The 114,088-nt window shown below is 63.1% G+C and carries 100 protein-coding genes and 1 tRNA gene (2 of these 101 only partly in view); 46 read left to right on the top strand and 55 right to left on the bottom strand.

Going from position 1 to position 114,088, the window contains the following annotated elements; genetic code table 11:
* The 4 genes from ntrB to cobA all read right to left on the bottom strand — a co-directional run.
* Window positions 1-509, bottom strand: the 5' portion of a protein-coding gene (ntrB, locus tag AC07YZ_RS06950) for a nitrate ABC transporter permease (protein WP_494794225.1). Its footprint begins 439 nt before the window's first position; only the first 509 of its 948 coding nucleotides appear in the window; it begins with the start codon at window positions 507-509; its stop codon lies off the left edge, out of view.
* Window positions 510-662: 153 nt separating this feature from the next.
* Window positions 663-1,949: a CmpA/NrtA family ABC transporter substrate-binding protein gene (locus AC07YZ_RS06955; protein ID WP_494794226.1), complete on the bottom strand. Its 1,287-nt coding sequence runs from the start codon at window positions 1,947-1,949 to the stop codon at window positions 663-665.
* Between the two features lie 374 nt (window positions 1,950-2,323).
* A complete protein-coding gene (locus AC07YZ_RS06960) occupies window positions 2,324-3,595 on the bottom strand; it encodes a nitrate- and nitrite sensing domain-containing protein (protein ID WP_494794561.1) in 1,272 nt (423 codons plus the stop codon).
* Between the two features lie 96 nt (window positions 3,596-3,691).
* Window positions 3,692-4,540 (bottom strand): uroporphyrinogen-III C-methyltransferase, encoded by an 849-nt coding sequence (cobA, locus tag AC07YZ_RS06965; RefSeq protein WP_494794227.1) that lies wholly within the window; start codon window positions 4,538-4,540, stop codon window positions 3,692-3,694.
* Window positions 4,541-4,752: 212 nt separating this feature from the next.
* Between cobA and AC07YZ_RS06970 the strand changes: the two genes are divergently transcribed.
* From AC07YZ_RS06970 to AC07YZ_RS07150, 37 genes are all read left to right on the top strand, one after another.
* Window positions 4,753-6,474, top strand: coding sequence for a cytochrome D1 domain-containing protein (locus tag AC07YZ_RS06970; protein WP_494794228.1), 1,722 nt, complete (start codon window positions 4,753-4,755; stop codon window positions 6,472-6,474).
* 159 nt (window positions 6,475-6,633) lie between these two features.
* Window positions 6,634-6,948, top strand: a complete 315-nt coding sequence (locus AC07YZ_RS06975) for a c-type cytochrome (RefSeq protein ID WP_494794229.1) — start codon at window positions 6,634-6,636, stop codon at window positions 6,946-6,948.
* A gap of 10 nt (window positions 6,949-6,958) precedes the next feature.
* Window positions 6,959-7,303 carry a c-type cytochrome gene (locus tag AC07YZ_RS06980; RefSeq protein WP_494794230.1) on the top strand — a complete coding sequence of 115 codons (345 nt, stop codon included), beginning with the start codon at window positions 6,959-6,961 and terminating at the stop codon, window positions 7,301-7,303.
* A complete protein-coding gene (locus AC07YZ_RS06985; RefSeq protein ID WP_494794231.1) occupies window positions 7,300-8,574 on the top strand; it encodes a cytochrome D1 domain-containing protein in 1,275 nt (424 codons plus the stop codon). Before AC07YZ_RS06980 ends, AC07YZ_RS06985 begins: the two co-directional genes overlap by 4 nt.
* A 69-nt stretch (window positions 8,575-8,643) precedes the next feature.
* Window positions 8,644-9,654 carry a siroheme decarboxylase subunit beta gene (gene ahbB, locus AC07YZ_RS06990; RefSeq protein WP_494794232.1) on the top strand — a complete coding sequence of 337 codons (1,011 nt, stop codon included), beginning with the start codon at window positions 8,644-8,646 and terminating at the stop codon, window positions 9,652-9,654.
* On the top strand, window positions 9,638-10,138 hold the full coding sequence (locus tag AC07YZ_RS06995; protein ID WP_494794233.1) for an Lrp/AsnC family transcriptional regulator: 501 nt from the start codon (window positions 9,638-9,640) through the stop codon (window positions 10,136-10,138). Before ahbB (AC07YZ_RS06990) ends, AC07YZ_RS06995 begins: the two co-directional genes overlap by 17 nt.
* Window positions 10,125-10,607, top strand: coding sequence for a siroheme decarboxylase subunit beta (gene ahbB, locus AC07YZ_RS07000; RefSeq protein WP_494794234.1), 483 nt, complete (start codon window positions 10,125-10,127; stop codon window positions 10,605-10,607). Before AC07YZ_RS06995 ends, ahbB (AC07YZ_RS07000) begins: the two co-directional genes overlap by 14 nt.
* 15 nt (window positions 10,608-10,622) lie before the next feature.
* Window positions 10,623-11,900 (top strand): heme d1 biosynthesis radical SAM protein NirJ, encoded by a 1,278-nt coding sequence (gene nirJ / locus AC07YZ_RS07005; RefSeq protein ID WP_494794235.1) that lies wholly within the window; start codon window positions 10,623-10,625, stop codon window positions 11,898-11,900.
* Window positions 11,893-13,506, top strand: coding sequence for a cytochrome D1 domain-containing protein (locus AC07YZ_RS07010; protein ID WP_494794236.1), 1,614 nt, complete (start codon window positions 11,893-11,895; stop codon window positions 13,504-13,506). Before nirJ ends, AC07YZ_RS07010 begins: the two co-directional genes overlap by 8 nt.
* Before the next feature lie 176 nt (window positions 13,507-13,682).
* Entirely contained in the window at window positions 13,683-14,249 is a 567-nt protein-coding gene (locus AC07YZ_RS07015; protein WP_494794237.1) for a cytochrome c oxidase subunit 3, read from the top strand.
* An 11-nt stretch (window positions 14,250-14,260) separates the two neighbouring features.
* Window positions 14,261-14,536 (top strand): cytochrome C oxidase subunit IV family protein, encoded by a 276-nt coding sequence (locus tag AC07YZ_RS07020; RefSeq protein WP_494794238.1) that lies wholly within the window; start codon window positions 14,261-14,263, stop codon window positions 14,534-14,536.
* A gap of 37 nt (window positions 14,537-14,573) precedes the next feature.
* A complete protein-coding gene (gene tsaD, locus AC07YZ_RS07025; protein WP_494794239.1) occupies window positions 14,574-15,668 on the top strand; it encodes a tRNA (adenosine(37)-N6)-threonylcarbamoyltransferase complex transferase subunit TsaD in 1,095 nt (364 codons plus the stop codon).
* A 131-nt stretch (window positions 15,669-15,799) separates the two neighbouring features.
* The gene (locus tag AC07YZ_RS07030) at window positions 15,800-17,092 is read left to right on the top strand and encodes a branched-chain amino acid ABC transporter substrate-binding protein (protein ID WP_494794240.1); all 1,293 of its coding nucleotides are present in this window, start codon (window positions 15,800-15,802) and stop codon (window positions 17,090-17,092) included.
* Window positions 17,093-17,247: 155 nt separating this feature from the next.
* On the top strand, window positions 17,248-18,507 hold the full coding sequence (locus tag AC07YZ_RS07035; RefSeq protein ID WP_494794241.1) for a pyridoxal phosphate-dependent aminotransferase: 1,260 nt from the start codon (window positions 17,248-17,250) through the stop codon (window positions 18,505-18,507).
* Window positions 18,508-18,716: 209 nt separating this feature from the next.
* Entirely contained in the window at window positions 18,717-18,983 is a 267-nt protein-coding gene (gene rpsO / locus AC07YZ_RS07040; RefSeq protein WP_068175401.1) for a 30S ribosomal protein S15, read from the top strand.
* A gap of 265 nt (window positions 18,984-19,248) precedes the next feature.
* Complete coding sequence (gene pnp / locus AC07YZ_RS07045; RefSeq protein ID WP_494794242.1) at window positions 19,249-21,384, top strand: polyribonucleotide nucleotidyltransferase; 2,136 nt, start codon at window positions 19,249-19,251, stop codon at window positions 21,382-21,384.
* Window positions 21,385-21,403: 19 nt separating this feature from the next.
* Entirely contained in the window at window positions 21,404-22,393 is a 990-nt protein-coding gene (locus AC07YZ_RS07050) for an NAD(P)H-quinone oxidoreductase (RefSeq protein ID WP_494794243.1), read from the top strand.
* Between the two features lie 32 nt (window positions 22,394-22,425).
* Complete coding sequence (gene tpiA / locus AC07YZ_RS07055; RefSeq protein ID WP_226493869.1) at window positions 22,426-23,172, top strand: triose-phosphate isomerase; 747 nt, start codon at window positions 22,426-22,428, stop codon at window positions 23,170-23,172.
* Window positions 23,173-23,208: 36 nt separating this feature from the next.
* The gene (gene secG, locus AC07YZ_RS07060; protein WP_226493868.1) at window positions 23,209-23,616 is read left to right on the top strand and encodes a preprotein translocase subunit SecG; all 408 of its coding nucleotides are present in this window, start codon (window positions 23,209-23,211) and stop codon (window positions 23,614-23,616) included.
* A 171-nt stretch (window positions 23,617-23,787) separates the two neighbouring features.
* Window positions 23,788-23,872 (top strand) — tRNA-Leu (locus AC07YZ_RS07065).
* A 49-nt stretch (window positions 23,873-23,921) separates the two neighbouring features.
* The gene (locus tag AC07YZ_RS07070) at window positions 23,922-24,281 is read left to right on the top strand and encodes an NADH-quinone oxidoreductase subunit A (protein WP_068175391.1); all 360 of its coding nucleotides are present in this window, start codon (window positions 23,922-23,924) and stop codon (window positions 24,279-24,281) included.
* A 36-nt stretch (window positions 24,282-24,317) separates the two neighbouring features.
* Complete coding sequence (locus AC07YZ_RS07075) at window positions 24,318-24,797, top strand: NuoB/complex I 20 kDa subunit family protein (RefSeq protein ID WP_068175390.1); 480 nt, start codon at window positions 24,318-24,320, stop codon at window positions 24,795-24,797.
* Between the two features lie 40 nt (window positions 24,798-24,837).
* Window positions 24,838-25,458 carry an NADH-quinone oxidoreductase subunit C gene (locus tag AC07YZ_RS07080; protein WP_226493867.1) on the top strand — a complete coding sequence of 207 codons (621 nt, stop codon included), beginning with the start codon at window positions 24,838-24,840 and terminating at the stop codon, window positions 25,456-25,458.
* 92 nt (window positions 25,459-25,550) lie between these two features.
* On the top strand, window positions 25,551-26,804 hold the full coding sequence (locus tag AC07YZ_RS07085) for an NADH-quinone oxidoreductase subunit D (protein ID WP_226493866.1): 1,254 nt from the start codon (window positions 25,551-25,553) through the stop codon (window positions 26,802-26,804).
* The gene (gene nuoE / locus AC07YZ_RS07090) at window positions 26,801-27,325 is read left to right on the top strand and encodes an NADH-quinone oxidoreductase subunit NuoE (RefSeq protein ID WP_226493865.1); all 525 of its coding nucleotides are present in this window, start codon (window positions 26,801-26,803) and stop codon (window positions 27,323-27,325) included. The genes AC07YZ_RS07085 and nuoE overlap by 4 nt, the downstream gene beginning before the upstream one ends.
* A complete protein-coding gene (gene nuoF, locus AC07YZ_RS07095) occupies window positions 27,322-28,683 on the top strand; it encodes an NADH-quinone oxidoreductase subunit NuoF (RefSeq protein WP_226493864.1) in 1,362 nt (453 codons plus the stop codon). The genes nuoE and nuoF overlap by 4 nt, the downstream gene beginning before the upstream one ends.
* 14 nt (window positions 28,684-28,697) lie before the next feature.
* Window positions 28,698-30,848: an NADH-quinone oxidoreductase subunit NuoG gene (gene nuoG / locus AC07YZ_RS07100; protein ID WP_494794244.1), complete on the top strand. Its 2,151-nt coding sequence runs from the start codon at window positions 28,698-28,700 to the stop codon at window positions 30,846-30,848.
* A complete protein-coding gene (nuoH, locus tag AC07YZ_RS07105; RefSeq protein WP_494794245.1) occupies window positions 30,845-31,927 on the top strand; it encodes an NADH-quinone oxidoreductase subunit NuoH in 1,083 nt (360 codons plus the stop codon). The genes nuoG and nuoH overlap by 4 nt, the downstream gene beginning before the upstream one ends.
* A gap of 15 nt (window positions 31,928-31,942) precedes the next feature.
* Window positions 31,943-32,467: an NADH-quinone oxidoreductase subunit NuoI gene (gene nuoI / locus AC07YZ_RS07110; protein ID WP_226493861.1), complete on the top strand. Its 525-nt coding sequence runs from the start codon at window positions 31,943-31,945 to the stop codon at window positions 32,465-32,467.
* 33 nt (window positions 32,468-32,500) lie between these two features.
* Window positions 32,501-33,142 (top strand): NADH-quinone oxidoreductase subunit J, encoded by a 642-nt coding sequence (locus AC07YZ_RS07115; protein WP_226493860.1) that lies wholly within the window; start codon window positions 32,501-32,503, stop codon window positions 33,140-33,142.
* Window positions 33,139-33,447 (top strand): NADH-quinone oxidoreductase subunit NuoK, encoded by a 309-nt coding sequence (gene nuoK / locus AC07YZ_RS07120; protein ID WP_226493859.1) that lies wholly within the window; start codon window positions 33,139-33,141, stop codon window positions 33,445-33,447. Before AC07YZ_RS07115 ends, nuoK begins: the two co-directional genes overlap by 4 nt.
* A 105-nt stretch (window positions 33,448-33,552) precedes the next feature.
* Entirely contained in the window at window positions 33,553-35,586 is a 2,034-nt protein-coding gene (gene nuoL, locus AC07YZ_RS07125) for an NADH-quinone oxidoreductase subunit L (protein WP_494794246.1), read from the top strand.
* A gap of 13 nt (window positions 35,587-35,599) precedes the next feature.
* Complete coding sequence (locus tag AC07YZ_RS07130; protein ID WP_226493857.1) at window positions 35,600-37,075, top strand: NADH-quinone oxidoreductase subunit M; 1,476 nt, start codon at window positions 35,600-35,602, stop codon at window positions 37,073-37,075.
* A 36-nt stretch (window positions 37,076-37,111) separates the two neighbouring features.
* The gene (nuoN, locus tag AC07YZ_RS07135; protein WP_494794247.1) at window positions 37,112-38,608 is read left to right on the top strand and encodes an NADH-quinone oxidoreductase subunit NuoN; all 1,497 of its coding nucleotides are present in this window, start codon (window positions 37,112-37,114) and stop codon (window positions 38,606-38,608) included.
* A gap of 60 nt (window positions 38,609-38,668) precedes the next feature.
* The gene (locus AC07YZ_RS07140) at window positions 38,669-38,971 is read left to right on the top strand and encodes a DUF2818 family protein (RefSeq protein WP_494794248.1); all 303 of its coding nucleotides are present in this window, start codon (window positions 38,669-38,671) and stop codon (window positions 38,969-38,971) included.
* A gap of 26 nt (window positions 38,972-38,997) precedes the next feature.
* A complete protein-coding gene (locus AC07YZ_RS07145) occupies window positions 38,998-39,606 on the top strand; it encodes an NUDIX domain-containing protein (protein ID WP_494794249.1) in 609 nt (202 codons plus the stop codon).
* An 8-nt stretch (window positions 39,607-39,614) separates the two neighbouring features.
* A complete protein-coding gene (locus tag AC07YZ_RS07150; RefSeq protein ID WP_494794250.1) occupies window positions 39,615-40,097 on the top strand; it encodes a DUF1178 family protein in 483 nt (160 codons plus the stop codon).
* 108 nt (window positions 40,098-40,205) lie between these two features.
* Here the strand turns inward: AC07YZ_RS07150 and AC07YZ_RS07155 are convergent, their stop codons facing one another.
* The 18 genes from AC07YZ_RS07155 to AC07YZ_RS07240 all read right to left on the bottom strand — a co-directional run bounded on the left by AC07YZ_RS07155 (window position 40,206) and on the right by AC07YZ_RS07240 (window position 64,313).
* Entirely contained in the window at window positions 40,206-42,173 is a 1,968-nt protein-coding gene (locus AC07YZ_RS07155; protein WP_494794251.1) for an acyltransferase family protein, read from the bottom strand.
* 102 nt (window positions 42,174-42,275) lie between these two features.
* On the bottom strand, window positions 42,276-43,418 hold the full coding sequence (locus tag AC07YZ_RS07160; RefSeq protein WP_226493851.1) for an SAF domain-containing protein: 1,143 nt from the start codon (window positions 43,416-43,418) through the stop codon (window positions 42,276-42,278).
* A gap of 91 nt (window positions 43,419-43,509) precedes the next feature.
* A complete protein-coding gene (locus AC07YZ_RS07165; RefSeq protein WP_494794252.1) occupies window positions 43,510-45,450 on the bottom strand; it encodes a polysaccharide biosynthesis protein in 1,941 nt (646 codons plus the stop codon).
* Window positions 45,451-45,477: 27 nt separating this feature from the next.
* Window positions 45,478-46,038 (bottom strand): sugar transferase, encoded by a 561-nt coding sequence (locus AC07YZ_RS07170; RefSeq protein WP_226493849.1) that lies wholly within the window; start codon window positions 46,036-46,038, stop codon window positions 45,478-45,480.
* Complete coding sequence (locus AC07YZ_RS07175) at window positions 46,035-46,967, bottom strand: UDP-glucose 4-epimerase family protein (RefSeq protein ID WP_226493848.1); 933 nt, start codon at window positions 46,965-46,967, stop codon at window positions 46,035-46,037. Before AC07YZ_RS07175 ends, AC07YZ_RS07170 begins: the two co-directional genes overlap by 4 nt.
* Window positions 46,964-48,052: an acyltransferase family protein gene (locus tag AC07YZ_RS07180; protein ID WP_494794253.1), complete on the bottom strand. Its 1,089-nt coding sequence runs from the start codon at window positions 48,050-48,052 to the stop codon at window positions 46,964-46,966. The genes AC07YZ_RS07175 and AC07YZ_RS07180 overlap by 4 nt, the downstream gene beginning before the upstream one ends.
* 36 nt (window positions 48,053-48,088) lie before the next feature.
* Window positions 48,089-49,039 (bottom strand): glycosyltransferase family 2 protein, encoded by a 951-nt coding sequence (locus AC07YZ_RS07185; protein ID WP_226493846.1) that lies wholly within the window; start codon window positions 49,037-49,039, stop codon window positions 48,089-48,091.
* Window positions 49,040-49,106: 67 nt separating this feature from the next.
* Window positions 49,107-50,789 (bottom strand): ArnT family glycosyltransferase, encoded by a 1,683-nt coding sequence (locus tag AC07YZ_RS07190; RefSeq protein WP_494794254.1) that lies wholly within the window; start codon window positions 50,787-50,789, stop codon window positions 49,107-49,109.
* Window positions 50,790-50,829: 40 nt separating this feature from the next.
* Entirely contained in the window at window positions 50,830-53,019 is a 2,190-nt protein-coding gene (locus AC07YZ_RS07195) for a glycosyltransferase family 2 protein (RefSeq protein WP_494794255.1), read from the bottom strand.
* Between the two features lie 15 nt (window positions 53,020-53,034).
* The gene (locus AC07YZ_RS07200) at window positions 53,035-54,981 is read right to left on the bottom strand and encodes a glycosyltransferase family 4 protein (RefSeq protein ID WP_494794256.1); all 1,947 of its coding nucleotides are present in this window, start codon (window positions 54,979-54,981) and stop codon (window positions 53,035-53,037) included.
* 296 nt (window positions 54,982-55,277) lie between these two features.
* On the bottom strand, window positions 55,278-56,132 hold the full coding sequence (locus AC07YZ_RS07205) for an NAD-dependent epimerase/dehydratase family protein (protein ID WP_494794257.1): 855 nt from the start codon (window positions 56,130-56,132) through the stop codon (window positions 55,278-55,280).
* Between the two features lie 271 nt (window positions 56,133-56,403).
* On the bottom strand, window positions 56,404-57,444 hold the full coding sequence (locus tag AC07YZ_RS07210) for an FkbM family methyltransferase (RefSeq protein WP_494794258.1): 1,041 nt from the start codon (window positions 57,442-57,444) through the stop codon (window positions 56,404-56,406).
* Window positions 57,445-57,538: 94 nt separating this feature from the next.
* Complete coding sequence (gmd, locus tag AC07YZ_RS07215) at window positions 57,539-58,573, bottom strand: GDP-mannose 4,6-dehydratase (protein WP_494794259.1); 1,035 nt, start codon at window positions 58,571-58,573, stop codon at window positions 57,539-57,541.
* The gene (locus tag AC07YZ_RS07220; RefSeq protein WP_494794260.1) at window positions 58,570-61,101 is read right to left on the bottom strand and encodes a glycosyltransferase family 4 protein; all 2,532 of its coding nucleotides are present in this window, start codon (window positions 61,099-61,101) and stop codon (window positions 58,570-58,572) included. The genes gmd and AC07YZ_RS07220 overlap by 4 nt, the downstream gene beginning before the upstream one ends.
* Window positions 61,101-62,363, bottom strand: a complete 1,263-nt coding sequence (locus AC07YZ_RS07225) for an FkbM family methyltransferase (protein ID WP_494794261.1) — start codon at window positions 62,361-62,363, stop codon at window positions 61,101-61,103. The genes AC07YZ_RS07220 and AC07YZ_RS07225 overlap by 1 nt, the downstream gene beginning before the upstream one ends.
* The gene (locus AC07YZ_RS07230; protein WP_494794262.1) at window positions 62,360-62,578 is read right to left on the bottom strand and encodes a hypothetical protein; all 219 of its coding nucleotides are present in this window, start codon (window positions 62,576-62,578) and stop codon (window positions 62,360-62,362) included. Before AC07YZ_RS07230 ends, AC07YZ_RS07225 begins: the two co-directional genes overlap by 4 nt.
* Window positions 62,578-64,053: a mannose-1-phosphate guanylyltransferase/mannose-6-phosphate isomerase gene (locus AC07YZ_RS07235; protein ID WP_494794263.1), complete on the bottom strand. Its 1,476-nt coding sequence runs from the start codon at window positions 64,051-64,053 to the stop codon at window positions 62,578-62,580. Before AC07YZ_RS07235 ends, AC07YZ_RS07230 begins: the two co-directional genes overlap by 1 nt.
* A 5-nt stretch (window positions 64,054-64,058) precedes the next feature.
* Complete coding sequence (locus AC07YZ_RS07240) at window positions 64,059-64,313, bottom strand: dTDP-4-dehydrorhamnose 3,5-epimerase family protein (RefSeq protein WP_494794264.1); 255 nt, start codon at window positions 64,311-64,313, stop codon at window positions 64,059-64,061.
* Between the two features lie 664 nt (window positions 64,314-64,977).
* On the opposite strand from AC07YZ_RS07240, the gene AC07YZ_RS07245 reads away from it, so the two are divergent.
* From AC07YZ_RS07245 to AC07YZ_RS07260, 4 genes are all read left to right on the top strand, one after another.
* Window positions 64,978-65,706: a class I SAM-dependent methyltransferase gene (locus AC07YZ_RS07245; RefSeq protein WP_494794265.1), complete on the top strand. Its 729-nt coding sequence runs from the start codon at window positions 64,978-64,980 to the stop codon at window positions 65,704-65,706.
* Window positions 65,707-65,744: 38 nt separating this feature from the next.
* Complete coding sequence (locus AC07YZ_RS07250; RefSeq protein ID WP_494794266.1) at window positions 65,745-66,728, top strand: glycosyltransferase; 984 nt, start codon at window positions 65,745-65,747, stop codon at window positions 66,726-66,728.
* Complete coding sequence (locus tag AC07YZ_RS07255) at window positions 66,725-67,672, top strand: NAD-dependent epimerase/dehydratase family protein (protein WP_494794267.1); 948 nt, start codon at window positions 66,725-66,727, stop codon at window positions 67,670-67,672. Before AC07YZ_RS07250 ends, AC07YZ_RS07255 begins: the two co-directional genes overlap by 4 nt.
* Before the next feature lie 106 nt (window positions 67,673-67,778).
* Complete coding sequence (locus tag AC07YZ_RS07260; RefSeq protein WP_494794268.1) at window positions 67,779-68,180, top strand: GtrA family protein; 402 nt, start codon at window positions 67,779-67,781, stop codon at window positions 68,178-68,180.
* A 27-nt stretch (window positions 68,181-68,207) separates the two neighbouring features.
* Here AC07YZ_RS07260 and AC07YZ_RS07265 read toward each other — a convergent pair whose 3' ends face one another.
* The 17 genes from AC07YZ_RS07265 to AC07YZ_RS07345 form a co-directional block, all read right to left on the bottom strand.
* The gene (locus AC07YZ_RS07265; protein ID WP_494794269.1) at window positions 68,208-70,571 is read right to left on the bottom strand and encodes a YfhO family protein; all 2,364 of its coding nucleotides are present in this window, start codon (window positions 70,569-70,571) and stop codon (window positions 68,208-68,210) included.
* 677 nt (window positions 70,572-71,248) lie between these two features.
* A complete protein-coding gene (locus AC07YZ_RS07270) occupies window positions 71,249-72,259 on the bottom strand; it encodes a glycosyltransferase family 2 protein (protein ID WP_494794270.1) in 1,011 nt (336 codons plus the stop codon).
* A 13-nt stretch (window positions 72,260-72,272) separates the two neighbouring features.
* Entirely contained in the window at window positions 72,273-77,741 is a 5,469-nt protein-coding gene (locus AC07YZ_RS07275) for a glycoside hydrolase family 99-like domain-containing protein (RefSeq protein ID WP_494794271.1), read from the bottom strand.
* A gap of 4 nt (window positions 77,742-77,745) precedes the next feature.
* Window positions 77,746-79,083, bottom strand: coding sequence for an ABC transporter ATP-binding protein (locus AC07YZ_RS07280; protein WP_494794272.1), 1,338 nt, complete (start codon window positions 79,081-79,083; stop codon window positions 77,746-77,748).
* Window positions 79,073-79,903 (bottom strand): ABC transporter permease, encoded by an 831-nt coding sequence (locus AC07YZ_RS07285; protein WP_494794273.1) that lies wholly within the window; start codon window positions 79,901-79,903, stop codon window positions 79,073-79,075. The genes AC07YZ_RS07280 and AC07YZ_RS07285 overlap by 11 nt, the downstream gene beginning before the upstream one ends.
* Window positions 79,900-80,442: a dTDP-4-dehydrorhamnose 3,5-epimerase gene (gene rfbC, locus AC07YZ_RS07290; protein ID WP_494794274.1), complete on the bottom strand. Its 543-nt coding sequence runs from the start codon at window positions 80,440-80,442 to the stop codon at window positions 79,900-79,902. Before rfbC ends, AC07YZ_RS07285 begins: the two co-directional genes overlap by 4 nt.
* Window positions 80,443-80,445: 3 nt before the next feature.
* Window positions 80,446-81,327 (bottom strand): glucose-1-phosphate thymidylyltransferase RfbA, encoded by an 882-nt coding sequence (gene rfbA, locus AC07YZ_RS07295; RefSeq protein WP_494794562.1) that lies wholly within the window; start codon window positions 81,325-81,327, stop codon window positions 80,446-80,448.
* Window positions 81,328-81,332: 5 nt separating this feature from the next.
* Entirely contained in the window at window positions 81,333-82,220 is an 888-nt protein-coding gene (rfbD, locus tag AC07YZ_RS07300; protein ID WP_494794275.1) for a dTDP-4-dehydrorhamnose reductase, read from the bottom strand.
* A complete protein-coding gene (gene rfbB / locus AC07YZ_RS07305) occupies window positions 82,217-83,281 on the bottom strand; it encodes a dTDP-glucose 4,6-dehydratase (RefSeq protein ID WP_494794276.1) in 1,065 nt (354 codons plus the stop codon). The genes rfbD and rfbB overlap by 4 nt, the downstream gene beginning before the upstream one ends.
* Window positions 83,282-83,376: 95 nt before the next feature.
* Window positions 83,377-84,210 (bottom strand): glycosyltransferase family 2 protein, encoded by an 834-nt coding sequence (locus AC07YZ_RS07310; RefSeq protein ID WP_494794277.1) that lies wholly within the window; start codon window positions 84,208-84,210, stop codon window positions 83,377-83,379.
* On the bottom strand, window positions 84,207-85,163 hold the full coding sequence (locus AC07YZ_RS07315; RefSeq protein ID WP_494794278.1) for a glycosyltransferase family 2 protein: 957 nt from the start codon (window positions 85,161-85,163) through the stop codon (window positions 84,207-84,209). Before AC07YZ_RS07315 ends, AC07YZ_RS07310 begins: the two co-directional genes overlap by 4 nt.
* Window positions 85,164-85,168: 5 nt before the next feature.
* Window positions 85,169-86,116: a glycosyltransferase gene (locus tag AC07YZ_RS07320; RefSeq protein WP_494794279.1), complete on the bottom strand. Its 948-nt coding sequence runs from the start codon at window positions 86,114-86,116 to the stop codon at window positions 85,169-85,171.
* 16 nt (window positions 86,117-86,132) lie between these two features.
* Complete coding sequence (locus AC07YZ_RS07325) at window positions 86,133-87,062, bottom strand: lysylphosphatidylglycerol synthase domain-containing protein (RefSeq protein WP_494794280.1); 930 nt, start codon at window positions 87,060-87,062, stop codon at window positions 86,133-86,135.
* Between the two features lie 78 nt (window positions 87,063-87,140).
* Complete coding sequence (locus AC07YZ_RS07330; protein ID WP_494794281.1) at window positions 87,141-88,208, bottom strand: glycosyltransferase; 1,068 nt, start codon at window positions 88,206-88,208, stop codon at window positions 87,141-87,143.
* Between the two features lie 11 nt (window positions 88,209-88,219).
* The gene (locus tag AC07YZ_RS07335; protein ID WP_226493821.1) at window positions 88,220-90,019 is read right to left on the bottom strand and encodes a GDSL-type esterase/lipase family protein; all 1,800 of its coding nucleotides are present in this window, start codon (window positions 90,017-90,019) and stop codon (window positions 88,220-88,222) included.
* Window positions 90,020-90,079: 60 nt separating this feature from the next.
* The gene (locus AC07YZ_RS07340) at window positions 90,080-91,246 is read right to left on the bottom strand and encodes a nucleotide sugar dehydrogenase (RefSeq protein WP_494794282.1); all 1,167 of its coding nucleotides are present in this window, start codon (window positions 91,244-91,246) and stop codon (window positions 90,080-90,082) included.
* A gap of 284 nt (window positions 91,247-91,530) precedes the next feature.
* Window positions 91,531-92,436, bottom strand: coding sequence for an AEC family transporter (locus tag AC07YZ_RS07345; RefSeq protein WP_226493819.1), 906 nt, complete (start codon window positions 92,434-92,436; stop codon window positions 91,531-91,533).
* Between the two features lie 224 nt (window positions 92,437-92,660).
* On the opposite strand from AC07YZ_RS07345, the gene AC07YZ_RS07350 reads away from it, so the two are divergent.
* Both AC07YZ_RS07350 and xerD read left to right on the top strand, forming a co-directional pair.
* Complete coding sequence (locus tag AC07YZ_RS07350; RefSeq protein WP_226493818.1) at window positions 92,661-93,638, top strand: tripartite tricarboxylate transporter substrate binding protein BugE; 978 nt, start codon at window positions 92,661-92,663, stop codon at window positions 93,636-93,638.
* Window positions 93,638-94,555, top strand: coding sequence for a site-specific tyrosine recombinase XerD (xerD, locus tag AC07YZ_RS07355; RefSeq protein WP_226493817.1), 918 nt, complete (start codon window positions 93,638-93,640; stop codon window positions 94,553-94,555). Before AC07YZ_RS07350 ends, xerD begins: the two co-directional genes overlap by 1 nt.
* Before the next feature lie 13 nt (window positions 94,556-94,568).
* On the opposite strand, the gene AC07YZ_RS07360 is transcribed toward xerD, so the two are convergent.
* The 5 genes from AC07YZ_RS07360 to AC07YZ_RS07380 all read right to left on the bottom strand — a co-directional run bounded on the left by AC07YZ_RS07360 (window position 94,569) and on the right by AC07YZ_RS07380 (window position 100,913).
* Window positions 94,569-96,017, bottom strand: a complete 1,449-nt coding sequence (locus AC07YZ_RS07360) for a phospholipase D-like domain-containing protein (protein ID WP_226493816.1) — start codon at window positions 96,015-96,017, stop codon at window positions 94,569-94,571.
* Window positions 96,018-96,126: 109 nt separating this feature from the next.
* A complete protein-coding gene (locus AC07YZ_RS07365) occupies window positions 96,127-96,705 on the bottom strand; it encodes a DUF1439 domain-containing protein (protein WP_494794283.1) in 579 nt (192 codons plus the stop codon).
* A 53-nt stretch (window positions 96,706-96,758) separates the two neighbouring features.
* Window positions 96,759-97,364 carry a glutathione S-transferase gene (locus tag AC07YZ_RS07370; RefSeq protein WP_226493814.1) on the bottom strand — a complete coding sequence of 202 codons (606 nt, stop codon included), beginning with the start codon at window positions 97,362-97,364 and terminating at the stop codon, window positions 96,759-96,761.
* Between the two features lie 44 nt (window positions 97,365-97,408).
* Complete coding sequence (locus tag AC07YZ_RS07375) at window positions 97,409-97,663, bottom strand: DUF3297 family protein (protein WP_494794284.1); 255 nt, start codon at window positions 97,661-97,663, stop codon at window positions 97,409-97,411.
* Between the two features lie 187 nt (window positions 97,664-97,850).
* The gene (locus AC07YZ_RS07380) at window positions 97,851-100,913 is read right to left on the bottom strand and encodes a transglycosylase domain-containing protein (RefSeq protein WP_494794285.1); all 3,063 of its coding nucleotides are present in this window, start codon (window positions 100,911-100,913) and stop codon (window positions 97,851-97,853) included.
* A 253-nt stretch (window positions 100,914-101,166) separates the two neighbouring features.
* Between AC07YZ_RS07380 and AC07YZ_RS07385 the strand changes: the two genes are divergently transcribed.
* Window positions 101,167-101,538, top strand: coding sequence for a hypothetical protein (locus tag AC07YZ_RS07385; RefSeq protein ID WP_494794286.1), 372 nt, complete (start codon window positions 101,167-101,169; stop codon window positions 101,536-101,538).
* A 24-nt stretch (window positions 101,539-101,562) separates the two neighbouring features.
* Here the strand turns inward: AC07YZ_RS07385 and dbpA are convergent, their stop codons facing one another.
* The 4 genes from dbpA to AC07YZ_RS07405 form a co-directional block, all read right to left on the bottom strand.
* Window positions 101,563-102,981 carry an ATP-dependent RNA helicase DbpA gene (gene dbpA, locus AC07YZ_RS07390; RefSeq protein WP_494794287.1) on the bottom strand — a complete coding sequence of 473 codons (1,419 nt, stop codon included), beginning with the start codon at window positions 102,979-102,981 and terminating at the stop codon, window positions 101,563-101,565.
* A 58-nt stretch (window positions 102,982-103,039) separates the two neighbouring features.
* Window positions 103,040-104,527, bottom strand: a complete 1,488-nt coding sequence (locus AC07YZ_RS07395; protein WP_226493809.1) for a sensor histidine kinase — start codon at window positions 104,525-104,527, stop codon at window positions 103,040-103,042.
* Window positions 104,524-105,552, bottom strand: a complete 1,029-nt coding sequence (locus tag AC07YZ_RS07400; RefSeq protein WP_226493808.1) for a sensor histidine kinase — start codon at window positions 105,550-105,552, stop codon at window positions 104,524-104,526. Before AC07YZ_RS07400 ends, AC07YZ_RS07395 begins: the two co-directional genes overlap by 4 nt.
* A 70-nt stretch (window positions 105,553-105,622) precedes the next feature.
* Window positions 105,623-106,492, bottom strand: a complete 870-nt coding sequence (locus AC07YZ_RS07405) for a ferritin-like domain-containing protein (protein ID WP_494794288.1) — start codon at window positions 106,490-106,492, stop codon at window positions 105,623-105,625.
* 71 nt (window positions 106,493-106,563) lie between these two features.
* Between AC07YZ_RS07405 and AC07YZ_RS07410 the strand changes: the two genes are divergently transcribed.
* Together AC07YZ_RS07410 and hslO are read left to right on the top strand one after the other, a co-directional pair.
* Window positions 106,564-107,088, top strand: a complete 525-nt coding sequence (locus AC07YZ_RS07410; RefSeq protein ID WP_226493806.1) for a gamma carbonic anhydrase family protein — start codon at window positions 106,564-106,566, stop codon at window positions 107,086-107,088.
* Between the two features lie 38 nt (window positions 107,089-107,126).
* A complete protein-coding gene (gene hslO, locus AC07YZ_RS07415) occupies window positions 107,127-108,107 on the top strand; it encodes an Hsp33 family molecular chaperone HslO (RefSeq protein WP_226493805.1) in 981 nt (326 codons plus the stop codon).
* A 13-nt stretch (window positions 108,108-108,120) separates the two neighbouring features.
* On the opposite strand, the gene AC07YZ_RS07420 is transcribed toward hslO, so the two are convergent.
* The 7 genes from AC07YZ_RS07420 to pyrG form a co-directional block, all read right to left on the bottom strand.
* Window positions 108,121-109,353 (bottom strand): AGE family epimerase/isomerase, encoded by a 1,233-nt coding sequence (locus tag AC07YZ_RS07420; RefSeq protein ID WP_494794289.1) that lies wholly within the window; start codon window positions 109,351-109,353, stop codon window positions 108,121-108,123.
* Window positions 109,350-110,027: an AAA family ATPase gene (locus AC07YZ_RS07425; protein WP_494794290.1), complete on the bottom strand. Its 678-nt coding sequence runs from the start codon at window positions 110,025-110,027 to the stop codon at window positions 109,350-109,352. The genes AC07YZ_RS07420 and AC07YZ_RS07425 overlap by 4 nt, the downstream gene beginning before the upstream one ends.
* A gap of 63 nt (window positions 110,028-110,090) precedes the next feature.
* Window positions 110,091-110,375, bottom strand: a complete 285-nt coding sequence (locus AC07YZ_RS07430; protein ID WP_226493802.1) for an FtsB family cell division protein — start codon at window positions 110,373-110,375, stop codon at window positions 110,091-110,093.
* Window positions 110,376-110,419: 44 nt separating this feature from the next.
* The gene (eno, locus tag AC07YZ_RS07435; protein ID WP_226493801.1) at window positions 110,420-111,703 is read right to left on the bottom strand and encodes a phosphopyruvate hydratase; all 1,284 of its coding nucleotides are present in this window, start codon (window positions 111,701-111,703) and stop codon (window positions 110,420-110,422) included.
* A gap of 22 nt (window positions 111,704-111,725) precedes the next feature.
* The gene (locus tag AC07YZ_RS07440) at window positions 111,726-112,034 is read right to left on the bottom strand and encodes a DUF1330 domain-containing protein (RefSeq protein WP_226493800.1); all 309 of its coding nucleotides are present in this window, start codon (window positions 112,032-112,034) and stop codon (window positions 111,726-111,728) included.
* 44 nt (window positions 112,035-112,078) lie between these two features.
* The gene (gene kdsA, locus AC07YZ_RS07445; protein ID WP_494794291.1) at window positions 112,079-112,933 is read right to left on the bottom strand and encodes a 3-deoxy-8-phosphooctulonate synthase; all 855 of its coding nucleotides are present in this window, start codon (window positions 112,931-112,933) and stop codon (window positions 112,079-112,081) included.
* A gap of 11 nt (window positions 112,934-112,944) precedes the next feature.
* Window positions 112,945-114,088, bottom strand: partial view of a CTP synthase gene (gene pyrG / locus AC07YZ_RS07450; protein ID WP_494794292.1) — the 3' portion only. Its footprint extends 554 nt past the window's final position; 1,144 of the gene's 1,698 nt are visible here — the last part of the coding sequence; its start codon lies beyond the right edge, outside the window; the stop codon is at window positions 112,945-112,947.

A 114,088-nucleotide genomic window follows, 5' to 3' on the forward strand; every position in this document is an offset into this window, starting at 1 on the left:
GCCAGCGGCGACACCGGGCGCAGCAGGCTGATGAGCGGGTTGAACATGCGGCTCAGAAACTCGAAGCGGCCGATGGCGAAACCGGCGGGAATGCCCACCAGCGCCGCCATGCCGAAGCCAATGGCCACGCGCTGCAGCGAGGCCAGCACGTTCCAGCCAATGCCCTGGTCGTTCGGACCTTCGCGGTAGAACGGGTCGGAGAACACCTGCACCGCCTGCGCCCAGGTTTCGGCGGGTTTGGGGATGCCGCTGTTGCTGGTGCTGGCGATCAGTTGCCAGATCAGCACCAGGCAGGCCAGGCCCATGATGGGCGGCAACACCGCCATCCAGAAACCGCGGAAATCACGGCTCGCGGCCGAAGGGCGGGCGCTGACCGCGGCGGGCGCCACGGTGTCGGCGACGGGGGCATTGGCGTGGGGTGCGCTCATGGCTCTTCCAATGGGGCTGGCATGGGAGTTGGCGGGCGGCGCGATGGCCTCCAGCGGTGAATGAAATACGGCGCTGACCATGGTGGATGTCCTTTCAGTGCAACGAGCGAAATGCCTTCAAACGAGCGAGGTGCCTTCAATCCAAGAACGCCGCGGAACCGGCTTCGCCGGGCCGCCAGCGTTGCCCCCCTCCGGGGGGTGACGGCCAACGGCCGGCGCGGGGGGCATCAAAGCTCAAGCTTTGATCTTGAATGAGTCGGCGTACTTCGCTGGGTCCTTGCCGTCCCACACCACGCCGTCGATGAACTTGGCGCTGCGCATTTCGGACTTGGGCAGCGATGTCTTGCTGGCGCTGGCGGCCTCTTTGAAGATGTCGATGCGGTTGACGGCCTTGGCCACGGCCAGGTAGTCGGGGTGGCTCTTGAGCAGGCCCCAGCGCTTGTGTTGGGTGAGGAACCACATGCCGTCGGACAGGTAGGGGAAGTTCGCCGCACCGTCGTTGTAGAACTTCATGTGGTTGGGGTCGTCCCAGGTCTTGCCCAGGCCGTTCTGGTAGCGGCCCAGGATGCGCTGGTTGATCGCGTCCACGCCGGTGTTCACGTACGAGCGCTGGGCGATGGTTTCGGCCATCTTGTTCTTGTTCTGCAGGCCGGCGTCGATCCACTTGCCGGCTTCCAGGATGGCGGCCGTCACGGCGCGCGCGGTGTTGGGGTTCTTGGCGACGAAATCGGCCGTGGTGCCCAGCACCTTTTCGGGGTGGTCTTTCCAGATGTCCTGCGTGGTGTTGGCGGTGATGCCGATGCCGTCCATGATGGCGCGGTGGTTCCAGGGCTCGCCGACGCAGAAGCCGTCCATGTTGCCCACGCGCATGTTGGCCACCATCTGGGGCGGGGGCACCACGATGGCGCGCGCGTCCTTCATCGGATCGATGCCGGCGCTGGCCAGCCAGTAGTAGAGCCACATGGCGTGGGTGCCGGTGGGGAAGGTCTGGGCGAAGGTGTATTCGCGCTTCTCGGTGGCCATCAGCTTGGCCAGCGAGGGGCCGTCCACGGCGCCTTTTTCCGCCAGCTTTTTCGACAGTGTGATGGCCTGGCCGTTCTGCTGCAGGTTCATCAGGATGGCCATGTCCTTCTTGGGCCCGGCGGTGCCGAGCTGCAGGCCGTAGATCAGGCCGTAGAGCACGTGGGCGAAGTCCAGCTCACCGTTGACGAGTTTGTCGCGCACACCGGCCCAGCTGGCTTCCTTGGTGGGGATGATCTTCACGCCGTATTTCTTGTCCAGGCCGAGTTCGGCCGCCATCACCACGCTGGCGCAGTCGGTCAGGGGGATGAAGCCGATCTTGACCTCGGTCTTTTCCGGCGCGTCGGAGCCGGCGGCCCAGACGCCGCTGTGGCCCAGGGTGGAAAAGAAGGTGGCGGTGGCCGCACCCTTCTTGATGAAGTCGCGGCGCGAGGCCTGGGCCGGGGTGCCGGCGTCGGCCGGGCTGGCGGCAGCGATCGGGGTGGTGGTGTCTGCGGTCATGTCCAACTCCTTGCTGATGAAAAAAATCGGTGGCCAAAAACAAAACGGCGCCCATTTCCTGGCCTGCGCTGCGCTGGCTGGAAATGGACGCCGTTGTCCTGTGTCTGGGAAGACTTCGGGGTTTGCGCCGCCGTTGGCGCAGGTCCCGTTGCTGAGTACTAAGCAGAGACCGTGCCAGGTCTCGGGTTCTGCAGCGGTTCGACGGAAAGATCTTTGTTATTGAAGGAAAAAAGAGATTCTCGGCGTCACCGGATGTCGGCGAAACGGGGCTGGAAGGGGCGGGGACCCGGTGCGGGGGCTTCAGCTTGGTGCATCGGCCCTGAGGGGGCACGGGTTTTGTGCGCCGCAGCACGGCAGCGCCGTGCGCACCGGTTTCAGCGCCGCCGTTCGGGCAACACCTCGGCCATGGACAGCACCGCTTCGGCCACGTCGATGAGGCGGCGGTTCTGGTTCATGGCCATCTGGCGCAGGGTCTTGTGGGCTTCGGTTTCGCTCAGGTTGCGGTGCGCCATCAGCAGGCCCTTGGCGCGCTCCACCAGCTTGCGCTCGTTGAGGCTGGCGCGCACGGTGTCGAGCTCGTCGCTGATGGCCTGCAGGCGGCGCGCCTGGTCCTGCACCAGGTCGAGGATGGAGCGGTCGAGCTGCGCGCCGTAGCCCTGCGCCGGGCCGGGCCCGCTCACGTGCTCGGGCACCGGGTCGTGAAAGAACGAGAGTGCGTCGGCCGGCTCGGTGGCGGCGGGGTGCAGGCTCTGGAAGGCCAGCAGCTCGGCCAGGGCGGCCTGGGTCTTGTGCTCGCACAGGCGCTGCAGGCTGTCGGCAAGCCGGTCTTCCACCGTTTTCATGCGGTCCATGCGCAGGCTGCAGCAGTCGAACCAGGGCTGGCTCTGGTTGGCGTCGAGCGCGCTGCCGTGGGGGGCGGTGCACAGCACGCGGCGCATGCGCTCGAGTTCGGCGCGGGCGGACACGGTGTCGCGGTCGGCGCTGGCCCAGAGCGTGGCCAGCTCGTCGCTGGCGAATTCCTTGAACACCTGCAGGCAGCGCTCCTGCGAGTCGATCAGGTGCAGCAGGCGCTGCTGCTCGGCACCGCTGGCCAGGCCGCTGGCGAACAGGGCCGAGCCCGTGGCGCGCTCCTGGCCGGCGAATTCCTTGCCCTGCATGAAGTTGAACAGGGCCACCAGCTGGCGCGAGATGGCGGGGTCGCTGGCGCTGTCGGCGGCTTCGAACACCACCGCCAGCAGGGCGGCGATCAGGCGCACCAGGGCTTCGGTGGATTCGCGTGCCGTCCAGGCCTGGGTGTCGATGCGCTCGCGCAGGGCGGGCAGGGCGTCCAGCCCCTGCAGCGCGTAGGCGATGCGGCTGAACAGGCGCGCGCCGTGGCCCAGGTGCGCGGCCTGGGTGTCCAGGCTGTCGAAGCAGCGGCGCAGCTCGGCTTCGGTGGCCTGGCAGTCGGCGATCTGCTGCTGGCGCGGCTCGGCGAAGCGGGTGCCCTGCGAGCCCAGAAACAGGTTGGACAGCCCACGCTCGCGCTGCAGGCCGTGGATCAGCCGGCCGGTCACGTTCACCAGCGCGCTGGTGAGCGAGAGCTGGCGCAGGGCGTCGATCTCGCAGCGCTTGGCGGCGATGAGGAAATTGAGGCCCGATTTCAGGGGCAGGGCGGTGGGGGTCATGCAAAGCGGGGTGCAGCAATATTCGTGCCCCACCACGGTGCGGACCGGTCGCGCCCGGTGCGGGCGCCAGGTTTGTCAGCCCAAGGCCGTGGCCAGGGGCGCCTGCTGGCGGGCGGGTGGGGGCGCGAGCTGGGCGCGCAGGCCCACCACACCACCCACCACGATGAGGGCCGGCGGCTTCACGCCATGGGCCAGCGCGAGCTGGGGCAGGTCGGCCAGGGTGCCGGTGATGCAGCGCTCCTCGGGCAGGGTGGCTTTTTCCACCAGCGCGGCCGGGGTGTGCGCCGGCAGGCCGTGGGCGATCAGCTGGCGGCAGATCTCGGGCAGGTTGTGGACGCCCATATAAAGCACCACGGTCTGGCGGGGACGGGCGAGCATGGGCCAGTCCATGTCGAGGCCGCGCGCGTCGCGCGTGTGGCCGGTGGCCAGCACGAGCGCGCAGGCGTGGTCGCGGTGGGTGAGCGGTATGCCCACCGAGGCGGCGGCGCCCTGCGCGGCGGTGAGGCCGGGGACCACGGTGAAGGGGATGCCGGCCGCGGCCAGCGCCTGGGCCTCTTCGCCGCCGCGGCCGAAGATGTAGCCGTCGCCGCCCTTGAGGCGCAGCACCGCGCGCCCGCTGCGCGCGAGCCGCAGCATGAGTTCGATGATCGAGGCCTGGGGCAGGGTGTGGTGTGACGACTCCTTGCCCACGTACACGCGGTCGGCGTCGGGCGGCAGGAAGTCCAGCACGGCCGGGCTCACCAGGTGGTCGTACAGCACCAGCTTCGCGGCCTGCAGGGCCTTCACCGCTTTCAGGGTGAGCAGCTCGGGGTCGCCGGGGCCGGCGCCCACCAGCGTCACCAGGCCGGGGGGGCGGTCGTTGTCGGCGGCGCCGGCCCCGGGCCAGCCCGGGGCCAGCCAGTGGCCGTGTTCCATCACGCTCATGGGGTTCTCTCCTTGTTATGTGTGTGCCACCCATTGTTCTTGGGGGTAAACCCTGAGTCCTTGAACCAGTTCAAGGACAAGGCGCGCACACCGTCCGACGATGCATGCAGCTCGTTGACCGGCGATGGACAGCAGCCAGGCGAGCGGGTCTGACACCCCTGGAGGGCAGAGGGCCACATCCACAGCTGATCCGAGACGGAGAGAAAAAACCCATGAAACCCACCAAGATCATCCTGAGCTCGCTCGCGATGGCGGCCATGCTGGTTGCCGGCGCCCTGCACGCGCAGGACAAAAAGGGCGTCAGCCAGCCCGAGGCCAACTACCAGGCGGGCAGCTCGCCCATGGGCGCCGAGCCCATGGTGCAGAGCGTGAACCCCAAGGCGCCGCCCATGACGCAGGCCGAGTTCGATGTGGCGCGCAAGGTGTATTTCGAGCGCTGCGCGGGCTGCCACGGCGTGCTGCGCAAGGGCGCCACCGGCAAGCCGCTCACGCCCGACATCACGGTGGGCAAGGGCACCGACTACCTCAAGGTCTTCATCGCCTACGGCTCGCCGGCCGGCATGCCGAACTGGCAGACCAGCGGCGAGATGAGCGAAAAAGAGGTGGACATGATGGCGCGCTACATCCAGCACGAGCCGCCAACCCCGCCCGAGTTCGGCATGGAGCAGATGAAGGCGACCTGGAAGGTGATCGTGCCGCCGGAGAAGCGGCCGACCAAGAAGATGAACAACTTCAACATCACCAACATCTTCAGCACCACGCTGCGGGACACGGGCGAAGTGGCGCTGATCGACGGCGACACCAAGAAGATCATCAACATCGTCAAGACCGGCTACGCGGTGCACATCTCGCGCCTGTCGGCCTCGGGCCGCTATTTGTTCGTGATCGGGCGCGACGCCAAGATCAACATGATCGACCTGTGGATGGAGCTGCCCGACAACGTGGCCGAGATCCGCACCGGCCTGGAAGCGCGCTCGGTGGAAACCAGCAAGTACAAGGGCTTTGAAGACAAGTACGCCATCGCCGGTTCGTACTGGCCGCCCCAGTTCGTGATCATGAACGGCGACACGCTGGAGCCGCTGAAGATCGTGGCCACCCGTGGCATGACGGTCGACAAGCAGGAATACCACCCCGAACCGCGCGTGGCCTCCATCGTCGGCAGCCACTACAAGCCCGAGTTCGTCGTGAACGTGAAGGAAACCGGGCAGACCCTGCTGGTGGATTACTCGAACATCGACGCGCTCAAGGTCACCACCATCGGCACCGCGCGCTTCCTGCACGACGGCGGCCTGGACTCCACCAAGCGCTACTTCATGGTGGCGGCCAACAACAGCAACAAGATTGCGGCGGTGGACCTGAAGGAAGGCAAGCTCACCCAGCTGATCGACGTGGGCAAGATCCCGCACCCCGGCCGCGGTGCGAACTTCGTGCACCCGAAGTTCGGCCCCGTGTGGTCCACCGGCCACCTGGGCGACGAGACCATCTCGCTCATCGGCACCGACCCGGTCAAGCACCCGAAGAACGCCTGGAAGGTGGTGCAGACGCTCGCCGGCCAGGGCGGCGGTGCGCTGTTCATCAAGAGCCACCCGAAGAGCCAGCACCTGTACTCGGACACGCCGCTGAACCCCGACCCGAAGCTCTCGCAATCGGTCGCGGTGTACGACATCAACAACCTCGAAAAGGGGTTTGTCGTGCTGCCGATCGCCGAGTGGGCGGGCATCAAGGACGACGGCGCCAAGCGCGTCGTGCAGCCCGAGTTCAACAAGGCGGGCGACGAGGTGTGGTTCTCGGTGTGGAGCGCCAAGAACAAGGAGAGCGCGCTGGTCATCGTCGACGACAAGACGCTCAAGCTCAAGGCCGTGATCAAGGACCCGCGCCTGATCACGCCGACGGGGCACTTCAACGTGCATAACACCCAACACGATGTGTACTAACTCCCCCCTGCGCCGCTGACGCGGCTTCCCCCCTCCGTGGCGCGCCTGCGGCGCTTCGAGGGGGGACGGCCCCTGTGGCCCGGCGAAGCCGGTTCCACGGGGCCCCTGGATGAAGTCACTTCGTTGTTGGGTTGTTTCCTCTTTCATCTGGAGAATTCCATGAAATCTCTTCTTTCTGCTGCTGTGATGGCGGCGTTCGCGCTGACGTCCGGCGCTGCTTTTGCTGACGGCGAGGCGGCCCTGACCAAGTCCGGTTGCATGGCCTGCCATGCCAAGGACAAGAAGCTGGTCGGTCCTGCGTTCAAGGACATTGCGGCCAAGTACAAGGGGCAGGACGTGGCGGCCAAGCTGTTCGAGAAGGTCCGCAAGGGCGGCTCGGGGGTGTTTGGTCCGATCCCCATGTCGCCCAACGGGGCGGACAAGATCGGCGATGGCGACCTGAAGGACGCCATCGCGGTGATCCTGAAGTCCTGATGCGGAAGGCATGACCGTGCGCTTCGCCGTTGTCCTGTCCGCACTGCTGCTGGGGCCTGTGCTGGCCCTGGCACAGACCACACCCGATGCATCGCGTTCGCGCGAGCTGGTGCGCATGGTGCGGCAGGACTGCGGCTCGTGCCACGGCATGCGCCTGACCGGTGGTCTGGGACCGGCGCTGACGCGCGAGGCCTTGGCCGATGTTCCTCTGGACAGCCTGGCCGCTGTGATCTTTCACGGCCGGCCGGGTACCCCCATGCCGCCCTGGCGGGCGATGCTTAGCGAGCCCGAGGCGCGCTGGATCGCACAACGCCTGCTCCAGGGCTTTCCTGAAGAAATGGTGAAAGCACCATGAAGCGCCGTGAATGGCTGGCCGCTGCGGCCACCCTGTCTTCTTTCGCCGCGCTCGGCGGTCTGGCGGGTTGCGCCACGCCCGTCTTGCGTGGCACCGGCGACCTCGGCGTGGTCATCGGCCGCGCCAACGGCACGCTCTACCTGGTGGACACCACGGCGCAGGCGTTGATCGGCGAGGTGCCCGGCCTGGGCGACCTGTCGCACGCCTCGGTGGTGTTCTCGCGCGACGGCCTGTTCGCCTACGTGTTCGGGCGTGACGGCGGCCTCACGCAGGTCAACCTGCTGGAGCGGCGCATCACGCGCCGCGTCATGCAAGCCGGCAACTCGATCGGTGGCGCCATCAGCGCCGACGGCACGCTGGTGGCGGCGCAGAACTACACGCCCGGCGGCGTGAAGGTGTTCGACGCGCGCACGCTGGAGCTGCTGGCCGATATTCCGGCCGAGTACGCCCCTGGAAAACGGTCGCGCGTGGTCGGCCTGGTCGATCTGCCCGGCCGCCGTTTCGCCTACAGCCTGTTCGACGCCAACGCGATCTGGGTCAGCGACTGTTCGGACCCGAAGCATCCCCAGACACAGAAATTCGAGGCCATCGGCCGCCAGCCCTACGACGCGCTGGTCACGCCCAACGGCCGCCACTACATCGCCGGCCTGTTCGGCGAAGACGGGCTGGCCCAGTTGGACCTGTGGGCAGAAGATTGCCCCCAGGTCAGGGCTGCGCCCAGCCCGCCCCCCGAGGGGGGCAAGGAAACTTGGGGCGGCCCGGCGTTTCCTTGTCAGCCCAAGGTCCGGCGCATCCTCGGCGGCTACGGCAAGGGCCAGGAGCCGCTGCCGGTCTACAAGATGCCGCACCTGCGCGGCTGGGCCGTGGCCGGGCGCCGCGCCTACCTGCCCGCCATCGGCCGCCACGAGGTGCTGGTGGTGGACACCGAGACCTGGGCCGAGGTGGGCCGCATCCCCGTGGCCGGTCAACCGGTGTTCGTGATGGCGCGGCCCGACGGGCGCCAGGTGTGGGTGAACTTCGCCGTGCCCGACTACCACCGCGTTCAGGTCATCGACACCCAGAGCCAGCAGATCGTGCGAACGCTGGAGCCCGGCAAGGCGGTGCTGCACATGGAGTTCACGCCGCGCGGCGAAGCGGTGTGGATCAGCAGCCGCGACGACAACCGCGTGAGCGTCATCGACACACAGAGCTTCGCCACCCGCGCCCGGCTCGACGTGCCCGCGCCCAGCGGCATCTTCTTCACCGCGCGCGCCGCGCGGGTGGGGTTCTAGAGCCATGAGCGCCGCCCGGCCGTTCCGAAGGCGCTCAGCCCCGCAGTGCGCAGCACGGAGGGTAGTCCAGTGAACGCGGGTGACCTCGCTCTGCTCAACCCCTGGCAACACGGCTTCCCGCTGGTGCGCGATCCGTTTGCGCACATGGCCCAGGCGCTGGACCTGCGCGAGGCGGACGTGCTCGCGGCCTGCGAACGGCTGCAGCGCGCGGGCGCCATCAGCCGCATTGGCGGCGTGTTCGCGCCCGGGGCCGGCGGCGCTGCCCTGCTGGCGGCGATGGCGGTGCCCCACGACCGATTGCACGAGGTCGCGGCCACCGTGTCGGCCCACCCGGGCGTGAACCACAACTACGAACGCGAGCACGGATTCAACCTCTGGTTCGTCATGACCGGGCGCGACGCTGCCGCCGTGGAAGCGGCCGTGTTGTCGCTGGAGCGCGCCACCGGCCTGCCCGCGCTGCGTCTGCGCATGCAGCGCGCCTACCGCATCGACCTTGGCTTCGATCTGCGCCACACCACCGCCTTGATGCCCATGCGGGTGCAGCACGTGGCCCACGCCGAGCCCATCGCGGCGGCCGACCAAGCGCTGGCCGCGCGGGTGGAAGCGGGCCTGCCCATCACCTCCCGCCCGTTCGACGCCTGGGCCGAAGCCACCGGCCGTTCCGTGGTGGACGTGCTCTACACGCTGCAGCACTGGCTGGACGCCGGCACCCTCAAGCGCTTCGGCGTCGTGGTGCGGCACCACGAGCTGGGTTTTGCCGCCAACGCCATGACCGTGTTCGACGTGCCCGACGCGCTGGTGGACGCCTGCGGCGAGGCGCTGGCGCGCCAGCCCGGCGTGACCCTGGCCTACCGGCGCGAGCGCGCGCCGCAGTGGCCCTACAACCTGTACGGCATGGTGCACGGCACCGACCGCGCCGTGGTGCAGCGCGTGATCGACCGCGTGGTGCCCGCCGCGGGGTTGGCCGGGCACCGGCACGCTGTGCTGTTTTCCACCCGCCGCTTCAAGCAGACCGGCGCACACCGCTTTCGCGCGCTGCCGTTGGCCCCACAGGAGGTGCCCCATGCTGTCGCCGGATGACGCCCGCCTGGTCGGCTTCCTGCACGGCGGTTTCCCGCTCAGCGACCGGCCCTTTGCCGACGTGGCCGCCGAGCTCGGCAGCAGCGAAGACGAAGTGATTCAGCGCCTGCAGCGCCTGCTGTCGCAGGGCGACCTGACCCGCTTCGGCCCGCTGTTCCAGATCGAACGCGCCGGTGGCCGCTTCGTGCTGGCCGCGATGGCCGTGCCCGAAGAGCGCTTCGACGCCGTCGCCAAGCAGTTGGACGGCATGGCCGAGGTGGCGCACAACTACCGCCGCGAATCGGCCCACCCAGGCCAGCCCGGCGCCACGCCGCTCAACATGTGGTTCGTGCTGGCGGTCGAGTCGGCCGGGCAGATCGATCCCATGGTCGCCCGCATCGAAGCGGTAACCGGTTTGCCGGTGTACGCCTTCCCCAAAGAGCGCGAGTTCTTCGTGGAACTGAAACTGCCCCTGTTCGAGGGAGGCGCCCATGGCCCTCGATGAACTCGACCGCCGCCTGATCCGCGCCACCCAGTCCGGCCTGCCGCTGGTGCCGCGGCCCTATGAAACCGTGGGCGCCACGCTGGGCATCAGCGGCGAGCAGGTGCGCGAGCGCCTGCAAGCCATGCTGGAAGCCGGCCTGATCCGCCGCATCGGCGCCGTGCCCAACCACTACCGCCTGGGTTTCACCGCCAACGGCATGAGCGTGTGGGACGTGGCCGACGACGTGGTCGATGCCCTCGGCGAACGCATCGGTCTGCTGCCCGGCGTGAGCCACTGCTACCGCCGCCCGCGCCGTCTTCCGGTCTGGCCCTACAACCTGTTCGCCATGCTGCACGGCCGCTCGCGCGACGAGGTGGAACAGCAGGCGCAAGAGATCGCCGCCCTGCTGGGCGATGCCTGCCGTGCGCGCGACATCCTTTATTCGACCGCGATCCTGAAAAAGACAGGCCTGCGGTTGACCGACTCCTGAAACGAAAGCCTCACCATGTTTCGCATCAGCCAGTACATGCGCGAGATCGCCGAAGCCGAACACACCGGCCGCTACCCGACACCCGCGCCGCGCGTGCGCCAGCAGCCCGGCAAGGACGCCGGTGTGGCGGCGGGTCAACGGCCTGGTCCCGTGGTCATTTGGAACCTCATCCGCCGTTGCAACCTCACCTGCAAACACTGCTACGCGCTCTCCGCCGACCACGAATACGCCGGTGAGCTGAGCTGGAACGAAGTCGTGACCGTGATGGACGACCTCAAGGCCTTTCGCGTGCCGGTGCTCATCCTCTCCGGTGGCGAGCCGCTGATGCGGCCCGACATCTTCGACATCGCCCACCGCTCGCGCGCCATGGGCTTCTACACCGGCCTGTCCACCAACGGCACGCTGATCGACGCCCCCATGGCCGACCGCATCGCCGCGACGGGCTTCGACTACGTGGGCATCAGCCTGGACGGCCTGCGCGAGACGCACGACCGGTTCCGCCGACAGGGTGGCGCCTTTGACCGCAGCCTGGCCGCCGTGCGCCTGCTGCGCGAGCGCGGCGTGAAGGTGGGGCTGCGCTACACCATGACCGCGCTCAACGCGCACGACTTCGCGCCCCTGCTGGACCTGATGCGCAGCGAGCGGGTGGACAAGTTCTATTTCTCACACCTCAACTACGCCGGCCGCGGCAACATCCACCGCGGCCAGGATGCGCAGCACCTCGCCACCCGCGACGCGCTGGATCGGCTCTTCGAGCGCGCCTGGGACGCCGCCTGCCGGTGTCTGGACGAGGAGTACGTGACCGGCAACAACGACGCCGACGGCCCCTACCTGCTGCAGTGGGTGCAGGCCCGCTACCCGCGTTGGGCCGACGCGCTGCGCGAACGCCTGGTGGCCTGGGGCGGCAACAGCAGCGGCGTCAACGTGGCCAACATCGACAACCTCGGCCAGGTGCACCCCGACACCATGTGGTGGCACCACACCATCGGCGACGTGCGCCAGCGCCCGTTCTCGCAGATCTGGAGCGACACCAGCGAACCGCTGATGGCGGGTCTGAAGGCGTTTCCCCGCCCGGTGCAAGGCCGCTGCGCGACCTGCCAGCACTTCGCCCTCTGCGGCGGCAACACCCGCACGCGTGCCCAGCAGCTCACCGGCAACCCCTGGGCCGAAGACCCGGGCTGTTACCTCACCGACGAAGAGATCGGCGCCGTGGCCGGCAGCGACGCGGACCGGCTCGCGCTCACGCCGTTCCGCAAGGTGCACATCCTGCAGCAGGAGAACCGCCATGTCTGATGCGATCAAGCGGCGCGCCGTGGAAACACTGGCCAACCTCGCCCGCGCCACGCTGGTGCTGGGCCTGTTCTGGATGGGTCTGGACATGGCGAGTGCGCAGACGGCGCCCAACGCCACCGCGCTCTACGGCCAGCACTGCGCCATCTGCCACGGCGAGCAGCGCACGGGGCTCATGGGGCCGGCGCTGCTGCCCGAGAGCCTGGAGCGCCTGCGCCCGGCCGAAGCGCTGAAGGTCATCACGCAGGGTCGCACCGCCACGCAGATGCCGGGCTTTGCCGACCAACTCAGTGCCGCCGACATCGCCGCGCTGGCCGCGCACATCCGCACCCCGGTGTCGCCCGCGCCCGTGTGGACCGAGGCCGACATCCGCGCCTCACGCAGCTTCAACCCCGCGCCCGCGGGCGAACCGGCGAAGCCGCTGTGGAGCGCCGACCCCATGAACCTGTTCGTGGTGGTGGAGGGCGGCGACCACCACATCAGCCTGCTCGACGGCGACAGGTTCGAGGTCATCACCCGCTTCCCCAGCCGCTTCGCGTTGCACGGCGGCCCCAAATTCACGCCCGATGGGCGTTACGTGTTCTTCGGTTCGCGCGACGGCTGGATCACCAAATACGACCTCTGGCGCCTGCGCGTGGTGGCCGAGGTGCGCGCGGGGCTCAACATGCGCAACGTCGCGGTGAGCGGCGACGGGAAGTGGGTCATGGCCGCCAACTACCTGCCGCACAGCGTGGCGCTGTTCGACGCCGACCTGAACCTGCAGAAGACCTACGCGGCGGCCACGCTGGACGGCAAGCAGACCTCGCGCGTCTCGGCCGTGTACGACGCCACGCCGCGCAACAGCTTCGTGGTCGCGTTGAAGGACATCCCAGAACTCTGGGAAATTTCCTACGACCCCAAGGCCGCGCCGATCTACGACGGCTACGTGCACGACTACAAGATGGGGGAGGGCATTGCCAAGCCCGGCTTCCTGGGCGTGCGCCGCACGCCGCTGGACGAACCGCTGGACGACTTTTTCTTCGACCAGAGCTACCGCCACGCGCTGGGAGCGACCAGACCCAAGACTGGCGAAGGCGCCGCCACCGCCCAGGTCGTCAACCTCGACGCGCGCCGCAGAATCGCCGACCTGCCCATCGCCGGCATGCCCCACCTGGGCTCGGGCATCACCTTCGCCTGGAACGGCAGCACGGTGCTGGCGAGTCCCAACCTCAAGGGTGGGGCCATCGACGTGATCGACATGAAGACCTGGAAACCGGTCGCCACCATTCCCACACCCGGCCCCGGTTTCTTCATGCGCAGCCATGAAAGCAGTCGCTTCGCCTGGACCGATTCGATGATGAGCCCGACCGCCAAGGACACCCTGACCATCATCGACAAGACCACGCTGCAACCCGTGGCCAGCGTGCGCGAACCCGGCAAGACGCTGGCCCACATCGAGTTCACCAAGGATGGCCGGTACGCGCTGGCCAGCGTGTGGGAGATGGACGGCGCGCTGATCGTCTTTGACGCCGCCACCTTCAAGGAAATCAAGCGCCTGCCCATGAGCAAGCCGGTGGGCAAGTACAACGTATGGAACAAGATCACGCGCTCGGAAGGCACGTCGCATTGAACCCCCTGCGCCGCTGCGCGGCTTCCCCCTCTCCTGCGGGAGGGGGACGCAGCCTGTGGCCCGGCGAAGCCGGTTCCACGGCTGCCCTGGGCGGGGCACGCGCTCCGGAAGCGTGTCCGCTGACTGGGTCGGCTGCGCCATCCCTGGGAAGCGTGGACGAGGCACACGTTTCGGAGGTGGGACCGCTCCCCCTGCGCCTGGCCGGTGACGGCATGGTCTGGCTGCTGGTGTTGGCCGAGTTGCTGGCCTTTGGCCTGCTGTTCGTCTCGTTCGCCATGGCGCGCTGGCGTGAGCCGGTGGTGTTCGCGCAGGGGCAGGCGGGCTTGGACCTGTCCACCGGGGCGCTCAACACGGTCTTGCTGGTGGCGGCGAGCTGGGCCGCGGTGCGGGCCGTGGGTGCGTTCCAGCGAGACCACCGCGTGGCCGGTGCGCGCTGGCTGCTGGTGGCCCTGGGCGGCGCGCTGGGGTTTCTGGTCGTCAAGGGCCACGAGTTCGCCGGCAAGCTGGGCGCCGGGTTCGACTGGGCCACGGACAGCTTCACCGTGCTGTACACCCTGCTGACCGGCTTTCATTTCCTGCACGTGGTGGTGGGCGCCGTGATCTTCGCGCTGCTGTGGTGGAACGCGCGCTCGGGCGTGTACGGCCCGGCCAACCACATGGCGCCGGCTTCGGGCGCTGTGTTCTGGCACATGGTGGACCTGCTGTGGATGGTGCTGTTTCCGCTGGTGTACGTGATCCGTTGATGGCCGCAAAGATGAAACCCACCCGCGTCGACCTCATCGCCCTCGTGCTCGTGCTGGCCACCGGCCTGAGCTGGTGGCTGGGGGAGGGCGCCGCCCTGACGCAGGGCCATCTCGGGCAGGCCGCCACGCTGGCGGTGCTGGCGCTGGCCGTGCTCAAGGGTGCGCTGATCGCGCTCGACTACATGGAGCTGCGCCACGCGCCCGCCCTGTGGCGGCGCGCGGTGCTGGGCTGGCTGGCGGTGGTGATCGCGCTGGTGCTGCTGGCCAGCCTGTTGCCGCGCCCCTGAACGGCCCGCTTCGGAGCCCGCCCCGTACACTTCCGCCATGCTGATTTTGGGAATCGAATCGTCCTGCGACGAAACCGGCGTGGCCCTGGTCGACGCCAGCGGCCACGACACACCGCGCCTGCTCGGCCACGCGCTGCACAGCCAGATCGAGATGCACCAGGCCTATGGCGGCGTGGTGCCCGAACTCGCCAGCCGCGACCACATCCGCCGCGTGCTGCCGCTCACCGACGAGGTGCTGGCGCAGGCCGGCCTGCCGCTGTCGGCGGTGGACGCGGTGGCCTACACGCGCGGGCCGGGCCTGGCCGGCGCCCTGCTGGTGGGCTCCGGCGTGGCGTGTGCCATGGGCATGGCGCTGGGCAAACCGGTGATGGGCGTGCACCACCTCGAAGGCCATCTGCTGTCGCCGTTTCTCAGCGCCGATCCACCGCGGTTCCCGTTCGTGGCCCTGCTGGTGTCTGGCGGCCACACCCAGCTGATGCGGGTGGACGGCGTGGGCCGCTACGAGCTGCTGGGCGAAACCATTGACGATGCCGCGGGCGAGGCCTTTGACAAATCGGCCAAGCTGTTGGGGCTGGGTTACCCGGGCGGGCCGGCGCTGGCCCGGCTGGCCCTGGAGGGCAACCCGCTGGCCTACAAGTTCCCGCGCCCCCTGCTGCACAGCGGGGATCTGGACTTTTCGTTCGCGGGCCTGAAAACGGCGGTGCTGACCCAGGTGAAGCGGCTGGCCCACGCGCGGCCCGAGGGGCCGGCCACGCCGCAGCTGGCGCAGGCGCTCGACGTGGCGCAAAAGGCCGACGTGGCCGCCAGCGTGCAGGCCGCCATCGTGGACGTGCTGGTGAAGAAATCGCTCTCGGCGATCGGATCCACCGGCCTGCGCCGTCTGGTGGTGGCCGGTGGGGTGGGCGCCAACGCGCTGCTGCGCGAGCAGCTCAACGCCGCCTGCCAGCGCCAGAACGTGCGCGTGCACTACCCGGAGCTGCACCTGTGCACCGACAACGGCGCCATGATCGCGCTGGCCGCCGGCCTGCGTGTGCAGGCCGGGCTGCTGGCGCCGGGTGGCGGCGCTGCGGCCTACCGCTTCGACGTCCGGCCCCGCTGGCCGCTGTCGGAACTCGCCATCACCGCCCTCTGAAAAATGCCCGAAATACCCGGGTGGGGTAGTCTCTGTAATTATGAATTAGACTGCGCAGGCCTGTCGCCTTGGTGACAGGCCTGACGCCGCCGGTGCCCTGCCGGCGGGTTTTGAACCACGGAGTGCATTCCATGAACCGACCGAATTTTCCGCGCCGCCGCGCCCTGGCGGCCCTGCTGTTGGGCGCCGCCAGCGTCACGAGCGCCTGGGCCCAGAGCCCGGCCGCACCCGCCGCCAGCGCCGCTCCCGTGCGCATCGGCATGATCGAAGGCCTCTCGGGCCCGTTCGCCAACACCGGTGAAGCGGTGTACCGCAACCTGGTGTGGGCCACCGAGCGCGTCAACGCCCGCGGCGGCGTGAAGCTGCCCGGCGGCAACCGCCCGCTCGTCATCGAGCGTTTCGACAGCAAGGGCCAGACCGAAGAGGCGCTGTCGGCCCTGCGCTCGGCGATCGACCGCGACATCACCATCGTGACCCAGGGCAACTCTTCGGCCGCGGCCGCCGGCCTGATCGACGCCATCAACAAGCACAACGAACGCGACACCACAAAGCAGGTGCTGTTCCTGAACTACTCGGCGGTGGACCCGGTGCTGACCAACCAGAAGTGCAGCTACTGGCACTTCCGCTTCGACGCCCACGCCGACATGCGCATGAGCGCGCTCATGAGCGTGCTGCGCGATGACAAGGACCTGAAGAACATCTACCTGATCGGCCAGGACTACAGCTTTGGCCAGGCGGTGCTGCGCGAAGCCCGCAGCCAACTGGCCGCCAAACGCCCGGACGTGAAGATCGTGGGCGACGAGCTGCACCCGATGGCGCGCGTGAAGGACTTCGCGCCCTACGCGGCCAAGATCAAGACCAGTGGCGCGCAGGCCGTGCTGACCGGCAACTGGGGCAACGACCTGACGCTGCTGGTCAAGGCGGCCCGCGAGGCCGGTTTTGACGGCTCGTTCTACACCTTCTACGGCAACGCCATGGGCGCACCCGCGGCCATCGGCGATGCCGGCATCGGCAAGGTGGTGGCGGTGGCCGACTGGTTCCCCAACGTACCGACGAAAGAATCCGAAGCGTTCTACCAGTCGTTCCGCCAGCGCTTTCCCAGCCCGGCCGACGACTATGTGCACATGCGCATGCAGCTCATGATCGAGTCGCTGGCGCAGGCCATCGAACGCGCGGGCTCGGTCAACGCGGCCGCCGTGGCGGCGCAGCTGGAAAAGGCCGAGGTCAAGCTCGCCGGTCAGAGCGCCCACATGCGCGCCGCCGATCACCAGTTCCAGCAGCCGCTGGCGGTGGCGGTGATGGACCGCCAGGGCGCCCCGGGCGTGAAATTCGACGTCGAAGGTTCGGGCTACGGCTTCCGTGTGGTGCGCAACCTGACGCCCCAGCAAGCCGAGCAGCCCCACAGCTGTAACATGGTTCGGTAGAGGGCCCCCCCGCCGCGCTTCGCGCGACCCCCCCAGGGGGCGGCACTGGCCGTCCGGCAAAGCCGGCCCGGCGGTGCCCTGGGCTGGGCCGTTTCATGCGGCGCGGGTCACGCTCCGGCGCGGTGGATCAACCGATATGAAAAAGGAAATACCCGATGCGAGCCGTGGTGGAGAGTCTTGAAGAGTCGCGCATTCGCGAGGTGGCCAACGAGGGCCTGGGGCGCGAGGGTGTGCTCAAGTTCTGGTTTGGCGAGAGCGACGAGGTCACGCCGGCCTTCATCCGGGAGGCCGCCATCGCCTCGCTGCAGGCGGGCGAAACCTTCTACGCTCACAACCTCGGCCTGCCCGAGCTGCGCCACGCCATTGCCGGCTACACCCATGGCCTGCATCCCCAGCAAAGCACCGACCAATGGTTCGACCGCGTCGCCGTCACCTCGGGCGGCGTCAACGGGCTGATGCTGGCTTCGCAGGCGCTGGTGGAGGCGGGCGACGAGGTGGTGGTGGTCACGCCGGCCTGGCCCAACCTCGTGGCGCAGCCGCAGATCATGGGCGCCACGGTGAAGACCGTGCCGCTCAAGGTGATCGCGCAGGGCGAACGCGCCGGTGCCTGGACGCTGGACATGGACGCCCTGCTCGCCGCCATCACCCCGGCCACGCGGCTGCTGATCGTCAACGCCCCCAACAACCCCACCGGCTGGACGCTCACCCGCGACGAGCAGTCCGCCATCCTCGCGCACTGCCGCCGCACCGGCACCTGGATCCTGGCCGACGAGGTGTACGAGCGCCTGTATTTCGCTGGCGACTCGGGCAACGTTCTGGCGCCGGGCCGCCCCAGGCCGGAGGTGTCCTCTGGGGGAAGCGGCGCAGCCGCGCAGGGGGGAACCGTTTCGGCGCCGAGCTTTCTCGATGTGTCCGAACCCAAAGACCGGCTCATCGTCGCCCACAGTTTTTCCAAGAGCTTCCTCATGACCGGCTGGCGTCTGGGCTGGCTGGTGCTGCCCAAGTCGCTGACCCACGCCGTGGGCAAGCTGATCGAGTTCAACACCTCGTGCGCCCCGGTCTTCACCCAGCGCGCGGCCGTGGTGGCCATCGAACGCCACCAGGACGTGACACCCGCGCTGGTGGCACACCTGAAGCACTGCCGCGACACCCTGGTGCCGCTGCTGCAGGCCGTGCCCGGCGTCACCCTGGCCGAGCCTCGGGGCGGCATGTACGCCTTTTTCCACCTGGCGGGGCACGACGACTGCCTGGACACCGCCAAGCGCCTGGTGCGCGAAGCCGGCCTGGGGCTGGCACCCGGCAGCGCCTTCGGCCCCGAGGCGGCCGGCTGGTTGCGCTGGTGCTTCGCCAGCCGCGACCCGCGGCGCCTGGAAGAGGGCGTGCAGCGCTTGGCGAAGTGGCTCGCCCGCGCCTGAGGGCGGCCATTCGACGACGGTTCCCGGGCGGTGCTCCCGCAGACACGGGCCCATGGCCATGGCCCTGCCGGGGAAGGTGCGGTAGGCTATAATTCGCGGTTGCCATCTTCTGGATGGCGATTCACGCCCGTTGCGGCGGTCGGGTCTGGACCTTTCGTTCAGAGGCCGGCAGGCTGCGGCGGGACGCATGTAACCCCCAGGAATCCGACATGATCGAAAAATCCATCAAGGCAGCTGTTGTTGCCGACAATGCCCGCGCTGCCAACGACACCGGCAGCCCCGAAGTGCAGGTCGCCATTCTGACCGCCCGCATCAACGAGCTGACCCCCCACTTCAAGACCCATGCCAAGGACCACCACGGTCGCCGTGGCCTGCTGCGCATGGTGAGCCGCCGCCGCAAGCTGCTCGACTACCTGAAGTCCAAGGACGCCGACCGTTACGTCGCCCTGATCGCGAAACTGGGTCTGCGCAAGTAATTTTGGACCCGGCATGACACGCAAAACGCCTGAGTTGGTTCGCTGGCTCGGGCGATTTTTGTTTGTGCATGCCGTTTTTTGATTCCGGAAAAGCCGCAACAGAGCGAAGCTGTGTCATTCCAAAGGGATTGGTCGCCGTGAGGCGGGCGACCAGACTCTCTGGAATGGCATCGTGTTCTGGGTTGTTTTTCCGGGTTGTGTGCAGTACATCTGCACGGTTTGCCATCCCGACTTTCAACGGGTGGCCACGCAAAGGAGAAACTCCATGAGCCTTTTCAACAAAGTCACCAAGACCTTCCAGTGGGGCCCGCACACGGTCACCATGGAAACCGGCGAAATCGCCCGCCAGGCCACCGGCGCCGTGCTGGTCAACATCGATGACACCGTGGTGCTCGCCACCGTGGTCGCCAAGACCGAAGCCAAGGCCGGTCAGGACTTCTTCCCCCTGACGGTGGACTACACCGAAAAATCGTACGCGGCCGGCAAGATCCCCGGCAGCTTCTTCAAGCGCGAAGGCCGCCCCAGCGAACTCGAAACGCTGACCTGCCGCCTGATCGACCGCCCGATCCGTCCGCTGTTCCCCGAAGGCTTCTACAACGAAGTCCAGGTCATCGTGCACGTGGTCAGCCTGAACCCCGAAGTGCAGGCCGACATCGCCGCCATGATCGCCACCAGCGCCGCGCTGGCCGTCAGTGGCATTCCGTTCAATGGCCCCATCGGTGCCGCTCGCGTGGGCTACGTCAACGGCGAGTACGTGCTCAACCCGGGCCAGACCCAGTTGAAAGACAGCCAGCTCGACCTCGTGGTCGCCGGCACGCAGGCCGCCGTGCTGATGGTGGAATCCGAAGCCCAGCAGCTGAGCGAAGAAATCATGCTCGGCGCCGTGGTGTTCGGCCACGAGCAGGGCAACATCGCCATCGCCGCCATCAACGAACTGGTGCGCGACGCCGGCAAGCCGGCCTGGGACTGGCAGCCGCCGGCCAAGGACGAGGCGCTGATCGCCAAGATCGATGCCCTGGCCAAAGCCAAGCTCGAAACCGCTTACCAGATCCGCAACAAGCAGGCCCGCACCCACGCCTGCCGCGCCGCCTACGCCGACGTGGTGGCGGCCCTGAAAGAAGAGGGCGTGGCCTTCGACAGCGTGGCCATCGAAGCCCTGCTGTTCGAGATCGAAGCCAAGATCGTGCGTGGCCAGATCCTGGCCGGCGAGCCCCGCATCGACGGCCGCGACACGCGCACCGTGCGCGCCATCGAAATCCGCAACGGCGTGCTGCCCCGCACCCACGGCTCGGCCCTGTTCACCCGCGGTGAAACCCAGGCGCTGGTGGTGGCCACGCTCGGCACCGACCGCGACGCCCAGCGCATCGACGCACTGGCCGGCGAGTTCGAAGACCGCTTCATGCTGCACTACAACATGCCTCCCTTCGCCACCGGCGAAGCTGGGCGTTTCGGCACCCCCAAGCGCCGCGAAATTGGCCACGGCCGCCTGGCCAAGCGCGCGCTGATCGCCGCGCTGCCGAGCAAGGAAGACTTCCCCTACACCATGCGTGTGGTCTCGGAAATCACCGAGTCCAACGGCTCCTCGTCGATGGCTTCGGTCTGCGGCGGCTGCCTGGCGCTGATGGACGCCGGTGTGCCCATGAAAGCCCACGTGGCCGGCATCGCCATGGGCCTGATCAAGGAAGGCAACCGCTTTGCGGTGCTGACCGACATCCTGGGTGACGAAGATCATCTGGGCGACATGGACTTCAAGGTCGCTGGCACCACCAACGGCATCTCGGCGCTGCAGATGGACATCAAGATCCAGGGCATCACCAAGGAAATCATGCAGGTCGCACTGGCCCAGGCCAAGGAAGCCCGCATGCACATCCTGGGCAAGATGCAGGAAGCCATGGGCGAAGCCAAGACCGAAGTGTCGAACTTCGCGCCCAAGCTCTTCACCATGAAGATCAACCCCGAGAAGATCCGTGACGTGATCGGCAAGGGCGGCGCCGTGATCCGCGCGCTGACCGAAGAGACCGGCACCCAGATCAACATCGACGAAGACGGCACCATCACCATCGCGTCGACCGACAGCGCCAAGGCCGACGAAGCCAAGCGCCGCATCGAGCAGATCACCGCCGAAGTCGAAATCGGCAAGGTCTACGAAGGCCCGGTCACCAAGATCCTGGACTTCGGTGCCCTGATCAACCTGCTGCCCGGCAAGGACGGCCTGCTGCACATCAGCCAGATCGCCCACGAGCGCGTGGAAAAAGTGACCGACTACCTGAGCGAAGGCCAGATCGTCAAGGTCAAGGTGCTCGAGACCGACGAAAAGGGGCGCGTCAAGCTGTCCATGAAGGCGCTGATCGACCGCAACAGCGGCGAGCAGGCCCAGCAGCAACAGCAACAGCAACAGTGAGTCGCGCGCACGTCTGGTCATGAAAGCCGTTGAAATCAGCGCCTTTGGCGCGCCCGAGGTGCTGCGCCTGTGCGATCGTCCCATGCCCGAAGCGGGCGAGGGCGAGCTGCTCATCCGCGTCGCTGCATCGGGGGTCAACCGGCCCGACGTGCTGCAACGCACCGGCAACTACCCCGTGCCACCCGGTGCGTCCGACATTCCCGGCCTCGAAGTGGCGGGCGTGATCGAGTCGGGCGACGCCGCGGCCATGGCGGCGGCCGGATTCCGGGTCGGCGACCGCGTCTGTGCGCTGGTGGCGGGCGGCGGTTATGCCCAGTACTGCGTGGCACCGGTGGCGCAGTGCCTGCCGGTCCCTGAAGGTCTGGACGATGTGGCTGCGGCCTCCTTGCCCGAGACCTTCTTCACCGTCTGGAGCAATGTGTTTGATCGCGCCCGTTTGCAGGCCGGTGAAACCCTGTTGATCCAAGGCGGCACCAGCGGCATCGGCGTGACCGCCATCCAGATGGCCAAGGCCCTGGGCGCACGCGTGATCGCCACCGCGGGCAGCGACGACAAGTGCGCGGCCTGTCTGGCGCTGGGGGCCGACCACGCCATCAACTACAAGACGCAGGACTTCGTGCGCGCCGTGGCCGACTTCACCGAAGGACGCGGCGTCAACGTGGTGCTCGACATGGTGGCCGGCAGCTACGTGGCGCGTGAGCTGGACTGCCTGGCCGAGGATGGCCGGCTGGTCTTCATCGCGGTGCAGGGTGGCGTCAAAGCCGAGATCAACGCTGGCACGGTGCTGCGGCGCCGGCTGACCATCACCGGCTCGACCCTGCGTCCGCGCCCGGTGGCGTTCAAAGCGGCGATCGCGAGTGCCTTGCGCGAACACGTCTGGCCGTTGCTGGCCAGTGGTCGCATCAAGCCCGTGATCTACCGGGTGTTTGACGCCGGTGACGCTGCGGCTGCCCACGAACTGATGGAATCCAACCGCCACATCGGCAAGCTCGTCCTGACCTGGGCGTGACCGGTGTGCGTCGTCAAGCTGGAGTGAATCCCATGAAAAAACTGATCGCTGGCAACTGGAAGATGAACGGCTCGCTGGCCGCCAACGAAGCCTTGGTCAAGGCCATGCTCGACGGCCTGCAGGGTTCTGAGCCTGCGGCCGACATGGCCTTGTGCGCCCCCGCACCCTATCTGGCGCAGCTGCAGTCGTTGCTGCAAGGCAGCCCCGTGGCCTGGGGGGCGCAAGACGTTTCGGCCCATGAGCAAGGCGCGTACACCGGCGAGGTGAGCGTGGCCATGCTCAAGGACTTCGGTTGCCGCTATGCCATCGTCGGCCACTCCGAGCGCCGCCAGTACCACGGCGAGACCGATGCCCTGGTGGCGGCGAAGGCGCAGCGCGCGCTGGCGGCCGGCGTCACGCCCATCGTGTGTGTGGGGGAAACCCTGGACGAGCGTGAAGCGGGCCAGACCGAGCTCGTGGTCAAGCGCCAGCTGGCGGCGGTGATCCACACGGTGGCCCACTGCATCAGCGAAATCGTGGTGGCCTACGAACCCGTGTGGGCCATCGGCACCGGCAAGACCGCCACGCCCGAGATGGCCCAGCAAGTGCACGCCGTGCTGCGGGCCCAGCTTTCGGCGGCCACGCAACACCCCGAGCGCGTGCACATCCTCTACGGCGGCAGCATGAATGCGGCCAATGCGGCGAGCCTGCTGGCGCAGCCCGACATCGATGGCGGTCTGATCGGCGGTGCGTCGCTCAAGGCCGCGGACTTTTTGCAGATCGTGGCCGCGGCGCGTTGAGCCCTGGACACGTTTCCCACCATTCCGGAGAAATAAATGAATGTTTTGTTGACCATCCTCCTCGCGGTGCAGGTTCTTTCCGCGCTCGGCATGATCGGCCTGATCCTGATGCAGCACGGCAAAGGTGCCGATGCGGGCGCGGCCTTTGGTGGTGGCGCCGGTTCGGCCAGCCTGTTCGGCGCCTCCGGAGGGGCGAATTTCCTGTCCCGCAGCACGGCCGTGCTGGCTGGCATCTTCCTCTCCTGCACACTGGGGTTGGCCTACTTCGGCAACCTGCGTGAGGCGCCGAGTTCGGGCAGCGTGCTGGAGGGGGCGGCCGTGCCCGCGCAGCAGCCGGCCGCGGCCCAGATTCCCGACTCCAAGCCGGGTCAGCCGGCGGCCCCGGCTCCTGCTGCGGATGCGCAACCCGCGGGCACTGGCGCCGCGCAGATTCCAGGCAAGTAATTCTTGCGAAATCGATCGGTGGTATAGGGCGGCTTTCCCGCCGCGCCACTCTACCGATACGGTTTGAAAAACCATGGTGTACCCCCGAAAATCAAGGTGGATTCAGGGTAAACTCTATGGGTTGTCAGCAAGGCTCACACCGACCCTCGTGAGCCAGACAATGCAGACCCAGCCGACGTGGTGAAATTGGTAGACACGCTATCTTGAGGGGGTAGTGGCGAAAGCTGTGCGAGTTCGAGTCTCGCCGTCGGCACCAATCTTTGGACAACATGGCCCGTGAGCCATGTCAGCGGAACTTACCCAAGATGAGTCTCGAACAATACCTTCCCGTGCTCTTGTTCATTTTGGTGGGTATCGCTATCGGGATCATCCCCCAGGTCCTGGGCTACATCCTAGGCCCCAACCGCCCGGACGCGGAAAAGAACTCTCCTTACGAATGCGGCTTCGAGGCTTTCGAAGATGCCCGCATGAAGTTCGATGTGCGCTACTACCTGGTGGCCATTCTCTTCATTCTGTTCGATCTCGAAATCGCGTTTCTCATCCCCTGGGCCGTGGCCTTTTCCGACATCGGCGTCACCGGTTTTCTGGCGGGGGTGGTCTTCCTGGCCATTCTGACCGTAGGCTTTGCTTATGAGTGGAAAAAAGGTGCGCTGGATTGGGAATGATGAATAGCAACACGTGCGGGATCACCGGAGCAGCTCATGATTGAAGGCGTTTTCAAGGAAGGTTTTGTCACCACGAGTTATGACTCGGTGGTGAACTGGGCCAAGACCGGATCGCTGTGGCCCATGACTTTCGGTCTGGCCTGTTGCGCGGTGGAGATGATGCATGCGGCCACCGCGCGTTACGACCTGGGGCGTTTCGGCGCCGAGGTGTTTCGTGCCAGTCCGCGCCAGTCCGACTTGATGATCGTGGCCGGCACCCTGTGCAACAAGATGGCGCCGGCGCTGCGCAAGGTCTACGACCAGATGGCCGAGCCGCGCTGGGTGCTCTCCATGGGGTCGTGCGCCAATGGCGGTGGCTATTACCACTACAGCTACTCGGTGGTGCGCGGTTGCGACCGGATCGTGCCGGTTGACGTCTATGTGCCGGGCTGTCCGCCCACGGCCGAAGCGCTGTTGTACGGAATCATCCAGCTGCAGCAGAAGATCCGCCGCACCAACACCATCGCGCGTGCCTGAGCGGCTGCGGTCCACGGGTTCAAGTCCAGAAAGACGGTTCATGAGCGAGACAGCCACGACCTACACAACCAGCCCCGAGGCCATCCAGGCTTCACTGACCGCTTTGCTGGGCGAGCGGGCGCAGTCGATCGACGTTGAACGCGGTGAGGTCACGCTGGTGGTGGCCGCTGCCGACTACCAGGCGGTGATGCAGACGCTGCGTGACGCGCCGCAAACCCGGTTCGAGCAACTGATCGATCTGTGTGGCATGGACTACTCCACCTATGGCGACGGCCGCTGGGAGGGGCCGCGTTTCGCTGTCGTGGTGCATCTGCTGTCCGTCAGCCTCAACCATCGGGTGCGGGTTCGCGTGTTCTGTCCCGAAGACGATTTCCCCGTCGTGGCATCGGTGTCGGAACTTTGGGCTTCGGCCAACTGGTACGAGCGCGAGGCTTTCGATCTTTATGGCATCGTGTTTGAAGGTCACAACGACCTGCGGCGCATCCTGACCGACTACGGATTCATCGGCCACCCCTTCCGCAAGGACTTCCCGCTGTCGGGCCACGTCGAGATGCGCTACGACGCCGAGCGCGCGCGGGTGGTCTACGAGCCGGTCACGATCGAGCCGCGTGAGGTCACACCGCGTGTGATTCGCGAAGACAACTACGGCGGACTTCACTGACATGAACCGCCCCCACGCTCATCACTTCATGTATTCGCTGCCCCCCATGGGGGCGCAGGGCGCCCTTGGGGCGGCCCGGCGGGAGCCCTGTCATGGCTGAAATCAAGAACTACACCCTGAACTTCGGTCCGCAGCACCCGGCCGCGCACGGCGTGTTGCGCCTGGTGTTGGAGCTCGATGGTGAGGTCGTGCAGCGCGCCGACCCGCACATCGGCCTGTTGCACCGCGCCACCGAAAAGCTGGCCGAACACAAGACCTTCATCCAGTCGCTGCCCTACATGGACCGGCTGGACTACGTCTCGATGATGTGCAACGAGCACGCTTACTGCCTGGCGATCGAGAAGCTGCTGGGCATCGAAGTGCCGATCCGCGCGCAGTACATCCGCGTGATGTTCAGCGAGATCACCCGTCTGCTCAACCACCTGATGTGGCTGGGCTCGCACGGCAATGACTGCGGCAGCTCGACCATCCTGATCTATGCGTTCCGCGAGCGCGAAGACCTGTTCGACATGTACGAAGCGGTGTCGGGCGCGCGCATGCACGCGGCCTACTTCCGTCCGGGCGGTGTGTACCGCGACTTGCCGGACACGATGCCGCAGTACAAGCACAGCAAGATCCGCAATGCCAAGGCCATGGCCGAGCTCAACACGAACCGCCAGGGTTCGCTGCTCGACTTCATCGACGACTTCACGCAGCGTTTCCCGACCTACCTGGCCGAATACCACACGCTGCTGACCGACAACCGCATCTGGAAACAGCGCACCGTCGGCATCGGTGTGGTGACGCCAGAGCGTGCGCTCAACCTCGGTATGACCGGCCCCATGCTGCGCGGCTCCGGCATCGCCTGGGACCTGCGCAAGAAGCAGCCGTACGACGTGTACGACCGCATGGACTTCGACATCCCGGTCGGCAAGACCGGTGATACCTACGACCGCTACCTCGTCCGCATGGAAGAGATGAAGCAGTCCAACCGCATCATCAAGCAGTGTGTGGACTGGCTGCGCGTGAACCCGGGTCCGGTCATCACCGACAACCACAAGGTGGCGCCGCCTTCTCGCGAAGCGATGAAGTCGAGCATGGAAGAGCTGATCCACCACTTCAAGCTGTTTACCGAAGGTTTTCACGTGCCTGAAGGCGAGGCTTATGCGGCCGTCGAACATCCCAAGGGCGAGTTCGGTATCTACCTCGTGAGCGACGGCGCCAACAAGCCGTACCGCCTGAAGATCCGCGCCCCCGGTTTTGCCCACCTGTCCACCATGGACGAGATGGCCAAAGGTCACATGCTGGCCGACGCGGTCGCCATCATCGGCACCATGGACATCGTTTTTGGAGAGATTGACCGATGATCTCTGAGACCCAAGCCGTGAGCGCCGCGACGCTCGCCGACGCCACGCTGCAGCGCTTTGCGCGCGAAGTGGCCAAGTACCCCGCGGACCAGAAGCAGTCGGCCGTCATGGCCTGTCTGGCCATCGTGCAGCAGGAGCAGGGCCACGTGAGCCTGGCCGCTGAAAAGGCGATCGCCGCCTACCTCGACATGGCGCCTATGGCGGTGCACGAGGTCACGACCTTCTACAACATGTACAACCAGCGGCCGGTGGGCAAGTACAAGCTCAACGTCTGCACCAACCTGCCGTGCCAACTGCGCGACGGCAACAAGGCGCTGGCCCATCTGGAGCACAAGCTGGGCATCGCCATGGGCGAAACCACGGTCGACGGCCTGTTCACCCTGCAGCAGAGCGAATGCCTGGGCGCGTGCGCCGACTCGCCGGTGATGCTGGTCAACGACCGCCACATGTGCAGCTTCATGAGCAACGAGAAACTCGACCAGCTGATCGACGGTCTGAAGGCCGCGGAGGCCAAGGCATGAATGCAGAACAGGTGATTTCGCAGTTCCGCGCCACCGGCGTGCAGACCTGTTTCCACGACCGCCACATCAATCCGCAGATCTATGCCGGGCTCAACGGCAACAACTGGTCGCTGCAGGACTACGTGGCGCGTGGCGGCTACCAGGCCCTGCGCAAGGTGCTGGGCCAGGACGGCGCCGAAGGCCTCACGCAGGATCAGGTGATCGCCACCGTGAAAGAGTCCGCGCTGCGTGGACGCGGTGGTGCGGGTTTCCCGACCGGTCTGAAGTGGAGCTTCATGCCGCGTCAGTTCCCAGGTCAGAAGTACCTTGTGTGCAATTCGGACGAAGGCGAGCCGGGGACCTGCAAGGACCGCGACATCCTGATGTTCAACCCGCACATCGTCATCGAGGGCATGGCCATCGCGGCGTATGCCATGGGCATCAGCGTGGGCTACAACTACATCCACGGCGAGATCTTCGAGGTCTACGACCGCTTCGAGGCCGCTCTGGAAGAAGCGCGCGCTGCGGGCTTCCTGGGTGACAAGATTCTGGGCAGCAACTTCAGTTTCCAGTTGCACGCGTTCCACGGGTTCGGCGCCTACATCTGCGGTGAAGAGACCGCGCTGCTCGAATCGTTGGAAGGCAAGAAGGGCCAGCCGCGCTTCAAACCGCCGTTCCCGGCCAGCTTCGGTCTGTACGGCAAGCCCACCACCATCAACAACACCGAGACCTTCGCGGCCGTGCCCTGGATCATCCGCAACGGCGGCCAGGCCTACCTCGAATGCGGCAAACCCAACAACGGCGGTACCAAGATCTATTCGGTCAGTGGTGACGTGGAGCGCCCGGGCAACTATGAAGTTCCCATGGGCACGCCGTTTGCCACGCTGCTGGAGCTCGCTGGCGGTGTGCGCACCGGTCGCCAGCTCAAGGCCGTGATCCCCGGTGGCTCGTCGTCGCCCGTGCTGCCCGCATCCATCATCATGGAATGCACGATGGACTACGACTCCATTGCCAAGGCCGGCTCCATGCTCGGCTCGGGCGCCGTGATCGTGATGGACGACTCGCGTTGCATGGTCGAATCGCTCAAGCGCTTGTCCTACTTCTACATGCACGAGAGCTGCGGTCAGTGCACACCCTGCCGCGAAGGCACGGGCTGGCTCTGGCGCCTGGTGGACCGCATCCACCGCGGCGAAGGCCGGCCGGCCGACATGGCGTTGCTGGACAACGTGGCCGAGAACATCATGGGCCGCACCATCTGCGCCCTGGGCGACGCGGCCGCCATGCCGGTGCGCGCCATGATCAAACATTTCCGGCCCGAGTTCGAGGCCATGATCAAAGCCGATGCCGCTGCTTCGCAGTCGGCCCCGGCCACGGTCTGATAGCGGGACACACCATGGTTGAAATCGAACTCGACGGCCAGAAGGTCGCAGTGCCACCGGGCAGCATGGTCATGCATGCCGCCGAAAAGGCGGGCACTTACATTCCGCATTTCTGCTACCACAAGAAGCTCTCCATCGCGGCCAACTGCCGCATGTGTCTGGTGGACGTGGAGAAGGCGCCCAAGCCCATGCCCGCGTGCGCCACGCCGGTCACGCAGGGCATGATCGTCCGCACCAAGAGCGACAAGGCCATCAAGGCCCAGCAGTCGGTGATGGAATTCCTGCTCATCAACCACCCGCTGGACTGCCCGATCTGCGATCAGGGCGGTGAGTGTCAGTTGCAGGATCTGGCGGTGGGCTATGGCGGTTCGGGTTCGCGCTACGAAGAAGAAAAACGCGTGGTGTTCCACAAGGAGGTGGGGCCGCTGATTTCCATGGAGGAGATGAGCCGCTGCATCCACTGCACCCGCTGTGTGCGCTTCGGCCAGGAGATTGCAGGTGTGATGGAGCTGGGCATGTCGCACCGCGGTGAGCATGCCGAAATCGAGACCTTCGTCGGCAGCACGGTGGATTCCGAGCTGTCGGGCAACATGATCGACATCTGCCCCGTGGGTGCGATCACCAGCAAGCCTTTCCGCTACAGCGCCCGCACTTGGGAACTCTCGCGCCGCAAGAGCGTGAGTCCGCACGATGGCACCGGGGCCAACCTGATCGTCCAGGTGAAGAACCACAAGGTGATGCGTGTCGTGCCGTTCGAGAACGATGCCGTCAACGAGTGCTGGATCGCCGACCGTGACCGTTTCTCCTACGAAGCCGTCAACAGCGAAGACCGTCTGACCGCGCCCATGATCAAACAGGGCGGCGAGTGGAAGACGGTGGACTGGCAGACCGCGCTCGAATACGTGGCCAACGGCCTCAAGCAGCTCAAGGCCGAACACGGCGCTGGCGCCATCGGCCTGCTCGCGAGCCCCCACAGCACGCTGGAAGAACTGGCGCTGGCCGGTGCCCTGGTGCGTGGCCTGGGCAGTGAAAACATCGACAGCCGCTTGCGCCAGACGGACTTCGGCAATACCGCCGCCGCCGGGTCGGCTCGCTGGTTGGGCATGCCCATCGCCGCGCTGTCCTCGCTCCAGCGCGTGCTGGTCGTCGGCTCCAACCTGCGCAAAGACCATCCGCTGTTCGCGCAGCGCATTCGCCAGGCCGCCCGCAAAGGCGCCCAGGTGAACGTGGTCAACGACCAGGCGCAGGACTGGGCGATGCCGATCGCGAACGCCGTGACGGTTGATAGCGATCATTGGGTGATGGCGCTCGCGGGCATCGCCGCCGCCGTGGCCGCCGAAACCGGTGTGCAGACGCCCATCGCGGGCGAAGTCAATGACACGACCCGCGCCGTGGCCCGGTCCTTGTTGGGTGGTGAACAGAAAGCCATCCTGCTGGGCAACGCCGCGGCCCACCACGAGAAGGCTTCCAGCCTGCTCTCCCTGGCCAACTGGATCGCTCAGCAAACCGGTGCGACGGTCGGCTACCTCACCGAGGCCGCGAATACCGTGGGTGCCCAGCTGGCGCGTGCGGTGCCGGGGCAGGGTGGTCTGCATGCGGGCCAGATGCTGGGTGGTGCGCTCAAGGCCACGCTGTTGCTCAACACCGAGCCGGCGTTCGACAGCGCGGTCGGCGCCCAGGGGCTGCGTTCGTGTGGCGGCATGGTTGTCACGCTCAGTCCGTTCAAGGCCAACCTGGACCTGAGCGATGTGCTGCTGCCCATCGCGCCGTTCACCGAGACCTCGGGTTCCTTCGTCAACGCCGAAGGCCGGCTGCAGAGTTTCCATGCCGTCGTGCGTCCGCTGGGCGATACGCGCCCGGCCTGGAAAGTGTTGCGCGTGCTGGGCAATCTGCTGGGCCTGTCGGGTTTCGATGCCGACTCCTCGCAGGCGGTGCTGGCTTCGGTGCTGCCCGGTGTGGCTTCCGGGGCGTTGGTGGCCACTGCCCGTTTGTCGAATGCCGACGCGGGCGTTGGCCCGGCCGCTGCCGACCTCGGACCCGCCCAGTCCCGGCCCTGCGTGGCCTCGATCTACCAGCTCGATTCGCTGGTGCGTCGTGCCACCTCGCTGCAACTCACGAACGATGCACGGACGGGCAACACCCAGGTCGAAGGAGCAAGTGCATGATCGACGCGATGTACAACGGTGGCATGGGCCTGATCGCCGCGCCGTGGTGGAGCACGGCGGCCTGGCCGGTGCTCTGGATCCTGATCAAGATCGTGGTGGTGCTGGCGCCCTTGATGGGCGCGGTCGCCTACCTCACGCTGTGGGAGCGCAAGCTGCTGGGTTTCATGCAGGTGCGCCTGGGCCCCAACCGGGTCGGCCCGTTCGGTCTGCTGCAACCGATCGCCGATGCGATCAAGTTGCTGACCAAGGAAATCATCAGCCCCAGCGCCGCCGCCAGCGGGCTGTTCCGCCTGGGTCCGATCATGGCCATCATGCCGGCGCTGGCCGCGTGGGTGGCGGTGCCCTTCGGACCGGATACGGTGTTGGCCAACGTGAACGCCGGCCTGCTGGTGATTCTGGCCATCACCTCGATCGAGGTCTATGGCGTGATCATTGCCGGCTGGGCGTCGAACTCCAAGTACGCCTTTCTGGGCGCGCTGCGCGCCTCGGCCCAGATGGTGAGCTACGAAATCGCCATCGGTTTCTGTTTCCTGGTGGTCATCATGACCGCCGGCAGCTTGCACCTGGGCGAGATCGTGGCTTCGCAAAGCCGCGGCATGGCCGCCGGCATGGGGCTGAACTTCCTGTCCTGGAACTGGTTGCCTTTGCTGCCGATCTTCTTCGTCTACCTGATCTCGGGCGTGGCCGAAACCAACCGCCACCCCTTCGACGTGGTCGAAGGCGAAGCCGAGATCGTGGCCGGCCACATGGTCGAGTACTCGGGCATGGGTTTCGCCATCTTCTTCCTGGCCGAATACGCCAGCATGTGGCTGGTGTCTATCCTGGGCGTGCTGATGTTCCTGGGGGGCTGGCTGCCCCCGATCGACAGCGCGCTCTTCAACTGGATTCCCGGCTGGATCTGGCTGGGCCTCAAGACCTTCCTGGTCGTGTCCATGTTCATCTGGATCCGGGCCACCTTCCCGCGCTTCCGCTACGACCAGATCATGCGTCTGGGCTGGAAGATTTTCATTCCCGTGACGCTGATCTGGCTGCTCCTCGTGGGCGGTCTGATGCAGACGCCGTGGAACATCTGGAAATAAGCAGGGCGAACCACCATGTCTACCACCTCTGCCACCACGGCCGTTGTCGCGCCGTTTTCCCTGCGCGATTTCTTCAAGAGTTTCCTGCTGGTCGAGCTGTTCAAGGGCCTGGCCCTGACCGGACGCTACGCGCTGCGCCGCAAGGTGACGGTGCAGTTTCCGGAAGAAAAGACCCCGCTGTCGCCGCGTTTTCGCGGCCTGCATGCGCAGCGCCGGTATGAGAACGGCGAAGAGCGCTGCATCGCCTGCAAGCTGTGCGAGGCGGTGTGTCCGGCCCTGGCCATCACCATCGAGGCCGGTGAACGCGAAGACGGCACCCGCCGCACAACCCGCTACGACATCGACCTGACCAAGTGCATCTTCTGCGGTTTCTGCGAAGAGGCTTGCCCGGTGGACGCGATCGTCGAGACCCACATCCTCGAATACCACGGTGAAAAGCGCGGCGATCTCTATTTCACCAAAGAGATGCTGCTGGCCGTGGGCGATCGCTACGAAACCGAGATCGCCGCGGCCAAGGCGGCCGATGCGCCCTACCGCTGAACCTGGGTTGCCCCTCGACCGAAGAACCATTCCATGGACTACCAGACCGGCTTTTTCTACCTGTTCGCGGCGGTGCTGCTGTTTGCGGCCTTCCGCGTGATCACCGCGCGCAACCCCGTGCATGCGGTGCTTTATCTGATGCTGTCGTTTTCCCAGGCAGCGGCCCTGTGGCTGCTGCTCAAGGCCGAGTTCCTGGGCCTGACGCTGGTGCTGGTGTACCTCGGTGCCGTCATGGTGCTGTTTCTGTTCGTGGTGATGATGCTCGACATCAAGCTCGAAGGCGGTCGCTGGAGTTTCTGGCAACACTTCCCGCTCGCCGCCGCGCTGGGCGCCCTGGTGGCGGCCGAGATCATCGCCGTGTTGTGGGCCGGTTTCCCGTCCATCGTCATGGCGTCTTCTGCACCGATGCCTGCGAGTTATTCGAACACCGGGGAGCTCGGTCGCCTGCTGTACAGCGACTACCTGTACCCGATCCAGGTGGCGGCGGTGATCCTGCTGGTGGCGATGGTCGCCGCGATCGCGCTGACGCTGCGCCAGCGCAAGGACAGCAAGGCCATCAACCCCGGATTGCAGGTGCACGTGCGCGCCAGCGACCGTCTGGTGGTGCTGCCCATGGCCGCCACCCAATCCGCGCCCCTGGTTGACGCGGCCGCCATCGAGGAGGGCAAGGCATGAGCATCACACTGGGTCACTTTCTGTCCGTGGGCGCGGTCCTGTTCGCCCTCTCGGTGATCGGCATCTTCCTGAACCGCAAGAACCTCATCGTGCTGCTCATGGCCATCGAGCTGATGCTGCTGGCCGTGAACATGAATTTCGTGGCGTTCTCCCATTTCCTGGGTGACATGCACGGCCAGGTCTTCGTGTTCTTCATCCTGACCGTGGCCGCTGCCGAGTCGGCGATTGGTCTGGCCATCCTGGTTCTGTTGTTCCGCAACAAGGCATCCATCAGCGTCGAAGAACTCAATACCCTCAAGGGTTGATGACCATGTGCCCGCACGCTCGTCATTTCATGCATTCGCAGCCCTCCGAGGGGGCACAAACCGCCCCTGGGGCGGCCCGGCGGTCGGTTTAAGGCCTTTCACACCATGAGCACAACCCTTTCTGCAAGCACACTCCTGGCTGTTCCGCTGGCCCCGCTGGCGGGCGCCGTGCTGGCCGGCATCCTTGGAACCACGTTTGGCGGCAACGTCATTGGTCGGCGCACTTCGCACTCCCTCACGATCCTGGGCGTGCTGATCGCCTTCATCCTCTCGGCCATGACGCTCAAGAGCGTGGCGGTCGATGGGGCGCGCTTCAATCAGACCGTCTACGAGTGGATGGTGGTCGGTGGCCTGAAGATGGAGATCGGTTTCCTGGTCGATGGCCTCACCGCCATGATGATGTGCGTGGTGACTTTCGTCTCGCTGATGGTGCACGTCTACACCATCGGCTACATGGAAGAGGACGACGGTTACAACCGCTTCTTCGCCTACATCTCGCTCTTCACCTTCTCGATGCTGATGCTGGTGATGAGCAACAACCTGCTGCAGCTGTTCTTCGGCTGGGAGGCGGTGGGTCTGGTGTCCTACCTGCTGATCGGGTTCTGGTTCAACAAGCCGACGGCCATCTTCGCCAACATGAAGGCCTTCCTGGTCAACCGCGTGGGCGACTTCGGCTTCATCCTGGGCATTGGCCTGATCGTGGCCTATGCCGGCACGCTGAGCTACACCGAGTTGTTCGCCAAGGCGCCCGAGTTGGGCCAACTGGGCTTCCCAGGCACCGACTGGCTGTTGATCACCGTGATCTGCATCTGCCTGTTCATCGGCGCCATGGGCAAGTCGGCCCAGTTCCCGCTGCACGTCTGGCTGCCCGACTCGATGGAAGGCCCGACCCCGATCTCCGCCCTGATCCACGCCGCCACCATGGTGACGGCCGGCATCTTCATGGTCGCGCGCATGTCGCCGCTGTTCGAGCTGTCGGACACCGCGCTCAACTTCATCATGGTGATCGGCGCCATCACGGCCCTGTTCATGGGCTTCCTGGGCATCATCCAGAACGACATCAAGCGCGTGGTGGCTTATTCCACTCTCTCGCAGCTGGGCTACATGACGGTGGCGCTCGGTGCCTCGGCCTACAGCGTGGCGGTGTTCCACCTGATGACGCACGCCTTCTTCAAGGCCTTGCTGTTCCTCGCGGCCGGCTCGGTGATCATCGGCATGCACCACAACCAGGACATCCGCTGGATGGGCGGCGTGCGCAAGTACATGCCCATCACCTGGATCACCTCGCTGCTGGGCACGCTGGCCCTGATCGGCACGCCGCTGTTCGCGGGCTTCTACTCCAAGGACAGCATCATCGAAGCGGTGCACTTCAGCCACCTGCCGGCCTCCGGCTTCGCCTACTTCGCGGTGCTGGCCGGTGTGTTCGTGACCTCGTTCTACTCGTTCCGCCTCTACTTCCTGGTGTTCCACGGCAAGGAACGCTACGACCAGAACCCGGATGCGCACCATGGGCATGACGACCACCACGACGATCACGGCCATGGGCATGGCGATCACAAGCCGCACGAAACCCCCTGGGTGGTCACCGTGCCGCTGCTGCTGCTGGCGATTCCGTCGGTGGTGATTGGCTTCATGACGATCCAGCCGATGCTGTTCGGCGAGTTCCTCAAGGACGCGATCCACATCAACCTCGAACTGCACCCGGCCATGGAGAAGTTTGCCGAAGAGTTCCATGGCCCGCTGGCGATGGCGCTGCACGCCTTCTCCACCGCGCCGTTCTACCTGGCGCTGGGTGGCGCTGTGGTGGCCTGGTACATGTACATGGTCAACCCGGCCTTGCCGGCAGGCATTGCGCGCATCTTCAAACCCATTGTGACCATCCTGGAAAACAAGTACTACATGGACTGGTTCAACGAAAACGTGCTCGCCCGTGGCGCGCGTGGTCTGGGCATCGGTCTGTGGAAGGGCGGCGATCGCGGCGTGATCGAGGCGGGTGTGGTCAACGCCAGCTGGAAGCTGGTGGGTGTGGTGTCCGCGGTGGTGCGTCAGGCACAGACCGGGTACCTGTACCACTACGCGCTGATGATGATCGTGGGCGTGTTGATGTTCATGACGTATTTCGTGTGGCTCGCCCACTAAGAGGAAGAACAAGATGGGTTTGCTGAGCCTTGCGATCTGGACGCCAATTGCCTTTGGCGTCGTGCTGCTGGCCCTGGGCCGCGACGATCAGGCGCACGTGGTGCGCTGGATCGCTCTGGTGGGTGCGGTGTTGAGTCTGGCGGTGACGGTGCCGTTGTACAGCGGTTTTGAACTGGGCACGGCCGCGATGCAATTCGTGGAAATCAGGCCCTGGATCGAGCGCTTCCATGTCAACTACCACCTGGGCGTGGATGGCATTTCGCTCTGGCTGGTGCTGCTGACCGCGTTCATCAACGTGGTGGTGGTGGTGGCCAGTTGGGAGTCGATCACCAGCCGCGTCAACCAGTACATGGGCGCCTTCATGATCCTGTCGGGTCTGATGATCGGCGTGTTCGCCGCGCAGGACGCGATGCTGTTCTACGTGTTCTTCGAAGCCACGCTGATTCCGATGTACCTCATCATCGGTATCTGGGGTGGTCCGAACAAGATCTACGCCGCCTTCAAGTTCTTCCTCTACACGCTGCTGGGCTCGCTGCTCATGCTGGTGGCACTGATCTACCTGTACACACAGGCCGGCGGCAGCTTTTCGTTGTCCGACTGGTACAAGCTGCCGCTGGGTGGCACCGCCCAGACCCTGCTGTTCTTCGCGTTCTTCTTCGCGTTCGCGGTGAAGGTGCCGATGTGGCCGGTGCACACCTGGCTGCCCGACGTGCACGTCGAGGCGCCTACCGGTGGTTCGGCTGTGCTGGCGGCCATCATGCTCAAGCTCGGCGCCTACGGCTTCCTGCGCTTCTCCCTGCCCATCCTGCCCGATGCCTCCCACGAGTGGGCCTGGCTCATGATCGCGCTGTCCCTGGTGGCGGTGGTCTATGTGGGTCTGGTCGCCATGGTCCAGCAGGACATGAAAAAACTGGTGGCTTATTCGTCGGTGGCGCACATGGGTTTTGTCACCCTGGGCTTCTTCGTGTTCAGCGACCTTGGCGTGTCGGGGGCAATCGTGCAGATGATCGCGCACGGCTTCGTGTCGGCCGCGATGTTCCTGGCCATCGGTGTGTTGTACGACCGCGTGCATTCGCGGGAAATCGCCTCTTACGGCGGTGTCGTCAACACCATGCCCAATTTCACCGCGTTCGCGCTGCTCTTCGTCATGGCCAACTGCGGCCTGCCGGGCACCGCCGGTTTCGTCGGTGAGTGGATGGTGATCCTGGCCGCCGTCAAGGCCAACTTCTGGATCGGCGCCGCCGCTGCCACGGCCTTGATCTTCGGCGCAGCCTATTCGCTGTGGATGTTCAAGCGGGTGTACCTGGGCGCACCGGGCAATGGCCATGTCAAGGCGCTGATCGACATCAACCCCCGCGAATTCCTCGTGATGGCGTCGCTGGGCATCGCGGTGCTGTTCATGGGCGTGTACCCCAAGCCCTTCACCGACGTGATGGACGCCTCCGTGGCCGAATTGCTGCGCCACGTTGCCATCTCCAAACTGAACTGATCCCGTGACCGGCCAAAAACACAAGAGAGCGTTTACATGATTGACAACCTCAGCTGGGTCGCGGCTTACCCTGAAATCCTGTTGCTGGTGATGGCCTGCGTGATCGCGCTGGTGGACCTCGGCGTCAAGACCCCGTTGCGTGGGGCCACCTACCTGCTCACCCTGCTCACGCTGGCCGTGGTGGCTCTGCTGCAGGGCATGTACGCGAGCACCGGTCAGGCCAGCCTGGCCTGGGGCGGCATGGTCGTGAGCGACCCCATGGGCAACTGGCTCAAGTGTTTCGCCGCGCTGGCCATGATGGTCACCCTGGTCTATGGCCGCGTGTACGCGGGAGATCGCGGCATGCTGCGGGGCGGCGAGCTGTTCACGCTGGCGCTGTTCGCGCTGCTGGGCATGTTCGTCATGATCTCGGGCCACAACTTCCTGATGATCTACCTCGGCCTGGAGCTGCTCACCTTGTCCAGCTACGCGTTGGTTGCCTTGCGCCGCGACGACGTGCAGGCCACCGAAGCCGCCATGAAGTATTTCGTGCTGGGGGCGCTGGCCAGCGGTTTCCTGCTCTATGGTCTGTCCATGGTGTACGGCGCCACCGGCTCGCTGGACTTGGCCGAGGTGGTCAAGGCCATCGCGGGCGGAGAGGCCACGCTCAAGGGCTCACCGCAGGTGCTCACGCTGGGGCTGGTGTTCGTGGTGGCCGGTCTGGCGTTCAAGCTGGGCGTGGTGCCGTTCCACATGTGGGTGCCCGACGTGTACCACGGTGCACCCACGGCCGTCACGCTCATGATCGGTGGCGCGCCCAAGCTGGCGGCGTTCGCCATCGTGATCCGCCTGCTCGTGGAAGGTCTGCAGCCACTGGCGGTGGACTGGCAACAGATGCTGGCCGTGCTGGCCGTGGCCTCGCTGCTGGTGGGCAACCTGGCCGCCATCGCGCAGACCAATCTCAAGCGCATGCTGGCGTTTTCCACCATTTCGCAGATGGGTTTCATGCTGCTGGGCCTGCTGGCGGGTGTGGTGGCGGGCGACAGCAGCAACGCTGCGAATGCGTACGGTTCGTCCATGTTCTACGTCATCACCTATGTGCTGACCACGCTGGGCACCTTCGGTGTCATTCTGCTGCTCTCGCGCAGCGGCTTCGAGTCGGAAAACATCAGCGACCTCGCTGGTCTGAACCAGCGCAGTCCGTTGTACGCGGGCGTGATGGCGATCTGCATGTTCTCACTGGCGGGCGTGCCCCCGCTGGTGGGTTTCTACGCCAAGCTGTCCGTGCTGCAGGCGCTGTTGGCGTCCAGCGGTGCTTTCTACATCGGGCTGGCGGTGTTCGCGGTGATGATGTCGCTCATCGGCGCGTTCTATTACCTGCGCCTGGTCAAAGTCATGTACTTTGATGCGCCCACACAAACCGCCGACATCGCCGCTGGCGCCGATGCGCGCTCGGTGCTCTCCCTCAACGGTGCGCTGGTGCTGGTGCTGGGCATCGTGCCCGGTGGCCTGATGACACTGTGCGCGCAGGCCGTGGCGGCCTTGCTCGCCTGAAGCCCGGGTATTCAACCGGTCGGTTGCAACTGGCCGGTCACCAGGGCCCATCCTCCCCCCATGACCCATACTGTTTCTGTCTGGCTGGTGCTGGTGACCGCACTGATCGCCGCCAACCTGCCCTTTGTCAACGATCGCTGGCTGGGCGTGATTCCCCGCAAGGAACCCAAGACCTTGTGGATGCGTGTGGGTGAACTGGTGGTGTGTTACCTGCTGGTGGGCGCGTTGGGCCTGGGCCTGGAGCAGGCGGCCGGCCAGATCGCACCCCAGGGCTGGGAGTTCTATGCCGCCACCGGGGCGCTGTTCCTCACGCTCGCGTTTCCCGGCTTCGTGTACCGCTACCTTTTCCTGCGCCGCAGGTAGCAGCCCATCCCCCGAGGGAGCTGGATATGGACGACGACCGCCATTTGCGTGAAACTACGGTGTCCCGCACCGAGTTGCTGCGTGGTCAGCTGTTGCATGTGGTGCGCGATACCGTGCGTTTGCCGTCGAGCGCGCAAGCCACGCGTGAATATGTCTTGCACCCTGGCGCCGTGATGGTGATCGCGCTGCTCGACGACGCACGGGTGGTGCTGGAGCGCCAGTACCGCCATCCCCTGCAGCAGGTGATGATCGAGTTCCCGGCCGGCAAGCTCGACGCGGGCGAGGCCAGTCTGGCCTGCGCGCGGCGTGAACTGCACGAAGAGACCGGCTACAGCGCGCGCGAATGGGCTTTTGCGGGTCGGCTCGCTCCGACGATTTCCTACTCCACCGAGATCATCGACATCTGGTTTGCGCGCGGTCTCACGCTGGGTGAGCGCGAGCTGGACGAGGGCGAACACCTGGACGTGTTCACCGCGACGCTGCCCGAGCTGCAGGCCTGGTGCCGCGGGGGTGAGGTGATCGACGGCAAGACGCTGGTGGGCACGATGTGGCTGCAAAACGTGCAGGACGGTACCTGGTCGCTTGACTGGTCGGGGGAGCCGGGCGCCAGCACGGATGGGGTCGCTGCGGGATAATTGGCGGCATGAAGGTCCTCAACCTGCAATGCGCCCACCAGCACGGGTTTGAAGGCTGGTTTGCTTCGGAAGAAGATTTCACCGGCCAGCTTGAGCGCGGGCTGGTGAGTTGCCCGCTCTGTGGCGACACGCAGATCCAGAAGATGCTGTCCGCGCCGCGTCTGAACCTGCGCACGGGCCGGAACGACACCGCCACAACCGACCTGGGGGTGTCTACCGCATCTCTCGAATCCGGTCCGGGGTCGGGTGTCACGGCGACAGGCTTGCCACCGCAAGCCCAGTGGCTGCGGGCTTTGCGCGAGCTGATGGCCAACACCGAAGACGTGGGCGAGCGTTTTGCCGACGAGGCCAGGGCCATGCACAGCGGCGAGGCGGATCAGCGCAATATCCGGGGCAGCACCAGCCCCGAGGTGGCCCAGGAGCTGATCGAGGAGGGCATCGATGTGATGGCGCTGCCGTACCTGCCCATGCTCAAGGAAACGCTGCAGTGACCACCGGGCCCGATGGGGCCCTTATCCCTTTTCCAGGTGAGACCGCATCCGGCGGCGGAGGGACCCAGGGACCTCCTTGCCTCCATGGACGCGCAGGCCCGCGACGGTTCAGCGTGGCTTGAAAATCAGCGGTGCCAGTTGCTCGACGTAGTAGACGGCCGCGCCGGTGGACAGATGGCCGTAGTCGTAGGACAGAGGTTGCGTGGCGTTCTCGTTCAGCCGTGTCAGGCAGCCGTCCGGGTTGCAGAAGTAGTCCATGCCTGAAATGAACTCGATGTCCATGGCCTTGGCGCGGGCACGCATCTTCTCCGTGACGTCGCGCAATTGCGGGTCCAGACCCTCTTTCAAGCGCAGGGGCGGGCGCTTGAGCGGTGGGCCCTTCTTCCACTCGTCCATCAGCAACTGAGGCAGCGGCTTCTGCCAGTACGGCACGGCCCCCAGCATGATGATGCGGGCGACGCTCGCCTTCTTGAGTTCAGCGACCGTGGCTTCCAGGTTCGTCAGGTCGTAGCGGCGGTGGTGCCACCAGGCGTAGAGGATGACCACGTCCGGTTTGGCCGCGCGGATGGCGCGGATGGTGTCGTCGTTCAGGCTCTTGCACAGCGGGCGGGGCTCGATGCCCAGAATGGGCGGGCAAATGGCGCCACCGCGCTCACCCAGGCCGAACGGGTACTTGCCGCTGTCCTGCAGCGCCTTGAATCCCGGGTAGAGCGAGCTCGCGTGAGAGTCCCCCCAGAGGAACACCAGCGGACGCTTCTTCTCGATGCAGAAGTCCTTGTAGCTGGAAGCCGGGTACTTGTAGTCCAGCATGCAGTCCTTGTCGCGCCAGCCTTCGATGACGGCGTCCTTGCCGCCCTTGTTCATCATGTTGCGCACGATTTCCGGGAAGCGCGCATCGAATCCGTCGCGCTGGTAGGTGGTGAAGCCCAGACCCGCCGCCAGCGCGATGCCGCTGCACAGGGCCACCGTGATGCCGCCCCGGTTCAAGCGACCAAAACGGATCGGCTTTTCCACCGCCTGGTAGGTCAGCCAGGCGAGCAACACGCTCAGTGCGACCCAGCCGAGCTGGGTGGCCACGGGCGGCAGTTCGCCAGCATGGATGTGCGCGAAAGAGAGCAGCGGCCAGTGCCAGAGGTAGAGCGGGTAGCTGATCAGGCCGATCCAGACGAAGGGCTTGCTGGCCAGCACGTGGCGGTTGACCCAGGCATGGGGCCCCGCGGCGATCATCAGCACGCTGCCCAGCGTGGTCGCCAGTGCCCACCAGCCGGGAAAACTGCGCTCCGGGTCGATCCGCACCAGGACCAACAGCACCAGCGCCAAGCCGACCCAGCCGTAGACATTGCCGTGCCGGCCGCTGTGGTGTGGCGTGGTGTTGGGCGGGCTGTGCCAGCGGTCGCGCAGGAACACCGCTGTCCAGCCCACGCGGTGAACGTGCATGGCCGCCAGCATGGCGCCCACCATGAGTTCCCAGAAACGTGCCGCCGGGTTGTAGAACGCGGCGGTGGGCTGGCCTTTGACCAGCGACAGGTTCAGCGCGAAGGACAGCAGCAAGAGGATGAGGATCCAGCGCAGTGCATTGACGCGCCAGCGGTGCAGCGCGTACAGGGTGAGCGGCCACAGCATGTAGAACTGCTCTTCGATCGCCAGCGACCACAGGTGCAGCAGGGGTTTGTTGGCCGAGGCGGCGTCGAAGTAGCCCGCTTCACGCCAGAAGGCAAAGTTGGAGATGAAGGCACTGCCGGCGAAAACGTGTTTGCCCAGCTGCTTGTAGTCCACCGGCGTCAGGTTGAACCAGCCCAGGGTGATGACGGTGGCCAACACCAGGAAGAGGGCGGGGAAAATGCGCTTGACCCGTTTGGCGTAGAAATCGGCGAAACCAAACCGGCCTTTTTGCAGCCCCGACAGGATGATCGAGCTGATGAGGTAGCCCGAGATGACGAAAAAGATGTCCACACCCACAAAACCGCCCTGGATGTGCTCCGGGAAGGCGTGGTGCAAAACCACCGCGACCACGGCGATGGCTCGCAAACCGTCGATGTCAGGTCGGTAGTGGGCGGTGTGGGGGCTCGATGTCATGCAGGGGAACACTGGGCCCACATGCGCGGGCGTGCCAAGGGCGGGTCAACCGGGTGCCGGGCGGCGGCTTTGCGCCGGCCGCCACGGGCGGGGCACCGGGTTTCAGGCGTAGAGCTTGCGGGAGATGTCCAGCGCCAGCGAATCGGGCAGCTCCACGTCGTCGAAGCTCAGGATCTGGCCCGCTTCCACCGGACGTGTGATGACCGCGTTCTGGATCAGCCCCATGGGCACGTGGCCCGGCACATCCTGGATGCGGGCGGCTTCGCCGCGCACCTGGAAGCCGCCGATGGCGCGGTCGATGCGGGTCCCCACCGGCAATGCGGTCTTGGCGATGCCGACGATGGACAGCGTGGGGTGGGTGGAGTTGTTGAGCAGCACACCACCCCCGTTGATGACGCGGCGCACGGTCTTGACGATCTCGTACTGGCAGAGGTGAAAGTTCTTGACCAGGACGTAGTAGGGCCCGTCGCCCAGCTTGAGGTAGTTGAGCGCCTTCCACTCATCGGCGTCGTGCGTGCCCACCACGAACACGCCCGCCTTGCCCGGGGCTAGCATGTAGTCCGCGATCGGCTGGCCCAGCTCGGCCGCGAAGCGCGCCAGCTCGATGGCGGTCTTGTTGACGTCCACCGCGCTCGGGCCTTCCATGCCCTGGCGGGTGATGGTCGCGCCAAACCCGTTGGCCACGAAGGCCTGCTCGATCTGGATCTTGGTGCCATCGGTGAACGACGTGGTCTGTTCGATGCTGATGCCCTGCTTGCCGGCCCAGTAGGCCATTTCCTCGGGCTTGGGCAGGTGGTTGAGAAAGCCCTTCATGTTGCCGTAGACGATGGGTTTGAAGCCCATCATCACCGCCTCTTCGTGCAGCGCGGCGATGCAGCCTGGCTGGTCGCCCTCGGCCTCGGTGAGCAGGCCCTTGTCGGCGAACCAGGAGCCGGTGGTGATGTGGAACTCGGAGTTCATCGTGACCACGGGCTTGCCGGCGCGCAGCGCCTGGTCGATGACATCGGTGGAGTGCAGCACGTCGCCACTGCACTCGACGATGATGTCGCAGGTGTCGATCAGTTGCTGCACCGAGTGGGTCAGTCGCTCGGGAAAGGGAAAGCTCCCGGCCTGCTCCAGCGGGCGGCGTGTCAGCACCGAGGTCAGGCTCAGGTCGGGCGCGTGGTTGTGGATCAGGCGTGCGAAGCCACTGGCGATGAAGCCGGTGCCGGACAGGCCGATGCGGTGTTTCTTGACGGTGTTCATGTGGTGTCGAGCTCTTGTGTGACGGTTCTCGAAAAGGGCCTGCGGTCCTGCGACCGGGCCTGGTGGGTCAGAGCGCCCGTGGGCCGGGCGGTCAGCTGCAGTAGCGCGCGGCTCCCAGATTGTCCATGTTGACCAGATCGACCGACTCGTGGTGGGCCTGATAACCCGACACCAGCTCGGTCAGCAGGACCTTCATGCCTTCGGCGTCGTTGTCGTCGAGGATTTTCTCCAGTACCACCAGTTTCTCTCGCAGCACCGCCCAGGGCAGGAAGTCCTCGGTGGCCTTCATGATGCGCGCATGGGAAGTGGGCTGGGGGTTGTTGCCGATCAGCAGTTCTTCGTACAGTTTTTCGCCCGGGCGCAGGCCGGTGATCTCGATCGCGATGTCGCCGGTCGGGTTGTCCTCGTCGCGCACCGACAGGCCCGAGAGTTCGATCATGCGCGTGGCCAGATCCAGGATTTTGACCGGATCGCCCATGTCCAGCACGAACACGTCGCCCCCCTTGGCCATGGCGCCGGCCTGGATCACCAGTTGCGCCGCTTCGGGGATGGTCATGAAATACCGCGTCATCTCCGGGTGGGTCACCGTGAGTGGACCGCCGTCCCGGATCTGGCGCCGGAACTTGGGCACCACCGAACCCGAGGAGCCCAGCACATTGCCAAAGCGCACCATGGAAAACCGGGTGTGCGGGCGGGTGACCGCCAGGGCCTGCAGTGCCATTTCGGCCAGCCGTTTGCTCGCGCCCATGATGTTGGTGGGGCGCACCGCCTTGTCGGTGCTGATGAGCACGAAGTCCGACACACCTTCTTCGGCGGCGACCTGGGCCGCAGTGAGGGTGCCCAGGGTGTTGTTCTTGATGCCTTCGACCGGGTTGTGTTCCACCAGCGGCACATGCTTGTAGGCCGCCGCGTGGTACACGGTGTCCGGCTTCCAGGTCGACATGATCTCGCGCAGCCGCTGCGGGTCGCGCACCGAGGCGAGCAGCGGGACCAGAATGGTCTCGGACCCGTCAAGCTTGTCCTGCAGCTCCTGGTGGATCTCGTACAGCGCAAATTCGCTCTGCTCGATCAGCAGCAGGGTGTCCGGGCCCACGGCCAGGATCTGGCGGCACAGCTCGCGCCCGATGGAGCCGCCAGCGCCGGTCACCATCACCACCTTGTCCTTGATGTTCTTGCCCAGCAGGATGTGGTTGGGGCTGACCGCATCGCGGCCCAGCAGGTCGTCGATGTCGAGTTCGCGCAGGTCCGAGGTGCTGACGGTGCCTTGCGCCAGCTCGCTCACGCTGGGCAGCGTGCGCACCTGGACGTGGGCGCTCAGCATCTGCTCGATCATCTCGTTGCGGCGATGCCGGCTGGCCGACGGGATCGCCAGCAGCACGGTGCAGATCTGCAGGGAGTTCACCAGACCCGGCAGATCCGCCGGGCTGTAGATCGACAAGCCGTTGAGCACGTGCCCATGCAGGCGGTCGTCGTCGTCAAGAAAACCCACCACCCGCATCTCGTGGCTGTTCGACATGGCCGCGGCCAGCTGCCGGCCCGCGTTGCCCGCGCCATAGATCAGAACCCGGGGCAGGGAGCCCATTTTGAGCTGGTTCTGGTACAGGCCGCCGAGCCAGAAGCGCGCCAGCATGCGCGAGGCGCCCACGGTCAGCAGCAACAGCATGGGCTGAATCAGGCCCACGGTGCGGGGGACCCCGTCGACGCCGATGGCGGTGAACACGGTCGCGAACAGCAGGCCGTAGACGGCGATGGCCTTCATCACCGTCATCAGGGCCGAGAGGCCAGAGTAACGGAAGATGGCGCGGTAGAAACCGTTGACCACGAAGATGGGCAAGGCGATGACCAGCGAGACCAGCACCGCCCACATGGGTTGCCAGTAGGCGTCGCCCGACAGCTTGACCCAGTCGCCCAGACGCAGGTAGTAGGCCAGCCAGACCGTGAGCACGCACAGCGAGGCATCGACCGCCAGCACCACCACGCGCTTGGCGGGGCGGGGCATGGCCAGGATGGGCAGGGCAAAACGATTCAACATTTGAACGCTTCTCCGTTGTTTCAGGGCTCAGTGCGAAACACCGTCCCGACGCAGCACTCGCCACGCGGTCATGAGCACGATCTGCAGGTCGAACCAGAACGAACGCCGACGCAGGTACTCCCGGTCGAGTTCGACTTTTTCAGGGATGGGCAACTCGTCACGGCCATTGACCTGGGCCCAGCCCGTCAGGCCGGGCACCACGCGGTGCACGCCGTGTTGTGTGCGCAGTTCGATCAGGTCGTCCTGGTTGAACAGCGCGGGTCGTGGCCCGACGAAACTCATGTCGCCCTTGAGGATGCACCACAGCTGCGGCAGTTCGTCGAGACTGGTCTTGCGCAGAAAGGCTCCCATGGGGGTCAGATACGCTTGGGGATCCTGCAGCAGGTGCGTGGCCACCGCCGGGGTGTCCAGTCGCATGCTGCGGAATTTTGGCATTCTGAAAACATGGTTGTCACGCCCCACTCGATCACTCCAGTACAGCGCGGGCCCCTTCGACGTCAATCGCACGAGCAGCGCCAACAAGCCGATGGGCAGCAGAAGAACCAGGCTGGCAACGACGGCGAGGCAGATATCGAACAAGCGCTTCATTTCACGACATCCTGCACCGCCATCCTCAGGCCTTGCTCCACCGTCAGCCTCGGGGTCCAGTCCAAAACCTTCGTAGTATGCCCTATGTCCACCTGAAGCGAGCCGGTCAGGCGCTCGATCTGCCCCTGGCGCCCCGTCAGTCGGCCGGCGGTGTGCAGCCACGCCACAGGCACCGGCAGCAGCCGCGTCGGCCGGCCCATGGCCAAAGCGAGCAAGCGGATCAGCTCGGCGGTGGAGAGATCGTGGTTGTCGGAGGCGAGAAACGTCTGGCCGGCGGCCTCGGGTTGATCCAGGCAGCGCGTGAGCAGGTCGGTCAGGTTGTCCAGCGCCAGCAGCGAGCGGCGGTTGTCCACCCGGCCCAGCGGCAGCGGAACGCCCCGCGCCACCAGCTGCATCAGGCTCAGGAAGTTGGCTTTCACCCCCCGTCCGTACACCAGTGGGGGGCGCACCACGACGACTTCCAGGCCGGTGTCGCGGGCCACCTCCCACAGGGCCTGCTCCGCCTCCCATTTGGAAAGGCCGTAGGCATCGAGCGGGTGGGGCGCGTCCTGCACGCTGAACCGGGTGCCGGGTGGGGTGTGTTCCCCATGCACCTTGAGCGAACTCAGATACACCAGCCGGCGCACGCCCAGGGCAGCTGCCTGCTGCGCCAGCCGGCGTGTTCCCGCCACGTTGACATGCCGAAACGCCGCCATCGGGTCCCCGGAACTGTCCCGCATCACGTGCACGCGCGCCGCGCAGTGGACCACGGCCGACACCCCCGACAGCGCGGCGGACCAGTCGGTTTGCGGGCCGATGTCGGCCACGGCGATGGCTCGGGCGGCCGGCGTTGCCGTGCGCATCAGCGGCCGCACCGCCCGGCCCTGGGCCAGCAGGCTGCTGCACAGGGCCTGCCCGACAAAGCCGTTGGCGCCGGTGACCGCAATCATGGAAGCCCTCGAACGGGCATCAGCGCACGCGTGCGAGCGGGCTTCCCCAGGCTCTGGGGCAGGAAGCGCTCCATCACGTACACGGTGGGCACCAGCAGGACCGCGGTCACGGCCAGCACCAGCAGGCCGAGCGCCACGTCGTGGTCGATGGCCTGCAGGCTCAGAGACAGCGCCGCCACCAGCAAGACCTTGACCGATTTGATGACCAGCATGTGGATCAGCATGATCGACAGGCTGTATTGGCCGATCCAGGCCAGCCAGCGCGCGTTCTTCCCCAGCAGCTGAACCAGGAGGATGAGCATGAAGGTGCCGCTGAAAGCGAACACCAGAAACAGCGCGGGATGGCCCAGGCGGGCTTCCGCCACGGTGACGAAGCCGTTGACCTGGCTGAGCAGGCTCACGGCCAGCAGCAGGGCGAACAAGGCCACCTGCCGCAGAGGAGACATGGTCGTTTGCGGCCGGTGGCGCGACAACCAGTAACCCGCCTGGAAAAACACCAGCCCGATCAACGCGGAAGACAGGCTGAACGGTAGCTTGACGAAGCGTGCCGCTTCATAACCCGCCGCGGCCAGCAACAGCACGACCCCTATGCGCGCCGCGTCCGATGCCACCAGCCGGTTGACCCCGTACCCGACCATGACGGTGCAAAACAGGGCGATCACGAACCAGACCGGTGTGTTGACCAGATGGCCGTCGCCCAGCGAGCCATAGAAAACGCCGATCAGCGGCGGCAGCAGGCCGTAGTTGAACTGTTCGATCTGCAGGTGCATCTGCCTGGCCGCCAGAAAACCGGCCAGATAGAACAGGAACCCCAACATGGCGTAACAGAAGTACGGCACCAGCAAGGTCCGCACTTTCTTCTGGAAAAACCCCTGGAGAGGTTCGGCACCCGGTTTGAAGGTCCAGCCCGAGAGGAAGAAGAACAGCGGAACGTGAAAGGCATAGAGGAAGACATACAACGCCGAGGGCTTGGCCACCGAATAGAGGTGCCCGATCACGATCAGGATGATGCCCAGCCCCTTGGCCGCGTCGATCCATTGGATCCGGGTCGCGGATGCCTGGTCGGACACAGAGGTGCAGGTCATGCTTGCGATGGGGTTGCCGGGGCCGATGGTCAAGGCTTATTTGCCCAGGTCCCGGTTTTCCAGGGTCATGGTGCGAATCTCTTCCAGCAGTTTCCGGTTGGCCGACAGCAGATCGGTCACGAAGGCGATCAGGATGGTGTGGAACCCGATGATGAGCAGGGAACTGGCCAGAATCAGTGACTGGATGTGACCGTCGTATCCGGCTTCCGTGGTGAACCATTTGTAGAGAAACCGCAGGCCGATGGCGAACCCGATGGCGAACAGGGTGAGGCCAATCGAGCCGAAAAAGCGGAACGGCCGGTAGATGACGAAAACCCGGACGATGGTGACGATGCTGCGGCGGATGTACGAGGAAATGCTCTTGACCAGGCGAGAGGGCCGCAGATCGCCGTTGACGCGGATGGGCACCGAGGTGATGGCCATGTTCTTCTGGCCCGCCTGGATGATGGTTTCCAGTGTGTAGGTGTAGTCGCTGAACACCGTCAGGCGCCGTGCGGCCGAGCGGCTCATGGCCCTGAAGCCGCTGGGCGCGTCGGGGATGTCGGTCTTGCTGGCCACCCGGACCACCCAGCTGCCCAGCTTCTGCAGCAGCTTCTTGACCGGGCTGAAGTGCTCGATCGCCTCGATCGGGCGCGCGCCCACCACGATGTCGGCCTTGCCGTCTAGGATGGGGCGGGTCAGCTGCGGGATGTCGTCGGCGTTGTACTGGTTGTCGGCGTCGGTGTTGACGATGACGTCGGCGCCCTGTTCCAGGCAGGCCCGAAGCCCGTTCATGAAGCCACGGGCCAGGCCCTGGTTGCGGGTGTGCCGGACCACGTGGTCCACCCCATGGGCCAGAGCCACTTCAACGGTCTTGTCCGAACTGCCGTCGTCGATGATGAGCCATTCGACCTTGTCAAAACCGGGAACCTCGCGCGGCAGGGCCGCAAGGGCAATGCCCAAGGTGTCTGCTTCGTTGAAGCAGGGGATCTGGATGATGAGTTTCAATCTGGCGCTCCGGACAAAAAAAAGACAAGACGGGAAATGGGTGACTGGACGGGGGCTGTGGTGGGCTTCAGTGATTGCACTGAGCGGACTTCAGGTATCCCAGGGTTTCGTCGTGAAACTCCACCAGCAAACGGATGTCGCAAGGCTGGAGGTCCTTCGGCAGGTTCCTGATGGCGAAGGCAAAGCCCGAGCTGGCCGCCGCGCCGATGCCCAGCGCCTTGGCCACGTCGGGTCGTTGGGCGCCGGGTTTGACCGACGTGATGTAGTCCTCGCGCGCCAGCACCCAGAGCCGCTGGACGCGGGCACGGTGCACGGTGTCAAACACCCAGCCGCGGGCCTTCAGCAGGCCGTCTTCGAGCGTGAGCCCGTCGATGCTGCCGACCACCTCGTTGCGCCGGGCGATGCGCAGCGGTCCAAAGTTCTCATAGGTGCGCTCGGTGTATTCGAAGGTCGGCCCCAGTTCCTGCAGCGCCTCGTATTGTTTCTGCTGCGTGAAGGGCACCGAGGACCAGAACACCACCACGGTCAACAGCGCGAACACCCCGGTCATGAGCTGCTTGAACCAGCCCGGCCGGCACAAGGAGAAGAAGGGAAACCACACCAGCGGAATCAGGAAGAGGTAGTACCGGGGCTGGAAGCCGGAGAGCACCCCCGTCTGGGTGTAAGCCCTGTATCCCAGATAGATGTGGATCGCCAGCATCAGCACGATCGAAATCGCCAGCGCGTCGAAGAGCTTGACGAAGGGCTTTTTCGCGGCAGCGATGTCGGGTGAGAACCGGACCACGATCCAGCCGGCCAAAGGCAGGCCCAGCATGGCGAAGAAGACGGCAGTCAGTTCCTCGGGGATGGGGGCCACGCTCAGGTGCGAGAAGATGATCGGCAGTCTGCGGGCCATGGAATGGTAGAAATCCATGGCATAGGCCGACAGACTGATCGGGTTTTCAACAGTGGTCACCTGATACAGGTTTCCCGCTTTGGGGAAGAACGCCCCATGGGTCAGGTAGGTGAACGCGTAGTAGGCGCCCGTGACCCCGAGAAACACGGCGAATGCGATCCAGGCCGGGCGGGTGGCGAGCGCGCTGCGCAGGTGCTGCCCGTTGAGGGCTGCGTAGACCAGCCCGAAAAACACCAGCATGGCCATGCCGGTCGCCTTGGTCAGGAAGACGATCAGCAGGCCCAGCACCACCCATGCGAGCGAGCGGGGCAGCTTCTGATGGGGGTCGTTCGCGATCCGGGCCATGCCGTAGAAGGTGATGGCAAAGCCCAGGTAGAGCAGGGTGTCGTTGTTCACGCTGCCCGCCAGGTACCCCATCATCGGGATGGCCGAGCAGGCCAACAGGCTGATGCAGGTGGCGCTGCGTTCAACGCCCAGCCGGTCCGCCGTCAGGACCGAGAACAAAAGCGCCAGGCCATAAAGCGCCACGGTGAACAGCCGGAAGGTAACGTAGTCCAGCTTGGGGTCGAGCGAAAACAGCTTGCCCGCGGCCCCCAGGAGCGAGTAGTACAGCGGTGGGTGGCTCAGGTAGTTGGGACTGCCAAAGCCGAGGATGGTGCCACTGCCGTAGTTGGGCAGCAGGAACGCCGAATGCATGCTGTCCCACACGTACGACAGGTGCGACATTTCGTCGGGCGGGTAGCTCAGCGGCGTGTTGCGGGCGAACACCACCGCCTGCAGCATCAAAAAGACGATCAGCAGCAAGGCGGGCAGCAGGTCCTTTTTGCGGTCCATGCCGTTCAGAAATGGGGCCATACCGCCTCGATGAAAATCCGTTGCACTGTCACGAACTGTTTCATGCGTTGGTGTTGGCGTTGGCGTACACATGGGCCACACGGGGCGGCCAGGCGAGGCCGAAGTCCTCGTGGTCGAGCGTGAGGTTGGGGCTGTAGGCCGGGTCGTTGGCCATGAGCGCGGGCCAGCGTGAACGCATGTAGCTCACTTCCTTCTGGAAGCGTGCCATCTTCTCCGGCGTGTCCTCGTAGCCGCGCGTGGCCGACTCGTGGTGGAACAGGGAAGCGAACGGCGTGTAGATGTTGCGCAGGCCGATCTCGGTGAACTTCAGGCACAGGTCCACGTCGTTGCAGGCCACGCGCAGGTTCACCTCGTCAAAGCCGCCCACTTTCATGAAATGCTGTTTCTGCACCGCCAGACAGGCCCCGGTGACGGCGCTGAACGAGCTGATCAGCGAGGCGCGGCCGACATAGCCGTGGGCCAGCGACGAGAAGCCTTTGTGCGAGTGGCCAGCCCAGCCGCCGATGCCGAGCACGATGCCGGCGTGCTGCAGCATGCCGTTGGGGTAGAGCAGCCGCGCGCCCACAGCGCCAACGCCGGGACGGCAGGCCTGGCTGACCAGTTCGTCCAGCCATTCGTGCGTGATGATCTCGATGTCGTTGTTGAGGAACACCAGCACCTCGCCCCGGGCTTCGCGGGCACCCAGGTTGTTGATGGCGGAATAGCAGAACGGCGAGTCGTCGCGGATGACACGGAAGTTGTCGGCCTGGGCCTGTTCGGCGAAGTAGGCCAGCGCCGCCGGATCGTTCGACCCGTTGTCCATCAGGATGATTTCGTAGTTCTTGTAGCGCGTCTTGGCCTTGATGCTCTCGATGCACACCTTCACCAGGTGCACCATGTTGCGCGTGGGGATGATGATGCTGACCAGGGGCGGCACGTCGGGCAGTTTGTAGCGCGCCCGGTAGCCGTGCCCCACGAACTGCGCGCGGGCGCGGGCGCCGATGCGCTTGAAGTGGTCGTTCAGGGCGCGCTCGCCCGCCAGCATGGCGTAGGGCTTGATGTTCAGGTCGGCCGTGGCGGTGCTGCCCGCGTGGGCGCGCCAGTGGTACAGGATGAACGGCACGTGCACGATCTGGGCCGGCTCGATGTGCTCGATGGCGCGCAGCACCAGATCGTAGTCCTGGGCGCCCGCGTAGGCGTCGCGCAGGCCCCCGGTGCGGGCGATCAGGTCGCGGCGGTAGAAGGCCAGGTGCGTGACCAGGTTGTGCGAATAGAACAGGTCCAGGTTCCAGTCGCTCTTGAAGTAGGGGTCGTAGCGCCGGCCCTGCTCGTCGAGCTTGTCCTCGTCGGAGTAGAGCATCCGGGCATCGGGGTTCGCCGCGATCGCGCGCACCATGTAGAAGAGGGCGTGTGGGGGCAGCAGGTCGTCGTGGTCGAGGAAGGTGATCCAGTCACCCGTGGCGGCTTCCAGCGCGCTGTTGGTCGCGGCCGAAATGTGGCCGTTCGTTGCCCTGAAGACCAGCTTGATGCGGGCATCTTCGGCCGCGAGCTTTTCCAGGAACGGCCGCACGGCGGGGTCGGTGGAGGCGTCGTCGGCGATGCACAGTTCCCAGTGGGGATAGAGCTGGTCCTTCACCGACTGGATGGCCTCACCCAGCCAGACCAGGTTGGCGTTGTAGGTGGGCATGACCACCGACACCTTGGGCGACGCTGTCAGCGCCGCCACCTGCTGACGCATCACCTCCAGGGCGGCCGCGTCGGGTGTGTCGTAGCGGCGCACCCACTCCTGGTAGTCGCGCAGGTCCAGCACCTTGGGCGCGTGGTCGGCGGCCTGCGCGTCCACGCCTTCACCGGGCGCGTACGCGTGCAGCGCCTGCCGGGTGGCCAGGCCCGCGCCACGGCCCGAACGCAGACCGTCCTTGAACACGCGCAGGGCGTGCTTGAGGTTCTGGATGGCGACGCTGACCGCGCGCAGCGGCGCCGTCACACGCCAGCTGGTCGACCGGTACATGCGGTCGATCTGGGCCTGGGTCTCCTTCACGGACGCCTGCTGCGACAGGATTTCCTGGTTCTGGCAGGAGATGACCTGGTAGGCCGAGATCAACTGGAAGTTGCGCTCGGTGTAGTCCTGCAGCAGTTCGACCAGCTGTTGGTCGCGGTCCTTGACGGCCTCGGTCAGCTCGTTGAGTTGCTGGGCGCTGGTGTCCGCGGGCGCGGCAACGGCATGGGCCGGGTCTGTGGTGATGGGCATGTTCAAAGTTCGATCTCAAATCCGGTTGTCTTGGCGCAGTTGCTGCAGGCGGGTCTTGTAGGCCCGGGCCACGGCCTCAGTCGAGTAATTTTCGGTGATGTTCTTCCGGGCATTGGCTACCAGCCGCGCCCGTTCGGTCTTGTCTTCCCGCAGCCGGACCATCTGCCGGCTCGCCAGCGAAATGTCGGGGTCGCACCAGAACTGGCCATCGGCGAACAGGTACTCATCCTTTTTCAGCGGAATCCTTTCACCGCTCACCAGGTAGCTGGTGTCCGCCGTGCAGAAGTCGACGTTGCCCGAAAAATCCGTCACCACGGTGGGAATCCCCAGCAGCATGGCCTCGGCGATGATTCGGCCGAAGGCTTCGGCGCGGTGCAGTGAGACATAGGCATCGCACGACGCCATCAACCGGGTCACGTCGGGGCGGGAGAGGGTCTGGTCGATCACCACCACCCGGTCATCGCCCGCGATTTCGGCAAGCATGGCTTGCCAACCCGCGGAGCTGCTCCCGCCCATGGCCTTGATCACCAGACCGACCCCGCGGTCAGTGGGGAAGGCGGCCTTGAAGGCACGCACCGCGCTCACTGGGTTCTTGCGCGACAGCCAGGAATTGCCGTCGAACATCACCAGAAACAGAAACTGGTCGGCCGGCAGGCCCAACGCGCGCCGGTCGGGGCCCGTGATGGCGGGCAGCTCCACCGCCAGCGGCATGCGCCGCACCGGCTTGTTGCCCAGGCTGGCGAAGGCGGTGCTCACGTATTCGCTGAACACCCAGATTTCATCGACCATCTGGTGCACACCCGCCAGGTACCCGGGCCAGGTGGGCAGTTCCCAGTGCCAGGCCCCGATGTTGTAGGTGCCAGCCGTCAGCAGTGAGCGCCCGCCTTCCATCCCCAGGCGGATCATTTCCGTGGGGGGCAGGCAATACAGGGAGACCGGGTGCACCGGCGCGGCCACCAGCTGGGCGTCCAGCGTGTGGTCCAGCCGGGCCGGGCCTGGCATGGGGGCGTCGATCACGCAGTACGGCAGGCCGGCGATCTGGGCCGAGCGTGCGGCCATGCGCACGTCTTCCGCAATGCCGATGACAGACTGGGCGTACCCGACGATGTTCAGCCCCGGCAGTTGTTCTGCCGGGTCCTCAAACAGGCCGGCCACGGCCGCGTATTCGGTTGGCCCGTTGGCCTTCCACCAGGCCTCCAGCCCGTTGCAGCCCGCAGCGCTGCCCAGGTCGAACGCCGCTTTCAGATCGGCGCGCGCGCTCCAGATCAGGCAGGGCAGATAAGGCAGTGGCCGGGCGCAGGAGGTGGGCGCCATGTGGCGCGTGGCATCGAACACAGCGCTTTTTTGTACCAGTTGGCTGCGCAGTTCCATGTGGTTGCGCAGCGACCAGGACGGCACAGCGAATTCGTGAAAACCGTTCTGTTCCCACCAGATGAGGGCGGCCAGACAGCCCGTTTCGCTGTCCAGCGGGTACAGGTTTCGCAGATCGTCGCGCCCCTGAACGATGAGCGAGAGGAACAGTGGAAGGGGGAATGCACCCTGCGGGCCATGGGCGCGCAGCTGGCGCAGCGAGGCGTCCACACGCCAGGCCACGCGCACGTATTCCTTGTGGCCAAAGCCGAACCACCACATCAACAAACCGATGCGGCCGGACACGTGGGCAATGTCGTAGCTGGCCTGCAGATCGGGTCGGTCGGCCCAAATCAGGCGCAAGGGCTGAGGCAGGGCCTGGGTGATCGAGGCTTCGTCCACCACCACCTCGCGCGTCCGGGCCGTGAAGCCGGGCACCAGGTCCAACACGCTGGGCCAGTTGCCGCGCAGCATGCGGGTGAAGCCGCGGCCGCCTTGGGCGAACAGTTCACCAGCATCCAGACCCCGGAGCGTGTCCAGGTCCGCAGGGGTGAGCGTCCACTCCACGTCGGAATAGTCGTTACGGCTGTCAGATTCCCACCATGTGTACACGGCAATTCGATCAAGCAACTGGTCAGTCTGAAGGTGAGCGATGTCGGCGCGGATACTCAAGAGCAGGCGAACACCCGCCGGTATAGCGAAAGCCATATCGGTCGAATTCTCAGGGGCTTGTTTTAACCAGTCGGTATGGCGAATCACGGGCGTCCTGCGGTGATGTCTGCTAGTAGGGCCCGTTGCCAGTGTTCTGGGCGTGTACCACCCAGCGGTCCGGATGGGTGATCAGTATGCTCTGCCACGCCGCATTATAAGATTTGCTATCCCCGTGCCGAGTCGAGTCGAGTCGGGCCTCAGCCCCGCGCGGCCGCCAGCATGCTGCTCAATGTGTCCTTCAGGGTGTAGGCCGGCAGCGGCCCGGTACAGGCCCTGAGCTTGTCCGGGTTGCCGCAGAGGCGGTGCACCTCGTTGGCGCGCACGAAGGCTGGGTTCACATTCACCTGCATGTGATGGCCCGTCAGCTCTTCCAGGGCCGTTATCACCGTCTGCAAGGTGTAGGGCTGGCCGGAACACACGTTGTACACCTCGCCCGGCACGCCTTTATCCAACAGCGCCAGGTAGGCGTCACAGACCATGCGCACATCATTGAACTCGCGTTCCACGTGCAGGTTGCCCAGTTCGATTTGGGGAAGCCGGCGGGCAAAGTGGTCCACCAGCTTGGGGATCAGGAAGCCCGGCGCCTGGCCTGCGCCGGTGTAATTGAACGGCCGGGTCAGAAGCAGGGGCAGTCTGTCCGAATAGGTGCGAGCCATGTGTTCCATGGCCAGCTTGCTCATGGCGTAGTGGTTGACGGGAGCAGGGGCCTGATCTTCGGAAATGGGCGACGCGTGGCAGTTGCCATATACGTTGGCGCTGCTGGCCAACAGCACACGGCTCGGCTTGCGCGGAAGGGCGACCAGCGCCGACAGCAAGTTCATGCTTCCAACCACATTGACCGCATATAACGCAGAGTTATCGGCATGGTCAACGAAGCTGATGGCGGCCAGATGCACCATTGCGTCTGGCTTGGAGCGTGCGACTTCGTCGGCTACAGCGCTTTTGTCGGTCAGGTCGGCCGTGAGTGCCCGCACTTCGTGGCCGGCTGCGATGGCGCTGGTCCGAAAGTGGTGGCCTGTGAAGCCGGCCGAACCGGTCAAGAGAATGCGCATCGTGATATTGGCTCCGTGGCCTGTTGTGTGCTTGAAATGGTGTTGACTGCCATTGGCCAGAGCACTGCGGTGTGCATGTGCATGTGCATGTGCATGTGCATGTGCATGTGCATGTGCATGTGCATTGTGCCTTTGATGGGCTGCCCCGAAATGGCGCCATCGGCCGGAGCTCGTTGCCAGCCAGTGGTATTTGTTTTTCAGCGACTACGAATGGTTTTGAGACTGCAATCTCGCCCGCACCTGACTTGCGCCACAAAGTCTGCAACAGGCATCACGTGCCATTTATTCTGAAAAGATTTCGAATGGCCCGGAGTGGCGCTGTGAGGCGCCAGCTGGTCGAATTCTTCATGGCGGCCAGGGCGGCGGAAAGCTGCGAGATCGATTCGGAGGCTGTTCGTTGCTCGCATTCGTGCTGCGCCTGTTGCGCATCGAACTGAGCTCTTAGGTCGGCAACCTCAGCAGTCAGTTGTTGCCGCTCGCGCCCGGGTCGCTGAAGCACCGGGCCCCTGCGGATGTAATGGTCCAGGAATTTGGAAAGCTGCTCTTCGTCGAAAGCCCCAACGATTGAGGGATAGTCGAAATGCACGATGTGCTCGTGCATCACATGGTAGCTTTGGGGCGGGCTGTGCAGATCCTTTGCGTCGTTTTTTCCAACCGCATAGAGGATCGGGAACACGGCCCGCAACGCGTCCAGAAAGTCGGGCACACTCATTCGTCGGAAAGCGTTCAGGCACCAGTGGTTCAGCTCAAGCGTAACAACCGGCTTGTGGGTAGCGATCGTTTGTGCGAGCCCTTCGATCACGTCGAGTTCGAAACCCTCCACGTCGATCTTGATGAAACCGATCGGCTGCTCGAGCTTGGCGCCCTGGACGTAGCTGTCTCCCTGCAATATTTTGATTGCTTCAACGGTGTGGCCCTCCAGCACTTCAGTGGTGACGAAACCACCGGACCGATTGCTGGGATGGAAAACCAATTGGAGAAGCTCTTCGCGGCGTCCCAGACCGGCATTGACCAAATCGACATTTGCAGCACCTGCGACCCCAATGTTCTTCTGCAGCAGGGCGAAAGTCGTCGGAGACGGCTCAAAGCAAATCACTCTCTTTGCCAGTGTTGACAGCAAAATTCCGGTGCAACCGATGTTTGCGCCGATGTCCAGTGCAATATCGTTGGGACTTACAAGCGTTCGAAACAATTCGACGCTGTCAGGCTCAAAGACGCCATTGAGGTTGTCCAGATAGAGGTCATCGGACGTGACTTGAAAAGTGCGATCTCCGATCAATACCGGCAAAGTTTTTTGAACGCGTACATTCATATGTGCACTTCTTTTCAGCCTGGTTTGGAATGCGTGGCTGGTTGACCACCGCGACGCTTGAATCTAAATCAATGTGGCAGGCTCTCCGAAAGCGTCAAAACGAGAAGCCAGCCCGATTGCGGTGCAGATCAGCCTCCACCATCATCTGGCACAACTGCTCTAGTGTGGTCGCAGGTTCCCAGCCCAGTTTGGCTTTGGCCTTCTTCGGGTTGCCGATCAACAATTCCACCTCTGCGGGGCGGTAAAACTTCGGGTTGATGCGCATCACGGTCTTGCCGGTGGCGCTGTCCACTGCGGTTTCGTTTTCGACCTGCCCACGGAAGTCCACAGCGATACCAGCGCCCTTGAACGCCATGCGAACAAAGTCGCGCACAGTTTCCGTGCGGTTGGTGGCCAGCACAAAGGTGTCGGGTTCGTCGGCCTGCAGCATGCGCCACATGCCTTCCACGTACTCCTTGGCGTAGCCCCAGTCGCGTTTGGCGTCCAGGTTGCCCAGCTCCAGGCAATCCAGCTGACCCAGCTGGATCTTGGCCACGCTGTCGGTGATTTTCCGGGTGACGAACTCGCGCCCACGCAGCGGGCTTTCGTGGTTGAACAAGATCCCGCTGCTGCCGAAGATGCCGTAGCTCTCGCGGTAGTTCACCGTCATCCAATGCGCATACAGCTTGGCCACGCCATAAGGGCTGCGGGGATAGAAGGGCGTGTCTTCCACCTGCGGGATGGCCTGTACCTTGCCAAACATCTCGGACGTGCTGGCTTGGTAGAAGCGGATCTTGGGGTTGACCAGGCGAATGGCCTCCAGCAGGTTCAGGGCTCCGATGCCGGTGATCTGCGCCGTGGTGCTGGGTTGCTCGAAGCTCACGCCCACAAAGCTCTGCGCCGCCAGGTTGTAGATCTCGTCCGGCTGGACCTTCTGCACCATGGCGATGCTGGCGCCCAGGTCGGTCAAGTCGTATTCCACCAGGTGCAGGTTGGGGTGGTTCTGGACGCCCAGTTCCTCAATGCGCCAGAAGTTGACCGAGCTGGTGCGGCGGTAGGTGCCGTAGACGGCGTAGCCTTTGTTCAGCAGCAGTTCGGTGAGGTAGGCACCGTCTTGACCGGTGATGCCGGTGATGATTGCGGTTTTCATGAGGCTGATGCGGGAGTTGTCGCGGAGCTGAGGATTCCCAAGGCATGCAGCAGTTGTTGGGTGCTTTGTTTCCAGGTCAGCCTGGGTATGGCACTCGAGCCCGGTTGCCGGCCAGATTCTTTCAGGTGCAGCCAGCGCGTGATGGCCAGCGCCAGGTCCTCCGGCTGCAGACCCTCAAAGTAGAAGGCATGTTCACCCGCGACTTCCCGCAGGACCGGCAGGTCGCGAGCCAGAATAGGCAACCCGTGCTGGGCTGCCTCGATCAGCGGAAGGCCGAACCCCTCTCCGAGGCTGGCCAACACCAGACAGTCGCTGGCAGCATAGATCTTTTCGAGGAACTCGTCGCTGACCCCTTCCAGCCAATGCAGTCGACGACCGTTTTCGGCGTGGTGCGACATCCGTTGCACCAACTCGTCGACTTTCCAACCCCGCTTGCCGACGATGACGAGATTGACATCGTGCCCTTGGGCCCACAGCTGCTCAAAGGCCGACAAAGCCTGTGCATGACCTTTTCGAGGCTCGATGGTGCTGACCATGAGGAAGTTGACTGCACTTTGCAGCTGATCCAGAAGGGCCTGAGCGTTGTCCGGCACCCCCGAACTGGGAAGGCTGTTGTGGACGTCCGCTCCCAGATGGAAGCTCGCAACGCGGGGTCCTTGCAGCACCCGCTCTGGTGGGTGCTGCGCGAGCCACATGGTCAGTTCGTCTGCAACCGCATTCGAAATACAGACCATGCGATCGGCATGCCGACCCAGTTCCGTGATCCATCGAAGAAAGTGAGGATGAACATGCGGTGGCCACCATTGGGGGGCTTGTAGCGGAAGCAGGTCGTACACGATGTAGTTCAAAGACACGCCGCGAACCGAAAGGTCCTGATGAGCGTCCCAGAAGCTTGAGCCCAAGTGCATCAAGAGGTCAAGGCACAGGTAGACGTCGTCCTGAAAAAAATCGGCAGGCGCATCTTCTGTCGGCGTGTGGCCTTCGTGCATGGCTGTCGCCAATTGGTTGGCATACCAGTAGCGAGTGCCGTCAAACCGGATAGGGCGTACCTCGAACCCCGCAGGAGGCGCATTCAAACACTCCAAAAGGATGCTGCGCACGACACGTTGTATGCCCGAGCGGGCATCACCTTTTGCGAGTTCGGAGACATCCAAGAGCAATTGGGGGGTCTTTGCCCCATGGTTGAAGACGATGCAACGCGACGCATGCAATACGGTTTCTTCCTTCGGCGCAGGGCTATCAATGGAGGCCAGCGCCTTGGCGAGGATATGCAGTGGATTTGCCGAGGAACCTTGCTCCGGATCCTTTGCCCTTGCCGGCATTCCATAAAGCCGATCCAGTGCTTCCCAGGCGCGCTTAGCTGATGATTCCCATGCGAAGTTCTTTGTCTGTATTCCGGCATGTTCGGACAAGCGCTTGGCAAAGGCAGGGTTTGAAAGAGCCTGCGCCATCTTGTTCCGGATGGCATTGACATCCAATGGGTCGAAAAGGGCTTCGTCCAGCCCGATAACTTCCGGGATGCTGGTGCAATTGGATCCGATGGCTGGCGCCCCACAGGACATGGCTTCAAGCAGCGGCAGGCCAAAACCCTCGTGCACCGACGGAAAAACAAACAGTTCACTGTTGGAATACAAGGTGATGAGAACATCGTCCTCAACGTATCCGGGCAGAACCAACTCATGAGGAGCCAAACCGTACTGTCTCGCGAATCCGTTCAGAGACGCGCGACATCCCTCAGGCAGTTTGCTGGCAATCACCAATTGCCTGGTCGATCGAAGCGCATCCGGAAGCTGACTGTAGGCCTCAATCAGGCGGGCAAAATTTTTCCTCGAATCGAATCCTCCGGGCGCGTATAGAACGTATTTCCCAAAAATTCCAAGGGTCTCCAGTTCTGCGGCCGCTTCCGGCCTCGAAAGGGGGAATTTGCGAAAGCGTCCATCCACCGCAGCGGAAATGTTTACCACCGAATTTTCCGCTCTGCCCAGGTGTTCCACACCTTCTTGGCATGAGGATTCAGAGATGCCCAAGAGCAGGTCTGCTTTTCGAAGCCATTCCACCTTTTCCAAGTACGAGCGTCGGACACCATGATCCACCAGGTAGTCATCAGGGTGGATCAGAGGGATCAGGTCGTAGAGAATCGCTGCGGTTTTCAGGTGGGGAGCGTACCTTCCGATCGAGGACACCGCCTTGAGCCAATAGCCCTCGACCACACTCGTCAACAGGACGATATCCGGATTCAAGCGGGCAATGAAATCCTCGCGAAGAATCTCGGCGGCATGGTTGGCCCAGCAGTCCGCCTGTCCCGTGGCCGGCGTGTCGAAAACACGAATCTGCTCTTGCGGCAATATCCCATCAAACGTTTTTCGGATGTGGGCAATGCTTTCAGGCAACTGCGCATGGACCACCAGGATCACCTCCCTGGACGCTCTGCTGGATACCAGCGCCTTGGTCAGTGCGATCGAATAGCGGCCGATACCACGAAATCGCGATTCGGTTTGGGCGCCCAGCATGTCAATGACGATGCGCATCAGTCCCTCTTCGTGCTTGTTTGCATCGCTGCCCTGATCAGGTCGTGGACCGCTTTCTCTCGTGCCGATAGTCGCCAGTCTGCATTGGCCATGGGGTTTGAGTCTGGTGAAGCTTGGGCCTGCAGGGAACCTCCCAGTTCTTGCTTGGATGCATTCCACCGTGCATGGGCACCGAGGGCGAATAGACGCTTGAGCTGTATCGCCATCCAACGCAGTGGCGCCGTGGCCCGCCAGAATGTGCTGCTTTGAAGGGCTTTCAATGCGTGGTGCAACTGCTGATTGACGTCCTGCACACCCAACAACTCTCCATGCAATCTCACATATGCCCGTTCCAGCTCACGATATCGATCGACGCTTGCTTGTTCCAACTCACGATATCGATCGGTACTTGCTTGTTCTCGCTCGCGGTATCGATCGGCGCTTGCTTGTTCCTGCTTACGGTATTGATCGGCACTTTGAGCGAGCTGTTCCTCGAGTTGCCTGGTTGTACCCGCATACTGCTGCACAATGGCGGCATGGCGCAATGTGTTGTTCTGTGCTTCGTGGGTTTCAGCCTGAGCCAGGGCACACAGGTAATGATTTTCTGTTAGCAAGAAGTGGTCAAACACATTTGGAGGGGCGGTGAACTTCTCGAGAAGATCCAAATGCGTGCTGGAGACATAAAATCTGTTGAGTCCATCAAAGTAGGCGAACGAATAGCCTTTTGCCAACAGCAAATGCTCCCACTCATGATGAGTCAGTTCTGTCGAGAGTGGGCGGGTCGCTTCAATGACGACCACCCAGGGCCGAACCAAGCTGCTCGTCCAGCCATCAAAGACTTCCCGCTCTGCACCTTCGACATCGATCTTTAACCATTGCACATCCTTTTCATGCATGGCCGTCATTACCGCGTCCAGCGTCATGACGGACGCCGAGATTTTTTCGACTCTCCGGCCCTGCGCTCGGAGCTGTTCAGCAATCAATGAGTTGGAGGTGGACAGACCGGTGTCTGGAACGCCAAAGAACTCCAGAACACCTGCTTGGCGCCCCAGTGCAACCTGCAATACCGTCTCATCTGGTCGGGCCAGTCTCAATTTGTTTGCATATTGAGGGGAAGGCTCGATATGCACTCCGCGCCACCCCCTTTCGTAGAAGGCCAGGCTCACGGAGTCGGTTACTGGATCTTGTGCTCCGACGTCGATGTAGTGGCCATTCTGGACATGACCGAGGACGCGCCAGAGGATGACGTCCTCGAAATTCTGTGCGTGGGAGATAAATGTCATTGAAGCTCGACTGCGATGGATGGGTCGATCCATGCAATACCCTCAAAATGTGGCTTTTTGATTTTCACGATGGTCAATATTCGGGCCAGATATTTCCGGTTGATGGCGTTCCACGTCGCGCCCAGCAGGGCGTTGCGGTATTTGGTCCGGAACTCGCGTTTGATGTTGTCGAGGATGGTGCGCCGGTGTGCCCACAGAGCCCGAATCATTGCCATCAGGAGCGCCCGTATCGGTCTTGGAGCCTGACAATGTCGTCTTCGCCAAGATAGTCGCCACACTGGACCTCGATCAGCACCAGTTCGTCGGGGCCGGTGTTGGTCAATCGGTGTTTTTCCTTCGACGGGATGTAGTGGTATTCACCGGGCACGGTGGGGTACTCCACATCGCCAATCTGCACGATGCCGCGGCCGTGCACCAGCATCCAGTGTTCGGCCCGCTGGTGGTGGTATTGCAGGCTCAGGCTCTGGCCGGGTTTGACGGTGATGCGCTTGACCTTGTAGCCACCATCCTCTTTCAATGTGGCATAGGTGCCCCAGGGGCAATGCACCGCGGGCGGCAGCAGGGTGCTTTGGTGGTGCGGGCTGTTGATGTGGCGTTCCTTGAGCGCGTCCACCACGCGTTTGACGTTTTGTGCCTCGCGCTTGGTGGTGACCAGCAGGGCATCGGGTGTGTCCACCACCACCAGGTCCTGCACGCCCACCGTGGCCACGACCTTGTGGCAGTGGCTATCGATGTGCACATGGGTTCCGGTGGTGTTGACGGCGACCCAGTCGGCGCCGTCGGCGGCACCCAGGGTGTTGCCGCTGGCATCGGGCGTGTGGGCCTGTGCCACGGCGGGCCAGGCCCCCACATCGCTCCAGCCGAAGCGGGCCGGCACGAGGGTCACGTTGTTGGCGCGCTCCATCACGGCGTAGTCGATGCTGATGTCGGGCAGGAGGCCGAAGCTATGCGCCTGAAAGCGGGTGACCTGGGGCGGGCAGGGGTCGTCGGGCAACGACATGGCCTGGGTGGTGGACTGGGCCAGGGCCTGGTCGGCGGCGCGCAGCACGTTGGGCGCATGTTCGGCCAGCGCCGCCAGCATGGCGCCAGCGGTGAAGCAGAACATGCCACTGTTCCAGTAGAAGCGCCCGGTGGCCAGGTACTCCTGCGCCGTGGCCCGATCGGGTTTTTCAACGAACTTGAGCACGGGCTGAACGTCCCTCCCGAGCTTGGCCACCTCGATGTAGCCAAAGCCGGTTTCCGGGCTGGTGGGCTGGATGCCGAACACCACCAACTGGCCTCTCTGGGCCTGACGGACGGCTTCGAGGGCATTGGCCACGAAAGCTTCGGTGTCGGGAATCAGGTGGTCGGCGGGCAGCACCAGCATGACAGCGTCGTCGCCGTGGGTGGCCTGGCAGTCCAGCGCCGCCAGTGCAATGGCGGGGGCGGTGTTGCGACCCTTGGGTTCGAGCAGGTAGCGCGCCCGCGGCGGGTTGGCCATGTCCGACAGCAAACCCTGGGTAAGGAACAGATGGTCCTGATTGGTGACGATGAGCAGATCGTCGATGCCGCAGGCCTGGCCGCGGGTGATGGCCTGCTCAAGCAAGGCACTGCCGCCGAGCTTCATGAAGGGCTTGGGGTAGGCTTGGCGTGAGGCGGGCCACAGGCGGGTGCCGGCACCGCCTGAAAGGACAACGGAGATCAGTGTCATGGAGGTCAGGCGGAGGCCGTGGCTTGTTGCAAAGAAGCATCCGTCTGGCTCTTGGCAGAGATCCGCGGCACCAACGAGGTGCGCCAGTCGATGACCGGATCGGGGTCGCTCCAGACGATGCAGCGTTCGTGGGCCAACGCGTAGTAATCGTGGGTCTTCTTGAGGCACTCGACGGGCTCGTTGAGCACCACGAAGCCATGGGCAAAGCCCTTGGGCTCAAACAGGATGGCTTCGGGGATGGCGAGAGGGGGGGCTTTCATGGAGGCCGTGCAGCTCTTCTCTTCTTTGATGAGTTATTGCAGATACTGGCCATAGCCATACTTCGCCAGCGACTTGTTCAGAGCCAGTCCCTGTTCGACGCTGATCTAGCCCAAATGACTGGTCTGTGGATAGGTGCTGAAAGTTGTGTTCAGTGTAGTTCCACAATGGTTCGATAAGTTGAAGATCTCTATCCTTCGGAAGCGATGGAGGCGGTTGAACAAGCTGTCACGGTAGTGGAGTTCCCAGCCCTCGCACTCAAGGGGGCGTGGGGCGTGGGGCGTGGCTCAGTTCTGACTGATGGCGGTGTAGTAGGGCCTGGAAAAAATAGCTCACCCAGCGCCTCGTCGTGGGAAGTGATCCTCGTTCTTGCTCACCGCGGTCACCGCCTGCAGCCGGCATGGAGGTTGTGCCGACAAGAGCATGAAGGCTCAAGGCTGGTGCTAGCTAGTTGGGTGACCTGAGTGGCTTGCTGTGAGGTAACAGGCCTGACATGCCAACTAGGGCAAGGTATAAACAAGGGCTTGACTAGCTGCGCCTTCGACAGGACGGGGCCCAAGCAGGACATGAAAGCAGGCCCAGTTGAGTGGAGGGCTGCTTCAGCTTGACTCCATCAAATCCGACCCTCATCCCCACCGCAGCGAACTGACTAGGAAACAGAACCAGATGAATGCTTCGATGTACCAACAATTTTTTCTGGTGCAACAGTCCCATTGGTGGTTTACCACTCGCAAAAAAATCGTCCTCGATACCATCGCCCAATTTCGCCAAAAACATGTTGATGGCAACATCCTTGATATTGGTTGCGGTTGCGGCGTTATGCTGAATTCACTGCAAAGCCTCGGCCCTACATCTGGTCTTGATATATCGGATGAGGCGATTCATTTTTGTCAAGAAATATTCAGCGGTGAAGTCAAAAAGGGTTACTTGCCGGACCAGGTTCCTTTTCCTCATGGAAGCTTCAGTCTAATTACCGCGCTCGACGTTATAGAGCACATTGAGCAGGATCAGCAATCGCTCAAAACACTCTACGATCTATTGCGACCCGGTGGCCAAGCTGTTGTCACAGTGCCTGCATATCAGTTTCTCTGGTCGAAGTTTGATGAGATCAATGAACATAAACGGCGTTATACCCTGAAGGAGTTACGTGAAAAACTGCAGCAGGCAGGTTTTAAGATTGAAAAAATCTCGTACTTCAATAGTCTTTTGTTTCCATTGGTTCTTTTCGTGAGAATGCTGAATAAGTTGCTTGGCCGTGATGGGGCGTCTGATATTGAACTGCCTGGCGAAAAAATGAATACACTGCTCGGGAAAATTTTTGGATTGGAGGTCGCGGCCTTGCGCAATCTGAATTTGCCCTTTGGAGTATCGATCATTGCCGCAGTCCGGAAATAATCTGATTTGCCTTTAATTTATCAAATTAAATATATAGTATGCAGCCGAATCCGACCACCATACGTCTGTCCATCGTTTTGCCGATTTACAAGGCCGAAAAGACGCTGGTGGCCCTGCTGGAAGAACTGGTGCCGTATACCCATGAGCAGTGCACCAGTCAAGGTCGGCGTTTTGTCGTAGCCGAGATCCTTTTGGTGCATGACTGTGGACCGGATCGCTCTGATCTGGTGATAGAACAACTTGTACAGCAGTACCCCTTTGTCAAATCTATCTGGCTGTCGAGAAACTTCGGACAACATGCCGCCACCATGGCCGGCATGGCCAGTTCAACGGGTGATTGGGTGATAACAATGGATGAAGATGGGCAGCAAGACCCCAGCTATTTTTCACAGCTTATCGACACAGCGGTAAATTCTAGTTATCAGGTTGTCTACGCGCAACCAATAAATATTCCACCTCATGGCTGGCTGCGCAACATTCTCAGTGCGACAGCAAAAGGCATTGCTAATTGGTTATTGCGCAATAGTCAAGCGGTTAAGTTCAATAGCTACCGTTTGGTGGATGGAGAAATCGCTCGGACTTTAGCTGCATATTGTAGCAATGGTGTGTATCTTGATGTCGGTCTTTTTTGGATAGCCTGTCGGATTGGTAGTTGTCCTGTTAAACTTAGAAATGAAATGGATCGACCATCAGGATACTCTTATCTGAGGCTTTTTGGACATTTCTGGGGTTTGGTTCTGTCTACTGGAACGCAACCGCTTCGGATAATTACCGCGGTTGGATTTGGTTCCATGCTGATGGCAATAGTGGTCACGCTTTATGCTCTCTATGGAAAGTTTTTCCTCGGAAATATTGTGCCCGGTTGGACTTCACTACTGATTGTCGTGTCCTTTTTCTCAGGAACAACCCTGACCGCGATTGGCGTTATTGCAGAATACTTGGCCATGACAATGGGTATCGTGATGGGAAAGCCTTTGTACGTCATTGCCAGCAAGCCGACCCGAAGCGGCTTGCCAAAATGAGTAGGAGCTGGGTGCTGGGTGGCTCGGGCTTGCTCGGCTCGGCCATTCAGCGTCAGTTGCGGCTTTGTTTGCAACCTGTCTTTACACCCCAACAGCGCATTCGTTGGTCCGATCCGTGCTGGATTGAGGAAGACCTGGATCGGGCAGTGCAGCAGTTTGCCCAGCAGTTGAACGCAGGCTCGCCTTGGTCCATCTATTGGGCGGCCGGAGTGGGTGCCATGGGGAGCTCTTACGAAGAGTTGTCGATTGAGACCCGGGCAATGGCCATTCTGTTGGGCCTGATTCAAAACCAACATCGCCTGCGGCATACACCAGGGCGTATTTTCTTCGCGAGTTCGGCCGGAGCTATTTATGCAAACTCGCCTGACCACATCATTAACGAAACCTCGGCCATTGCACCCAGTACCCCGTATGCCCAGGTAAAACTGCAGCAGGAGGCAATGCTGATGCAGTTTCAACAACAGCATCCGGCTATGAACTTATTGCTGGCTCGTCTCTCCACAATCTATGGGCCGGGGCAAGCCAGCGGAAAACAACAGGGCTTGATCGCAATGGTTGCCCGGCAGATGCTGCGCAATCAGATCATCCACATTTATGTGCCCTTCGACACGCTGCGCGACTACATCGCCGTAGACGATGCTGCAGCCACGATGATCCGCTCCCTGGATGCCTTGCCCGGCGAGTGCGGTCAGCATCTACGTATCATCGCTTCAGGGCAACCGACCAGCATTGCGCAAATTGTGCAGACCTTTCGGCGGATTGCCCGCCATCCTCCCAGGATTGCCATCAGTAGCCATGCCTTGTCTCATCTCTACGCCAAGCAGCTTAATTTTCAGTCCAACTATGCCGAATTCAACAAGAGCTCAATACAGACCAGTTTGCCGGTCGGTATTGCCAGAGTCTTTGAATATGAGCGCCGACGTTACAGCGTGATATCGAGTTGAATCAGTTTCTTTATGCATGAACTCACGCGGGCTGAATCTTTGACGTCCATTGCTCCTCTCGACCCTCTAACTGTCCTGTACGATCCCCCTTGAGGTCATATCCCGAATGAGAAAGATTGAAATTCATTATCTGCTGAAGTATGCATCTAGCGGACTGCTGAACACACTGCTTGGATTCGTTGTAATTTTTTTGGCAATGGCGCTTGGCGTATCTCCATTGCTGTCCAATATTGCAGGTTATGCAACTGGTCTTGTGCTCGGATTTTTCGTATCCAAGAAATTTGTCTTCCGCAGCCACGGCCATTTTGTGAAAGAAGGCCTGCGTTACCTGCAGGCATTTGTTCTGGCATTTTTGTGCAATCTCGAAGTGTTGCAACTTTGGTTGCATCGGTACCCATCGCAAGCCGCACTTGGTCAGCTCGTTGCCGCTGTCATCTATACCAGTTTAATGTACATGTTAGTGCGATTTTATGTTTTCAGAACGGCATCTAACAGCGTCTCCACTTGATAATAGGTTAAGGCGTCAGACCGTCTTTCATGCGCGATGAACACCGATATTATTGCTGGCCTTTCGTTGTCGCAATGAGCGTTCGTACAATAGTAACATAATCAAAATTATAAGGCTAGAAAACGAAATCATCAAGCCCCGCTGTAATCCAATTGGGGTATACGTGAATTCAATCTGATTTAGGCCGGAATGCAATACTAGGCCGGTAAAACCAAAATTGACCTTTTGCAGTGGCTGGACTTGACCGTTGACGGTTGCGGTCCAACCCAGGTCGTAGGGAATGGATAGGAATAACAGCTTTTCTTGGTTCAAATTCAGCGTCCCAGAAAATCGATCCTCAGTGAACTCTCTAATGGTCAACACATCGGTACGTCGGGCCGATCTGGCATATGAATCCAAGTCCGTGCCATTCAGCGTAGACATACGTCTGGCATGTCCCGACCAAGGTGTTTTGACGATTGGGGCATGAAGCATAGAGCGGACTTTATCCTCAGGCGACAAACGACCCCAATCGCTGTCGAGCATGTAGTTGTCATAGGTAAAGCCAAACGGTAGAAAACCTTTTCGGCGATAAACGTGGACATCCCCTATAGAACTGAGAGGCAGTAGTTCAGAGCTCTCCTGCATTCGTTTTTTTGAGAGCAAATATTTCACACTGAGCATGTCTGACAGACTGTCCTGTTCTCGCCCTTTCCACTGCAAGACATTGTGATGGCGGGTAGTCTTGAAAAGCTTAAAGAACTCAACAAAGCTTGGATGATTCAGAGAGTTGTAGGAATCCAAGGCGTTGTAGCCTTGCACCATCGAGTCGTTCAGACTCAACACCCAGTGCTCCTTTTCAATGCGATAGAACGAGTTCGGTGGCTCTGTTAGAGACCGAATAGCTGCAAGGCTGTCGTCGAAATAAGGAATCTCCTTGTTAGCCTCAAGGCCTTTGGAGATCACACTGCGCTGGGTAAAAGAAGGGTGATGTTCTTGAATGAACTCATAGGCAAGAAGACATAGCAGAATGAAGAGCCAGAGGGGTTTTTCGCCAGAGCGAATCAACAGGGTTAAAAGCAGTGCATATGCCAATAGATACAACTGAATACGCCAATACGCCCCCGAAGGCCAAAATGTCGGTGAAGCTGTTGGGTTGCTATTGTGTAGATTCAATACATATAGTGTCAGAGTCGTCAGCGCTAATGTCGCCAGCAGCAAAGGAATATGGATTTTCTTCTGCCGCAGCATGGCGTCAAGCACAAGCAAGCCCAGCAGGATCTCTAGCAAGATCACCCCGTATCCCCAGCGGTAAGATGGGTACTGAAAACCATTCATGAGCGAGGCAAAGCCATGCGTGCTCAGCAGGGTCGTACCTAGCAGTAGCGCCAGTATCGTCAAAATTTTCCCACGACGTGAAAATACAGCTAGAAACTGAGGAATAACCAGTAGCCACAACAGGCCACCATAGAGCTGAAGTGATTCGTAGTAATTGAGGTAACCGCGGTACTCTGAACCAATGCCTTCAAGATTGTTCGAAAATAATCTCGAAACCAATGACCAATAGTAAGCAGGGGGGTTTGGTTCGAAAAAATGGAAAATAGTGGCAAATAACCGCTCCAAGGTGTCGCCGGATATTCTAGGGCTGGCGCTGAGCAAGTAGTACTCAGGCAGCCAAAGTGCGGCTGCCAAGCCTAAGCCTAATAGAACAGAAAATACCAAACGCTGCACAATTTCCCAGCGAGCGATTTCCTTGGGGATTTGCCAAGTGCTCGACAAACGAAACAATAAATACATCGCGCCAAATATTGCCATTTGCCAACAAATCGCTATGTTCAATGCAAGAAATGCTGTGCAGATTACTGTTGGCAGACGACGCTGCGCAATAATCGAGGCTTCTATGGAATACAGTAGAAGAGGGAGGAAAATAATCCAGCTGGCGTAAAAGTAGTGCTGACCAAAGCCCAGCAAGAAACCGCTAAATGAAAAACAGATCGCTCCAATTAAGCTAAGCCATTGGCGAATCGAAAGTGCTCTAAAATAGATGTGGGAAAAAAAGGCGGCGAAGCAAATCTTAAGCAAATATACCCAAATCAATGCCGCGGCAAGTCGTTGAGTTCCTCCAAAATATAAAATTCCGGAAAAAGGGTCGAGCAGGTATTGATAGAAAATTAGAATGCTGGCGCCAGAGCCAACGCGAAAGGACCAGTATGGAAGATGGCCGCTTTCAAAATATTCAGTTAGTAGGTGGTAAATCGGATAATAGTTGTATAAAGTATCGCTGCCAATATCGGCGAAAAGATAAAGATTGTCGCCGAAGAGAAAGTCTGAAAAAATGCCCAAAAAAATTACCGACATGATGCTGCCAAATAGCAGCAGCAATTGACTTTTTTTAAGGTTGATGGAAGGCATGCTTTGAAACGGATATGTGGCGCTAATGGCGATAGCGTCAAATGTAACTCATCGGGGGTGATTGTGCTATTGAGGCGGTTGGCGTCAATTTATCGGCAGTTTTTTTGTAACGCTTTCGAAAGACTGCTGATCTACTCCATAGCATCTATTTCGATGGCTGTGTTATCAAAAATAGAAGTTCGAGCTGATCTTGCTCCAGGCGGACTCTTGTTATTGCTTAATGGTTGCGGTCGCTGGGAGCAAAGGTCATGTACACCGGCCGAATACCGCTACGCGTCCACTCGCTTCGTTGTTGGTGGTTCTGACAATCCGACGACAAGAGGGCGAACGCCAAAGTGTAGGCTGCGCAACATAGCCTCTCGGCGGTAGACACTTCATCTACTTCAGGCATTGTGCTTCCTTCGTCCCTCTCTACACGATTGCTAAATACCAGCCAAATCAGTAGACTGACTTCCGAAGTTATGCGTTCTTATATAAAAGGAGTTGGTCTGATATGTATTGTAGAAATACTAATCAGACCTCTTTAACTCAGTTGAAGGTATAGCCGAAATTGACGTGCGCGGCAGAACTTTCATATCCAAGTTGCAGCTATTTGGAAGCCGTCTTATGATTCTTTAATTTAGAATATCCGTGTGCGATTGGAAACCCAATTTTGACTATTTTCAATAGAACAAATCTTAGGAATTTGGAGCGTGTCTCTTGTCTAAATTACACCAGAATTTTGTAATGGCGCGAAGAGGGCGCGTTATCTTCCAAGACAAAGAAGAGGTAATCAGTTGCAAATCGGCGGCAGCATAATGATGAGCACTCTCAAGATCTTGAATTGTTGTCTCGTGTTCGCGACGATCCGTATTGAGTTGATCGATGTGTGAGCGCAGATTGTCGATGTGGGTATTCAGGTTGTCAATCAGGTCGATGTACTCGGAATGATATCTCTTAAACTCAGCAAGGGAAACGTTTTTTGGATAGAGACTTTTGAGCTGGGCATTGACAAATTCTTTGTGGGACAGAATTTTCACTTCTCGTGACTGCGCAATATCGGAGTCTATTGGGGTTCGAAAAATGGAAGTGAATCGATCAACATGCAGAAAAGGGCCGGCGCAAGCATATTTGAGCCAAAGTAGCCAGTCCTCCAAGCCATCTTGGTCTGCGTACATTCCCCCATAGTCCAGAAACAAAGAGCGCTCAAACAAAACTGCTTGAATGGGCATCAAGTTATGATGTAACAAACGCAGCATGTTGTATCCATTGGAGAAAAACTTGTAAAAATCGGACTCGCGTTGGATAAATGTATCGGTTTCCGTGCGTACGACCTCAGACTTGAGCTCGATGGCATTCGAAAATGCAGCCCGATAGCCGGGACTGTTTTTTAATGCGTCCAAAAGGATGGCCACATGATGCGCAAAGAAAAAATCGTCATCATCAAGAAAATTGATGTATTTGGCCGTACTGGAAAGCAAGCCCGTATTACCTGCCGCGGACCGACCAATCTTTTCGCACGGTAGGTACAAGATGCGGGAATCATTGATCTCATCCAATAGACCCGAGTAGCTGTGGCCGCCGTCCTCTACCAAGATAATCTCAAGATTGGCATGCGTTTGGCTGAGAATTGACTGCAGGCAGGTGCGAAGAATCGACATCCTGCCGGGCTGGGTTCGAACAATAATCGATACGTCAGGTAAGGACATATTCAACCTCGATCTAGGTGGAGGCAGGAATAGAGGAGGGCTGTTGATTCACACCTTTCTTGGTGGCTAAAACATGCCTTCTGACCCAGTCTATGCGCAGAGCACACAAACGGTAATGTGGATCTGCCAGAACGGAGTTCTTTTGTGCGCCGGTTGTGAGTGCTAGGGTATTCGGCGAGCCAGATGTTCGGAAGTTGTAGTCACCGGCAAATACCGGATGTTTTAGTGATTCCCAGTCTGAACCTTCTTCCTCGAAGATTTGAAGGGCTATAAAGTAATCTTCCATGAAGCGCATAAAGTCAAAATAGACAATGGATGAAAGGTCTATTTTTTTAAGATCAAGCACATAGCTGTGAAGTGGGATAAAGTTATCGTCGAAAAATTCGTCAAAAGTAAACCGATCGGTAAATAGGGCGGTTCGTTGGTTGACAATGTGATTTAAACCATCGTAGTTGGAGCAATAAAGACGGCCAAAAGTGATGGCCTTGCCGGTCTGGCGTAAGCGACTGATCAGTGTTGAATAGGCAGCAGGGAAGATGGTGTCGTCGTAATCAAGAAAGGCTGCATATTGAGTCTTAACATTTTTGAGGCCCTCCATGAGCAACTTTGATCGTAAATCCGGAACTTCTTTGGTGGAAGCAAAGTTCAGTATCTGTGGCTTGATTCCCGGCTTCCAAGGAATGACGGAAAGTGCAGCTCTGATCCGTGCCATTTGAGCATCTGAAATGTCTTGGCCCAAAAGCATGGGGTGCACGACAACCTCTTGTTGCGCGGCAAGGCAATACATTGCATCAATAAGAGATCCCTCATCCCCGGTGGTGTGAAATCGAACAATGGTACTGATGTGAGGAGCCGACTCATCTGTCCCAATGCCAACCAGATAGCAGCGAGTATCAGAGCAAAGCCTATGAATTCTAGATTCACCAAATTTGATGGAGCTGCATATGACGGCTGATTCTCCGCGGAATATATGCTCGCCGTCAACAATTGTTCCTGAAAAGTCAGAATCATTAACCGTATAAGCATGGCAATTGGCGTGCGAATAAATGAGTCCATTCTCTACCAAACGGGATAAGAATGCTTCTCCAAAGATCACTGGCTTTTTGAAGTGCAAATAGAGTTGGGCCGCTTCGTGAATGACCTCGGAGCGAGAGATGGGTAGGCCTAATGAGGTCAATAATTCGGAAATATCAGGGTCTGCAACAAATTTTATCTGATCTAGAAATTTGGACTCTCTAAAGCATTGCCTCAGCTGCAATGCAAACGACGTCGATGTGCTAATGGCATTTCGAAAGGCTTCGGATAGATCAATCCTAATAATTGGATTTAAACCTGTTGTGAAGGGGGGTGGGATGTCGTTGAGGTCGAGATTCGACATCGCTCGACCAATCGCGTTTAAGTATCCGTAGCCGTACTTTAAATCGGGTTCAAGATGGGCGCCCTCAGCCCATTCGTTCCATGCATTGATAACAACAATCCGCCGATCTTCTGGTAGGCGCTCCTCGGCGTCTCGGATCAATGTGGTCAACCAAGTTTGAAAGGACCGCAAGCTGAAATTGTGTAGCAACAAGCCCCGTTCTTGGTAACGAGCCGTGTTGTCCCAGACTGGAACCAATGAGCGAAAGTATTCGAATTCCTTGTTACCGTCTTGAGCTTGGTAATAGTCAGCGACTTCAGAATAGTCCAGGACACTCCCGACAAAGCCTTGGTAGGCATTGAGTTCGGAGCGGCGTTCTTGGACATTACCATCGGTCCAATCATGAAGTGGTCGCTCTACCGCTGCATCGAACTTGTAATCGCGCGGATCTGTAGCCCCTCTGGTAAGGGTCGATACGAGATACGGTGTCGCTATTCCTGCGTCTAGGCACTCTCGCTGCCAAGCATCTATGTACTGCTGGATTGAAGGAATGGACGCTGGTCTATAGATGAATAGGACAGGACGTTCGTCTATCGTGATGTACCGCTTGTCGCGGAAGAATGGAATAAGGTAGCGAATGAAGCGAACGGCATCGTCGAGTGAATAGTCTTGCGATAGCAAGACCTCTTTCTCATTGCCGTCCCATGTGCGTGTCCAGTTTTCGTTCGCCCAGCAGAAACAGAAGTTGATGGCGATTTTTGGATTGGCCAGTAATGCTTTTGCAGGGCCTTCAAGGATGAGCTTTCCAGTGAACCAATAATGGTAAAAAATGAGCCCATGCATTCCTGCTCGGGCGAGCATATTGGCTTGCTTTTCCAAGACGGTAACGTCCGAGAGGTCATAGAACCCAATGTCAGCCGAAGGCGTGTGCTGTTGATAGTGAGAGGCAAACTGCTTGTTTGCAGTTCGAGTCTTGTTCCATTCGGTGAACCCCTTTCCATGCCACTCGTCATTTTCGGGGGTTGGGTGAAACTGCGGAAGATAGTAGGCCAGCATCTTGATGCTGGGATGCTTGATGGTGTCGTGAAAATCGAACGATTGTTGATAGTCTGGCGATATCGTTAGTTCGTCAGGTGTTGACAAGTGATAGGCACGCCCTTGATCTTTGCTACAGAGCGTAATGAAGAACAGCTGAAGAGTGGCGAATTCCAGATGAAGGCGCTTGAGATTCAGAAACTCGGGAGATGAGAGCAGCTTATGGCTAAATTCTTGAAAACGAGCGAACAGGTTTGACGATATCCAATAGCCGGAATGTAGCAAGGGCGCTTCTGCTTTGTCCCATATGGGAGCCACCCCGAGAACATTCTGAATCAGGGTGTTCAGAGTATCCTTGCAGTTGCCAGTGACAGACAAGTGTTGGGGAAGTTTTTCCAAGTCCCCAATTGATACAAAATCGATGCCTTCCGCGGCCAGTCTTAAGATGTCAGGACATTGCGCTTGGATGGTGGCTCGACCAATATCAAAAGATACCGAACAATCACTGGTTGCAAGTTTGTCAGCAACTAAAATCCAGCCAGCTGTATTTTGAAGTGTGATACCGCTAGCGGAGGTTTGAATACTTTGGAGCTGTTCGCTCAATGAGGCGGATTGCTGACTGGGTTCGAGGATGCCGCTAGTTTCGACCAGTTGCCGCGCTGCATCTGTGTAACCGACATTTCGAGTACTGATGAACGACTGCTTCAACGAGGTCGTGAAATTCTCATTCTGGCTAAACACCAGAAACCCAATGTGAACCTCGGTCTTGATTTCAGAGAGATAGGGGTTGGCGAAGGCAGATGTCAGTTGCATACTGACGCCAGGGGCCTGCGCGATAGGTTGCTTCCTGCTGTTCGATGGAGATATAACTCGACTCTCGTCTTTTCCATGTTGAATATAGTGCAGCAAGGGGTTGATGCGCAGCAGGCGAACATCTGCGTTGTTCTGCAGGTAGAAGGTCGTGGAAAATGAGGGTGATGGATCACGCCCCTCCATCCAACCATTTACCAGATAATGAAGGGCAGGATCCGGCTTGGCATTGGCAACGTCTGGGTATTCTTGTAAATAGAAAACCGGATCGAACAGTCCGCTCGAATTTAGCAGTTTGGTGCCCAGTGCTTTTTTAACAAAAGAAGGTGTGATCTTTGCCTTGATTCGGGAAAGCAACAGCTTTGCTACAAACCTGGATGTGAGAAACTGGTCGTAGCGACTCGGCTCGGGTTCGGGCACGGCGTTGGCACCATTGCCCATTTGCGATGGAATATCGGAGGTAGGGCGGCCAGAATGGATTGCACTGACCGGGGTGGTATCTCTTGATGTTTGAAGAATTTCAACATCTCGGCGGCTATCATTCAGCCTCTTCATCAAATCGTGGTTTTGTTGTATCAGATGACTCAGGCGCTGAAGCCGGTCATTTGGATGTTCACAATTGAGTGGGGAATCGGGCCACCAGTTTAGAAATTCAGTATCAGGCCTTGCCTGCACCATGGACTGCAACTTGGCCTCTTGCAAAGCATATTCATCCAGAATATTGTCCTGAAGCTTGGGGTCAATATTCTTCAGTACCTGCAGAATGAAGGATTTGCGTGTATATTCTGTCGCATTTGCCGGTTTGGCATGAATGCTGGACGATTGAAGGAAAATTAATAGACTTCGAAATGCAAGCCACCCAAGAGGTATATTGCGCGGCCACGTCCATTCCTGGTCAAAAATGTGCCCGGCTCCATTGGCGTCGATGATAAAATTGCCAGGCACGGCATCAACAAGCGTTCCAGGGATTGGTGTTGTCAATGAAATTTGATCGCGAGCGATGCCTGTTACCAAGCTCAAAAACTCAATGAAAACTGAAGCAAATTCACTAATCTGCCAGGAATCTATTGATGTTATTTTCCGCATTCTTGACGAAATCAGCTCCCCTTCAATGTAGGGCGATTTGGCAGGCGGGTGGAAAGAAATTGGGTCGTCGGCTGTTTGATCCCTATCTTCTGAAAGAGATGTAACAAGCACGTCAATAGCTGCTCCATCACGATCCTGAACGAAGCGCGTTACTTTGGCGTACGATTTCTTGCGCTCCGTAGAATAATGTTCGGCCAATAGTTTATTTTCCAAGGCCCCCGTCGGGCCGGTCTTGGCTGCGACGATCAAATGAGAGTTTGCTAAATCAATCAGCAGTCCATTGTCCGAAATGGACTTCCATGCCAACTCTTGCGCGAAGTGAGGAGGGGTGGATGTTTGTCTATCTTTCAGGCTTGCTTGTGCAGCCAACTCACCCATGAGTTGGGGGGCAACTTTGGCTCCATGCGAGGAAATGATGGTCGCCGGGAACTTATAGTCTGGAAACGCAGCGTGGATATCTACCACTTGAAAACCCGCTGCCTTTAGCTTGGTTTCGATTTCTTTTCGACCGTATGTCGTTGGCTCCCGCGGTTGGTAGCGGCCCTCGATGCCATACATTTCTTTCCAATGGTGGTCTTCAGGTGCACCGGCAAAATATTTGAGCCCCAGCTTGTTCTCAATGGCGATGATCAATACACCATCGTCCTTCAGCAAACTATTGGCCTTATTGAGAAATGCTGTAGAGCCGTCCAGTCCGGCATCGGTATACACGTTCGCATACTCGAAAACACCAATGGATGTGACTATGTCGAACTGTTCAGCAGACTCGAAAGCAAAGAGATTTTCCGCAATCACAGTTACGGAATCGATGTCGCGGGTCCGGGCACGTGCAATACTTGCCCGTTGAAGGGATCCTTCAATGGATGTGACCCGTTGTGCCGTTTCACCGAGGTATCGGGTAATTGCACCGCAACCTGCGCCGATTTCAAGAACATGTGCACTTTTCAGCGTGTTTTCAAACGGGCGAAGTATATTGGCCCTTGTTGGGGAGAAATGATAGGTGCGAACCCAGTCATCACACGACTTTAGAAGATCCGGAGAAAAAAGGCTGACGTCATTGGCGGATTGAATGATGTGAAGAAGCTCCTGCTCTGCGGCCTCTCCATCCGTGTAGTCTGTTCCGCTGTAGTCGTTGCGTTTCCATACACCGCTACTCGGATGCAGGGAATATTTTTCATGGGGCATGTGCTTCATGTTGTTACCCACCAATCAAATCAATGGACCCATTCAAGTTGGCAAGTCCATGGAAACGTTTGTCGGGTAGCACTTGTATGTGAATAGAGTCGTAGCGGCGGTCGTGTGGCACGATTTCTCCATCTTGAACAGATGCGAGACCGAGTGAGATGAAGTAGTCGCCGCTAGCGATGGCGCTGGTGAATGCGATTTCAACAACGTGGCTCGTGCCCTTTTTCCCAATCTCGGTAATCGCGGCAGCTTCTTGGCTTTCAGAGTTGATCCCGTATACTGTTATGCCTTCTTTTGTTTTTAATGTAAATCCAAATATGGGGCGCATGATATCTGCATGGAAGTGGATTAACGTCTCTATCCTGATGTCCGTATTTGTCGGGTAGGCAAGAGCGTTGGAGTTTCCGGAGTTGTCCAGGATGGTAAAATCGAAAATCTGCGCAGCTCCATCTCCCCAGCGATACTCATGCGGATTGTAGTTCGGACGGGTGTGAAAGACATCCTCGTCCCTCAAGCCAATGTCTTCAGCCGTTAGGGCAGTGCAGATAGGCTCTGCATTTTTTTTCTCTTGTTGATCGACGTGTCTCTTGACTCCGAATAGGCGGTCCAGATAGAGGTGGGTGATTTTTTTTGGATCACCCTGTTCAATCAACTGTCCTGAATCCAGCAGGATCGCACGAGTGCAGTGGGTGACGATCTGTTCAGTGGAGTGGGTCACCAGCAAAATGCTGGTTCCATTGCTCTTCAGTTGTTTTATGCGCTCAAAACATTTGGCTTGAAACTTGGCATCCCCAACAGCGAGAGCTTCATCGACAATCAGGATTTCTGGATCAATTTGAGCTTGTACAGCGAATGCCAAGCGAACAGCCATACCGCTGGAGTAGGTCTTGGTTGGCTGATCAAGGAAGTCCCCAATGTCAGCGAATGCAGCGATGCGATCAAAACGATCATCAATTTCCTTTCTGCTTAGACCCAAAATGGATCCATTCAGATAGATATTCTCACGGCCTGTAAATTCAGGATTGAATCCTGAGCCAAGCTCTAATAGTGCAGCAATCCTTCCGCGGACAGTCGCTGTTCCGGCGGTCGGAGTCAAGGTACCTGAGAGAATCTGCAAGAGAGTTGATTTTCCGCTACCATTTCTGCCAACAATGCCAACGGTCTCTCCTTTGAAAACCTCAAAGGATATGTTGCGCAGGGCCCAAAACTCACGATGAAAGGTTTTTGCTTGTCGTCCGCTGAGCGCTGCTAGCTTCCCGGAAATCAGTTCTTTAAGGCGGTGTTCTGGTTTTTCGTATATGCGATACAGTTTGGACAGGTCGTTGGCGATAATGACATGATCAGAGGACATCTGAAAATCCTCTTCTGGTCTTTTGGAAGAATGCATATGCGAGGCAAAGCATCAGAATAGAAGCGGCATAAGATATGGCCACACCTTGCCAGTATACGGGAGTGTTCCAATACAGAACGGCTCTGGTCTGTTCAATAATGAAAGTGAGTGGATTCAGATGTAGCCAACCACGAAATTCGATTGGAATGGCATCCACCGGATAAAAGACCGGGGATACAAATAGAAGAACGTTGAGTACAATGCTCAATGTTTGAGCCAAATCTCTAATGAATACTCCCAGTGCCGCTGTTAAATATGAAATCGCTAGTGAGAAAAGTATGAGCGGTGCGGCTACGATGGGTAGAAAAACTGCGTGAAATGGCACATGACGCGTTGTTATGGCGGTTGCTAGAGTGATCAATGCAATATTAATTAAGTATTGCACAAGGCTTGAAATGACGATGGATGTTGGTAGCAGTTCCAGCGGGAAAATGACGCGCTTGACGTAATTGGTATTTGATCTGATGGCTTCACAGCTTCGACTCACCGATTCAGAGAATAAGTTGTGTGTGGTAAGGCCTATGAAGAGTAGAATTGCAAAGGCTGATTTTTCTGGAAGTTGATTGACTCCCCACCTTGCCTGAAATACCGTGGAAAACACATAGGTGTACACCAGCAGCATAAATAATGGTGTAGTGACCGCCCAGAATATTCCAAAGACCGTACCCTTGTACTTGGATGCAACATCCCGGGTAACCAGCTGGGTAAGCAGGTCTTTATATTTCAGGTGATTGACCACCAAGGATTTGGGGCTGGTCGGTGGCGCTTCATTGGAATTCATGTGAACAGATCGGCCTCAATCAGTGTCTTGCCGATTTTATCTTTATCCGAGAGAATGGGGTTTTCCAGTTGCCAATCAATATTTAATTGGCTGTCATTCCAGACGATGCTGCGCTCGTGGGCCGGCGCGTAGTAGTCGCTGGTCTTGTAGAGGAATTCGGCGGTTTCACTGAGCACCACGAAGCCGTGGGCAAAGCCTTTGGGCACCCAGAGCTGGTGCTTGTTTTCTGCGCTGAGGATGGCGCCCACCCATTGGCCGAAGGTGGGCGAACTGCGGCGGATGTCCACCGCCACGTCGAACACCTCACCCTGCGCCACGCGCACCAGCTTGCCCTGGGCCTGCTGAATCTGGTAATGCAGGCCACGCAGCACACCCTGGCGGGACTTGGAGTGGTTGTCCTGCACGAAATCGACTTGGTAGCCCACGGCTTCTTCGAAGCGGGCCTGGTTGAAGCTCTCGTAGAAGAAACCACGGTCGTCGCCAAAGACCTTGGGCTCGAACAGGATGACTTCGGGAATGGCGAGGGGGGTGGCTTTCATGGATCAGCGCAGCGCTTCTTTGAGGATCTGTTGCAGGTACTGGCCGTAGCCGTTCTTGGCCAGTGGCTGGATCAGGGCTTGCACCTGTTCAACGTTGATCCAGCCGCTGCGGAAGGCAATCTCTTCCGGGCAGGCCACCTTCAGGCCCTGGCGTTTTTCCAGTGTGGCGATGAACTGGCCGGCTTCGAGCAGGCTGTCGTGCGTGCCGGTGTCGAGCCAGGCGTAGCCCCGGCCCATGACTTCGACGTGCAGCTGGTTGGCTTCGAGGTAGAGGCGGTTCAGGTCGGTGATCTCGAGCTCGCCACGCGGCGAAGGCTTGAGGTCTTTGGCCAGCGCGGCCACCTGCTGGTCGTAGAAGTAGAGGCCGGTCACGGCGTAGTTGCTCTTGGGCTGGGCCGGTTTTTCTTCCAGGCTCAACACCCGCCCCGTCGGATCGAACTCGGCCACGCCGTAGCGGTGCGGGTCGTTGACGTGGTAGGCGAAGACGGTGGCGCCGTCGGCGCGCTCGGTGGCGTTGTGCAGCAGGGCCGCGAAGTCGTGGCCGTAGAAGATGTTGTCGCCCAGCACCAGGGCCGAGGGGTCGTTGCCGATGAAGTCTTCACCAATGATGAAGGCCTGCGCCAGGCCGTCCGGGCTGGGCTGCACGGCGTACTGCAGGTCCAGTCCCCACTGGCTGCCGTCGCCCAGCAGTTCGCTGAAGCGCGGCGTGTCGTGCGGTGTGGAGATGATCAGGATGTCGCGGATGCCGGCGAGCATCAGGGTGCTCAGCGGGTAGTAGATCATCGGCTTGTCGTACACCGGCATGAGCTGTTTGCTCACCGCCTGGGTCACGGGGTAGAGCCGGGTGCCGGAACCGCCGGCCAGGATGATGCCTTTTCTTTGCATGGTGCTCACAGGATCTGTTGCAGGATGTGGTCCAGGCCTTGCCGCCAGGAGGGCAGGCGCAGACCGAACGTGGCCTGGAATTGTGAAGTATCGAGACGGGAGTTCAGGGGACGCCGGGCGGCCGTCGGGTAAGCATCTGTTGCAATGGCCTGGATGTTGTCGGGCGTGAGTTTCAGCGCCAGGCCGGCCGCCTGGGCCTCGGCGACGACGTGGCAGGCGTAGTCGTGCCAGTTGGTTTCGCCACTGGCGGCCAGGTGGTAGACACCGAAGGGGAACTCTTGCGGTCCATCGGTTTGCAGCCGGCGCACCACGTGGGCGGTCAGGTCGGCCAGCAGGGCGGCGGAGGTGGGTGCGCCCAGCTGATCGTTCACCACGTTCAGGTGTGTCCGTTCGGTGGCGAGCCGCAGCATGGTTTTGGCGAAGTTGTGGCCGTGCGCGCCCACCACCCAGCTGGTGCGGAAAATCAGGTGGCGGCGTGTTGCGCGCACCAGCGCCCGCTCGCCTTCGAGCTTGCTTTGCCCGTAGACGCCCAGCGGCCCGGTGGGGTCCTGTTCGTTGTAGGGGGCGGGCTTGCGCCCGTCAAACACGTAGTCGGTGGAGAAGTGAACGACACTCGCGCCCAGGCGTTCGGCCTCTTCACCCATGATGCCCGGCGCCCGGGCATTGACCGCCATGGCAGTCGCGGTCTCGCTCTCGGCGCGGTCCACGGCCGTGTAGGCCGCGGGGTTGACGATCAGCCCAGGGCGAACATCGCGGATGAGCGCGCGCAATGCATCGGCATCGGCCAGATCGCAGTCACCCGAGTCCACGGCATGCACGCTGCCCAGAGGGGCCAGGGAGCGCTGCAATTCAAACCCGACCTGCCCGTTCTTGCCGGTCAGGAGGATGTTCATGCAAGCGCCCCGTACTGCTGGCCGATCCAGTGGCGGTAGTCGCCGCTCTGCACGTGCGCCACCCAGTCCGAGTGCTCCAGGTACCACATCACCGTCTTGCGGATGCCGCTGTCGAAGGTTTCGGCGGGCTTCCAGCCCAGTTCGCGGTGGATCTTGCTGGCGTCGATGGCGTAGCGGCGGTCGTGGCCTGGCCGGTCTTTCACGTAGCTGACCTGGCTGCTGTAGGGCTGGCCGTCGGCGCGCGGTTGCAGTTCGTCGAGCAGGGTGCAGACCGTGCGCACGATCTCGATGTTGGGTTTTTCGTTCCAGCCGCCCACGTTGTAGGTTTCGCCGGGGGCGCCGGCTTCGAGCACGCGGCGGATGGCGCTGCAGTGGTCCTTCACATACAGCCAGTCGCGCACCTGCATGCCGTCGCCATAGACCGGCAGGGGCTTGCCGGCCAGCGCGTTGACGATCATCAGCGGGATGAGCTTTTCCGGGAAGTGGTAGGGCCCGTAGTTGTTCGAGCAGTTGGTGGTGAGCACCGGCAGACCGTAGGTGTGGTGGTAGGCGCGCACCAGGTGGTCGCTGGCCGCCTTGCTGGCCGAATACGGGCTGTTGGGGGTATAGGGCGTGGTTTCGGTGAAGGGCGCGTCGCCCGGGCCGAGCGTGCCATAGACCTCGTCGGTCGACACGTGCAGGAAGCGAAAGGCACTCTTGGCCTCGCCGTCGAGCGAGCCCCAGTGGGCGCGCACCGCCTCGAGCAGGTGGAAGGTTCCGACCACGTTGGTCTGGATGAAGTCTTCCGGGCCGTGGATGGATCGGTCGACATGGCTTTCGGCGGCGAAGTTGATCACCGCGCGGGGGCTGTGCTCGGCCAGCAGCCGGTCGAGCAAGGCGCGGTCGCCGATGTCGCCTTGCACAAAGACATGTCGGTGGTCGTCGTGCAGGCTGGCCAGGTTTTCGGGGTTGCCCGCGTAGGTGAGCTTGTCCAGGTTCAGCACGGGTTCATCGTGTTGCTCCAGCCAGTCGAGCACGAAGTTCGAGCCGATGAAGCCGGCGGCACCGGTTACGAGAATCATCCAAGTCTCCTAGAGGGTCGTTTCAGCGTGAGGGTGAGCCGCTCGCCCGGCCCGTGTGGGGCTTGGCGGGCAATCGGGGCAAGGGTGTCTGTGCATCATCGGCCAGGTGGGGCGCCACCGGTCTGGTCAGGGCGTTGCAGGCGGCCCAGGTGCTTGAAGAAGTAGCGGGCCATGCTCGCGGCATGCCAGCGCATGTACCGGGGGTTGCGTCTGCTGGCGCGCTGGGCTTCGTGAATCACGGTGACCCCGGGATCGCACACCACCTTCCAGCCCGATTTCCACAGCCGGGCGCAGATGTCGACATCCTCATAATACAGGTGGAATTTAGCATCAAAGCCTCCCACATCCCGAAATGCCGCCGCGCGAAACAGCAGGAACATGCCCGCCACCCACTCCACGTCTTGCGGGTCGGAACGCTCCGTGGGCTGGAGGTGGTAGCGGCCGTCGTCCTGCCCCAGGAGTTTTCGTCCCAGGTTCCAGGGGGTGGGGAAGTGCCGCGCGTTGTCTTCGGGCCGACCCGCGGGGCTGAGCACCAGCGGAGCGACCACGCCCACGCGCGGGTCCTGCATGCAGGCCAGCAGGCCGGGGAAGGGGTCGCCGATCAGGCGGATGTCCGGGTTGGCGACGCAATAGAAGGTCTGCTCGTTGCCTTCAAAGGCCTGGTTGTGGTTGCCGGCGAAGCCCAAAGGCTGCGCATTGGTGAGCTCGCGCGCGGGGATGCCTTCCGGCAGGCGCAGGCCGGATTCGGGCAGGTTGTGGGTGAATACCAGCTCCGTCACGCTGCCCAGGCCCTGGAGATCGGCCAGAAAGCGGTTGGCCAGCGCCACCTGCTGATGGCTCACCACGGACAGGCGGATGCCCGCTGGGGTGCCTTCGCCCTGCGGGTTGTGGTGCGAGCTGGCTGGGGACCGGCCCGGTGTTGCACTCATAACAACCTCAGCACACGGTAGATCGTGCGCTGCAGGGGTGGAAGGCGCAGCGACAGGCCGCTGGCCAGCCACAGGCAGAACTTCTGGCGCAGCGTCAGCTCGGCGCGGTAGCGTTCCAGGAAGGCGCGGGCTTGCCGGGCGTTGAGCTGGAAAATCTCGCCATGGCGGTCATCGAACAGGCGGTGAAAGTAGCTGCGGAACACCACCGGTTCGGTTTGCGCTTTGGCGCCGATGGCGTTGTGGGCGTGCTGCCGGTAGTCGATCAGGGCCTGGTCCAGGTAGTCGCGGCTGCCCAGCGCGCTGGCCACCAGGGACAACCACCAGTCGTGCATGATGGCCTGCGGTGGCACCGGCAGGCTCTTGTGCAGCAGCGCGCGGTTCATCAAGCTGGTGCAGCCGGTGAGGGTGTTGCTGAGCAGTTGGGCGGCAAATCCGCTGCGCTGGACCTGCAGGCCCTGGTAGCGGGCCATGGAGGGGGCGATCTCGCCGCCGTCCTCGTTGATCACGCGCAGGTCGCTGTGCACCAGCGCCGGCAGACCGGGGTGTTGCGCTTCGAGCTCGCGGATGCGCGCCACACCGGTGGCCAGCTTGTCGCCGTGCCAGTGGTCGTCCTGGTCGGCCAGGGCCACATACACCGGCTGGCCCTGCAAGGCGGCCGGTGCTTCGAAGGCCAGGGCGGCCTGCATCAGCACCGAGAAATTCGCGCTGGCGCCCAGATTGCCGCGCTGGTCCTCCAGCAGCCGGACCTGCCCGGGATAGCGCACGACATAGTCACGCAGGATGTCCAGCGACCGGTCCGAAGAAGCGTCGTCGCGGCACAGCAGGAGGACCTGGACCCGCTCCTGGCTCAGGATGGAGTCGATCTGGTTGGCCAGGAAGCGTTCGCCGTTGTAGACCGGCAGCAGCACCAGCACGGTGCCGGGCGGAAGCGTTGGGGAGGAAGCGTCGGTCATCGGGTTCAGATCTGGTTGAGCAGGAGGCCAAGCCAGAGCGATGCGCGCCCCGCGCGTGTCTGGCGCCACAGGCCGCTGGAGCGGTAGGCGCGCAGCCGCGCCAGGGCGCCGGGGCATCGGCGCATGGCCTTGTAGTTGTCGAACTGGCGCAGCGCCTCGACGCTCAGATGGGGCGACAGGTCGTTCATCGCGGCTTCGGTCTGGTCGCCCCAGGCGCGGTACTGGCCCTGCAGCAGCAAGCGCACGCGCTGCAGCTTGTCCCAGGAACGGCCCTGCGAGCCGATCAGGTTGCCGGCGTGCTGGCGGTACAGCAGGCAGGGTTCGGGATCGAAGCGCATCGTGCCGCCGCAGCCGGTGACCGCCTGGTAGGCCGACCAGTCGTGCCAGACCGAGTGCGAGGGCTGGATCAGGCGCAGCAAGCGCAGCAGTTCGGTGTTGAAAACCATGGTGTTGCCGCTGCACACGTTTTGCAGCAAGGCGTTGCCAAAACCGAGGGGGCGTTCGGGCAGGGGGCTCAGCCCGATGGGTTGCAGCTGCTCGTTGACCAGCCGGGTGCGCGCCGCATACAGCGCGGGCTGGCCGGGCGCCGGCCGCAGTTGCGCCAGGGCTTGCGCGGCCCGGCCGAGCTTTTGGGGCAGCCAGACATCGTCCTGGTCGCTGAAGGCGATCAGGTCGTGTTCGCTCAAGGGTTGCACCGCTTGCAGCAGATGGAAGAAGTTGGCGGTGGAGCGTTGCCGGGGGCCTTGCAGCAGGCGCACGGTGTGGCTGCTGTGCCGAGCGGCAAAAGCCTGGCAGATCGCCACCGTGTCGTCGCTCGATCCGTCGTCGCTGATGCTCAGGGTCCAGTTCGGGTGCTCCTGCGCCGCGATGGAGTCGAGCTGCGCGCCGATGTGGGCGGCGCCCTGGTAGCTCGCCAGCAGGATGTGGATACGGGGTGGTGGCAGGTCGTGCATGGCGTTCAGCGCGGCGTCACAAGACTTTGCGGCTCATCAGACCCAGCCCGAAAGCCAGGCTGTCGCCCAGCATCGTGGCCAGCCGCATGCTCACCCCCAGGCCCACGGCAGCGCCCGCGCCCACCACCGGGGTGAACAGCAGCACCATCATGGCCTCGCGCACCCCCACGCCGCCGGGTGCGCCCGGCACCACATAGCCGACCAGCCAGGCGGCGGCGAACAGGATGGTCATGGTCGGGTAGTGGCCCGCGTCGATGCCAAACAGCCACATCGCCTGCAGCTTGAGCACGCCGCCGAGGATCAGAAAGCCCAGCAGCACCACGGCGCCCACCATGAGCGAGGTCTTGAACGAGCTGGTGGCCAGCGGTTTGCCCCCACCGAGGCGTTGGCTCAACGCGGGGAAGAAGTGGTTGAAGAGGCGAATGGCGATGGCCGGCACCACCAGCAGGCCGGCCGTGAGCAGGCCCAACCCGAGCGGACCGAGCGAATACGGCAGCATCGGCAGCAGCGCTCTCGAAAAAAGCAGCAGGGTGAGTGCGGCGAAGCCGGCACCCACCGCGAGGTTCCAGACGGTTTCGACCAGGATGGTGCTCAGGGTCACGGCCACCGGGATGCCCACGGCGCTGCCCAGCGCCGCGCGCCCGGCGTAATGGCCCACGTTGCCAGGCAGGTACTTGCCGAACTGTGCGATCGCGATGATCTGCATGGCTTTGGGCAAGGAGGGGGCGACGCCCTGGTCGAGCAGCAGGGCGCGCCACATGTAGCCGTTGAGGGCAATGGTGGCGGCCACGCCAAGCACCGAGGCGAGCGCGGCCAGCACGCCGTAGGCATCCCAGTGGATCGGCGGGATGTCACCGAGCCGCTTGTAGAGCTCGCTCAGGAAGTAATAGAACGCCAGAGCGACCAGGGCGTAGGCCATGGGCTTGAGCAGCTTGCGAGGCGTCATGGGGTGCGGTGCGGCAAAAGGAAAGGAATCGACCGGAAGAGCGGACCCGCGAGGGATCGCGGGCGCGTCCTGCCGTGTCTAGGGCGCGGGTTTGCGACCCATCACACCGTCCAGCAGCGCCTTGAGCTCGGCGCCGAAGTTCTTGATGGTGCAGAACCGCTGGAAGATCGCGTGCCCGTTGCGCGCGATCTTCTCGCGCAGCACATCGTCGTTCTTGAGCCGCAGGATCGCGTCGGCCAGGGCCTGCGGATTGGCCGGGGCCACCAGATAGACGCTCTCTTCGTGTTTGAGCAGCTCCTGCACCGGCGCGTTGCGCCGGGTGATGAGCGGCTTGCCCACGCCGATGGCTTCGATCACCTTGTTGGTCAGCACCAGATCGGCCCGCGCGTTGTCGCCAAAGATGCCGAGGCAGACGTCGGCGCGCGCCATGAAGCGCGCGAGTTCGGCGTAGGGCACCGGTGCGTGAAAGCTGACGTTTTTCAGGTCCAGCTCGCGCGCGAGCCGCATGTCTTCGTCGTAGGTGATGCCCTTGCCGACGATCTGGAACGAAACGTTCTGGTCTTCCAGCAGCTTGGCGGCTTTCAGGATGTGCCGCACGCCGTGGAACGGGATGTATTCGCCATGGAAGTGGACCAGGAAGCGGCCATCGGGCTCGCGCGCCGAGCCCGGGCGGATGACCGCGTCGTCCACCGCCAGGAACAGGCGCCGGAACTTGCTGGTTTCGGTGTGGATGACACGGCCGAAGTGCCCGATCACGTGGTGGCTGTCCAGGATGGAAAGGCTGGCGGCCTTGTAGGACAGCCAGTCGCTCAGACCGTAGATATGCGCCTTCAACGAACCCGGTGCGGCCTTCTCGCGGTCGAACACCATGGTGTCGTAGGTCGTGATGTACATGTCAAACACGATCGGCTTCCAGGTCAGCAAGCGGATCAGCGGGGTCAGCAGCTGGCCGTAGAAACCCACCAGCACCAGATCACAGCCGGGGGCCTTCAGCAGTGTCTGCAGCAGCAGGCGGGGGTAGTGTTTGAACGATTTGTCGGGAGGCAGGCAGGCCACGACCTCGTAGCCGTTGTGTCGCAGGGCGTTGAGCACGATGCGGGTGCGTGAATAGGCCTCTTCGCGCCCGGCGACATACAGAATTTTCATGAATGGCGTGATCAGTACTGGATGTTGGCCAGCAGCAGCAGGCTCGAGGTGTTCTTGACGTCCTGCAGTTGGGTGCCGTAGGTGGCGCTGAAACGCAGGTTCTTCGCCACGTCCAGCGCGGCCTGCAGGCCCAGCCGGGTGCGGCTGATCTTGGCGGAGGGGAACAGCTCGCGCTGCACCACACCCGGTGTGCCCGCTTCCTGCATCGACACCATGACCGAGTCGCGGTGCAGGCTTTGCACGTGGGACAGGCTGCCACCCAGGCGCAGCTGCTTGTTGCCAGCGAGGTGGATCGGGTCGGCCTGAAAGTCCAGGCCCAGGCCCGAGAGCAGCTCGTTCATGCGGGAAGAGCTGAACAACACGTCGGTGGTGTAGAGGGTCCGGGTCAGCGCGGGGTCCATGCTGTGGGACTGGCTGGTCAGCGATACCCAGGGCGTCACGTTCATGGCGCCACTGCGCAGCGGGTAACGCAGCTTGTTCTCCAGCGACCAGGTGTCGCCCTTGCTGGTGTTCTCCAGCGTCAGGTTGACCATGCTGTCCTGGGCATAGCTGTTGAAATTCAGGGCCATGTGCGAGAGCTGGCTGCTCAGCAGAAAACCCGACACCGGCTTGTGCCAGTACAGCGACACGGCGTCCGAGGTGAACCGGCGGGAATTGCGCTGGGCCGCCGTTTCGAGCAGTTCGGGCTGCTCGTGCTGGAACACGGCCACGCCCAGCCGGCTGTTGCTCGGGTTGTCCTCGGAGCCCAGGTTCATGTCCAGGGCCAGGCCCCTCGGAGACTGCTGGTCCTGCTGCCGGGTCGCGGCGAAGGGCTGGAACACCTTGCCGTTGAGTGGCTTGAAGCTGAACGGCTTGCTCTGGTCCATGCCCAGCGCCACCAGCCTGAAGCCCGGTTGCAGCCGTTTCTGGCCCGCCATGCTCAGCACGAGCGTGCCATTGTCGATGTCCTTGTTGAGCTGCTCCGCCGCGCCCGCGCCGGCGCTCACGCTGTTGGCCCAGTCCCAGCCCCGGCTCAGGTAGTGCTGGTACACCCGCGTGATGATCTCCTGGCCGCGGTTGCCGAAGTGGGTGGCGTCGTGGTAGAGCGCATCGACGGACGAGCGCGAGCTGTCGGCGGTGGTGACGTTGGTGAAACCGTACGCCTGCGGGTCCTTGAAGACCCGTTCAAACGCCGTGTACATGTCCACCGCAATGATGTTGGGGTTGCTGTTGGCGATGCCGGCGAGCATGGTGTTCCAGGCGCGGACCTGGTGATCGACGCCGTCCGACACGCCGGGGCCACGACCCCAGGCGTGCAGCTGGGTCACGAACAGGCGGCGGTTTTCGTTGGCGGCGCCTGCCTCGATCAGACGGTCCACGCCGGTCTTGTAGCCCGTGGTGGAGCGGGTCAGGCCGTCGGGGCTGCCCGTGCGCCCGATGTCGTTGTGCCCCAGGTAGACCACCGTCAGGTCGCGGTCGACGATGGGGTTGCCACTGTTGAGCGCCTTGTTGATCTGTTGATCGAAGGCCCGCAGTTCGCCCGACTGTGCCCGGGCGCCACCGATGGCGTAGATGCTGGACTGGGTGACCGTGCCACGGGCCTGCAGCTGCTGGGCCCAGTTGATGGTGCCGATGGAGCTGGTGAAGTTCGGGTCGGAGTAGCTGTCGCCGAACACCCGCATGGTGTTGACCTTGATGCTGGCCAGGCTGCTGCTGTTGTCGGTGCTGAAGGGGTTGGCCACGCCGGGGGCGGATGAGCCCGAGCTGGCGCAGCCAGCGAGAATCAGGCTGGCACAGATCACGGTCAATGACAGGGTGGATGCAGGTTTCATGGCGTGGCCGGGAACGGGTTGATGCTGGGTGAAAGAATCGAAAGTGGGCGGGAGCCGGGGTCAGTCGCTGCCGAACAGATCGCGCGTGTAGACCTTGTCCCGCACGTCGGCGAGGGTCTCGGTCATGCGGTTGCTGATGATGACATCCGCCTCGCGCTTGAAGGTGTCGAGGTCGTTGACGATGGGCGAACGGAAGAACTCAGGCTCGCTCAGTCCGGGCTCGTAAATGATGACGTGCACGCCCTTGGCTTTCAGGCGTTTCATGATGCCCTGGATGCTCGACGAGCGGAAATTGTCGGAGCCGGCCTTCATGATCAGGCGGTACACGCCCACGGTCTTGGGGTGCTTGCGCAGGATGCTCTCGGCGATGAAGTCCTTGCGCGTGGTGTTCGACTGCACGATCGCCTGGATCAGGTTCTGCGGCACTTCCCGGTAGTTGGCCAGCATCTGCTTGGTGTCCTTGGGCAGGCAGTAGCCTCCGTAGCCGAACGACGGGTTGTTGTAGTGGTCGCCGATGCGGGGATCGAGCCCGACGCCTTCGATGATCTGGCGCGAGTCCAGGTTGTGCGTGGCCGCGTAGGTGTCGAGCTCGTTGAAATAGGCCACCCGCATTGCCAGGTAGGTGTTCGAGAAAAGCTTGACGGCCTCGGCTTCGGTGGAATCCACGAACAGGACCTTGACGTCCTTCTTGCGCGCCCCTTGTTGGAGCAGGCCGGCAAACACCTCGGCCCGCGCCGAACGCTCACCGACGATGATGCGGGAGGGGTAGAGGTTGTCGTGCAGCGCCTTGCCTTCGCGCAGGAACTCGGGCGAGAACATCAGGTTGTGGCAACCCATTTCGGCGCTGATGCGCGCCGTGTAGCCCACCGGCACCGTGGACTTGATCACCATCACGGCGTCTGGGTTGATGCGCATCACGTCACGGATGACCGCCTCGACCGAACCGGTGTTGAAGTAATTGGTCTCGGCGTCGTAGTCGGTCGGCGTCGCGATGATGACGAAGTCGGTGCCGACATAGGCCTCGTGCTTGTCCAGCGTGGCCCGCAGGTTCAGTGGCTGGTGCGCCAGGAAGTCCTCGATTTCGGCGTCGGCGATCGGACTCTGCCGGACGTTGATCATCCGGACTTTTTCCGGGAGGATGTCCAGCGCCACCACCTCGTGGTTCTGCGCGAGCAGAACCGCGTTTGAAAGTCCCACGTACCCGGTGCCTGCGACCGCGATTTTCATAAACGAATCCCTGATTCACCGCAGCGCAATGGGCGGTGAGGAAAGTGTGTTGCATCGGCATGAGCAGCGCTGACGCTCCGTGCCATCACCGCCACGTGCCGAACATGGGGAAGGTTGGATGCGCCAGGACGGCCCGACGGAGCAAAAAAACACCCCGTGCTGCGATGACGACACGGGGCTGGGGCGGGCCGCTCCAGTGCTACAAACCGGCTAATTTTGCCACAACGCCACCCGTCGCCCGGCCGGGTCGGCGCCCCGACGCCCTTGCCGCGACGGCCCGCAACTCAGTTCAACAAACCGAGCGCGAACGGCAGACTCAGCATGCCCAGCAGCGTGGAGAGCGTGACCAGCCCGGCCACGTAGGGGCCGTTGTAGCCCATGCGCGCGGCCAGCACGTAGCAGCTCGATGCGGTGGGCACGGCCGAAAACATGAGCAGCACGGTGGTTTGCGTGGGGTCCAGCCGGAACAGCCGGGCCAGGCCGAAGGCCAGCAGCGGCATGCCCAGGTGTTTCGCCGCCAGTACCCCGGCGCCCAGCGTCTTGGCCGACGCCAGGCTGCCGAACTGCATGCCGGCGCCCGCGGCCATGAGGCCCAGTGCGAGCGAGGCCTGGCCGATGCGGTTGACGGTGGGTTCCAGCCAGACCGGCATGGAAAAGCCCAGCAGGTTGGCGACGAGGCCACTGGCGGTGCCGATGATCAGCGGGTTGCGCAGCAGCTCGCGGGCAAAGCCTTTGCCCGCGTGGTGGGCCATGGGCCAGACGGCGCCCACGTTGAACAGGGGCACGCACACGCCGATGAGCACCGCGATCATGAGCAGGCCGGGCGGCCCGGCCAGTTTCTCGGCCAGCGCCAGCGCGATGAAGGAGTTGAAACGGAACCCGACCTGGGCGCTGGCCGCGTGCAGGCGCACGTCGATCCGTTGGCCGAGCCAGGGCCAGTGCGGCAGCGAATAGGCCAGCGCGATGCCGCCCACCCCCAGCGCCAGACCGGCACCCATGAGGCTGGACGCGGCCGAGAGATCGAGCGGGCTTTTCACGATGGAGTGAAACAGCAGCACCGGGAACAGGAAGAAATAGACCAGGCTTTCCACCTGTTCCCACACTTTGCGGTTGAGTGCGGTGAAGCGGCAGACCAGGTAGCCACAGAGGATGAGCGAGAAGTCGGGGAAGAGGAGTTGGGCGAAGTTCACCGGGGGAGCATAGCGTTTGAGCGGAAGAAGTCCGGGGGTTTGTACTTATGTAATCTCCCCATGGTCAGGGGACTTTTCGTTGTCTACAGTGAGGGCCTGAACCGGGCGGTGCCGTTTGTTGTCACTGGCTCGGGTATCGGAAGCCCAAAAAAAGCGTGGGAAGCATGACCTGCGCCGTCCAATCGGTTCCCCGTTCTGTTCCATCCACTTGAGGAGTACGCGTTATGGTTTGTCGTCGTCAGCTGTTGTCCATGGGCTTGGTTGCCGCTTCTGTAACGGTGGCGGGGGGCGCCTGGGCCCAGGCATTTCCTGGCAAGCCGATCCGGCTGCAGGTGCCATTTGCCGCCGGAGGGACCACCGACATCATCGCCCGGGTCATGTCCGAGCCGCTGGGCAAGGCGCTGGGGCAGAGCGTGATCGTGGAGAACAAGGCCGGTGGCGGTGGCGTGATCGGTGCCAGCGAGCTTGCGCGCGCGGTGCCCGATGGTCACATCCTGGGCATGGCCACGGTGTCGACCACCGCCGCCAACCCCGCCATCAATCCCAAGATCCCCTACAACACGCTCACCGACTTCACGCCCATCATCAATATCGCGGCCACGCCCAACGTGATCGCGGTGCACCCCAGTTTTCCTGCCAAGGACTACAAGACCTTTCTGGCCGAGCTCAAGAAGAACCCGGGCAAATACAGCTACGCCAGCTCGGGCACGGGTGGCATCGGGCATCTGCAGACCGAGTTGTTCAAGAACCTGGCGGGTGTGTTCATGACGCACATTCCCTACCGGGGGGCGGGCCCAGCGCTCAACGACACCGTGGGTGGGCAGGTCGCGATCATTTTCGACAACCTGCCGTCGGCACTGCCTCACATCAAGGCCGGCCGCCTGATCCCGCTGGTGGTGGCCGCGCCCCAACGGGTGGCCTCGCTGCCGGACGTCCCCACCTTCAAGGAAGTGGGCCTGGAGCCGGTGAATCGCATGGCCTATTACGGCATCATCGCTCCCAAGGGCCTGCCCAAGGACGTGGTTGACAAAATCTACAACGCCACCAAGCAGGCGCTGACCGACCCAGCGGTGAAAAAGCGCATTGAAGACACGGGTTCGCTGATCGTGGCCAACACGCCCGATCAGTTTGCCGCTCAGATCAAGGCCGAGTTCGAGGTCTACAAGGACGTGGTGACCAAACAGAAGCTCAAGCTCGATTGATGGACCTCGCCCTGGTGGCCAGCAGCGAGGCGAGCGTCGGGGCCTTTGTCGACGCCCTCTGGCTCGAAGAAGGTCTCTCGCGCAACACGCTCGACGCCTACCGGCGCGACCTCACGCTCTACGGCCAGTGGCTGGCCGGACACGGCAAGGCCCTGCCGCAGACCGCGGAGGCCGACATCAACGCCTATTTCGCCGCGCGCCACGCCCAGACCCGCGCCACCACCGCGAACCGGCGGCTCACCGTGTTCAAGCGCTACTTCCGTTGGGCGTTGCGCGAGCGCCTCATCAGCGCCGACCCCACGCTGCGCCTGGTGGCCGCGCGCCAGCCCATGCGGGTGCCCAAGACCCTGTCGGAGGCCCAGGTGGAGGCCCTGCTCAACGCGCCCGACACCGGCACCCCGCTGGGCCAGCGCGACCGTGCCATGCTGGAGCTGATGTACGCCAGCGGCCTGCGCGTGAGCGAGCTGGTGCAGCTCAAGACCTTTCACGTGGGCCACAACGAACACGTGCTGCGCATCACCGGCAAGGGCAACAAGGAGCGCCTGGTGCCGTTCGGCCAGATCGCCGGCCAGTGGCTGCAGCGCTATCTGGCGCAGGGGCGCAAGGAGATCCTGGGCGGGCAACAGAGCGAAGACCTGTTCGTGACCTCGCGCGGCACCCGCGCGGGCGAGGCCATGAGCCGGGTGATGTTCTGGAACCTGGTGAAGCGCTACGCCCAGCAGGCCGGCATCACCACGCCGCTCTCGCCCCACACCCTGCGCCACGCCTTCGCCACCCACCTGCTCAACCACGGCGCCGACCTGCGCGCGGTGCAGATGCTGCTGGGCCACGCCGACATTTCCACCACCACGATCTACACCCACGTGGCGCGCGAACGCCTCAAGAGCATCGTGGCCCAGCACCACCCGCGGGGCTGAGCGGCGCCGGGCGTCACATCAGGAAATCCAGCCAGTTGGCGATCGGCGCGATGCGGCGCATGCGGGAGATGGCCTCGTCGTCGGCGCCGTCGGTCAGGGCGTCGAGCCCGCCGGCATCGGCCGTGCCCACGATCGCGCGGGACTGCGCCATGCGGGCCTGCATGTCCTGGATCATGGTCTTCGCGAGAAACGCGTTGTTGCGGCAGACCACGATCAGTTCGGAATTCAGGTTGGCCGAGCGCGGGTCCATGTTGTAGGTGCCGACCACCACGGTGTGGTCGTCGAACACCGCGCGTTTGGCGTGCACGCCCCAGCGTCGGGAGGCCGAGGGCCGCAGCCCGCTGGCGAGCGGGTTGCCCTGGTAAGCCCAGACCTCCAGGTTGGGCATCTTCAGCGCGTCCAGCGAATGGGCCAGGCTGGCGACGGTGTAGTAGGCGTCGGTGGAATGCAGGCTGTTGGTCAGGAACTGCAGCTTGACGCCCCGCTGCACCACGCCGCGCAGCAGCGCCATGCCGTCGTCGCGCAGCACCAGGTAGGGGCTCTCCACCATGATCTGCTGGCGCGCCTCCTGGACCAGCCGGGCAATTTCCAGATAGACCTTGCGCCGCTCGACGCCGGAGCCCGGGTAGTCGGTGACGAAGTGGATGTCGTTGCAGGTGGACATCTGGTGCTGGGGCTGGTGTTGCCGGAGCTCGGCGGCCAGGGCTTCTTCCTGTGGCGACGCGCCGCCCAGCAGGCCTTGCCCCGTGCCCGGGGTGGCGTCCGGCGTCACGTCCTCGGGCCGGGCCACCCAGTCCGAGCGCCAGTACAGCTCGAAGCTGTCGGCGATCGCCCCCACGATGGGCCCGTGGATGAGCATGTCGCTGTCGAGGAAGTTGTAGGCCTCCGAGAGGTCGAAGTAGTCGTTGGCGATGTTTCGCCCGCCAATGATCGCCTTCTGGCGGTCCACCACCAGCAGCTTGCGGTGGGTGCGGTGGTTCGACGCGAAGAACCGGGCCATGCCCGCGGTGTTGTAGTACCGCACCTCCACGCCCGCGGCCTTCAGGGTCTCGGCGTACTGCGGCGCCAGTTTGAAGATGGGCAGCGCGAAGTCCACCAGAATGCGCACCCGCACGCCCTGCTGCGCCTTGCGCGCCAGCGCCTGCGTGACCAGCCGGCTGGCGGTGTCGATCTCGTAGATGAAGAACTCGAGTTCGATGGATTCCCGGGCTTCCTCGATCATCCGCATGCGCGCGGCGAGCGAGTCGAACCCCACGTCGAGCAGGGCCACCGGGTGGGGCTCGCGCGAACGCGCGTCGATGGCTTCGTGCGTGGGGGCTTTGCCCAGCCACTGCCGTTCACTGGCTTCCTGAATGCCCAGGAAGGCGAGGTAGAGCACGGTGGGCAGACCCACGATCAGCCCCAGCAACCCGAACCCGGCCCATTTCAGAATCCGCCGCAAGGTCCATGTGGTCGTGCGCATCCGTCGTCCCTGTTCCATGTCGAGTTCGTGAATGGGGCGAAGTATCGCACCCGGGACCACGGCCGCAGGGCGGCCGCCCGCGCAGACGCTGAGGCTTGGCGCCGGGCGCCTACAGCGGTTTCACCACGAAGCCGATCACCAGGCCTTCGTCCGCGACCGTGATGCTGCCCGGGCGCAGGCCCAGCACGTCGGCCATGGCCAGGTCTTGGGGGCGCAGCTGGTGCAGCACCACTTCCTGCAGCGACTGCTCGGCCAGGGTGGGGCCGTAGGTGTTGAGCATGTCCACCACGCCCGGTTGCAGGCTGGGAAAACGCAGGCGGTAAAAGCGCAGCTGGTGGGCGCGGATCGTGCGGTCGCTGGCCTCGTAGCGCAGCGCGAAATCGACCTCGAAGGTGCCCCGGTGGCTGCGGTTCAGGGCCGGGCCGGCGGCGTCCACCGTCATCTCGGCGCCCAGGCGATTCTGCGCGGACAGCAGGCGCAGGCGCGGCGTGCGCAGGTCCAGGTTCAGCAGGCCGGGTATCGGGTAACGCAAGGGAAAACGCTGCGCCACCGCGCTCTGCAATTGATCGGGCGACACCGTGTAGCGGGGCGCGGTCGGGGGTTGCGGTTCGGCGTCGGCTGGCGCGGCCCAGGCCCGCGGGCTCAGTGCCCCGCAAAGGACGGTGGGCAGAAAAAATCGGCGGCGCATCCGTGCTCTCCTTCAGTGGCTCTGCCGCCGCACCCGCGGGGCCGGGGCAGCGCTCATTGCGGGCAGGCCCGGAACGCCGCCAGTTGCTCGGCCTGTTCGCTGAAGGCCTGCAGCGCGGGATGGCGCTCGGGCGACACCACACCGGGCAACACGTGTTGGGTGAAGGCCCAGGCCACGGCCACGCTCACACCCGCCTGGCTGATCTGCTGTGGCGCCAGCGGCGGCGGGGCGCTTTCCACGGCCTGCTCCAGCAACCCATAGGCCGACAGCAACTGACCCTGCACCCGGTCCAGCCAGGGCTGGTGCTGTTTTTCGGCCGGCCGCAGCCGCTGCTCGTAGACGATCTGCACCGACTTCTCGCACGCGGCCAGCGCAAGCCCCGTCAGGCGCAGGACTTCGCGGCGCGCGGCCAGATCGTTCGGCATCAGGCTGCGGCCACCGAGCGATTCGACGTATTCCAGGATCAGCGACGAGTCCATCAGCACCGAGCCGTCGTCGCACACCAGGGTGGGCGCTTTCACCACCGGGTTGATGGCCCGGAACTGCTCAAAGGTGCTGAACACGGACAGGGGCTGGTGTTCGAACGGCAGCTCCAGCAGGTGCAGGGAAATGGCGACGCGGCGCACGTAGGGGGAGTCCAGCATTCCGATGAGTTGCATGGCGTGTCTTTGTATGTGGGGGAGGTCCGGGGCGGTGTGTCCGACTATTTGTAGAACACCTCGACCTTGCCCTTGAGCCGGATCATCAGCGGCTGGCCCTTGCGGTCCAGCGTCTTGCCGGCGGGCACTTTGACCCAGCCTTCGCTGATGCAGTACTCGGCGACATCAAAGCGCTCCTGGTCGTTGAAGCGGATGCCGATGTCGTGCTGGAACACGGCCGCCACGTGGTGCGGGCTGCGCGGGTCGATGGACAGGTGGTCGGGCAGGGGTGGTTGGGTGGGGGCTTGGGGTTCGTTCATGGGGCTATTTTCGACCACTTCCCAACCAAGCGTATGGGTAGAACGTTTCCCGTCTTTCATGGCACCGGAGCGCGATCCGCAACGCGTGAAACGGTCCAGCCCAGGGCACCGCCGGGCCGGCTTTGCCGGACGGCCAGTGCCGCCCCCTTTGAGGGGGTCGCGCGCAGCGCGGCGGGGGTGTTGTCCTTCAAGGGGCCTGAGGGCAGCCGCCCTCGGGTGTGCTGTCCAGATGGGGCATCAGCAGCGGGCCCATGGAGCGCAGGATCTGCACCGGCAGGCCCGAGGTGAATCGGTATTGGGCGGCGTTGGGCCCCACCACGTAGGCGGTCACGGTGCCGAAGTGCCGCGGCCCCAGGTAGAACACGAAGGTGGCGGTGCGGTTCAGGGCGGTGGTGCTGCGCCCGCGTACCACCACGCGGTTGTCGCCGGTGCCGGTCTTGCCGCCGGGCGACAGGTCTTCCCCGGAGTCCGTGCGGAAGCTGCCCGCCAGGCGCCGGGCGGTGCCCCGTTCCACCACCTCGGAGAGCGCGCGCCGCAGCGCCTGGGCCACCTCGGGCGCCATCACCCGCTCGCCCTGGGCCTGCGTCTGCTTCAGCGCGGTTTCCCAGGGCGTGCCTTCGGCCAAGCGCAGGTCCGACAGGCGGTGCGTGGGCAGGCGCACGCCGTTGTTGACGATGATGCCCATCAGCTCCGCCAGCGCGGCGGGCCGGTCGCCCGAGCTGCCCAGGGCCGTGGCCAGCGAGGGCACCAGGTGGCTGAAGGGGTAGCCCAGGCGGGTCCAGCGGCGGTGGATGTCCAGAAAGGCCTCCACCTCCAGCATGGTGTAGATGCGGGAGTCCTGCGCATCCTTGGCGCGCGTTCGGAACAGCCAGCGGTAGACCGCCTGGCGCTCGGCGGCGCTGGCGGCGATCGCGTCGCCGAGGGTGGCCTGGGGGTGCTGCACCCGGTAGGCCACCAGCCAGAGTTCCAGCGGGTGGACGCGGGCCACGTAGCCGCGGTCGGGCAGGTCGAAGGCCTCGGGCGCGTAGCGCTGGTGCAGCTTTGCCACCCGGCGCGCGTCGGGCGCCCGCTCGCCCAGGCGCGTCGCCAGGTAGGCGCCCAGGGCCTCGGGCGGTGCCTGTGGATTCAGGTAACGGAACACGGCGGCCAGCCGGTCGGCGCTGGGGCGCAGTCCGTCGAGCAGCACGGCCTGCAGCTCGTCGGGGGTGCGCTGGTCGGTCTTGCGCCAGAAGCGGCGCAGGAAGGTCTGGCCCTCGCGGTCGGCGAACAGCGCCAGGTAGGCCTCCCGGCGGGGGTCGCTGTCGTCCTCCAGCAGGCGGGCGGTGCTGCCGGGCACCTGGTACATGGTGTGGCGCACCACCTCGCGCAGCAGCCGCACGAAGGGCAGGTTGATGGAGGCCTGCATGGCCTCGCGCACGGAAAACTCGCGGGGGTCGTCGTCGTCGTTGAAGTTGTGGAAGCTGTGCAGGCCACCGCCGGTGAAGAACTGTTCACCCGGGTTGGCCGAGAAACGCCGGTCCATGGATGCGTCGAGCATGGCGCTCAGGCTGCGGTCGCTGCTGGCGGACAGGTACTGGACCGCCCAGCGCGAGAGGCTGTCCTGGCGGCTGATCGGGGTGGCCTTCAGTTGCGCCGGCTCCAGCGGCGCGAGCTTGTCGTGCAACTGGGCCACCAGCTCCAGGTAGGTCGCCAGCACGCGCAGCTTGGCGGTGGAACCCAGCTCCAGCTTGCTGCCTTCGTTGATGTCCAGGGGCTGGCGGGTGGTGTCGGTCTGTACCCGGATCATGTTGCCCTGGTCGGTGCTCTCCAGCAGCGTGAAGCTGTAGCGGACCGCGCCCAACGTGGCGGGCTGCAGCAGGCGCTCGCCGATGAGCTCCTGCGAGCGGGCGAACGCGGGGTCGGTCAAACGGGCCAGGTAGTCGTCGACCGTGTCCTGCAGCTTGCCGTTGAGCGTGGTGCCCACGCGCGCGTCCAGCCGGTCCAGCTCGTACAGGGAGGTGCCCAGCATGCTGGCCAGACGGACCCGCAGGACGGCGCTGCCCTTGTCCGGGTGGGGCGGCGGCAGCGGCGGGCTGCTCGCCATGTTGCGAAACCGCAGCTTCTGCTGCAGGGCGGCGTCGCGCCAGGCGGGCTCGATGATGCCCTGCGCGGCCAGCAGGCGCAGGTGGGCGTCGGTCGCCTGGTTCAGGTCTTCGCGCCCCTGGGCCAGGTACCACGACGGCCGGCGGTGCGCGATCAGCAGGGCCACCACCTGGCGCAACACCTGGGCCCGTGCCGTCGGCTGCTCCACCGGGCCGGGAGTGGGCTGCAGCAGGGTGCGGACCTGCTCCAGGTCGGTGCCGAACCACACCCACAGACCGTCGCCCAGACCGTGCACCTCGCCGTGGCGCGGCGCGGCCGACAGCGGCACCGTGTTCAGGTAGTCCAGCACCAGCTGGTGACGCGCGGCCAGGGTGTCTTCGCCGGCCCGGTAGGCGCGCACCGCGGCCGAGGCCATCTGCCGCAGTTTTTCGCGCGCGTCGTGCGTGATGCCGTCGGGCGAGTGGCGGTATTTCTCGATCTGCGTGGCCAGCGTGCTGCCGCCCTGGGTGTCGATGTCGTCGTTGATCTTGTTGCCCAGTTGCCCGAGCACCGCGCGGGTGAAGCGCGGCCAGTCGACCGCCGGGTTCAGGTGCGGGCGCTCGGGGTCGAGCAGATCGCGGTTTTCGATGAACAGCAGCGCCTGGACCACCAGCGGCGGCACGCTCTCAAAGTGCTCGAAGCGCCGGTAGGGGTAGCGGAAGCGGTGCAGCGCGGTGCGTCCGCAGTCCAGCACCGTCAGGCCGGTGTGGGTTTTCTCCACATAGGGGGCGAACAGGCCGCGTTCCAGGTGGGCCTGCAAGGCATCGTTCTGGCGGGCCTGCTCGGTGACCTCGAACCCATGCGACTGGAGGCTGGCCACGAAGGCCGGGATGCGGGTGTAGCCCATCCGCTGGTCAAACGGGCCGTGGGTGGGAAAGCGGATGGCCTCGGCCGGGCCGGGGGCCATTTCATACCCCAGCGCGGCGGCGTAGCGGCTCAGCTTTTTGGCCTGCAGGTCGGAAGTCTGCGCCTCATGCCACACGAAGAGGACCGACGCTCCGCACAGCAGCACCAGGGTCAGGGCCGCCGCGCGGCGCGGGTGGCGGCGCAAAACCGCCCAGCGCCGCTGATCGGGCGTGTTGCCGATCGACGCGGTGGGAGAAGCCTCGCTGATGCGCTCTTCAGACATGAAGAAATCCAGATGCGACCGTGCACCATGGTATGGGCATTCGAGCGTTTTTGTGTGTCATCGTTGTGTTGTTGCCCACCGATGGCCGGGTGATGCTGGACAGGCGCGCCCAAACCGCCCGGACAGGCCACCCTCCCGGCCCTGGTGGCGTACCGGGGCAAGTATCGAAAGCGCGGCGGGTGCCGGTCTGTGCGGTAGCGCACTTGTGCCCCTGCGCGGTCCGGGCCTCCCCAGGTTTTGCCAGAATCGGCCCATGAAACAACGCTTTTCATCGAACAGCACGGCACCCGAACACTGGCGTTGCGACGTGGGCAGCGGCTCGGTCGCGGTGATCGACGTTCCCGACGCGCTGGACCGGCGCCGCGTGTTCGACGTGGACGTCACCCTGATCGTGCGCGTGCCCGCCGGCTTTGACGGGCCCTGGCACGAACTCACGGTGGAGATCGACGGCAAACGCCAGTGGTCGCGCCGCATCCCCAGCGCCAGCCCCGGCTTCACCGACGGCCTGGACTACCACCGCCGCATCCCGCTGGAGGCGGGCCGGGCACTGCGTGTGCGCGCCGTGGCCGGGGTGCACGGCGCCAGCGTTCAGCAGCTGTGCATCGAGGTCCGGGAAGAAACCTGAGCGCGGCTTCGGGCGCTCCGCTTTTCAGTCCTCCAGCACCCGCACCTTCACACTCTTGCCCTTGATGCGGCCATCGTTGAGCCGGCGGGCGGCCTGCTGGGCGATGTCTCGGTCCACCGCGACGTAGGTGGACCAGTCGTTGACGTTGATCTTGCCGACCTGTTCGCGGGTGTAGCCGAGGTCGGCGGTGAGCGCGCCCAGTACGTCGCCGGGGCGGATCTTTTCCTTGCGCCCACCCTGGATGTGCAGCGTCACCATGGGTGGCACCAGGGGGCCTTTGCCGGTGGGGGTGAGCTCGGCGATTTCGTGCCACTCGGATTCGCGGCCCTGCAGCTGCTCGATGCGGCCCACATAACCCATCTCGTCCATGCTGGCCAGGTTCAGCGCCAGGCCGCTTTCGCCGGCGCGTCCGGTGCGGCCGATGCGGTGGATGTGCACCTCGGGGTCGGGCGTCACGTCCACGTTGATCACGGCGGCCAGGCTGGCGATGTCGAGCCCGCGCGCGGCCACGTCGGTGGCCACCAGCACCGAGCAGCTCTTGTTGGCGAAGCGCACCAGCACCTGGTCGCGCTCGCGCTGCTCCAGTTCACCGAACAGCGCCAGTGCGCTGAAGCCCTGCGCCTGCAGCACGCCCACGAGGTCGCGGCACTGGGCCTTGGTGTTGCAGAACGCCAGCGTGCTGGCCGGGCGGAAGTGCAGCAGCAGCTGGCTCACCGCGTGCAGGCGCTCGCTGTCTTTCACCTGGTACCAGCGCTGTTCGATCTGGCCACCGGCGTGCTGCGCTTCAACCTTCACCGTGACCGGCTCGCGCATGAACTGCGCGGCGAGCTTGGCAATGCCTTCCGGGTAAGTGGCGGAAAACAGCAGGGTCTGGCGCTCCTTCGGGCACTGGCGCGCCACCTTCACGATGTCGTCGAAGAAGCCCATGTCGAGCATGCGATCGGCTTCGTCGAGCACCAGGGTGTTGAGCGCATCGAGCTGCAGGCTCTGGCGCTCCAGGTGGTCCATGAGGCGGCCGGGTGTGCCGACCACGATGTGGGCGCCGTGTTCCAGCGTGGCGAGCTGGCCGCGCAGCGGCACGCCGCCACACAGCGTGACGACCTTGATGTTGTCCTCGGCGCGCGCCAGTCGGCGGATTTCGGTGGTCACCTGGTCGGCCAGCTCGCGCGTGGGGCAGAGCACCAGCGTCTGCACCGCGAAGCGGCGCGGGTTCAGGTTGGCCAGCAGGGTGAGGGCGAAGGCGGCGGTCTTGCCGCTGCCGGTCTTGGCCTGGGCAATGATGTCCTTGCCCAGCAGGGCGGGCGGCAGGCTGGCGGCCTGGATGGGCGTCATGGCCAGGTAGCCGAGCTGCTGCAGGTTGGCCAGCGTGGCGGGCGAGAGGGGCAGCGTGCTGAAATCGCCGGTGGGCGAGGCGGCGGAAGGGGTCGGGGCGGAATGGGTCATCCCCGATTATCGGCACGCGCCCGGTTTCAGCGGGCGACCGGGGTTGCCGCCGGTGGATTCAGGCCGTGAGCGTGAAGTAGAAGGTGGCGCCCTGGTTGGGCGCGGCCACCGCCCAGACCCGGCCGCCGTGGCGCATCACGATGCGCTGCACGATGGTCAGGCCGATGCCGGTGCCGGCGTATTCCTGCTCCCGGTGCAGGCGCTGGAACGGGCCGAACAGGCGGGTGGCGTGGACCATGTCGAAGCCGCAGCCGTTGTCCCGCACGAAAAAGACCGTTTCGCCGTTCCGGGTTTCCGAGCCGACGTCGATCCGGGTGACTTCGCACCGGGCGGTGAATTTCCAGGCGTTGCGCAGCAGGTTGTCGACCACGCTGCGCACCAGTGCGAGGTCGGCCATGGCCGTGAGGCCCGGGGCCACGCGGACCTGGGCCACCCGGTCGGGCTCCGCGCGCATGAGCTGGTCGGCGATGTCGCTGGCGATCTCGCTGATGGGGACCACGCCCAACTGCAGGGGCGCCTGGGTCAGGCGGGACATGTTCAGCAGGGCGTCGATCAGCGCACCCATGCGCTGGCCCGCGGCCGAGATGCGCTCGACCAACGCCAGGGTGTCCTCGCCCAGATCCGCGGGGTGCTGCAGCATCAGTTCCTTGCTGAAGCCCACGATGGCCCGGATGGGCGCGCGCAGATCGTGCGCCACCGAGTAGCTGAAGGCCTCCAGCTCCTTGATGCTCAGGTTCAGTTCGGCGGTGCGTTCGGTGACCAGTTTTTCCAGCCCGTCGTTGAGCATCTTGAGCCGGATTTCGCTGTGTTTGCGGTCCGAGACGTCCTGCACCACGCCGGTGAAGCGCTGGCTGGGCCAGCGCGCGGCTTCGACCCGGAGCCAGCGCGCCCCGTTGCCCTGGGTGAGCACGCGGAACTCTTCGCTGAACTGTTTCAGGTCGTTCAGGTTTTCGGTCAACCGGGCTTCGATGGCGGCGCGGTCGCTCGCGTCCACCCGCGACAGCAGTTCCTGGACCGACAGGGTCTGTTGCCCGGGCCAGCCCAGCAGGTCGGCCGTGCGGGCCGAGGCGGTGATGGTGCAGGTGGTGGTGTCGAGCTCGATCACGCCCATGCTGGCGGCGTCCAGGGCATGCTGCAGCAACCGCTGGTTGTGCGTGAGCTCGGTTTCCAGTTTGTGGCGTTCAAAAGCCATCTGGATGGTGGCGTGCAGCTCGCGCTCGGAAAAGGGTTTGAGCAGGTAGCCGTACGGCCGGGTCTTGCGCGCGCGCTCCAGGGTCGAGTCTTCCGAATACGCGGTCAGGTAGATGACGGGGATCGCATGCGTTTCCTGCAGCCGGGCCGCCACCTCGATGCCGTCCATGTCGCCCTGGATGTGGATGTCCATCAACACCAGGTCGGGCATCAGCCGAGACACCATTTCCATGCTCTCGGGGCCCGAGACCGCCACGGCGGGCACGTCGTAGCCCATCTGCTCCAGGCGTTGCTGCAGGTTGAAGGCGACGATGCTTTCGTCTTCGACCACAAGGATGCGTGCTGCTTTGTTCATGGTTTTCGCGCCAGTGGAAATCGCAGGGTGAAACGGGTGGGGGCTTCGCGTTGCACCTGCAGGGTGCCGTGCAACTGCCGGGTCAGCAAATTCACCAGCTGCAGGCCCAGAGAGCCCGGGCGTTCGAGGCTTTGCTCGGATGCGAAGCCGACGCCGTCGTCGCCGATGGACAGCTCGACATTGCCCTCTGCATCCTGGAGCAGCCCCACCTGCACGGTGCCGCGGCGACGGTCCGGGAAGCCGTGTTTTAGGGCGTTGCTGACCAGTTCGTTGACGATCAGGCCACAGGGGATGGCTTCGTTGATCGGCAGCTTGACGTGGTTGGCGTCGATCTGGACGTCGACCTGGCCCGGCGAGGTGCCGTAGGACTCCATCATCGTGGGCAGCAGCTCGCCCAGGAACTGCTGGAAATCGACCTGCGCAAAGTCGTGCGACTGGTACAGCGTCTGGTGGATCATTGACATGGAGCGGATCCGGTTCTGGCTGTCGCGCAGCATGCCCACCACCTGGGGGTCGTCGATCTTCAGCGCCTGCAGGTCGAGCAGGCTGTGGATCACCTGCAGGTTGTTCTTCACGCGGTGATGCACCTCTTCGAGCAGCAGCTCTTTTTCCTGCAATGCGGCGTGCACGAGTTTCTCGCTCTCCTTGCGCTCGCTCAGGTCCAGGATCACAGACAGCACCATCGGCCCCTCGCCGGTCTCGACCGGGTTGATGCCGATCTCGACCGGGAATTCGCTACCGTCCTTGCGCAGGCCCGCGAGGTCGCGCCCGGCGCCCATGGGCCGCGCCACCGTCTCGGCCACGAAACCTTGGCGGTAGCCCGGGTGGGCATGGCGGTAGCGCACCGGCACCAGAATCTCCACCGCCTGGCCCAGCAGCTCCTCGCTCGCGTAGCCAAAGGTGGTTTCGGCCAGGCGGTTCAGGCGCGTGATCAGACCCTGCTGGTTGACCACCACCATCGCCACCGGGATGCGGTCAAACGCCTGGCCCAGGTACTCGTCGAGTCGTATTTGCTTGTGAGGCATTGGCAAATACTAAGCGGTTTGTCACCAGATGTATGTGATCTATTGCGGTTTGGGCGCACCGTGGGCGGGGTCAGGCGCCCAGCAGATAGTCCAGTTCCTGCTGGCTGAAGCCCGCCGCGAGGCGCGCCGCGTCGTTGAACGGGGGCCGCAGGCGCGGGGCTTCGTGCCGGCGCGCGAGCACCCGGTAGTGGGCCAGCGGGTCCAGCCCCTGCTGCGCGCACAACCAGGCGTACCAGCGGTTGCCGATGGCCACGTGGCCGATCTCGTCGCGCAGGATCACGTCCAGGATCTCGATGGTGCACAGCGCGGCCGGGGTGTTGACCTTGCGCAGCCGGGCCTGGATCAGCGGCGTGGCGTCGAGCCCGCGCGCTTCGAGCGTGCGCGGCACCAGCGCCATGCGCGCGGTGATGTCGTGCTGCGTCTTCACGCACATCTCCCACAGGCCGTCGTGCGCGGGGAAGTCACCGTAGTCGTGGCCCAGGCTTTGCAGGTGGCTGCGCAGCAGGCCGAAGTGGGTGGCTTCTTCGGCCGCCACCCGCAGCCAGTCGCGGTAGAAGTCCACCGGCATGCCGGCAAAACGCCAGACCGCGTCGAGCGCGAGATTGATGGCGTTGAACTCGATGTGCGCGATGGCGTGCAGCAGCGCGGCCATGCCCTCCGGGGTGAAGGGTGAGCGCTGTGGCACGTCGGCGGGGGCGATGAGCGGGGGCCGCGCCGGGCGGCCGGGCAGGGGGATGTCGGGGGCCGCGCTCAGCTCGGCGGCCGGCTCCAGCCAGTGCAAGCCGTCGTCCCCGGGCGGCATCTCGCGCAGGGCGTCCAGCAGGCGGTGCGCCGCCTGCGCCTTGGTGGTCGGGTCGGTGATGCCCAGCGCCTGCAGCGCCTGAGCCCGAAGGCTGGGGCGGGGCATGGGTGGCGTGGGACGGTCGGCGCGGGCTTGCATCCCTACAATTCTAGGTTTCGCGTCGGCGCCAGCCGCCGGCCACCGACCCCGAACCCCAGGAGACTTCCCCGATGGCGATCTACGAACTCGATGGTGCCGCGCCGCGCCTGGCCGCGTCGGCCTGGGTGGCCGACAACGCCCAGGTCATGGGCGATGTGGAGCTCGGCGAAGACTGCAGCGTGTGGTTCGGCGTGACTGTGCGCGGCGACACCGACACGATCCGCATCGGGCGCGGCAGCAACATCCAGGACGGCAGTGTGCTGCACGCCGACATGGGCCTGCCGCTGACCGTTGGCGAACACGTGACGGTGGGCCACCAGGTCATGCTGCACGGCTGCACCATCGGCGACGAGTCGCTGATCGGCATTGGCGCCATCGTGCTCAACGGCGCGAAGATCGGCAAGAACTGCCTGGTGGGTGCGGGCGCGCTGGTGACCGAGGGCAAGGAATTCCCCGACGGCTCCATGATCATCGGCAGCCCGGCCAAGGCGGTGCGCCAGCTCACGCCCGAGCAGATCGAAGGCCTGCGCCAGAGTGCGAAACATTACGTGGCGAACGCGCAGCGCTTCCGGAACGGCTTGAAAAAAGTCGCCTGATCCCGATCTGCCAGCGTTGACCGAACCGAAAGAACCCCTTGTCCGAACTCCACAAATTCATGTTTGAAGGCCTGCCGGTGCGCGGCATGCTGGTGCGCCTGACCGACGCCTGGACCGACATCCTGCACCGGCGGGAGCAAGCCGGCGGCTATCCGGCGGCGGTGCAGGAACTGCTGGGCGAGATGACGGCGGCGGCCACGCTGATGCAGGCCAACATCAAGTTCAACGGCGCGCTGATCATGCAGATCATGGGCGACGGCCCGGTGAAACTCGCCGTGACCGAGGTGCAGCCCGACCTGAGCCTGCGCGCCACCGCCACCGTGGTGGGCGAGGTGGCGGCCGATGCGCCGCTGTCGCACATGGTCAACGTGAACAACGCGGGCCGCTGCGCGATCACGCTGGACCCGAAAGACCGCCTGCCCGGCCAGCAGCCCTACCAGGGCGTGGTGCCGCTGTTTGGCGACCGGCGCGAAAAGCTGGAGAAGCTCAGCGAAGTGATCGAGCACTACATGCTGCAAAGTGAGCAGCTCGACACGCGCCTGGTGCTCGCCGCCAACGACAAGGTGGCCGCGGGCCTCCTGATCCAGCGCCTGCCGCTGCAGGGCGAGGCCAACCTGGCCGGTGCGGGCGCGGTGGCCAAGGACGAAGACCAGATCGGCTTGAACGAGGACTACAACCGCATCGCCATCCTGGCGGCCAGCCTCAAGCGCGAGGAACTGCTGGAGCTGGACGCCGAAACCATCCTGCGGCGCCTGTTCTGGGAAGAGGACGTGCGCCGCTTCGACCCGCTGGTGGGCGACGAAGGGCCGCGCTTTGCCTGCACCTGCTCGCGCGAGCGCGTGGGCAACATGCTGCGCAGCCTGGGGCGCGACGAGATCGAATCCATCATCGCCGAGCAGGGCCAGGTGGAGGTGGGCTGCGACTTCTGCGGCGCGCAGTACCGGTTCGATCCGGTGGACGCTGCGCAGGTCTTTCTGCAGCCGCACACGCAGCCGCCCGCCACGCCCAATCTCCAGTGAGCGGCGGGCAGGGTCAGGCCGGCACGAGCATCCGCCGCGCGCCCTGGCCCAGCGTGTCCAGCACGTCGTAACAAGCCCCCATGGTGTGGTAGTCCACCTTGCCAGCGGGGCTCTTTTCGTCGCTGATCTTGGTGTTGTCGGCGCGCAGGATGCGCCACCAGGCGCCGTGTTGGTGGTCCACGAAATGCTGCCAGGCGTAGGCCCATAGGCGGTCGTAGTCGGCCCAGTAGCGCGCCTCGCCGGTGGCCTGGGCCAGGCGCGCCGCCGTGGCCAGCGACTCGGCCTGGACCCAGAAATACTTGTCGCTGTCGCACACGCTGCCGTCGGGCGCAAAGCCGTAGAACAGGCCTCCGTGTTGCGCGTCCCACGACTTCGCCATCGCGGTGTCGAAAAACAACCGGGCGCGCGGCAGGTGGTCGGCGCGTGGGCGGCGCTGATCGAGCAGCAGCAACAGCTTGGCCCATTCGGTCAGGTGGCCGGGCTGGAAGCCCCAGGGGCGGAAGATGTTGCTCTTGTCGTCCTTGTTGTAGTCCCAGTCGACCGACCAGTCGGCACGGTAGTGCTCCCACACCAGGCCATCGGCCAACGCCGCCTGGCGGATGCAGATGTGGTCGGCCAGCCGCTCGGCGCGGACCAGGTAGCGGGTCTCGCCGGTGGCGTCGAAGGCGGCGAGCAGCGCCTCGCACAGGTGCATGTTGGCGTTCTGGCCGCGGTAGCCGCTGAGCACTCCGTCGGGGCCGATCTCGTCGGCGTAGAGGCCGTGGTTGGGCTCCCAGAAGCGCCGCTCCAGCAGCTCGAAGGTCTCGGCGATGCCGGCGTGTGCCTCGGGCAGCCCGGCCATGAAGGCGTGGGCGTGCGCCAGCAGGACGAAGGCCAGGCCGTAGGCGTGCTGGGTGCCGTCGAGCACGGTCTTTTTCCCGTCGCGCCAGTCCAGCAGCCAGGTGTAGCTGCCGGTGGCCGGGTCGCGGTGCACGCGGCGCAGGAAGTCGAAGGCGTGGGACAGTGCCTGGCGGTGCGAGGCATCGGCGCCCGAGCGCACGGCCATGGCGTAGGTGTAGACGAATCGGGTGCTGCTGACCAGGTGGCGGGTGTGGCGGTCGTAGACCTCGCCGTCGTCGCGGAAGAAATGGAACAGACCGCCGCTGGGGTCGATGGCCCGCGGGTGGTAGAAGGCCATGCTGTCGCGGACGTGGGCGCGCAGGAAATCGGGTGAGCGGAAGTCGGGCAGGGGTTGTGCCGGGATCATGGTGGCGGGTCCTTGGAGTGGTCGGGGGTCAGAAGCTGGCTGAACAATCGGTGTTCACAGTCCGGGTCGCTGCAACTGTCGCAGACCCAGCGCCCCCGGCCCTGGCGCAGCACCGGGTCGTCGGCCACCAGGGGGCGGCCCAGGCGGGTTGCGATCGCCTGCAGCGCCTGCCGCAGGCGCGCCTCGCCCTGGCCATACACCGTCTGGAATGCCACGCTGGCGGTGCGCAGCTCGCGGCGCAGCAGCGTGTCGGTGGCTTCGCGCACGGCCGGGCTGTCGCGGAACAGGCCGTCGGGCACCCAGGGCAGGTCCAGCCCCATCAGCAACGTGAGGTCGTAGCGCTGCTGCGCGGCCCGGGCCTCGGGGTACAGCGAGGTGTCCTGGAAATAGAGTTCGCTGTAGGCGGCGATCACGAGCGCCGAGGTGTCGGCGATCACCAGTTCCACACCGTCCTGGCGCGCGGCCTCCTCGATGCAGCGGCTCTGCTCGGCGGCGCGCGCGGCCTGCTCTTCGGCGCGGGGTGCGCGGCCCATGCCCTCGCACCAGAGCCGCAGCTGCTCGGGCACCAGCGCCGTGCGGATCTGGAGCTGTTGGTTGAGGTGTTGGTGCAGCGCCCGCGCCAGGGTGGTCTTGCCGGAGGATTCGCCGCCCAGCAGCGTGATCGTGAGGGCCACGGGCGGTGTCAGCGCAAGGCGGGGGGAGACGGTCAAGTGCTGGGCGGGCCGGCTGGCACGCGCTCAGCGCTTGCTCTGCGCGATCTGGACGAAGATCTCGTTGGGCTTGACCATGCCCAGGTCCTGCCGGGCGAGTTCCTCGACCATGTCCAGACCTTCCTGCAAATCGCTCACCTCGCTGGCCAGCCGGTCGTTGCGCTGCTGGGCCTCGTGGTTGCGGTATTCCTGCTCGGTCAGCTGCAGTTTCATGCTCGCCACCTTTGGCACACTGCCCCGCCCGAACCACAGCTGGGCGTGCAGCACCAGCAGCAGTCCGATCAGCAGGGCAGGGATGAAGCGGTTGGCCATGGCGCGAGTTTAGTGAGCGCCCAGGGCGGCAGGCGCCAGAGGCTTCACTTCAAGTTGTAAAAAGCCGCGCGGCCCGGGTACACGGCCACTTCGCCCAGATCTTCCTCGATGCGCAGCAGCTGGTTGTACTTGGCCATGCGGTCCGAGCGCGACAGCGAGCCGGTCTTGATCTGGCCGGCGTTGGTGCCCACGGCGATGTCGGCGATGGTGCTGTCTTCGGTTTCGCCCGAGCGGTGGCTGATGACGGCGGTGTAGCCGGCGCGCTTGGCCATCTCGATGGCGGCGAAGGTTTCGGTCAGGGTGCCGATCTGGTTGATCTTGATCAGGATCGAGTTGGCGATGCCCTTGTCGATGCCTTCTTTCAGGATCTTGGTGTTGGTGACGTACAGGTCGTCGCCCACCAGCTGGACCTGCTTGCCCAGACGCTCGGTCAGGTGCTTCCAGCCGTCCCAGTCGCCTTCGGCCATGGCGTCTTCGATGCTGATGATGGGGTACTTGTCCACCCAGGTGGCCAGCATGTTGGTCCACTCCTCGGCGGACAGCACCAGGCCTTCGGCGCCCAGGTGGTACTTGCCGTCCTTGTAGAACTCGCTGGCGGCGCAGTCCAGGCCCAGGGCGATCTGCTCGCCGGCGGTGTAGCCCGCGTTGCCGATGGCTTCCAGAATCATCTGGATCGCCGCTTCGTGGTTGGCCACGTTGGGCGCGAAGCCGCCTTCGTCGCCCACGGCGATGCTCATGCCCTTGTCGTGGATGATCTTCTTGAGCGCGTGGAACACCTCGGCACCCCAGCGCAGGGCTTCGCGAAAGCTCGGCGCGCCCACGGGGATGATCATCAGCTCCTGCAGGTCCAGGTTGTTGTTGGCGTGCGCGCCACCATTGACCACGTTCATCATCGGCACTGGCATCTGCACCGCGCTCATGCCGCCGAAGTAGCGGTAGAGCGGCAGGCCGGCTTCTTCGGCGGCGGCGCGCGCCACGGCCATGGACACGGCGAGCATGGCGTTGGCGCCCAGGCGGCTCTTGTTCTCGGTGCCGTCCAGGTCGATCAGGGTCTTGTCCAGAAAGGCCTGCTCGGAGGCGTCCAGGCCCAGCACGGCTTCGCTGATCTCGGTGTTGATGTGCTCGACGGCCTTGAGCACGCCCTTGCCGAGGTAACGGCTCTTGTCGCCGTCGCGCAGCTCGATGGCTTCGCGGCTGCCCGTGGAGGCGCCCGAGGGCACGGCCGCGCGGCCCATCACGCCGCTTTCCAGCAGCACGTCGCATTCGACGGTGGGGTTGCCGCGGCTGTCGAGAATTTCGCGGCCGACGATGTCAACGATTGCGCTCATGGTTTCCTTTCGATGTGGATATTCAGATGACGGGGGCGCTCACGCCCTCCACCAGGACGAGGTTGAAAAATTCGGTGGCACCGGCCCGCTTGGCGCGCGCTTGCCGGTACATCTCGCTGTCGTAGAAGGCTTTGGCCTGCTCGTAGCTGGGAAAGCGCAGCATGGCGATGCGCGCCGGCTGCCAATCGCCTTCCAGGACTTCGAAGCGGCCGCCCCGGACCAGGTATTCCCCACCGGCCGCAGCGACCGCGGCGGGGGCCGCCGCCATGTACTGCTGGTACTGCTCCATGTTGGAGATCTGCATGTTGACGATGATGTAGGCGGCTGTCATGGGGTCTCGCGGTTGCAGGTGCTGCCATTGAAGCTTGAAACAGCTCAGTTGAAATGGTTTTCCAGGAACGGTGTCTTTTTGGTGACGGCATCGAGCGCCACCAGGGTCTCCAGCAGCGCCTTCATGTGTTTCAGCGGCACGGCGTTCGGGCCGTCCGACCAGGCCTCGGCGGGCTTGGGGTGGGTTTCCATGAACAGGCCGGCGACACCCGCCGCCACACCCGCTCGCGCCAGCACCGGCACCATCTCGCTGGCACCGCCGCTGGCGCCACCCAGGCCGCCCGGCTTCTGCACCGAGTGGGTCACGTCGAACACCACCGGCGCGCCGGACTTGCGCATCTCGGCCAGGCTGGTCATGTCGGCCACGAGGTTGTTGTAGCCAAAGCTCACGCCGCGTTCGCAGGCCAGGAAGCGGTCTTCGGACAGGCCCACTTCCTTGGCAGCAGCGCGTGCCTTGTCGATGACGTTCTTCATGTCCCAGGGCGCGAGGAACTGGCCCTTCTTGATGTTCACCGGCTTGCCCGACTGGGCCACGGCGCGGATGAAATCGGTCTGGCGGCAGAGGAAGGCCGGGGTCTGCAGCACGTCCACCACGCTGGCGACCTCGGCCACCTGGGACGCCTCGTGCACGTCGGTGAGCACGGGCAGGCCGAGCTGGCGGCGCACCTCGTCCAGGATCTTCAGACCCGCGTCCAGGCCCAGCCCGCGCTGGGTGGTGCCGGAGGACCGGTTGGCCTTGTCGAACGAGCCCTTGTAGATCAGGGGAATGCCCAGCGCGGTGCAGGCCTCCTTGAGCTGGCCGGCCACGTCGAGGGACATCTGCAGGCCCTCGATCGAGCAGGTACCGGCGATCAGGAAGAAGCGCTGGTCCAGACCGGCATCGAATCCGCAGAGTTTCATGGAGCGTCCGATCAGGCCACGGCCTTGAGCTTCTGGCGACCGTGCTGTTCCACGGCCGCCTTGATGAAGGCGTTGAACAGCGGGTGACCGGCCCAGGGCGTGGACTTGAACTCGGGGTGGAACTGCACGCCGATGAACCAGGGGTGCACGGCCTTGGGCAGCTCGACGATTTCGGTCAACTGCTCGCGCTGGGTCAGCGCCGAGATCACCAGACCGGCCTGGCGCAGCTGGTCGAGGTAGTTGACGTTCGCTTCGTAGCGGTGGCGGTGGCGCTCGGTCACCACGTCGCCGTAGATGCTGTGGGCGAGGGTGCCGGCCTGCACGTCGGAACTCTGCGCACCCAGGCGCATGGTGCCGCCCAGGTCGGAGCTGGCGCTGCGCGTCTGGATGCTGCCGTCGGCGTCTTTCCATTCGGTGATCAGCGCGATCACCGGGTGCTTTGTTGCCGGGTCGAACTCGGTGCTGTTGGCGCCTTCGAGGCCCGCCACGTGGCGCGCGTATTCGATGGTCGCGACCTGCATGCCCAGGCAGATGCCCAGGTAAGGCACCTTGTGCTCGCGGGCAAAGCGGGCGGTGTTGATCTTGCCCTCCACACCACGCAGGCCAAAGCCGCCGGGCACGAGAATCGCGTCGTACTGCGCGAGCTTGTCCGCGGCATCGGCGCCTTCCATGGTCTCGGAATCCACGTGGTCGATCTTCACGCGCACGTGGTTGCGCATGCCGGCGTGGCGCAGGGCCTCGTTGACCGACTTGTAGCTGTCCGACAGGTCGACGTACTTGCCGACCATGGCGATCTTGACTTCACCCTGCGGGTGCTCGGTTTCGTGCACCAGTTCGTCCCAGCGCTTGAGGCTGGTGGGCGGCGTGTTCAGGCGCAGCTTGTCGCAGATCAGGCCGTCCAGGCCCTGCTCGTGCAGCATGCGCGGCACCTTGTAGATGGTGTCCACGTCCCACATGGAGATCACGCCCCATTCGGGCACGTTGGTGAACAGCGAAATCTTGGCGCGTTCTTCTTCGGGGATGCGGCGGTCGGCGCGGCACAGCAGGGCGTCGGCCTGGATGCCGATCTCGCGCAGCTTCTGCACCGTGTGTTGCGTGGGCTTGGTCTTGAGTTCACCGGCCGCGGCGATCCAGGGCAGGTAGGTCAGGTGCACG

It is taken from the genome of Hydrogenophaga sp. GW101-3F08 (assembly GCF_059424585.1).

What these genes read in the sequence shown, in the direction of transcription:
- AC07YZ_RS06955 (WP_494794226.1), bottom strand. Translation starts at nt 1,949, where the DNA reads ATGACCGCAGACACCACCACCCCGATCGCTGCCGCCAGCCCGGCCGAC.
- cobA (WP_494794227.1), bottom strand. Translation starts at nt 4,540, where the DNA reads ATGAGCGTGATGGAACACGGCCACTGGCTGGCCCCGGGCTGGCCCGGG.
- AC07YZ_RS06970 (WP_494794228.1), top strand. Translation starts at nt 4,753, where the DNA reads ATGAAACCCACCAAGATCATCCTGAGCTCGCTCGCGATGGCGGCCATG.
- AC07YZ_RS06975 (WP_494794229.1), top strand. Translation starts at nt 6,634, where the DNA reads ATGAAATCTCTTCTTTCTGCTGCTGTGATGGCGGCGTTCGCGCTGACG.
- AC07YZ_RS06980 (WP_494794230.1), top strand. Translation starts at nt 6,959, where the DNA reads ATGACCGTGCGCTTCGCCGTTGTCCTGTCCGCACTGCTGCTGGGGCCT.
- AC07YZ_RS06985 (WP_494794231.1), top strand. Translation starts at nt 7,300, where the DNA reads ATGAAGCGCCGTGAATGGCTGGCCGCTGCGGCCACCCTGTCTTCTTTC.
- AC07YZ_RS06995 (WP_494794233.1), top strand. Translation starts at nt 9,638, where the DNA reads ATGCTGTCGCCGGATGACGCCCGCCTGGTCGGCTTCCTGCACGGCGGT.
- ahbB (WP_494794234.1), top strand. Translation starts at nt 10,125, where the DNA reads ATGGCCCTCGATGAACTCGACCGCCGCCTGATCCGCGCCACCCAGTCC.
- nirJ (WP_494794235.1), top strand. Translation starts at nt 10,623, where the DNA reads ATGTTTCGCATCAGCCAGTACATGCGCGAGATCGCCGAAGCCGAACAC.
- AC07YZ_RS07010 (WP_494794236.1), top strand. Translation starts at nt 11,893, where the DNA reads ATGTCTGATGCGATCAAGCGGCGCGCCGTGGAAACACTGGCCAACCTC.
- AC07YZ_RS07020 (WP_494794238.1), top strand. Translation starts at nt 14,261, where the DNA reads ATGAAACCCACCCGCGTCGACCTCATCGCCCTCGTGCTCGTGCTGGCC.
- tsaD (WP_494794239.1), top strand. Translation starts at nt 14,574, where the DNA reads ATGCTGATTTTGGGAATCGAATCGTCCTGCGACGAAACCGGCGTGGCC.
- AC07YZ_RS07030 (WP_494794240.1), top strand. Translation starts at nt 15,800, where the DNA reads ATGAACCGACCGAATTTTCCGCGCCGCCGCGCCCTGGCGGCCCTGCTG.
- AC07YZ_RS07035 (WP_494794241.1), top strand. Translation starts at nt 17,248, where the DNA reads ATGCGAGCCGTGGTGGAGAGTCTTGAAGAGTCGCGCATTCGCGAGGTG.
- rpsO (WP_068175401.1), top strand. Translation starts at nt 18,717, where the DNA reads ATGATCGAAAAATCCATCAAGGCAGCTGTTGTTGCCGACAATGCCCGC.
- pnp (WP_494794242.1), top strand. Translation starts at nt 19,249, where the DNA reads ATGAGCCTTTTCAACAAAGTCACCAAGACCTTCCAGTGGGGCCCGCAC.
- AC07YZ_RS07050 (WP_494794243.1), top strand. Translation starts at nt 21,404, where the DNA reads ATGAAAGCCGTTGAAATCAGCGCCTTTGGCGCGCCCGAGGTGCTGCGC.
- tpiA (WP_226493869.1), top strand. Translation starts at nt 22,426, where the DNA reads ATGAAAAAACTGATCGCTGGCAACTGGAAGATGAACGGCTCGCTGGCC.
- secG (WP_226493868.1), top strand. Translation starts at nt 23,209, where the DNA reads ATGAATGTTTTGTTGACCATCCTCCTCGCGGTGCAGGTTCTTTCCGCG.
- AC07YZ_RS07070 (WP_068175391.1), top strand. Translation starts at nt 23,922, where the DNA reads ATGAGTCTCGAACAATACCTTCCCGTGCTCTTGTTCATTTTGGTGGGT.
- AC07YZ_RS07075 (WP_068175390.1), top strand. Translation starts at nt 24,318, where the DNA reads ATGATTGAAGGCGTTTTCAAGGAAGGTTTTGTCACCACGAGTTATGAC.
- AC07YZ_RS07080 (WP_226493867.1), top strand. Translation starts at nt 24,838, where the DNA reads ATGAGCGAGACAGCCACGACCTACACAACCAGCCCCGAGGCCATCCAG.
- AC07YZ_RS07085 (WP_226493866.1), top strand. Translation starts at nt 25,551, where the DNA reads ATGGCTGAAATCAAGAACTACACCCTGAACTTCGGTCCGCAGCACCCG.
- nuoE (WP_226493865.1), top strand. Translation starts at nt 26,801, where the DNA reads ATGATCTCTGAGACCCAAGCCGTGAGCGCCGCGACGCTCGCCGACGCC.
- nuoF (WP_226493864.1), top strand. Translation starts at nt 27,322, where the DNA reads ATGAATGCAGAACAGGTGATTTCGCAGTTCCGCGCCACCGGCGTGCAG.
- nuoG (WP_494794244.1), top strand. Translation starts at nt 28,698, where the DNA reads ATGGTTGAAATCGAACTCGACGGCCAGAAGGTCGCAGTGCCACCGGGC.
- nuoH (WP_494794245.1), top strand. Translation starts at nt 30,845, where the DNA reads ATGATCGACGCGATGTACAACGGTGGCATGGGCCTGATCGCCGCGCCG.
- nuoI (WP_226493861.1), top strand. Translation starts at nt 31,943, where the DNA reads ATGTCTACCACCTCTGCCACCACGGCCGTTGTCGCGCCGTTTTCCCTG.
- AC07YZ_RS07115 (WP_226493860.1), top strand. Translation starts at nt 32,501, where the DNA reads ATGGACTACCAGACCGGCTTTTTCTACCTGTTCGCGGCGGTGCTGCTG.
- nuoK (WP_226493859.1), top strand. Translation starts at nt 33,139, where the DNA reads ATGAGCATCACACTGGGTCACTTTCTGTCCGTGGGCGCGGTCCTGTTC.
- nuoL (WP_494794246.1), top strand. Translation starts at nt 33,553, where the DNA reads ATGAGCACAACCCTTTCTGCAAGCACACTCCTGGCTGTTCCGCTGGCC.
- AC07YZ_RS07130 (WP_226493857.1), top strand. Translation starts at nt 35,600, where the DNA reads ATGGGTTTGCTGAGCCTTGCGATCTGGACGCCAATTGCCTTTGGCGTC.
- nuoN (WP_494794247.1), top strand. Translation starts at nt 37,112, where the DNA reads ATGATTGACAACCTCAGCTGGGTCGCGGCTTACCCTGAAATCCTGTTG.
- AC07YZ_RS07140 (WP_494794248.1), top strand. Translation starts at nt 38,669, where the DNA reads ATGACCCATACTGTTTCTGTCTGGCTGGTGCTGGTGACCGCACTGATC.
- AC07YZ_RS07145 (WP_494794249.1), top strand. Translation starts at nt 38,998, where the DNA reads ATGGACGACGACCGCCATTTGCGTGAAACTACGGTGTCCCGCACCGAG.
- AC07YZ_RS07150 (WP_494794250.1), top strand. Translation starts at nt 39,615, where the DNA reads ATGAAGGTCCTCAACCTGCAATGCGCCCACCAGCACGGGTTTGAAGGC.
- AC07YZ_RS07155 (WP_494794251.1), bottom strand. Translation starts at nt 42,173, where the DNA reads ATGACATCGAGCCCCCACACCGCCCACTACCGACCTGACATCGACGGT.
- AC07YZ_RS07160 (WP_226493851.1), bottom strand. Translation starts at nt 43,418, where the DNA reads ATGAACACCGTCAAGAAACACCGCATCGGCCTGTCCGGCACCGGCTTC.
- AC07YZ_RS07165 (WP_494794252.1), bottom strand. Translation starts at nt 45,450, where the DNA reads ATGTTGAATCGTTTTGCCCTGCCCATCCTGGCCATGCCCCGCCCCGCC.
- AC07YZ_RS07170 (WP_226493849.1), bottom strand. Translation starts at nt 46,038, where the DNA reads ATGAAGCGCTTGTTCGATATCTGCCTCGCCGTCGTTGCCAGCCTGGTT.
- AC07YZ_RS07175 (WP_226493848.1), bottom strand. Translation starts at nt 46,967, where the DNA reads ATGATTGCGGTCACCGGCGCCAACGGCTTTGTCGGGCAGGCCCTGTGC.
- AC07YZ_RS07180 (WP_494794253.1), bottom strand. Translation starts at nt 48,052, where the DNA reads ATGACCTGCACCTCTGTGTCCGACCAGGCATCCGCGACCCGGATCCAA.
- AC07YZ_RS07190 (WP_494794254.1), bottom strand. Translation starts at nt 50,789, where the DNA reads ATGGCCCCATTTCTGAACGGCATGGACCGCAAAAAGGACCTGCTGCCC.
- AC07YZ_RS07195 (WP_494794255.1), bottom strand. Translation starts at nt 53,019, where the DNA reads ATGCCCATCACCACAGACCCGGCCCATGCCGTTGCCGCGCCCGCGGAC.
- AC07YZ_RS07205 (WP_494794257.1), bottom strand. Translation starts at nt 56,132, where the DNA reads ATGCGCATTCTCTTGACCGGTTCGGCCGGCTTCACAGGCCACCACTTT.
- AC07YZ_RS07210 (WP_494794258.1), bottom strand. Translation starts at nt 57,444, where the DNA reads ATGAATGTACGCGTTCAAAAAACTTTGCCGGTATTGATCGGAGATCGC.
- gmd (WP_494794259.1), bottom strand. Translation starts at nt 58,573, where the DNA reads ATGAAAACCGCAATCATCACCGGCATCACCGGTCAAGACGGTGCCTAC.
- AC07YZ_RS07220 (WP_494794260.1), bottom strand. Translation starts at nt 61,101, where the DNA reads ATGCGCATCGTCATTGACATGCTGGGCGCCCAAACCGAATCGCGATTT.
- AC07YZ_RS07225 (WP_494794261.1), bottom strand. Translation starts at nt 62,363, where the DNA reads ATGACATTTATCTCCCACGCACAGAATTTCGAGGACGTCATCCTCTGG.
- AC07YZ_RS07230 (WP_494794262.1), bottom strand. Translation starts at nt 62,578, where the DNA reads ATGGCAATGATTCGGGCTCTGTGGGCACACCGGCGCACCATCCTCGAC.
- AC07YZ_RS07235 (WP_494794263.1), bottom strand. Translation starts at nt 64,053, where the DNA reads ATGACACTGATCTCCGTTGTCCTTTCAGGCGGTGCCGGCACCCGCCTG.
- AC07YZ_RS07240 (WP_494794264.1), bottom strand. Translation starts at nt 64,313, where the DNA reads ATGAAAGCCCCCCCTCTCGCCATCCCCGAAGCCATCCTGTTTGAGCCC.
- AC07YZ_RS07245 (WP_494794265.1), top strand. Translation starts at nt 64,978, where the DNA reads ATGAATGCTTCGATGTACCAACAATTTTTTCTGGTGCAACAGTCCCAT.
- AC07YZ_RS07250 (WP_494794266.1), top strand. Translation starts at nt 65,745, where the DNA reads ATGCAGCCGAATCCGACCACCATACGTCTGTCCATCGTTTTGCCGATT.
- AC07YZ_RS07255 (WP_494794267.1), top strand. Translation starts at nt 66,725, where the DNA reads ATGAGTAGGAGCTGGGTGCTGGGTGGCTCGGGCTTGCTCGGCTCGGCC.
- AC07YZ_RS07260 (WP_494794268.1), top strand. Translation starts at nt 67,779, where the DNA reads ATGAGAAAGATTGAAATTCATTATCTGCTGAAGTATGCATCTAGCGGA.
- AC07YZ_RS07265 (WP_494794269.1), bottom strand. Translation starts at nt 70,571, where the DNA reads ATGCCTTCCATCAACCTTAAAAAAAGTCAATTGCTGCTGCTATTTGGC.
- AC07YZ_RS07270 (WP_494794270.1), bottom strand. Translation starts at nt 72,259, where the DNA reads ATGTCCTTACCTGACGTATCGATTATTGTTCGAACCCAGCCCGGCAGG.
- AC07YZ_RS07275 (WP_494794271.1), bottom strand. Translation starts at nt 77,741, where the DNA reads ATGAAGCACATGCCCCATGAAAAATATTCCCTGCATCCGAGTAGCGGT.
- AC07YZ_RS07280 (WP_494794272.1), bottom strand. Translation starts at nt 79,083, where the DNA reads ATGTCCTCTGATCATGTCATTATCGCCAACGACCTGTCCAAACTGTAT.
- AC07YZ_RS07285 (WP_494794273.1), bottom strand. Translation starts at nt 79,903, where the DNA reads ATGAATTCCAATGAAGCGCCACCGACCAGCCCCAAATCCTTGGTGGTC.
- rfbC (WP_494794274.1), bottom strand. Translation starts at nt 80,442, where the DNA reads ATGAAAGCCACCCCCCTCGCCATTCCCGAAGTCATCCTGTTCGAGCCC.
- rfbA (WP_494794562.1), bottom strand. Translation starts at nt 81,327, where the DNA reads ATGCAAAGAAAAGGCATCATCCTGGCCGGCGGTTCCGGCACCCGGCTC.
- rfbD (WP_494794275.1), bottom strand. Translation starts at nt 82,220, where the DNA reads ATGAACATCCTCCTGACCGGCAAGAACGGGCAGGTCGGGTTTGAATTG.
- rfbB (WP_494794276.1), bottom strand. Translation starts at nt 83,281, where the DNA reads ATGATTCTCGTAACCGGTGCCGCCGGCTTCATCGGCTCGAACTTCGTG.
- AC07YZ_RS07310 (WP_494794277.1), bottom strand. Translation starts at nt 84,210, where the DNA reads ATGAGTGCAACACCGGGCCGGTCCCCAGCCAGCTCGCACCACAACCCG.
- AC07YZ_RS07315 (WP_494794278.1), bottom strand. Translation starts at nt 85,163, where the DNA reads ATGACCGACGCTTCCTCCCCAACGCTTCCGCCCGGCACCGTGCTGGTG.
- AC07YZ_RS07320 (WP_494794279.1), bottom strand. Translation starts at nt 86,116, where the DNA reads ATGCACGACCTGCCACCACCCCGTATCCACATCCTGCTGGCGAGCTAC.
- AC07YZ_RS07325 (WP_494794280.1), bottom strand. Translation starts at nt 87,062, where the DNA reads ATGACGCCTCGCAAGCTGCTCAAGCCCATGGCCTACGCCCTGGTCGCT.
- AC07YZ_RS07330 (WP_494794281.1), bottom strand. Translation starts at nt 88,208, where the DNA reads ATGAAAATTCTGTATGTCGCCGGGCGCGAAGAGGCCTATTCACGCACC.
- AC07YZ_RS07335 (WP_226493821.1), bottom strand. Translation starts at nt 90,019, where the DNA reads ATGAAACCTGCATCCACCCTGTCATTGACCGTGATCTGTGCCAGCCTG.
- AC07YZ_RS07340 (WP_494794282.1), bottom strand. Translation starts at nt 91,246, where the DNA reads ATGAAAATCGCGGTCGCAGGCACCGGGTACGTGGGACTTTCAAACGCG.
- AC07YZ_RS07350 (WP_226493818.1), top strand. Translation starts at nt 92,661, where the DNA reads ATGGTTTGTCGTCGTCAGCTGTTGTCCATGGGCTTGGTTGCCGCTTCT.
- xerD (WP_226493817.1), top strand. Translation starts at nt 93,638, where the DNA reads ATGGACCTCGCCCTGGTGGCCAGCAGCGAGGCGAGCGTCGGGGCCTTT.
- AC07YZ_RS07360 (WP_226493816.1), bottom strand. Translation starts at nt 96,017, where the DNA reads ATGCGCACGACCACATGGACCTTGCGGCGGATTCTGAAATGGGCCGGG.
- AC07YZ_RS07365 (WP_494794283.1), bottom strand. Translation starts at nt 96,705, where the DNA reads ATGCGCCGCCGATTTTTTCTGCCCACCGTCCTTTGCGGGGCACTGAGC.
- AC07YZ_RS07370 (WP_226493814.1), bottom strand. Translation starts at nt 97,364, where the DNA reads ATGCAACTCATCGGAATGCTGGACTCCCCCTACGTGCGCCGCGTCGCC.
- AC07YZ_RS07375 (WP_494794284.1), bottom strand. Translation starts at nt 97,663, where the DNA reads ATGAACGAACCCCAAGCCCCCACCCAACCACCCCTGCCCGACCACCTG.
- AC07YZ_RS07380 (WP_494794285.1), bottom strand. Translation starts at nt 100,913, where the DNA reads ATGTCTGAAGAGCGCATCAGCGAGGCTTCTCCCACCGCGTCGATCGGC.
- AC07YZ_RS07385 (WP_494794286.1), top strand. Translation starts at nt 101,167, where the DNA reads ATGAAACAACGCTTTTCATCGAACAGCACGGCACCCGAACACTGGCGT.
- dbpA (WP_494794287.1), bottom strand. Translation starts at nt 102,981, where the DNA reads ATGACCCATTCCGCCCCGACCCCTTCCGCCGCCTCGCCCACCGGCGAT.
- AC07YZ_RS07395 (WP_226493809.1), bottom strand. Translation starts at nt 104,527, where the DNA reads ATGAACAAAGCAGCACGCATCCTTGTGGTCGAAGACGAAAGCATCGTC.
- AC07YZ_RS07400 (WP_226493808.1), bottom strand. Translation starts at nt 105,552, where the DNA reads ATGCCTCACAAGCAAATACGACTCGACGAGTACCTGGGCCAGGCGTTT.
- AC07YZ_RS07405 (WP_494794288.1), bottom strand. Translation starts at nt 106,492, where the DNA reads ATGCAAGCCCGCGCCGACCGTCCCACGCCACCCATGCCCCGCCCCAGC.
- AC07YZ_RS07410 (WP_226493806.1), top strand. Translation starts at nt 106,564, where the DNA reads ATGGCGATCTACGAACTCGATGGTGCCGCGCCGCGCCTGGCCGCGTCG.
- AC07YZ_RS07420 (WP_494794289.1), bottom strand. Translation starts at nt 109,353, where the DNA reads ATGATCCCGGCACAACCCCTGCCCGACTTCCGCTCACCCGATTTCCTG.
- AC07YZ_RS07430 (WP_226493802.1), bottom strand. Translation starts at nt 110,375, where the DNA reads ATGGCCAACCGCTTCATCCCTGCCCTGCTGATCGGACTGCTGCTGGTG.
- eno (WP_226493801.1), bottom strand. Translation starts at nt 111,703, where the DNA reads ATGAGCGCAATCGTTGACATCGTCGGCCGCGAAATTCTCGACAGCCGC.
- AC07YZ_RS07440 (WP_226493800.1), bottom strand. Translation starts at nt 112,034, where the DNA reads ATGACAGCCGCCTACATCATCGTCAACATGCAGATCTCCAACATGGAG.
- kdsA (WP_494794291.1), bottom strand. Translation starts at nt 112,933, where the DNA reads ATGAAACTCTGCGGATTCGATGCCGGTCTGGACCAGCGCTTCTTCCTG.